Raw genomic sequence first — 112,908 nt, forward strand, 5'->3', positions numbered from 1 at the left:
CCCGCCGGCCACGAGTGGCTTCCCTGCCTACGATCGCGGGTTTCGTGCCACTGCCACGTACCAAGTGCCACGCCGCAACCCTCGCCTACGGCAGCAGGCGAGCGGCGCTGACCCGGTGAAGATGGATGACGATGTCGTACGACCGCGCGAGTGCGATGTCGGCCTCCGGCCCGTAGGGCCCCGGATAGGCCCCGCCGATACTCCTGACGGGACGGGCCGAGGCCAGCCAGGTACGGGCCGCGGGCGGGGCGGTACGCAGGTCCAGGACGTAGTCGCGGTGGCGCACCTTGTCCAAGGTGTGCTCGTTGCTGCCGGGTTTCGCGGGCCCCACGCTGAAGCCCTTCAGCTGACCGTCGTCCGCGACGGCGTTGAACGAGCCCTGGTCGAAGGTGGAGCCGATGCTCACATAGTTCTTGCCCAACTTGTCGCGCAGATAGCTCCCTTGCACCTTGGGATAGTGCTCCGGATCGTGGGTCCGCAGGCCGACGTGCCCGTTGTGGGCCGCCAGCACCACCTTGTTCCCGGTGTGTTTCTGCCACCAGTCCACGTTGTCCGCCATGATCGCGTCCCGGTAGCTCATGGCCTGCGCGCCCTGCTGCTGGTCGTCGAAGTCGAAGGCGTATCCCCTGGCCGTCTGGTCGATGGCGGTGGCGTGCTGCACCGCCCAGTCGTACGCCTCGGTGTCCGTCCCCGCGCCGGGACCCTGCCGCTTGAGCAGTTCCAGTGCGCGCCCGGTCCTGTCGGCGATCTCCTTGCGTTCGGCGAGCGGCCGCCCGGAATACTCCGTCATGTGGGCTTCGGGGGTGGTCGCGGGCCGCAGGCCGCGGTACAGCTCGCTGAAGCGCGCCATCAGCGCCGGGTGGGCCTGGGCCACGTACCCGGTCACCTTGTCGTAGAGCTCCGGACCGGCGTACCCGAAGTCGTCGCCCATGAACTGCACCGGGTCGTGCGGATGCCGGAGGTTGTAACCGCGCATCCATCGCAGCAGGTTCAGGTATTCGGCGCTGTTCCAGAAGACGTAGCTGCTCTGGAACTCCTCGTGCATGATCCGCTCCGGATCGCCCTCGCCGCGCAGCACGTAGTCGTTGAGCCGCAGTCCGGTGCTCCAGCTCCCCTCCAGGGCGAAGGTGCGGAAGCCCTTCTCCTCGACGAGGTAGCGGAAGACCCGGTGCTTCATGGTGAGGAATTCGTGCGAACTGTGGGTGGCCTCACCCAGACCCACCACCCGGGCGTCCTCCACCATGCGGCCGACCGGGCGCAGATCGTCCAGGTTCGCCCGGGGGTCTGCGGTGCGCAGAGGGTGTGCGTCGCGTTCCAGGGCAGGTACCGGCGACTGTGCGGAGGAGGCGGGCGCGGCGGCGACCAGCGCACCGAGGGAGAGGAGCAGTACGGACAGGGTTGTCTTGTTTCGTTTCATGATCCAAGACTTCCCGCCGAGCGGGACGGCCGCCATGGGCCCAGCCCCAGCCCGGAACTGGAGCTGTCCCCACCGCCCCAGCGGCAGTTGGCCGCCGGGGCGGCTGCGCAGGCACGGCGGGCGTGGCCCTGCCCCGTGCGCCGTACCGCCCTGGTACGGCGCACGGGGGTGGGCCGGCTACTTCGGGGTGACCCAGACCTGGCGCTTGTTGGTGTTCGCCGTGTAGAGCTGGACCACCGTGCCGTTGGCGGTCGCGCCGCCGGTCACGTCGAGGACCTTGCCGGAGGCCACGTGGACGATCTGACCCTTGGCGTTGACGGACCAGCGCTGCGCCGCGGTGCCGTTGCAGTCGTAGAGGCTGATCTTGTTGCCGTTGGTGCTCGCGTTGCGCGCGTTGTCCAGGCACTTGCCGAACGCGCGGAACGTACCGTCCTTGCCCAGTATCCACGACTGCGCCGCGGAGCCGTTGCACGTGTAGAGCTGGATCTGCGTGCCGTTGGCCGCCTTTCCGCCCTTGACGTCGAGGCACTTGCCGCCGAGGCCGCTCACCTTGCCCTGCGGGGACAGCGCGGCGCCGCCGCCGGCGGCGAGGAGGCGCAGGCCTTGCACGTCGAACTGCTGGACGTAGGTGCCCGCGCGCTTGTCCTGGTAGGCGTACGTGGGTGAGCACATGACCGGGAACTGGCCGGAGTCGGTGCCCTTGACGCAGTCGCTCTTGGTCAGGCTGCGATTGGCGTGCGTCAGGCCCAGCGTGTGTCCGAGTTCGTGGCTGATGTGGTTGCGCATGTACGTCTCGCCCATGGCGGCCGTCGGCTTGCCGGCCGGGGTGAAGAACTCGTCGTCGATGTAGGCGTGTCCGCTGGTCACGGTGTCGGCCAGCGAAGACGCGGTGAAGCCGCAGCTGAGGTTCGCGCTGCCCGATCCGTCGCGCACCACCTTCCAGCCGGTACTGCCCATGCTGCCTTCCCCGGCGGGTGGGACGCACGGGCGGTGCAGGACCCCGATGACCACTTCGCCCCTGGGCCTGACGTAGTCCCAGCCGACCGGCTCGGTGTCGACGGAGACCGGCAGGTTCGTGATGCGCCGCAGGTCCGCGGCGGATGCCTGCACGTACGGGGCCAGCCAGTCCGCGGACTTCTGGTCGTAGAACTTGATCTTGTAGCCGGTCTGCAGCCACTTGGTCGCGCCGCTCAGCTTCCACCCTTCACCCTGGGGCGGTGCGGGCGCGGCGGCCGCGGCCGACCTGGCCGCGGGCCGGGACGCCGGTGCGCCGAGCGACATGACGCCGTCCTTGAAGGCCGTGGTGTCGCTGCTCTGGGCGGCGGAGTCCTCCGCGTGCGAGTCGGGTGCCTCCGTGTGGGCGTCGGGCGCCTCCGCGGCCGGCGGCGCCGACTCCGAACCCGCTGCGTCGGGCGCGGTGTTCTCCGCGCTCCCGGTGTCCTCGGTGCCGAACGCGCTTGAGGGGAGTTGCAGACTTCCCACGATCGCCGCCGCGGCCGCCGCCGCGACGATGGATATCCGGTGCTTGCCTGTCAATCGCAAGTGCTCGTTGCCCTCTCATCGAGATTCTCTTCCCGCCTGCCTGCGCTGGCACGGGCGGGCGGAAATCGGATCGATGATAGGACAACGCACCAAAGGCCCACGTGGCCAGCCCAGTTGGCGACCACCTGGGCCTCACCCCTGTCAGGCGGGCCCGCTGCCGAGGCCGTGGCGTCCGGCTCCGGAAGCGAACCGGGCCGCCCCGGTCACGGCTTCGGCGGCGAGCGAGACGGTGCCGTGCCCGAATTCGATGGCAAGGGCGGTGCTCTCGTCGAGGCCTTCCTGTTCGAGGACCGACATACGGTCGTGGCGCATACAGGTCTGCGGGAACTGAGCCAGGTGCGCCGCGAGTTCCCGGGCCTTCTCCAACGCCTCTCCGACGGGGACCACGCGGTTGGCGAGGCCGATGTGCAGGGCCTCGGCGGCATCGACCGCCCTGCCGGTGAGGATCATCTCCATCGCCCTGCTCGTGCCGATCAGGCGGGGCAGCCGTACGGTTCCGCCGTCGATCAGCGGCACACCCCAACGGCGGCAGAACACTCCGAACACCGCGCTCTCGTCGGCCACCCGGAGGTCGGCCCAGAGCGCCAGTTCCAGACCGCCGGCAACCGCGTGTCCGCTGACGGCGGCGATGACCGGCTTGGAGAGCCGCATCCGGGAGACGCCCATGGGGCCGTCGCCGTCCGCGGCGACCCGGTTGCCCTTTCCGTCGCTGATGGCCTTCAGGTCGGCACCGGCGCAGAAGGTCCCTCCCTCTCCGTGGAGGACGGCCACGGCCGCTCCCGGGTCGGCGTCGAAGGCGCGGAACGCCTCGGCCAGCGCCATCGCGGTGGTCCGGTCCACCGCGTTGCGGACGTGGGGCCGGTTCAGGCTGATCGTCGTCACCGCACCCTGACGACTGACGCGTACGGGCTCGGAGGTCGTGTCGTGCTCGGATGCCATGGGGTGGATGTCTCCTGGCTCGTGGTGGGCGGGTTCGTCGGTCGCACCGCCGGTCATGGCCGTTGTCATGACCGGCAGCCTAGCCAGCCGCGGGCCCGGTCGAAGTTCCACTAGACCAGGAGGTGTTCGAGGCTTTCGTCCGAGAAGAACTCCGCGGCCGAGGTGACCCCCGCCGCCACCCTGGCGAACCCGTCCATGGCCGGACCGCTGCGCGACACCGCGCCGAGCAGCTGCTGCATCTGCGGTGGCGGCGGGTCCAGCGACGCGAGTTGGGCCGTGAACTCGTACATCGGCATGACCTGCATGTCCCGGCGTTCCTGGTAGTCCTTCATGGCCGCGTCGAAGGTCCGCCTGCCGGTGAAGGTCTGATCGAGGGCCTGCGCACACAGTTCCGCGTCACGGAAGGCGTCCTGGATGCCCTGGGCGGTGATGAAGTCCTTGAGGTATCCGGCGTCGCCGACCAGTGCCCAGCCCGGGCCGTAGGGCTTGCGGAAGAAATTCGGGACCGCAGTCCCGACGAGGCGTTCCACGCGCGTGGCCGAAGCGGCCCGTTCGGCGAACGCCGGAACCAGCGCCAAGGTGGCGGCGTAGCCTCCCTCGACGTCCGACCGGTTGGCCTTGAAGTCGCGCATCGGCAGCCCGCAGATGACCACGGTCCGGCCGTCGTTGGTGGGCCACGCGGCGAAGGCCCGATCGGGCCGGACGTAGGTCTCGAACCGGCCGTCCATCGGCAGCCCGGTCCAGTACGAGTAGTAGCTGCACTGGAGCTTCGGCTTCTCGGCGTACCGGACGGCGCCCACGGTCCTCGCGACGAGTGAGTGGATCCCGTCCGCGCCGATGACGACGCGGCCGTACTCCGTGACGGTCCTGCCGCCGCCCTCGCCGTGGCCCCTGACACCCGTCACCGCGTCGCCCTCGATCACGAGGTCCTCCACGGTGAAGCCCTCCCGCACCTCCACGCCGGACCGGTCGGCGGCATCGACGAGGATCTTGTCGAGGATCGTACGGCGCGGGGCGTACGCGGCCTGGAACCCGCAGCCGGCCGGGGAGCCTTCGATGGTGAAGTGTCCGAAGTCGAAGGAGTAGGTGCCGATCGCCGGACAGCCGGTCGCGACCACCTCGGTGAGCAGCCCCCAGCGGTCCAGGGCGGCGAGGCCGGGCGGGTGCACGAGGTGGGTGGAGATCGTGTCACTCGGGAACGTGGCCCGGTCGGCCAGGAGCACGCGGTAGCCCTTGCGGGCCAGCAGCATCGCCGTCGGCGCGCCGGCGCAGCGCGCCCCGACGACCACGGCGTCGTAGATCTGGTTCGACATGACGTCACCTGCCCGGTCTGTCGGTCCGTACGGTGAAACGTTAGGCAGCTGACGCGGCCGACCGCGTCCCCAGAACGTCCACTCCGGAACGTGGGTCATTTTGTCCACGCATCAGACGAGGCTGTGCTCGTGGGCGTAGGCCGTGGCCGCCGAACGCGACGACACTCCGAGCTTGACGAAGATGTTGCTGAGGTGACGGGCGACGGTCTTCTCGCTCAGGAACAGGTCGTCCGCCACGGCCCGGTTCGACTTCCCCACGGCAACATGGCGCAGTACCTCCAGCTCACGGGGCGTGAGCAGGGCCGCCGCCCTGGTCGTGGCCTTGAGTGCGAGCTTCTCGGCGCGCAGCAGGTCCGGTGCGGCCCCCAACTCCCGGAAGACCGACTTGGCGGCCTCGATCTCCAGCTGTGCGGTGATCTCGTCACCGGTCTCCCGGCAGGACAGCCCGATGAGCAGGCGCGTCCGCGCGGCGTCGTACGGCGCGTCGAGGTCCCTGAACGTCGCCACCGCATGGCCGAGCACCGCCTGGGCGGTGCGGGCATCGCCGGACGCCAGGAGCACCGCGCCGGTCGTCCGGCCGCTGATGGCCTTCAGCAAGGGGGAGGCGACGGTCTCGGCGGCCGCGGCCAGTTCCTCAGCGGCGGCTCGCGCCTCGCCGGTCTTGTCCGCGGCCAGCATGACCTCCACGTACGCCGGCAGGAGCCGGCAGCGCGACGTGCGGTCGTCGGCCGCGTCGAGTGCGGTGCGGATCGCGCGTTCGGCGGCCCCGGTGTCCCCCGCCGCGAGCAGTGACAGCGCGACTCCCGGCTGTGCGGTGTGCCCGAGTCTGCTCGCCTCGCGGTAGGCGCGCTCCGCCTGGTCGTGTTCACCGCGCAGCCGATGCAGCTCGCCGAGCTGGTAGTAAGCGGCGTCTGCGGATTGCGCGGCCGACGCCGAGCGCATCCACCGGACCGCGCGGTCCGCCTCGTCCAGGGCGTCCGACCAGTCTCCGTGCAGCCGCATGATCTCGACGCGATGGGCCAGGCAGATGCCGCGGTACGGCACGAGTTCCTGCTGAGCCGCGCACCACCGGGAAAGCTCGGCCGTCCACTCCCGGGCCCGGCGCAGGTCGAAGACTTCGTGGCACGCCGCGATCACCGCGCAGTACGCGAGCCCGGACACGATCGGGGACACCTCGCCCGCGGTCACCGCGACCATGGCCTCGTCGAGGAGCCGTACGCCCTCGTCCACCTGCCCGCGCCTGATCCGGCTCTCGCCGACGCTGACCATGGCGAAGTTCGTCAGGTCCCGGTCCCCGAACCGTGTCGCGAGGGTCAACGCCCGCTCGGAGACGGCCTCGGCGTTCTCCGTATCCCCCGCCAGGAAGCTCTGGAGCCCTTCCAACGCCAGGAGGTACCCCTCCTCGACGCCGTCCGCCTGCCCGGCGGCGAGGAGCCTGCGGGCCCGCGCCGTCCACCCGGCGGCACGGGCCCACTCCCCGCTCAGGACCAGATCCAGCCCCAGCCAGAACACGCAGCGCACGGCCCGCGGCACATCGTCGCGGGTCAGCCACGCATGGTGCGCCCTGGTCCACAGGTCGTCGCTCTCGGGATCCTTGCCGATCAGGTGGGCGGCGAGCGCGAGCCGCTCCAGGTCCTCCGGGCCGAGCGCCTCGTTCCGGTCGGCCTCCGAGAGGATCGCGTACACCTCCCCCCACCTGTGCCCCGCAGCCGCCTCATCGGCGGACCGTGGCGCTGCGGCCGGCTTCGTGGACCTCATGGAACCAGTCTCCCAGCACCCGGAAGAGCGCACCGGGAACAGACACCGACGCTCCTGGGGAGCGCGCGGGCCGGTCCTTCACCGGGCGTCACCGCGCGGTGAGCAGCCCGGGGAGTTCGCTCATGTCGTGGAAGACCGTGGTGTCGGGTCCCTCGAGCCGCTCCGCGGGGGTCAGACCGCCCGCGTAGCCGAAGGCGCGCATTCCGGCAGCGCGTGCGGCCTGTACTCCCGGGCGGCTGTCCTCGACCACCACGCAGGCAGCGGGGTCGACGCCCATCTGCCGGGCGGCGTACAGGAAGAGGTCCGGGGCCGGCTTGCCGTGCGCGACCTCCGTGGCACTGTAGATGCGGCCGGCGAAGCGTTCGTAGAGACCGGTCCGTCCGAGGGTGTGGCGCATCTTGTCGTGCGAACCGCTGGAAGCGACGCAGGTGGGCAGGGTGATCGCGTCGAGTGCCCCGGGCAGCCCCTCCACGGGCGACAGTTCCGCGTCGACCGCCTCGCGGTGGAGTTCCACGAACCGGTCCGTCCAGGTCACGGCTGCTTCCTGACCGAGCCGGGCGGCCACCTGCTCGGCGACGGACGCGTTGGAACGACCGATGAAGCGGTCGATGACCTCGTCCTCGGTGATCGGCCAGCCGAGTTCCGCTCCCAGGGCCACCTGGACGCGCGCGGCGATGCGCTCGCTGTCGACCAGCACTCCGTCGCAGTCGAATATCACCAGCTCTATGGGCTTGATCATCCCCGCAGCGTAGGCGGTCGCGTGCGGAGCGCACCACCGAGGTCCCTCAGGTCGGGCGCGGGACGGTCGCCGGGTCCCAGAGGCCACTCAGGTGCGCGTGCAGGACGTCCTGGGCCTCCTGCGGGGTGAGGTGGCCGATGAGGACGTGGGCGGTGAGGCCGTCCGCGAGCGCGAGGACGGTGCGGGCCTCCCGCTCCGCGTCGAGGGGGACGGTGCGGGCCGCGCCCTCGCAGGCTTCGGAGATGAGACCGGTGAACGCTTCCTGCAGGGCCGCGTAGTTCGCCTTCAGCGTCTCGGCGAGCGCCTTGCTCACGGCCGCCTGCGCGACGAAGGCCAGCCAGACCCTGGCCTCGGCGCGGTGCTCCTCCCCGAGCAGTGAGATCTCGGTGGCCGCGTGGCCCAGGGCTGAGGCTGCCGACTGGGCCGGGCTCCTGACGAGGCGGGCCTGTACGCGCTCGCCGATCCGTTCGCCGATGGATCCGAGGGCGAACACGAGCATCTCTTCCTTGGTGCGGAAGCACCGCTGGACGGCGCCCATCGACACCTGTGCGCGGGCGGCGACGTCGCGCAGGGTCACGCCCTCCAGCCCGCGTTCGTCGGCGAGACGGCAGACAGCCTCGGCGATGAGTCGGCGTCGGCCCTCGTGGTCCACCTGTCTGGGCATGCCCGGTCGCCTCCCTGTTCCACCGCGGACTGTCGTGAGTTCACTCTATTCGATGCGTGCGCATCGGATCCCGGGCTATTGTTCTACTGTTCCGATACAAGCGCATCGGAACGACCAGGTGGGGAGAGTGCGAGTCATGCAAGAGGGTTTGTGGCGGATGCCGGCTGCCGCGCAGGCGGAGGCCGTACGAAGCGGAGAGGTATCGGCGGTGGAACTGGTGGACAGCCACCTGGAGCGCATCGCCGTGGTCAACCCGCGGGTGAACGCGGTCACGCAGCTCCTCGCGGACCGGGCGCGCGGGGCGGCGGCGGATACCGACCGCAGGCGGGCCGCCGGCGAGGTGCTGGGGCCGCTCGCGGGCGTGCCGTTCACGGTGAAGGAGACCACCGCGGTCGAAGGCGCGGCGACCACGTTCGGCGTGGCGCGCTTCCGAGATCTGGTCGCGGCGGCGGACGCGCCCCCGGTGGCCCGGCTGCGCGCCGCCGGGGCCATTGCGATCGGGCACAGCAACGTACCCACCCTGATCCTGGCCGGGATGCACACGCGCAGCGAGCTGTTCGGCGACACGGCCAACCCGTGGGACCCCGCCCGGACGCCGGGCGGCACCAGCGGGGGCGACGCGGTGGCCGTCGCCACGGGCATGGCGGCGCTCGGCCTCGGCAACGACTCCGGTGGCTCGATCCGCGTCCCGGCCCAGTTCTGCGGAGTGGCGGGGCTGAAGCCGACCACCGGGCGGTTCCCCGCCGACCACCGCGTCCTCGGCCCGGACGACCCGGGCCCGGCGTCCCAGATGCTGGTCACCGACGGCCCGTTGGCCAGGACCGTGGGCGATCTGAGGCTGGCGTACGAGGTGCTGGCGGGGACCGATCCGCGCGACCCGCGGGCGGTACCGGTGCCCGCGTACGGCGAACCCCTCCCCGGCCCGGTGAAGGTCGCGGTCGTGGCGGACCCGGGTGGGCACGGCGTCCATTCCACGGTGCGCGCGGCCGTCGAAGCCGTGGCCGGGGCACTTCGTGCCGCCGGATACGACGTGCGGGAGGTGGCGGACGTACCGAGGCTGGACGAGGCGCTCGACGCGTACGGCCGGATCACGATGACCGAGTTCGCCCCGACCTGGCCGGCGGTGCGCGGGCTGCTGGGCGAAGGCGGGGACCGCTACATCGGGATGGCGATGGAGCGGACCCCGCCCGCGAGCGCGGACGAGTTGATGAAGCTGATGGGCACCTGGATGAACATCCGCCGCTCGTGGGCCGAATTCCTGCACGAATACCCGCTCCTGCTCGGCCCGTCGTTCACCGAGCCGCCGGTCGAGCCGGGGCTGGAGTCGCGGGACGGGGCGGGGCGGGACCGGGTCGCTTCGGGAATGCGGCTGTGTACGGCGACCAGTTTCGTGGGCGTGCCCGCCGTGGCCGTGCCGACGGGTGCGGCCGACGGGCTCCCCTGCGGAGTGCAGATCGTCGGGCGTGCCTTTCGGGAGGACCTGTGCCTGGACGCGGCCCAGGCGGTCGAGGACCGGCTCGGAGTTCTCACACCGATCGACCCGCGCGGGGCCGGTCCGGCGCAATGAGCCCGCCCGCCGGTCGCGCCCTGCGTCAGGCGCCGTCCTGGCTCTCCGCCGGCTCGTCGTCGAAAGCCGCCAGGGCCTGCGTCAGGGTGTCGATCGTCTCGGACGCCAGCTCGTGCAGGAATGCGGGACACAGCCACGCGTCCAGCGGCTCGTCCCCGTCGCCCCCGTCGTCGACCTCGTCCTCGTCCTCCTCGTCCCACCCGTGATACTCGGCTATCTCGGCACGGCCGCCCGGGCTGCGCAGCAGGTAGCCGACCTGGCTCGCGTGGTCCGGGTCTGCGGTATCGGGATGCTCACCGGGGCCGTGGGCGCACGGACCGTCGTCCAGCAGCGCGACGGCGGCCTCGACCCCCTTGACCATCGCGGCCGGTACCGAGCGGTCGGTGACCCTCTCCGACGCCGCGTACCAGCAGGTCGCGTTCATGGTCACGAGGTAGCCCGCGAGCACTCCGCGGGTCGGCCGGGCAGGAAGGCAGTCGGCCTCGCCGACCAGCACCTCGTACGGATCGCAGTACGGGTAGTCGTTCACGATCCCGGACAGGGTGTTGATGGAACTCTGGTGATGCGTCGGCGCGCCCACGGGGATCCGGCGGACGGTGAGCGGCGCGATCACGTCCACGGCGAGGCGCGCCCAGCCCGCCACGTTGCCCGGGCACAGCACCTTGCCCGCGTCGGTGTCGCCGTCCTGTGCCGGGAGTTCGCCGGTCAGCAGCCCGTTGTCACCCAGCCAGATCTCGTCCTCCATCGAGTCCATCTCCGCCTCGTACGGGTGGTCTTCGTGCGAGCAGGCCCGGCCGCCCAGCTCCTTCGCCGCGGCGCGCAGGGCGTCGAGGGCGGCGCGCTCGGCCTCCCGCACCGGACGCCGGGCGAGGTGGCCCGACATCGCCAACAGCCCGGAGACCCACACGTGGGCCTGTTCCCCGCCCGGGTCGGCGGAGAGCCTGCGGGCGCAGTCCAGGACGTAGGGGTCCACTTCGTGCGCGGGGAACGTGTCACGGATGCGCTGCCAGGCTTCGGCGAGCTGCTCGACAGTGAGGTCGGTAATGTCAATCACGACCGACACGACGAAGACCGCGTCCTGGGCGGTTCCCGCTTACCGGTTCGGACGCGCCTGCAAGCCGATGAAGAGTTCACGTCAACTCCACCCCGGGATGGGGCACCGGCTACGAACCGTGCCGAACGTGGTCACGATCTGTTCCGACGTGAAGGAGCCACTTCGTGCCCCTCTCCCGCATTCGACGGCCGGGCGTGCTCGCCGGCGTCGTCGCCCTCGCGGCGCTCGCCGCGACCGTGCCCGCGCAGGCCCACACCTCCCGGACCGGGCCCGCCCCGTTGCCGGCGGTCACCGCCCGGGCCGAGACCGCCGCCCTGTACGACGACGAGGCCGGCGGCAACGCGAACGCCGACGACCCGGCGATCTGGCGCAACGCGGCGGACCCCGGCCGCAGCCTCGTCGTGGCCACGGCCAAGGAGGGAGGGCTGCGGGTCTACGACCTCGACGCGCAGCAGATCCAGTCCGTGCCCGCGCCGAGCGGCCCCGCACCCGGCGACGCACCCGGCCGCTTCAACAATGTGGACATCATCCACGGGCTGCGGCTTTCGACGGGCCGCGCCGACCTGGCCGTGACCAGCGACCGCGGAAACGACCGGCTGCGCTTCTACCGCATCGACCCCGCCCGGCCCGGCGGCCCGCTCACCGACGTCACCGCCCCGGCGGTCCGGCCGGTCTTCTCCGCCGACCAGCACGAGGTCAACGAGCAGCGGACGGCCTACGGCCTCGCCACCTGGACCGACCGGGCCACCGGCCGCGCCTACGCACTCGTCAGCCGGCGTGAGACCACCACCATCGCTCTGCTCGAACTGGTGGCCACCGGCTCCGGCACCGTCGACTACCGCAAGGTCCGCACCCTCGACCTGCCTTCCTCCTTCCGCCTGCCGAACGGCGCTTCCTGGTCCCCGTGCGCGAAGCCCGGTGAACTGCCCCAGGTCGAAGGCATGGTGGTCGACCCGGCCGACGGCACGCTCTACGCCGGCCAGGAGGACATCGGCATCTGGCGCCTGCGGGCCGACCTCACGACGGCCCCGCAACTGGTCGACAAGGTCCGCGAGTACGGAAGGCCCGGCACCTACGACGAGGCGACCGAGGAGTGCACGCCGGGGCCCGACCCCGGTTTCGGCGGCCGCCGGCTCACGGCCGACGTCGAAGGGCTCACCCTGATCACGCAGCCCGACGGCGACGGCTACCTGCTCGCGTCGAGCCAGGGCGACGACACCTTCGCGGCTTACGACCGTGAGAGCGACGAGGGCAACGAGTACGAGGGCGGCTTCCGCGTCACAGCGTCCCGCACCCTGGACGGCTCCGAGGAGTGTGACGGCGCCGCGGCCCTGGGCGCCCCTCTCGGGAGCAAGTACCCGAAGGGCCTCCTCGTCGTCCAGGACGGCCACGAGACGCCCCAGGCCACGGACCGCACCGCCACCGGCTTCAAGTTCGTGGACCTCGGCAAGGTCCTGGAAGCCCTCGGCGACTGACGGGCCAGGGCGGATCCCCGCCCCCGCACCGGTGACCGCCGGCGTCCGCCGCCGGTCACCGGGAACCCGGGAACGGCTCGTCCGGGGCCGGTACGCCGAGGAAGGGGGCCAGGCGCTCGTAACCCTGCCCGCCCGCGACGTCGAGTACCAGCAGGTCGTCGTCCCGGCCGTCGAAGTGGCGCCGCACCTGCTCCACGTGCCGTCGGTGGACCCGGGCGAAGCGGTCGGCGTCGAACGCGTGGCACCCGTACACGGCGGCCCGCAGGAAGTGCTGGAGCCGTACGTAGAGGGAGTCCGGCTCGGCCTTGCTCGTGACGGGGCGTTCCCAGTGGTGGGCGCACGATCTCAGCCAGCTCTGCTCCTCGCGGACCGTCAGGATGAACTTGGCTCCGGGCCAGGCGAGATCGAGCTCCTCGTAGTAGGGCGCGACGGTGATGTCGGTGATCCCGTCGCGTTCGGCGAGCAGCGGGAAGCGCGCCTTGCCCTCGACCAGCGCCTGGTAGGTGCCGGGGTCGCAAGGGTAGTGGGCGACGTCGAAACCCAGGGTGTGCAGAGCGGTGGTGAGGGAACGGGTTCCGGTGCGGGAGAGCCCGAGGCCGAAGACCTTCGGCCGGGCGGGTCGGTGGTCAGTCATCGAGGCAGCGCCTCCAGGTCCTCGCGTACCGGACCATGTCGGCCAGCCCGTCGTACAGGTCCGTACGGGGGCGGTAGCCGAACTCCCGCTCGGCGAGGGTGATGTCGGCCCCGGTGTGCCGCGCCTCACCGGGACCGCCCGGCCGTGCGTCGACGGTGACCGGACCGGCGAGCTGCTCGACCGTGGCGATGGCCTGTTTCATCGAGACGGGCCGGCCGCCGCCGACGTTGGCCACGCCGGTGAAGCCGGAGTGGGCCGCGGCGCGCATGGCGGTGACCACGTCCTGTACGTAGGTGAAGTCGCGGGTCTGCTCGCCGTCGCCGTGCAGCGGGAAGGGCTCGCCGGTCAGCGCGGCATCGATCAGGCGGGCGAAGGCCATGTCGGGTCGCTGCCGGGGGCCGTACACGGTGAACAGCCGCAGCGAGACGCTGGGCAGCCCGTACGCGGTGCGGTACAGCTCGCACACGTGCTCGGCGGCCAGCTTGGTGACCCCGTACGGGGAGACGGGCCGGGGGCACACGGTCTCAGGCGTGGGGAAGGCCGGCGCGTCACCGTACACGGAGGAGCTGGACGCGTAGACGAACTTGCGCAGGGGAAGCTCCCGGGCGGCCTCGGCCAGGGCCTGGGTGGCGAGCAGGTTGCGGTGGGCGTAGCGGCTGAACTCGACTCCCCAGGAGGGCCGGACGCCCGGCTGCCCGGCCAGGTGGTAGATGACTTCGGCCCGGTCGAGGAGGGCGCCGAGGTCGGTCTCCAGCAGGTCGGCGCGGTGCGAGGTGAAGGCCGGGTGGGGCGTCAGTGCGCGCAGGTTGCGCGCCTTGAGAGACGGGTCGTAGTAGTCGGTGTGCGCGTCGATCCCCACGACCGTGTCGCCGGCGGCCAGCAGGTGCGCGCACAGATGGGATCCGATGAACCCCGCTGCACCGGTCACCACCGCCCGCATCAGCGGCTCCCCGCCCGGGTGGGGGCTTGTACGGCGGGCAGCACCCGGTCCGCGCGGGCCCGCCAGGTGTACCGCTCCTCCAACTGCCTGCGGGCCTCGGTGCCCAGGGCCTCGCGGAGGGCCGCGTCTTCGGTGAGCCGCCGCACCGCCCGCTCCCAGTCGGCGACCGAATCGGGAGGGCAGAGAAGGCAGTTGACCCCGTCGGCGAGGACCTCCCGCAGGACGGGCAGGTCCGAGGCGATGACCGCCTTGCCGTACGACATGTACTCGAACAGCTTCATCGGTGACACCCAGCGGCTGATCTCGCCGATGCCTCCGGCGCAGTAGGCACGGCGCTGGTACGGGGCCAGCACGATGTCGAACGCCCGGTAGTACGGGGGCAGTTCGGCAGGCGGCCGGTGGCCGTGGAAGTACACGTTGGGAAGTCGGGAGCGGCTCTCCCAGTGCGCGCGGTCCTCCGCGGTGCCGCCGACCAGGTGGAAGTCGGCTTCGGGGAGCCTGCCCGCGAGGGCGAGGATGACGTCGGTGCCCCGGCCGGGATACAGGTGGCCGATGTAGCCGATCCGCACGGCCTGCTCCCGGCCGGGTAATCGGGCCACCGGGCCGTCGGCCGGCACGGGGTCGGCGCAGTCGTGAGCGGTGACCAGGTCGACCCGCCGCCGGGCCGCCAGCTCCGGATGGCTCTTGCGGTAGTCGTCGGCGAGGGCCTGGGACACGAACACCACCCGGCGCAGGTTCGCCCTGCGCAGCAGGAGCCGCTCCACCGCCCGAATCCCCCGGTCCTGCCACATCAGGTGTGTCTCGTAGGCCAGCGGGGCCAGGTCCGAGCAGGCGAGCAGGGCGTACGGGTCCCGCCCGTACAGGACGTCGGGCACGCCGCGGCGGCACAGCTCGGTCCGGACCCGCAGCGCACGGACCCACATGCCGAGCCCCGGTGTCGCGGGCTGCGCCACGGTGTGCACCTCGAAGCGGTTGCGCGTGCCGTAGTAGGCGTGGATGTCGTCGGCGGGAGCGGTGCCGGCCAGGGCGTAGAGCACTACCTCGTGCCCGGCGTCGGTGAAGGCGTCGCACATCCGCATGACGTGCACGCCGTTGGCGTACACGGAGGGGATGCTGCCGCTGTGCAGATAGGCGATCCGCATGGTGATGGTGCCTCCGGACGTGGCAGTGAGGATCGCCCATGCTTGCCCGCCGCCCCCTGCGGTCACAACGGTGCCTGCCGTCCCGCCGGTGGCACCGCGGGGCGCACGGCGGCGCGCGGCCGCCCGGCCCGGCACGGATATCAGCCAGATCCGGGCGCCGCAGTCGTCACATCGCTCCCTCCTGTCGCTGGTGTCACATGACGGGTGGGGGATGCGCAGGCGATGCCTCTGCTACGCGGCCTGCGGCAGAGGTCCGGCGCACGGGGGACGGCGGGCGTCCGGTTTCCGCGACGCCGGGCCGGGCGCCGTATGGCGCGGCTGCTCGATCCGTCTTACGTTCGACCGGGCCTCAGCTGGTGCCCCGTGAGGCATCCGACGAGAGAGAGAAGGATCGGCATGGAGCAGGAAGCCATCGAGATCGAGCAGGTCACCGAGGAACTCCCCGAATACGCGCTGATGATCGACGTGCCGGACCAGGACTGACCCTGCCCCATCGGCTGCCCGCAGCCCCGTTCCCGATGCCAGGTCCGATCCCAGAGGTGGAGGTGAGCCGGTGCTGCGGGTGGCAGCCGATGCGTGCGAGGCCGCGCGGGACGAGGAGACCGTCCGGCGGGTCGCGCGGGGCATCTGGGCGGCGGCCGGTCTCGGGTCCCCGGCATGGTCGGGCCCCGAGACGGTGGCCGCCGCGTTCGCCGTACAGGCCGCACGCGGACCGGACCTGCCGCAGACACGCGGACCGGACCTGCCGCAGAAGCTGAGCGGCGCACCGCACGAACCGTTGGAACCTGTCGAACCGGCGCCCTACCACGCCTGGTCGGTGGCCCGGGCCCTGGCGGCGCGGCCCGCCGGCACCGAGGCCACAGGTGGGTCCCGGGCCATCCGCTGGCAGCGCGCGAACCGCGACCTGCTGGACCGGAGCGTGGTCCGGCTCGGCTCCGCCTGGCCCGAGATGCTCGCCGAACTGCGCGTCTGCGTGGCCCAGGTGGCGTTGCTGGAGGGGCCGGCGATCGACGGGTTCACCGACTTCGCCACCCACGGCGCCGTCTATGTCAACCGCACCCGGCTGGGCCGCAGCCCCCTCGGCCTGCCCGGCCCGGTCCGCTTCGCCGAGGCACTGGTCCACGAGGGCACCCACACCCGCTGCAACGCCGCGCAGCTCGGCAGCCCGTTCCTCACCGCCGCGGCCGGTGCCGCCGCCCCCGTACGGACTCCTCTGCGCGCGGATCCGCGCCCACTCGCGGGCCTCTTCCAGCAGGCGGTGGTGCTAGTCCGCACCACGGAGTTGTACCGGCGCCTCCTGGACGGGGAACCGGGGGGGAGCGCGGACGTCCCGGCGCTGACGGCACGCCTGAACCGCCTGTCGGGCGGGGCACGGCAGGCACTCGGCACGCTGCGGCAGCACTCCGGGACGCTCACCCGGCACGGCCTCGCCGTCCTGGCGGAGTGCGACGCCCAGCTGCGTCCCACCGCCGCTTGACCCACCACACCCGGGAGTACGCCCGTGCCACCCCCCGCCGCCCGCGCCGTACCCGCCACCTGGACCCCGCAGGTCTTCACCCCCTTTCCCGGCGAGACCCGGCTGCTGTTCGGCCGGGTCGCCGCCCGCAGTCCGCTGTTCGACACCACCGCCAGCGCCGGCGGGGACCGGGTGCTGATCGGCAGCGCGGCGGGCACCCGGGCCGACGAGGTCGCGGTGCGGGCCCGGGGCGAGCTCCTGGAGCGGATGGGCAGCGTCCTGGCGGGGCGCGCGGCCGAGGCGTCCCCCGCCGTCGTCGCGAGCCACGCCGAACTGCTGCGAAAGCGGGCTCCCGTACTCGATCCGGCGCCGTGGTCCGGGCCCGAAGGGCGCACCGCACGCCAGCTGTGGGTCCCGGGCAGATCCCTGATCTCCGGCGAGGAGACCCTGGTCCCCGCCGCCCTTGTCTTCCTCCAGCACCGCCCGCCGGCGGGCTGCGCCGCCCCGGCACGCGCGGGCTCCACCGGCCTGGCGGCCCACCCGGACCGGTCCGCGGCCATCGCGCACGCGGCCTGGGAGATCCTGGAACGCGACCTGCTGCGCCGCAGTTGGCAGGCCCCGGCCGAGCATCCGCCCACCGCCGCCGAGGCCCTCGGCGAACTCCCGCCGCCGGTGGGCCGCGTGTGCGAGCGGGCCGGTCTGCGCGCCACCGCGCTGACGCTGCCCGCGCCCGGTGGCTGCGTCGTCGTCGCCGTCTGCCTGCACACCCCCGGCGGCCGTGAGCAGACGTTCGGGGCCCGCTGCGGCCCGGCCACCGCTCGTCCGGACCTGCTCGCACGGGCCGCGTACGAGGCGCTGATGGTGCGCTGGAGCATGGGCACGGCGGCGGCCCGCCGTGCAGGCCGCCGGTCAGCGCCGACGGGCCCGCCCGCCTCCGCCGTCGAACACGCGCTGTGGGCGTACCGCGGCGCCCAGGACGCGCTGGCCTACTGGACGCGGTACCGGCCGACCGCCCCGCGGACACCACCAGTGGCACCCGTGACACCCGCTGACCCGGTGCGTGCGCTCGCCGAGCACACCGCCCAGGACGTCCTGGCCGTGGACACGGCCCCTGCCGCACTGCGGGAGGAGCACCTGGCCCTCGTCCGCCTCATCTCCCCCGGCACTCGGCCGCTGCCCTCCGCGGCCGCCCCCGGATGCCCGCCGCACCCCTTCGGCTGACCCACCCCCAGAGGAGCACGATGACGACAGCGCCCCGCTACGCCGACGACTTCGCCGACCGCTACGACGCCTGGTTCACCCCGTCCGCCGACACCACGGAGGCCACCGTGGGCCTGCTGGACCGGCTGTCGCGGAGCGTGCCGCCCGGCCCCCTGCTCGAACTCGGCATAGGCACGGGCCGGGTGGCCCTGCCGCTGGCCGCGCGCGGGCACCAGGTACACGGCGTCGACGCCGCGAAGAGCATGGTCGAGCAGCTCCGGGCCAAGCCGGGTGGCGATCGGATCGGCATCAGCATCGGCGACTTCGCCGAGGTGGAGCACGAGGGCGAGTTCGCCGTGGTGTACGTCGCGGGCGGCACCTTCTTCGAACTCACCTCCCAGGAGGACCAGCTGCGCTGCTTCGCCCGGGCGGCCGGGCGGCTGTTGCCCGGCGGGCTGTTCGTGCTGGACGCCCACGTGCCCGAGGCCCTCGTGGCGAAGGCCGGCGCCGGCGCCCAGCCGGTACAGAGCGCGAACGGCGACCCGGTGCTGCGGACCCGCCGGGTCCATCCCGCCTCCCAGCGCTACGTCTCCGACTACCTGGTGCTCGACAAGGGCCTCTTCCGGCACGTGCGGGTGGCCTTCCGCTACGCCGCCCCGGGTGAGCTCGACCTGATGGCGGCGGCCGCGGGCCTGCGGTTGCGCGAGCGGTACGGCAGCTGGTCCGGCGCGGCCTTCGACGACAGCAGCGTCATGCACATCAGCGTCTACGAGCTGCCGGCATGACGGCTCCGGGCACGCCGGGCGGGCCGCGCGACCCCCAGGCGTACATCAGGAACAACCACGAGATGTGGCAGCACTGGACGCCGTTGAAGGCCGCCTCCGCCCAGTACGATCTCGCCGGATTCCGGACCGGTGGCTCGCGGATGCGCGCCCTGGAACGTGCCGAGGTCGGCGAGGTGCGCGGCCGCTCGCTGCTGCACCTACAGTGCCACGTCGGGCTGGACACCCTCTCCTGGGCCCGTCTGGGAGCACGGGTGACCGGCGTGGATTTCTGCGCCGAGGGGGTGGCCGCGGCCCGTTCCCTGGCCGCCGACGTCGACCCTTCGGCCGTCTTCGTGGAGGCGGACGTCCTCGACCTCCCGTCCCGTCTCGACGGCTCCTTCGACATCGTCTACACCTCGCACGGGGTGCTCGGCTGGCTGCCGGACCTGCGCCGCTGGGCCGAGGTCGCCGCGCACTTCACCGCGCCCGGCGGCTTCGTCTACGTCTTCGAGTCGCATCCGGCGGCCTGGATGCTCGACAACAAGGCCGACCGGCCCGAACTGAAGCTCAAGTACTCCTACTTCGGCGAGGCCGAGCCGCTGGCCTTCGAGTACCGCAGCCCGATCGCGGTCGCCGAGGCGGAGCTGCCCGGTGTGGAGTACGCCTGGGGGCACTCGCTCGGTGATGTCGTCAGTGCCCTGGCGGCGGCCGGGCTGCGGGTCGAGTTCCTGCACGAGTGGCCGTTCGTGGCATGGCGGATGCTCCCGTTCATGACCGAGGACGAGGACGGGTGGTGGCGGCTGCCGGACGGACTGCCGGCCATGCCGCTGTCCTTCTCGCTGCGCGCGTCCAAGCCGTCCCGCTGAGGAGGAACCGTGGCACTGGCGACCCTGCACGAGTCAGCCTTCGGCGAACTGCGCCTGCACCAGGTGATGGAAGGCCGACTGGTCGTGGTCCGCGGCGGGCTGAACCGGCTCGCCGCCGTCGGACAGGTCCACCGCGCGGCACTGGAGTCGGTCTCGTCCGCCGTCTCACCGGACGCGGCCGGGTACCTGGAGGAGCGGGGCCTTGAGCAGCTGCACCACGTCGCCGGCGTCGGAGAGGTCCGGGCGGTGCGCGACGAACTGGACCAGCGCGTGCGCCCGGCCGCCCGGCGGCTGCTCCTCCGCTTCGCGCGGACGCTGCCGCCGCAAGGACGCCGGCTGTACGTGAGCGACCACCTGGGTGTGCGGATCATGCCGCCGCGATCCGCCGTGCGCGGCCCCTCGGCGACGGAGCAGGAGCTGAGCGGCTACACCGGCTTCCTGCTCCCGGCCCAGGCGCACACGGACTCCTGGTTCAACACGGCCGTCAACTCGGTCAACCTCTGGATGGCCGTCAGCCGGGTACGGCGGGACAACGGCCTGACCATCTGGCCGGACGCCTACCGGCGCCCGCTGCGGCACGACGGCGTGCGGCTGCTGCCCGACCAGTGGATCGGTGACCCGGTGGAGATCGAGCTGGACCCGGGCGACCTGCTGCTCTTCGCCGGGGACCACCTGCATGCCACCCGCCCCAACACCGGCCCGGAGACCCGCTGGGTGGTCACGAAACGGCTCTGCTTCGGCCCGCCGCGCTACCATCCGCGCGCCACCGGCTGGGTCCCGTACAGCAACCCCCGCCTGCTCGGCACCCCGTTGCAGATCCTGGCGCCCCTGCGGTCCGCCCTCACCCTCGGCGGGCTGCGCCAATTCGCACGCGGATCGGACCGGCTGCTGTCCCGTCTGGTCCATTGACGCCGCCGCGCCGGCCAGGGCCGGAGAGGCCGGGATCCGGCCCGGCTCGGGCAGGCGACCGCCTCGGCGAGCAGGCGGCGCCCGGCCGGGCTGGTGAGGACGCCGCGCAGGCTCGCCTTCCGTACGGCGCGGGTGGCGAGGTCGGTGCGGGCGAGCACATCCAGGGCGTCGGCGCGGCGCGCAGGCCGAAGTCGAGTCCCTGACCGCCGACCGGGCTGCAGACACGGGCGGCGTCGCCGATCAGCAGCCCCCGCCGGCTCCCGTGACGTGCGGCCAGGCACCGGTGGGTGGCATTCGCGGACGCTCGCCGTCCACCCCCGGGCCGTGCGGCCGGTGCAGCACCACGAGAAGGCCGCGCGGCCCGCCGATCATGTGCACGCCCGCCGGGTCCGGCCAAGGGTCATCGACCCGCAGGTCGGCGAGCTGCCACGGGCCGGCGTAGGTCAGGACCAGCAGGTGCAGCGAATCGGCCCCGCCCGGGCGAGCAGCAGTGCGGCGCTCAGGCCGACCGGCCCGGCCCCCACCGCCGCCGCATCCGCGTCGACCGCCGTGCCTGCGCTCTACTCCGTGGGCGGCGCGATGATCCGGCGTACGGACTCCACCACTGCCACCCGGTGGCGGGCGAGTTGCCCGGGGGCCCAGGCGGTGCCGGTCTCGTCGGCCGCCGGACCGCCCACCGCGCCGAACCACGCCTGGGACATGGCCATCACCAGCGTCAGCACATCGGCGGCGTCCATCCCGGCGTCGATCCGCCCCGCCTGCTGCGCCCGCCGCACTGCCGCGATCTTGCCCTGGTAGGACGCGGCCGTCGTCTCCGTGTTCCCCGGACGCTCCAACTGCTTCCACAGCACCAGCCGCATCAGCGACGGCCGCTCGACGAGATGGTCGAAGACGGCGCCCGCGTAGCCGGGCAGGTCGTCGGCGTCGAACGGCACGGACTCCGAGCCGGTCTCCAGGGCCTGCTGGAGCACGGCGTCGAAGAGCTGCTCCTTGTTGCCGTAGTAGACGTAGATGAGCCGCTTGTTCGCCTGCGCGGCCTCCGCGATGCGGTCGACCCGCGCACCGGCGATGCCGTACGCGGCGAACTCGGAGAAGGCCGCGTCGAGCAGGCGGGCCTTGGTCGCGCTGGAATCCCGTGCCATGCCTCACACCCTAGCAAGTAACTATCTGGTTATTGACATCGCCCCGGAGGTTGGTGCAAGCTCTATCTATCCAGTTAGTTACTTACTCGCCAGGGAGACACCGATGGACATCCGCACACTGGGCAGCCAGGGACTGAAGGTCGGCGCCGAAGGACTCGGGCTGATGGGCATGAGCGCCCACTACGGGGCCACGGACGAGACCGAGTCCCTCGCCACCATCGACCGCGCCCTTGAGCTCGGCGTCACGCTGCTCGACACCGCCGAGGGCTACGGCCCCTTCCACAACGAACGGCTCCTCGGAAAGGCGCTGACCGGCCGCCGCGAAGCCGCCGTGGTCGCGACGAAGACCGGCATCGAGTTCACCGACGAAGGAGCCTTCCTCGGCCACAACGCGACCCCCGACTACATCCGGCGCTCGGCCGACCGCTCCCTGCGCCACCTGGGCACCGACCACATCGACCTCTACTACCTGCACCGCATCGACCCGGACGTGCCCGTCGAGGAGAGCGTCGGCGCCCTGGCCGATCTCGTAGCCGCCGGAAAGGTCCGCCACATCGGCCTGTGCGAGGCCGCGCCCGCCACCATCGCCCGCGCCCACGCCGTCCACCCGCTGGCCGCCGTACAGACCGAGTACAGCCTCTTCGAGCGCGGCATCGAGCACGACGGCGTCCTCGACACCCTGCGCGAGCTCGGCATCGGGCTCGTCGCCTACTCCCCTCTAGGCCGGGGGTTCCTCTCCGGGGCCATCACCAGCCCGGACGACTTCGCCGCCGACGACTTCCGCCGCACCGACCCGCGTTTCCAGGGCGAGAACTTCCACCGCAACCTGGCCGTCGTCGAGCAGGTGCGCCGCCTCGCCGCCGAGAAGGGCGTCACGCCCTCGCAGCTCGCCCTGGCGTGGACCCTGCACCAGGGCGCGGTGCCCATCCCCGGCACCAAGCGCCGCCGCTACCTGGAGGAGAACATCGCCGCTGCCGCCGTGACGATCAGCGACGCGGACCTGGCCGCCATCGACGCCGTGGCCCCGCACGGCGTGGCCTCGGGCGACCGCTACTCCCCCGAGCTGATGAAGTCGCTGAACGGCTGACCGGCCCACGGGCCCCGGATCGCGACGCCCGACGGGCCGCGCGGGTTCAGCGGCCGCCGCGGTGGTCGTAGACCGTGAGGGACAGCGCCTTCATCGCCGCCTGGGCTCGTTCGGCGTCCAGGCCCTGGTCGACGGCTTCCAGGGCCGCGGCCGCCGACACCCGTACGGCCAGGGGCAGGCCGTCATGGGCGGCGACCCGGTAGGCGACGGTACGGCGGGCATCCCGTTCCGCATCGGTCACACCCTCCGGAGTGAGCGGGAAGACCGCGGACTGGTAGGTCGCGATGCTCACGAGGACCGCGTCGGCGATCCCCTCCGCGTACCCGTCGACCTGGGTGACGGCCCGCTCCGGCTGGAAGAACTCCACGACCTGGCGGCGGGAGAGGAACGAACCGATCCCCGCGCCCAGGCCGGCCGCTCCTCCGGCGACCAGAGCCGCCGACCGGCCGCCGAGGAGAAGACCGAAACAGGCGCCGCCGACCGCCCCGCACGTCACCAGCACAAAGCTGATCATCAGGTGCAGGCGGGTGGCGATCGTGGACGTCATGCCCAGCAGTATGCACAGCGCCCCGGGAGCACGGAGCGGCCGTCGGGGCCGAAGCGGGCCTCGCACGGACGATTTGCCTGATGGCCCCACCGTTGTTGGACGGCTGTACTACCTTTTTCCCGTGGACCAGTTGATCACCGAAGACCCGATCCGCATAGGCCCGTACCGCCTGATCGCCCGGCTGGGCGCCGGCGGTATGGGCCTGGTCTATCTGGGTCGCTCCGAGGGCGGCCGCACCGTGGCCGTCAAGGTCGTGCAGGCCGAGTACGCCGGGCACCCCGAGTTCCGCCGACGCTTCGCCCGTGAAGTGGCCGCCGCACGGCGGGTGGGCGGGAGTTGGACGGCGGCCGTGCTCGACGCCGACCCGGACGCCGCCGTGCCCTGGGTGGCGACCCAGTACATTCCGGGGCCCGATCTGCAGACCGTGGTCGCCCAGGACTTCGGGCCGTTGCCCGAGCACTCGGTGCGCACGCTCGCCAACCGCCTCGCCGTCGCCCTGCAGGCCGTGCACGAGGCGGGCCTGATCCATCGTGACCTCAAGCCGTCCAACGTCCTCGTCACCGTCGACGGGCCCCGCGTCATCGACTTCGGCATCGCGCGGGCGATGGACAGCCTTGCCGGGGACAGTCTGCACACCCACACCGGCATGCTGATCGGCTCCCCCGGCTTCATGTCGCCGGAACAGGTCCGCGGCCTCGAACTCACCCCCGCCAGCGATGTCTTCTGCCTGGGCGCCGTCCTGGTCTACGCCGCCACCGGGCGCCTGCTGTTCGGCGCCAAGGACACCGGCCTGAACGCCCACCTCTTCAGGATCGCCGAGGAGGAGGCGGACCTCACCGGCGTACCGGAGACGCTGGTCGACCTCGTACGCGAATGCCTCCACAAGGACCCGGCGAGGCGGCCCACCCCCCAGCAGGTGGCCGCGCGCACGGCGACGGATCAGGCGGCTGATCAGGCGACGGAGTGGCTGCCGGGCGCGGTGTTGGCACAACTCGGCCGCCATGCCGCCCAGTTGCTGGACTACGCCCCCGCAACACCCGCTGGATCCCCCACCGAAAGCCCCGCCGAGGCACCCACGGCACACCCGGACCCCCGCATCCCGCGGCCACGGCCCCAGGACCAGACCCCGGCCCAGCCGCTGCCCCCGCCGCCCGCGTACTCCCCGACCGCCCACGCGCACGCCGGCCCCGGGCAGGGCTTCGGACCGCCCCCGGGCCCCTGGCCCGCGTCCCCGCACCCCCGGCGCTGGTGGGGTCTGCTGGTCATCGCCCTGGCCCAGCTGTTGGTGCTGATCGACACGGCGACCTTCAACATGGCGGCACCGGTCGTACAGGCCGACCTCAGGGTCGAGAGCGCCGGCCTGGCCTCGATGTTCAGGGCCTACGCGCTCACCTTCGGCGGCGTGCTGCTGCTGGGCGGGTACCTCGCGGACCTCGTGGGGCGCAAGCTCGTCTTCGTCATCGGCCTGGCCGGATGTGCGGCGGCCTCCGCGCTCGCCGGCTCGGCCGGCGATTCCGGCATGCTGGTCTGGGCCCGCGCCCTGCAGGGCCTCTCCGGCGCGCTGCTGACAGCGTCCGCGCTGGCCCTGGTGGCCACCGGCTTCACCGACCCGAAGGAACGCGGCAGGGCCTTCGGGATCTACGCCTCGATCACCGGCGGCGGTTCGGCCCTCGGGCTGCTCACGGGCGGCTGGTTCATCGAATCCGTGAGCTGGCGAATGTCCTTTTACGCCTGCGTCCTCCTCGCCGTGATCGCCCTCATCGGCGCGTTCCCCCTGGTCCACGACCGCCCGGGCACCACCGGCGCCCGCTTCGACGGGATCGGCCTGCTGCTCGGCACGGGTGCACTCGCCGCCCTCACCTACGGCCTCACCGAGGTCGATGGCCTCGGCTGGACGGCCCCGCTGGTCCTCGTCCTGTTCGCGGTGGGCGTCGCCCTGTTCGTGGCCTTCTTGTGGTGGCAGACCACAACGGCGGGCCGACGCCCTTCGCCGTACGGCGTCGCGGGCCGCGACCGCGTCGGCTGCATCCTCGTCATGCTCCTGGCCGGCGTCGCCGTCATGGCCTCGTTCCCGTCCATGACCTTCTACCTGCAGAGCGTCCGCGGCTACACCCGGGCCATGACCGGAGTGGCCCTCCTGCCCCTGGTCGCCGCGATCGTCATCGGCTCCACCCAGGTCTCGGCCCGCCTGCAGCACCGCGTCGCTCCCCGCGTCCTGATCGTGGCGGGCCTGGTGACCGCGGCTCTCGGGCTGGTCCTCCTGACCCAACTCACGGTCGACGGCGCCGACGTGGTCCAGGTACTGCCCGGCATGCTCCTCATGGGCCTCGGCATCGGCGTGGCCTTCATGCCGCTCCTCGCCGTCGCGACCGCTGTCGCCCCGCAGCATTCCGGCGCCGCCTCGGCGACCGTCACCGTGGCCCAGTACGTGGGCGGGGTGCTCGGCACCGTGCTGCTCAGCAGCGTCGTCGTGACCCGCCTGCGCCACTCGTCATGGCCGTCCGGGCCGGTCAACGAAGCACTGCTGGGCGGCTACACCACCACCCTCTGGTGGGCGGTCGGCAGCATGCTGCTCGCGGGGCTGATCGCCGGGCTGCTGGTCACGGCCAAGGCGCCCGGGGACGGCGTACCGGCGGTGCAACCGGCAGGCCGGTGAGACGTCAGGCGGCCGGTGGCGGGGTGACCGTCAGGATGTGGGGCGCCCGCGTGAGCGGCGTGGGCAGGCGCAGCGGCGTGCGGCCCGGGGTCAGGGAGCCGAGGACCCGGGGGCCTGCCGCGCCCGTGCACTGCGCCGCCGTGCCCGGCAGACCGTGCAGGGTGAGGTAGCCCAGCACGGCGAAGGCGTACGCCTCTTTGGCGGCGCTGGGCAGCCCGACCGCGTCGGAGGTGCGCAGCCGTACCGCGGCGCCGAGTTCCTGCCCGAGTGCGGCCATCAGAACGGGGTTGCGGGTGCCGCCGCCGGAAGCGAGCACCTCGGTGACTCCGTACGGGCGCAGGGCGTCGGCGACGGTGCGGGCGGTGAGCCGGGTGAGGGTGGCCAGGACATCGGGGGCCGGGAGCGGGCCGACCGCGTCCAGGGCCGTACGCAGGTAGCCGGAGTGGAACAGCTCCCGGCCGGTGGTCTTGGGCGCGGGCAGACCGTAATAGGGCTCGGCGAGCAGGCGGTCGAGCAGCGGCAGGTGGACGGTGCCGCGGGCTGCCAGGCGGCCATCGGTGTCCCGGTCGAGGCGCCCGGCGGTGAAGTGGCGGGCCGCGGCGTCGAGAAGGGCGTTGCCTGGCCCGGAGTCGAAGGCCGCCGGGGTGCCGTCCGGGGTGAGTACGGTGGCGTTGGCGATGCCGCCGACGTTCAGCGCGGCCGGTACGCCGGGGTGTCCTCTGAGCAGCATGCGGTCGATCAGGCCGATCAGTGGCGCGCCCTGCCCGCCGGCGGCGACGTCCCGGGTCCGGAAGCCGGAGACGACGGGGAGTCCGGTCGCCTCCGCGATCCACGCGGGCTCGCCGAGCTGAAGGGTGCCGTGCACGAGGCCGCCGTCCGCCCAGTGGAAGACGGTCTGGCCGTGCGAGGCGATCAGATCCGCACGGCCCGCGCAGAGTTCGCGATCGGCCCGGGCGGCGAGAGCCGCGAACGACTGCCCGATCCGGGTGTCGAGGCGGCACACGTCGGCGAGTGTGGTGCGGCCGGGCGGGAGCGCTGCCGCCAGCGTGTGGCGCAGCTCCTCGTCGTACGGCTCGCTGACCATGCCGAGTGGTGTGAGGCGCAGCACGGGGCCGTCGCACGTGATGCGGGCGGCCGCGGCGTCGACGGCGTCGCAGGAGGTGCCGGACATCAGGCCGATGACGGTGGTCGGAGGTGCGGGCCGGGCCGTGGGGCGGGTCATCGCAGGGGCCTTCGGTGGTCGTCGGGACGCAGCGTGAGCAGGGCGGGCAGGGACAGCGCGCAGGCGCCCGCCGCGTAGAGGGCCGGAACGTCCGGGTTGCCGGTGTGCCGTACGAGTGCGGTGACGATCAGGCCCGCGCATCCGGAGAAGACGGCGTTGGAGAGCGCGTAGGCCAGGCCCAGTCCCGTGCTGCGGACGCGCGTCGGGAACATCTCGGCGAGCAGGGCGGGGCCCGGACCGGCCAGGAGTCCGATCATCGCGCCGGCCGCCGCCAAGGTCGCGGCTTTGGCCGCGACGGAGGTGCCGGGGTCGCGCAGGACGTGCAGGACCGGTACGGCGGTCAGGATCACGAGTACGCTGCCGGCGAGCATGACCGCACGTCGGCCGACCCGGTCGCTGAGTGCCCCGGCGGGCAGGATCGCGGCGGCGAACCCGAGGTTGGCGATGAAGGTGGCGGCCAGGGCTTGCTGGAAGGTGGTGCCCAGGGTGGCCTGGAGGTAGGAGGGCAGTACGACGAGGAAGGTGTAGCCGGCCGCGGACCAGCCCATGATCCGGCCTACGCCGAGGACGACGGCGCGTGCCGTGCCGGCCGCTCCCGGGGCGTCCGCCCGGCCGTGGGCCCGGCCCGGGGTGTCGGCGGATTCGGGCGTCGCGTCCCCGGCCCGTCCGCGGTCGGCGGGCGCGGCGGCGGCGCCGGGGTTCGCGGTCTGCGGGAGTCGGAGCCGCAGCGACAGCGCCACGGCGCCCAGCGGCAGGGCGAGCAGGAACGGGATGCGCCAGCCCCACGCGTACAGGGCACTCTCGGAGAGCAGGGTCGCCAGGCCGGCGGCGACGCCCGCGCCCGTGAGGAGCCCGAGCGCGACGGTGCAGGACTGCCAGGCGCCGTGGCGGCCACGACGGCCCGGTGGTGCGTTCTCGGTCAGGAGGCTCACGGCCCCGCCGAACTCGCCCCCGGCGGAAAAGCCCTGGACACTGCGCAGCAGGGTCAGCAGCCACGGTGCGACCGCGCCGGCGGTGGCGTACGCGGGCAGGACTCCGATCAGGGTCGTCGCGCCGGTCATCAGGGAGACGGCGAGCACGAGCGCGGTCCGGCGGCCCGCCCGGTCCGCGAGCCGCCCGAAGACCAGAGCGCCCAGCGGACGGAAGAAGAAGGCGATGGCGAAGGCGGCGTAGGTGGCGATGAGCGCCTGGGTCCGGTCGCCGCCGTCGGGAGTGAAGAAGCGAGCGGCGATGACGGTGGCGAAGGAGCCGTAGACACCGAACTCGTACCATTCCACGAAGTTGCCGACGGACCCGGCGACGAGTGCGCGCCGGGCGGAGGGCGCTCGGACGGGCGCGGCCGGCGCGGCCGGCGCGGCGGACACCGCGGGCCGGCTCGGTGGGCGGGAGGCGGGGAGGGCCACAGGGGCTGGCTGCCCGGGCGGACGCCCGCCGATGCGCGGTGCGGGCGGTTTTCAACGGATCGGCCGCACGGTGCGGCGTCCGCGACGTGTACGGGGGCCGCGAGACGATGCACGGATGGCAGACACCTTCACCAGCCGGACCATCGACGTCCGCACCGGCACGTCGGAGACCGTCCACGACCTGACCGCCGCGTGTGCGGAGTTCCTGCGGGGGGCCGCCCGGGGGCGGGACGGGCTGCTCAACGTGTTCACCCCGCACGCGACGGCGGGACTCGCCGTCATCGAGACGGGCGCCGGCAGCGACGACGACCTGCTGCGGGCCCTGCGTACGCTGCTGCCCGCGGACGACCGCTGGCGGCACCGGCACGGCTCCCCCGGGCACGGCCGCGACCACGTGCTGCCCGCGTTCGTGCCACCGCACATGACCCTTCCGGTGGTCGGCGGCGAGCTCGCACTGGGGACCTGGCAGTCGGTCGTACTGGTCGACACCAACCGGGACAACCCCGACCGCACCGTGCGGCTGTCCTTCCTGGGCTGATCCCGGTGCGGGAGCCCGCCCGACCGGCATGTCCGTCCGTATGTGGTGGCTTCCCCCGGGCGGCCCGATGCTGGAGTCATGGGCGCCCAACGCAACGCCGGCGCCGGCCGCGGCCCCGCGAGCGTCACACAGCGCGCGGTGCGCACCACCCTCGCCGCGTGTGCCGGGTTCTTCGTGTGCCTGTACGGACTGGACCGGCCCGCGGCGGCGACGTACGCCCTGTTCTCCGTGGTGTCTTTGGGGGCCCTCTCCCACATCCCCGGTACCGGGCGCCAGCGGGCGGCCGTCATGGTCAGGGCCACGCCCGCGGCCTGGGTGCTGATCACGGCCGGCACCTACCTCGCGGTGCGGACCTGGAGCGCCGTGGCCGGCATGCTGCTGATCGGCTTCGTCCTGGCCTTCGTGGCGGCTGCGGGGCCCCGGGCGGCGGGAGCCGCTCCCGGGCTGCAGCTTCTCTACATCCTGCCGTGCTTCCCGCCCTACGCGCCGGACACCCTCGGCGACCGCCTCGCGGGGGCGACCTTCGGCCTCGCACTGCTGCTACTCGCCGAGATCTTCGTACTGCCCGAGCCGCCCACCCCCTCCTACCGGCTGCTGGCCGCCGAGGCGGCCGGCGCCGCGGCCCTCTGTGCCGCCGAGCTCAGCCGCGCACCGTACACGCTGTCCGCCGCTTCGGCGGAGGCGGCCCGGGCGGCCGGAGAGTCGCTGCGGCCCTCCCGGGTCGCCGAGGCCGACCGCCCCGCAGGGCCGGGCCTGCGGGACCGCGCCCTCGCCCACGCGGGCATGGTCTGCCGCACGCTCCTCAGCCGGCTGGTGAACCTTCCCCCGCCGCCCGGCGGCGGCCCGCCTCCGCCGCAGGGGCCCGAGCTGCTCCTCGCGGTCGGCGGGGCCGCCGCCGAGAGCGCGGCCCTGCTGAACGGAACGGACGAGACCACCGACGCGGCCGGCGCCCTGCGGCGCGTACGGGAGGACGCCGCGGCCGCCGCCGCGGTGGAGCAGCTCTCGACCGCGGCGCGCGGCCGGCGCCGGGCGGCGCTGATGGAGGCGGCGGACGCCGCCGTGGCCTTCACGACGGCGTCCGAACTGGCGGTACGGGGCCGGCGCGCGCCGCTGCCGGCCGAGGTCGACCGGGCCCGGTTCTGGTACGCCGGTCAGCGTGCGCCCTACCTGTGGTGGCACCGGCTGGTGGCACACGCCGGGCCTCGGTCGGTGTACTTCCAGAACGCCGTCCGGATCAGCCTCGCGCTCGCCGCCGCCCGTACGGTCGCGGGCGTGGATTCACTGCCCCATGGTTTCTGGGCGATGCTGGCCGTCCTCAGCCTGACCCGGACGACGGCGTCCCAGACCCGCGCGACCGTATATCAGGCACTCACCGGCACGCTGCTCGGCGCCCTCGTCACCGCGGCCCTGCTGTTCCTGATCGGCGGCCGTACCACCGTCTACGCCGTCGCTCTGCCGGTCATCATGTTGATCGCGTTCCGGGTGGGGCCGGTACGGGGCGTGGGCTGGGCCCAGGGCATGTTCACCCTCGTCGTGGCCTTCGTCTTCGCGCAGCTGGCGCCGGTGACGTGGCAACTGGCCGAGGTGAGGTTCCTGGACGTGATCGTCGGCAGCCTGATCGGCATCGTGTTCGGGCTGCTCGCCTGGCCCCGGGGCGCGCAGGAGGAACTGCCCAGGGCGGTCGCGCTGCTGCTGGCGCGGGCCGCCGAGACGGTCGACAGTGCCTCGGCCGCCGTGGTGGCGGGCCGACCGGGACGTACCGTCGACGACCGGCCGCTCCAGAGGGCGCTGCTGCTGGCGGAGTCCGCGTTCGCGCAGCGGCAGGGCGAGCCCCGCGCGCCCGCCGACGCCGCTCCGGACTGGCAGGCGGCCATGATGACGGGCCATCACGTGCTGTGGGGATCGCGGCGGGTGCTCGGGCACGGGGGGCCGTCCCTCGGGGAGGACAACGGGTCGTGGCTGCACGGCCGGGCCGACGGGGTGGCCACGCGGCTGCGCGTGGCGGCGGAATGGGCGGGTACGGAGCCGGTGGCGGGCGGAGCACCCTGGCGTGGGACCACGCCAGGACCCGATGGCGGGCCGAAGGCCGGGCCGGACGCCGGGCCCGAAGCCGGGGCCGATGTGCCGCCGCATGTCGCCCCACTGCGGTTCTTCACCGCCCTCGCCTGGCTCGATTCGCTCGCCATCGACATCGAGCGCATGACGGCATCCGACCACTCCTCCGGCCCGGCCTGCCCGGCCTGATCACCTCGGCGCCGCCGGACGGGCGGCCCCCACTGCCGGGAGCCGTCCGTCCGGGGTGAACCGGTGGATCAGGGGGCCATCTCGTAGGCCCCGGCCAGTGCCTCCACACGCGCCCAGACGCGCGCCGAGCGGTCGGCGTCGACGACCGGGCGCCGGACCGCGCCGAGGGCCCAGCTCTGCTGGTCGGCGGTGGCGGAGTCCTTGCCGTACAGCTCCACCGCGTGCTCGGAGAAGTCGCGCACGAGGACCCCGAACAGCTCGTCGAGCACGTCCTCGTCCAGACCGGACAGCTGTGCCTGCTCCAGGATCAGCTGGCCGTGCACGACCAGCGCGAACAGCTGGCCCACGGCCAGAAGGAGATCGAGGTCCCGGCTCTGCTCCTCGCCGGGGGCGGCGGTCGTGACGAACTCGCACAGGGCGTCGGCCTGTTCGCGGAAGCGGCCGACGTTGGGCACGGCCGCATGCGCGTCGAAGGCCGTGCGCCAGTCGTGGAAGCGTACGGAGCCCAGGCCGCGGGCCGGGCCCTGCCGGAAGAGGAAGTCGTCGTCGGCCGCGTCCAGGCGGGTCGGCACGGCCGGGTACTCGACCGGCTCCAGCAGGTGGTTGCGCATGAACTTGAGGATCAGGGCCAGGTTGACGTGGACCGTGCCCTCCAGCTTCGGAAGACCGCGGATCTCGACGGCCGCCTGGGCGAAGTAGGTGTCCTTCTCGAAGCCCTTCGCCGCGATGACGTCCCACATCAGGTCGATGACCTTCTCGCCCTCCGTGGTCACCTTCATCTTCGTCATCGGGTTGAACAGCAGGTACCGGCGGTCGTCGGGCCCGGCCGAGCGGAAGTAGTCGACGGCGCGGTCGCTGAACAGCTTCATGCCGACGAGGCGGACGTAGGCGTCGGTCAGCTCGCGGCGCACGTGCGGGAAGGCGGTGACGGGGCGTCCGTAGAGGATGCGGCCCTGCGCATGGGTGACGGCCTCGTACATCGCGTGCTCGCAGATGCCGATGGACGCGGTGCAGAGGTTGAACTTGCCGACGTTGACCGTGTTGAGCGCGGCGTCGAAGGCGGCGCGGCCGGTGTGCAGTACGTCGTCGGCGCCGACCGGATAGTCGACGAGCCGGAACTCGCTGACGTACTTGGAGGAGTCGACGACGTTCTTCACCAGCTGGTACGCGGGGTGGCGGCTGTCGGCGGCGAAGAAGACGTAGCCGTCGGGGCCGTCGATGTCGGTGCGGCGGCCGAACACGGAGACGAGACCCGCGGCGTTGCCGTTGCCGATGTAGTACTTGGACCCGCTGGCCCGGAAGCCGCCGTCGCCGTCGGGCTCCAGCAGCATGTCGGTCGAGTAGATGTCGGCGCCGTGGGCCTTCTCGGAGAGGCCGAAGGCGAACACCTCGCCCTCGCGCAGGAGTTCCGCCGCACGGTCGCGGGCGGCGGCGTTGTCGCTCTGCCAGACCGGCCCGAGTCCGAGGATGGTGACCTGCCAGGCGTACCAGTAGTCCAGGCCGTAGAAGCCGAAGATCTCGTTGAGCGCGGCGATCCGTGCGGTGTCCCAGCGCTTGTCCGGCTCGTCCTGGCCTGCGGCGGGGGCCGGGGTCAGGAAGGTCGCGAAGAGCCCCTCCTTCGCGGAGAACGCGAGGAAGTCCGCCAGCCACGCGCGCGAGCGGTAGTCCTCGATCAGCCTGCGCTTGCCGCGGTCCTCGAACCAGTCGACGGTGGCGCGCAGCAGCCTGCGGGTCTCGGGGTCGAAGTGCGCGGGGTCGTAGGTGCGCGGGTTGAACAGCAGCGGGTCGGACATGGACGTTCGCCTTTCGGTCGGGGTTGCGGGTACGGGGTGAGGCGTTCGGGACGAGGCGTACGGGGTAAGGCGTACGGGATGAGAGGTGCGGGCGATCAGGGGGCCGCGATCCGCCGGAGCGTGGCCAGTACGTCCTCCAGCCAGGCGAGCTGCATCCGCTCGTAGGCGATTCCGCCGCGGAGAACGACGTGCTGGAGCTCCCGCCCGGCGTCCGGCGCCGCGGGAGCGTCCGGGCCGGTGAAGTCGCGCAGCTCTCCCGCGAGGTAGTGCGTGAGCCGGTCGGCGTGCGCCCGGTGGTGCCGTTCGACCTCGCGGATCAGCGCGGCCGGGTCGTCGAAGGCCGCGCCGCGGATCTTCACGGCGAGTTCGTGCCGGACGCTGTCGGGCTGGATCGGCTCGTGGAGCCAGCCGGAGAGGGCGGCCCGGCCCGCCGCGGCGACGGAGTACTCCTTCTTGTCCGGCCTCGTCTGCTGGGGCACCTCGCGGACGTCGAGCCAGCCGTCGCCCTCCATGCGCTTGAGCACGCGGTAGATCTGCTGGTGGGTGGCGGTCCAGAAGTAGCCGATCGACCGGTCGAACCGGCGGCCCAGCTCATATCCGGAGCCCGGCTTCTCCAGCAGGGAGACGAGGATCGCGTGCTCAAGTGCCATGCTCCGATCCTTCTATGCAACTCGTTGCATAGACAAGCGCCACCGCCCCGGTGAGACGCGGCTCACGGCACCGGCTCCCGGGGCCGCACCGATGGCCGGCTGCGGCCCGTCGAGGAGCAAGTCGGCCTTCACCGCGGCGCGTTGCCGTTGCGGGATCATCGGGTTAGATTCCTAGAAACTGTTTCTAATTCGAGCGGGGCTGACGTGTTAGAGCTGAGGGGGAGCGGGGCCGAGCCTCTGGAGGCGGGGGATCCACACCGGATCGGGTCGATTCCGCTGGCGGGCCGGCTCGGGGCCGGAGGCATGGGGCGGGTGTACCTCGGGGTCCACGAGGGCCGGTACGTCGCCGTCAAGCAACTGCTGGCCTCCGTCGTCGGCGAGGACGAGGACTTCGTGCGGCGTTTCGGGCACGAACTGGACAATCTCGCCCGGCTTCCGGCGGAGGCGACCGCGCCGCTGCTCGCCAGCGACCGCACCGCGAGGCCCCCGTGGTTCGCCACCGCCTACATCCCCGGGCTCACCCTGCGGGAAGCCGTCGGGCTGCACGGCGGCCCGCTGCCCGCGCAGGCCCTGTGGCTGCTGCTGCGGGAAGCGGCGGCGGGCCTGGCGGCGGTGCACGCGCTGGACATGGTGCACCGGGACCTCAAGCCGTCCAACGTCATGCTGACCCTCGACGGCCTCACCCTCATCGACTTCGGCGTCGCCCGGGCCACCGAGCAGAGCCAGCTGACCAGGACCGGCATGGTCGTGGGCACGCCGGCCTACATGGCGCCCGAACAAGCCTCGGGTACACGGCGGCTGAGCGGCGCCACCGACGTGTTCGCGCTGGGCTCGGTGCTCGCGTACGCGGCGTGCGGGCAGCCGCCCTTCGGCGACGAGTCGGGGCACGGGGTGCTGTACCGCATCGTCCACGAAGAGCCCGACCTGGAGCCGTTGCGGGAACTGGAGCCGGAGCTCGCCGAGCTCGTCGCGGCCTGTCTCGCCAAGGACCCCGAAGGCCGGCCGACCGCCACCGAACTCCTCGAACGCGCCTCGCAGCAGAGCCCGGCCACCGCGCCGTCATGGCCGGCGGCCGTCACCGAGCGCCTGACCGAGCGGGCCGCCTTCGCCGCGGACGTGCGGGAGGTCGACGTACCGACCGTCCCCCTCACCGGCAAAACCCCCGAACCGGAAGGGGCTAAGGGACCGGAGAAGGATCCGGAGACGGAGCCGGAGAAGGGCCCCGGGGCGGAGCCCGCGCCCGAGGTGGAGTCCCTTCCGGTACGGCCCGAGCCGCGGCCCGAACGGCGCCGCCGTACCCGCGTCTTCCTCGCGGTCGTCCCCGTCGTCGTGGTCGCGGGCGGTACGACACTCGCCATCCAGCACCTCCCGAACACGACCTCGCCGCAGGCCGGAGCCCGGACCACCCCGGCCGCCCAGGGCACGGCCCCGGCCGACCATACGGGTTCGACGGCGGGCGGCAGCCCGTCCGCAGCGGCGTCACCCGCGCCGTCACCGGCCCAGGACAAGCCCGAGGGGGACGGCAGCGACAAGGGTCAGGGCGGGCCGGGCGGCGCCCCGGTCGCGGTCGCCGGGGGCGCCGGAACCGGCCCCGGTGGCGGGAGCGCGAGCGGCGGCCACAGCGGCTCGGGCGGATCCGGAAGCTCCGCGAACGCGGGCGGCTCCGGCACCACGCGCCCCACCGGCGGCGGGTCGACCACCGCCCCCACGCCTCCGGCGCCTCCGGAATCCGGCACCTACCGCTACCGCAACGGCAACAACAGCAAGTGCATCACCCAGGTCTACGGCGCTTCGGACTTCGGCGACTGCGCGAACCCGACCGCCCGGTGGACCGTGCAGACCAAGTCGGACGGCAGCTTCAAGCTGGTCAACCAGCAGAGCGGCGGCTGCCTGTACTCCAACGGTCTCGGCCAGGCCGTCTTCGTGGGCGACTGCGCCCAGGACATCGGCCGGCTGTGGCGTACGGGTTCGGGCGGCAGCCTGCGCAGCGACTACGGCGGCGGCTGCCTCGACCTGGGCATGGCCAACGGCCTGGTGACGAAGACGTGCGGCGGGGAGGCGTCACAGCGCTGGACGAGGCAGACCTAGGAAGTCCCGGCGGACCCGGGCGGACCGGGCGGACCCCGGCGGACAGGACACCTCCCGGGTCTGCCGTCCCGGCTACCGGCCCGCGGGGTCCTGCTCGTAGGGGAACCGGGCGAGCGGGGCCTCGCCCTGGAAGAACGTCTTCGCGCGGATCGCCGCGCGCTCGTCGTCGCGCACCTGGCCGGGGCGGGAGCCGTTGCCCAGCAGCACACCGCCGAAGCGCATCCGCAGGTACGCCGCGGTGTGGTTGAGGGTGGTCGCCAGACCGTCGGCGACCACCTCGTCCTCGTCCGCCATGACCGTCACCCCCCACAGGGTCCGGCCCGCCATCCGCTGCTTGAAGTCCAGGCCGGGCACCGCGAGCCAGCCCGACCAGTAGTCGAGGTAGCGCTTGGTGTGCGCGGAGAGGGCGTACCAGTACAAGGGCGAGGCGATGACGATGTCGGTGGCCTCCAGGGTGGCCCGGCGCAGTTCATCCTCGTTCTCGCCGACGGTCCAGGAGCCGGTGTCGTGCCGCCCGTCCTGGAAGTCGGGCAGCGGCAGCCGGGCCAGGTCCACCCAGCGCTGCGGGACGCCGGCGGGCAGCTGTTCGGCGGCCACCCGCGCCAGGATCTCGGTATTGCCTTCCGGACGGGAGCTGCCGAGGACGAAGAGGAACGAGCGGTCTGCGTCACGGGGCGTCTCGGTGGTCATGTCTGCTCCGGTTGTCGGCCCCCGGGCACAGGGGGCATCAGGTGCGTTCCACCCCTCCAACCCCCCGGGTCTCAAAGGTTATTCCGGCACGCGGCAGGGCGAACTCCGCCTAGGCGCAGGCCGGGCACAGCCCGCGGTAGGTGATCTCGACCTCGGACACCGTGAAGCCGAACCGCTCCTCGGCCAGGAGGCCGGCCAGCACGTCGCCGGCCGGGTGGACGTCGCGGATGAGGCCGCAGGCGGAGCACACCAGGTGCTGGTGCGGGTGGTGCGCGTTGGGGTCGTAGCGTTTCGCGCGCCCGTTGGTGGAGACCTCCACGACCTCGCCGAGGGAGACGAGCTCGCCCAGGGCGTTGTACACCGTCGCGCGGGAGATCTCGGGCAGCAACTGCACCGCGCGGGCGTGCACCTCGTCGGCGGTGAGGTGCACGTGCTCTCCGTCGAGGACCTCCGCAACGACCCGCCGCTGGGATGTCATCCGCCAGCCACGCCCCCGCAGCCGATCCAGCAGGTCACTCATATCGGTTCCCCTCTTCGGTTCGGTGGGATGCCCCGGCGTGTAGGCACAGACGTCCGGGATCCGACGGCATACGGGGTTGGCGGCCTTCTTGACTTGGATTCTGTCCATCGTAGGATCGGTTTCACAGATAGCAAAGAGGCACGACGACTCCACAGCGGCGGGAGACAGAGACGTGACGGACCACCGCCGAGGAGCCGCGCGGTGACGCCATGCCGCAGGTGGCGGCCGCTCGCGTCCCACTTGTTCGAGACCGTCCGGGACGGTGACCACCTCGGTGTCGAGGAGATCGACACGGCCGAGGACCTGTGCCGGGGCCCGGAGCCCCGGCTGTTCCACCGCATTCAGTTCCTGAACACCGCGATCCGCCTGGTACGGAAGGATTCCCATGTCCGAGAACCATGATGCAATCGTCGTAGACGCGAAGGCCGAGGGCGGAGGTGGCTGCCCGGTCGCGCACGCGCGTGCGCCGCACCCGACGCAGGGCGGCGGAAACCGCCAGTGGTGGCCCGAGCGGCTCAACCTGAAGATCCTCGCCAAGAACCCGGCCGTCGCCAACCCCCTCGGCGAGGAGTTCGACTACGCCGCGGCGTTCGAGGCCCTCGATCTCCCGGCGGTCAAGCAGGACATCGCGGAGGTGCTGACGACCTCGCAGGACTGGTGGCCCGCCGACTTCGGCCACTACGGCCCGTTCATGATCCGGATGGCCTGGCACAGCGCCGGCACCTACCGGATCAGCGACGGCCGCGGCGGCGCCGGGGCCGGCCAGCAGCGCTTCGCCCCCCTGAACAGCTGGCCGGACAACGGCAACCTCGACAAGGCCCGCCGTCTGCTGTGGCCGGTCAAGAAGAAGTACGGCCAGAGCCTCTCGTGGGCCGACCTGATGATCCTCACCGGCAACGTCGCCCTGGAGCAGATGGGCTTCGAGACCTTCGGCTTCGGCGGTGGCCGCGCCGACGTCTGGGAGCCCGACGAGGACGTCTACTGGGGTCCCGAGACCACCTGGCTCGACGACGGGCGCTACACCGGCGACCGCGAGCTGGAGAACCCCCTGGGCGCGGTCCAGATGGGCCTCATCTACGTCAACCCGGAGGGCCCGAACGGCAACCCGGACCCGCTCTCCGCGGCCCGCGACATACGTGAGACCTTCCGCCGGATGGCGATGAACGACGAGGAGACCGTCGCCCTGATCGCGGGCGGCCACACCTTCGGCAAGACCCACGGCGCGGGTCCCGCGGAGAACGTCGGCGCCGACCCCGAAGCCGCCCCGATCGAGGAGCAGGGCCTGGGCTGGAAGAACGCCTACGGCACCGGCAAGGGCGCCGACGCGATCACCAGTGGTCTCGAAGGCATCTGGACGAACACCCCGACCGCCTGGGACAACAGCTTCTTCGACATCCTGTTCGGTTACGAGTGGGAGCTGTTCAAGAGCCCCGCCGGCGCGCACCAGTGGCGGCCGAAGGAGGGCGCCGGGGCGGGCACCGTGCCCGACGCCCACGACCCTTCGAAGAGCCACGCCCCGACGATGCTCACCACCGACCTCTCGCTGCGGTTCGACCCGGCCTACGAGCAGATCTCGCGGCGCTTCCACGAGAACCCCGCCGCGTTCGCGGACGCCTTCGCCCGCGCCTGGTTCAAGCTGACCCACCGCGACATGGGCCCCGTCGTGCGCTACCTCGGCCCCGAGGTCCCGGCCGAGACGCTCCTGTGGCAGGACCCCCTGCCCGCCGTCACGCACGAGCTCGTCGACGCCGCGGACATCGCCTCCCTCAAGAGCCGGGTCCTCGCGTCGGACCTGTCGGTGTCCCAGCTCGTCTCCACCGCGTGGGCGGCGGCCTCGTCCTTCCGCGGCAGCGACAAGCGCGGCGGCGCCAACGGTGCGCGCATCCGCCTCCAGCCGCAGAGCGGGTGGGAGGTCAACGAGCCCGACGAGCTCGCCACCGTCCTGCGGACCCTGACGGGGATCCAGGAAGCCTTCAACGCGGCGCAGACCGGCGGCAAGCGGATCTCGCTCGCCGACCTCATCGTGCTGGCCGGCGCCGCAGCCGTCGAGCAGGCCGCCAAGGACGGCGGCTCCGACGTCACGGTCCCCTTCGCACCGGGCCGCGCGGACGCCTCGCAGGAGCAGACCGACGTGGAGTCCTTCGCCGCGCTGGAGCCGACCGCCGACGGGTTCCGCAACTACCTCGGGAAGGGCAACCGGCTGCCTGCCGAGTACCTGCTGCTCGACCGGGCGAACCTGCTGACCCTGAGCGCCCCCGAGCTGACGGTCCTCATCGGTGGCCTGCGCGTCCTCGGCGCGAACCACCAGCAGTCCGCGCACGGTGTCTTCACCAAGACCCCCGGGTCCCTGACGAACGACTTCTTCGTCAACCTGCTCGACCTGGGCACGGCGTGGACGGCGACGTCCGGGGACGCGAACACCTTCGAGGGCCGCGACGCCGCCACGGGCGAGGTCAAGTGGACGGGCACCCGTGCCGACCTCGTCTTCGGGTCGAACTCCGAGCTGCGCGCGCTCGCGGAGGTCTACGCGAGCGACGACGCGAAGCAGAAGTTCGTGGAGGACTTCGTCGCGGCGTGGGACAAGGTCATGAACCTCGACCGGTTCGACCTCGCCTGATCAGCAGCTCCGGGCCGGCCGCGCACACCGGCCGGCCCGGAGCTGCTCGGCGGAATTCCGCTACGCGGAAGCCCTGCCCCGGCCCGCGGGCCCGCCGTTCGTGGGCGGGTACCCCGGCCTCGCCGGTATCGACGGCCGCGCGGGCGCCGGCGCCGAGGGCAGCGGCGGGAGGGACGGCTCGTACAACCAGGCCGAGAACACGTCGTCCATCGGTGCGGCCGCGTACCGGACCACATGGTTGGTGAAGCCGGCGGTGGTCACCACTCCGTGGCGGTGGATGGTGGCCCAGTCACGCAGCATGCGGAAGAACGCGCCGTCGCCCAGGGCGCAGCGGATCGCGTGCACGGCGAGCCCCCCGCGCTGGTACAGGCGGTCGTCGAACATCAGCTTGCGGCCCGGGTCGACCACGCGCAGGTCCTGTGCCTGCGAGGCGAGCAGCCGGTGTGCGGCGGCCGCCAGCTCGTGCGCGGTGCGCCCGCCGGAGCGCTCCGACCAGAGCCATTCCGCGTACTTCGCGAAGCCCTCGTTCAGCCAGATGTGCCGCCAGTCGGCAATGGTCACGCTGTTGCCGAACCACTGGTGCGCGAGCTCGTGGGCGATCAGGCGCTCCGAACCGCGTACGCCGTCCACGTGGTTGGCGCCGAACAGGGAGAGGCCCTGGGCCTCCACGGGGACGTCCAGTTCCTCGTCGGCGACGACCACCGCGTACTCACCGAAGGGATAGGGCCCGAACAGTTCCTCGAACAGCTGCATCATCGCGGGCTGCCGGGCGAAGTCGCGGGAGAACCGCGGCAGCAGGTGCGCCGGCACGTGGGCGCTCTGCGGAACACCACCGAGCCCGGGATCGCCGAGCAGCACCGTCTGGTACATGCCGATGGACAGGCCGACCAGGTAGCTGGAGGTCGGCGCGGACTGCTCGTACACCCAGGTGGTGGTACTGGCCTTCGTCGTCCGGGTGAGCAGCCGGCCGCAGGCCACCACCGTGTAGGCGGACGGCGTGTTGACGGAGATCTGGTACGAGGCCTTGTCGGCCGGACGGTCGTTGCAGGGGTACCAGGAGGGCGCGCCGACCGGCTGGCTGGCGACCAGCGCCCCGTCGGTCAGTTCCTCCCAGCCGAGGCCGCCCCACGGGCTCCGCACCGGCTTGGGGTTGCCCGCCCAGTGCACCTCCACGGTGAAGGCGGCGCCCGCCGGAAGCGGCTTGGCCGGCCGGATGCGGAGTTTGCCGCCCCGGTGCGCATAGTGCGGGGCCCGGCCGTTCACCAGCACCCGGCCCACTTTGAACTCGGCCAGGTTGAGGTGGAACTCGGTGAGCGGCGCCCGCCCGGCGATCGCGCTGAGCCGGGCCGTCCCGGCCAGCCGGTTGGGGCCGGGACGGTATTCCAGAGCGAGTTCGTACCGGTGCACGCGGTAACGGGGGTCGCCGTTGGCCGGAAAGTACGGGTCCGATGCCGCTGTCTTCTGGCCGCTCACTGCCGCTTCCGCTCCCTGCGCTGTGCTCGTACGACGTGCTGGTTCTGCCGAGGACGGGGCCGCTCTCAGGAGCGCCACGCCTCGATCGGATTGCCCAGCCAGCGGGTGTCGGCGGGGACGGATTCCCCGGCCATCACGAGTGACGCGGGACCCAGTGTGCTGCGGGCCCCGACCGTGCTCCCGGGCAGGACGATTCCGCCCGGGCCCAGGGTGGCGCCCTCACGGAGAACCACAGTATCCGTCCTCAAGATCCGGTCATGGAAGAGGTGTGTCTGCAGCACACAGCCACGGTTCACGCTGACCGCGTCGCCCAGCACCACCAGGTCCGTCTCGGGCAGCCAGTAGCTCTCGCACCACACGCCCCGGCCGATCTGCGCCCCGAGTCCGCGCAGCCACAGGGCCAGCAGCGGCGTACCGGGCACCGATCCGACCATCCACGGCACGGCCAGTACCTCGACGAAGGTGTCGGCCAGCTCGTTGCGCCATACGAAGCCGCTCCACAGGGGGTGCTCCCCCGTCCGGTGCCGGCCCACCAGCAGCCACTTCGCGGTCACGGCGACCGCACAGGCGGCCGCACCGGCGGCGAGCAGGACCGCCCCGGACAGCAGCGCCGCTCCCCAGATCCCCAGGCCGCTCGCCGTGACCAGCGCGCAGAGCGCCGCCACGGTCAGCACCGCCAGCGCGGCCGAGCAGAACACCGGGACGAGCCGGCACAGCTCCACCAGTCCGCGCGCCCACAGCAGCCGCGCGGGTGGGTCGTACGTCCGGCTCCGGTCGGCGTCCGCGGCGGAACGCGGCAGCCGGACCGGCGGCAGGCCCAGGTACGAGCTGCCCTTCTTGGCCTTCTTCGGGGTGGCGGACAGCACGCCGACCAGCCCGTCGTCCGGTACGTTGCGGCCCGGCGCGGTCATTCCGGAGTTGCCGAGGAAGGCCCGGCGGCCGATCTCGGAGTGTCCGATCCGCATCCAGCCGCCGCCCAGTTCGTACGGGGCGGTCAGGGTGTCGTCGGCGAGGAAGGCGCCTTCGCCGACGGTGGTGAGGCTCGGCAGCGCGAGCACGGTGGACACCTCCGCGCCTCGGCCGATCTTCATGCCGAGCAGCCGCAGCCACACCGGTGTGATCAGCCCGGCGTACAGCGGGAAGAAGGTTTCCCGGGACAGGTCCATCAGCTGGGTGACCGTCCAGGCCTGCCAGCCGATCCGGCTGTGCGTCGGATGGGTTCCCGTACGCAGTCCGAGGCTCAGCAGCCGTACGGAGACCAGCAGGAGCAGCGCGTACGCGAACCCGTAGGCCAGCGCCCCGGGCACCACGGCGAGCAGCGCTCCGCGCAGAGCGTCGGCGAGTCCCGCGTCGGCCGGGACGAACCGGCTCAGCACGAGCAGCGCGGGCAGGGTGGCGAGCACGGGCAGGGCCGTGAGGCCGAAGCCGGCCGCCCCGTATGCGGCCCGCCAGAACAGCCCGCGCGGCGGGCGTTCCTTGGGCCAGTTCCGCTTGGCCCTGCCCAGCTTGCCGGCGGGCGCTCCGGCCCAGCGCTGACCGGTGGGAATCTGGCCGACCACGGCGGAGCCGGGTGCCACCTCGGCGCGCTTGCCGACGCGCGCGCCGGGGAAGAGGATGCTGCGGGTGCCGACCACGGCGCCCGCGCCGACCTTGACCGGGCCGATTTCGAGGCGGTCGCCGTCCAGCCAGTGCCCGGAGAGGTCCACCTCGGACTCGACGGCGCAGCCGCGGCCGAGCTTGAGCATGCCCGTGACCGGGGGCAGTGAGTGCAGGTCCACCTCGGGGCCGATCTTGGCACCGAGAGCGCGTGCGTAGCGCTCCAGCCAGGACCCGGTGAGCGAGGTCGCGCCGACGTACTCCGCCAGCCGCTCGGCCGTCCACAGCCTCAGGTGGACGCTTCCGCCGCGGGGGTGACGACCCGCCTTCACCCCGCGCAGCAGCAGGCGGGCGCCGCCGGCCGCGATCGCGAGGCGGCCCGGCGGGCTGAAGAGCAGCACCGCGCCGGCGGCGACGAGCCACCAGGAGGCGGTCGGCGCCCACGGATAGGGCCCGAACAGGTGCAGTACGTTGCCCAGGGCCAGCAGCGCCACGGTCCAGCGCAGGCCGACCAGGGTGAACAGCGGGAGCAGCAGGAGCGACTGGATCACCTTGGACCGCAGCGGGACCGGGGGGATGGTCCGGGCCGCGCCGTCGTCCTGTACGGACTTCTCCAGCCGCCGGGCCAGCTTGCGCAGGGTGGGCTGCTGGTAGATGTCGAGCACCGCCGCGCTCGGGTAGCGGGTGCGCAGGCGGGTGGTGAGCTGGGCGGCGGCGAGGCTGTTCCCGCCGATCGCGAAGAAGTCGTCGGCGGCGCCGGTGACGGCCACTCCGAGGGTCTCGCCCCACTGCTCGGCGAGCCACGCCTCGGTGCCGTACAGCCGTTCGACGGGGCCGGTGGTCTCCAGTTCGGGCAGGGGCCAGGGCAGCGCGTCCCGGTCCACCTTGCCGGAGGTACGGGTCGGCAGGTCGTCGACCGGCGCGAGCAGCGGTACGAGCGCAGCGGGCAGCTCGGCGCGCAGCCGCTCCACGGCTGCCGCGCGGTCCCAGCCCTCCTGGGTGACCAGGTAGCCGACGAGCAGCTGGTTGCCGCTGCGCGCCGTGCGCACGGCGGCGGCGGCGCCGGCGACGCCGGGCAGGGCCTGCAGCGCGGCGTCCACCTCGCCCAGCTCGATCCGGCGGCCGCCCAGCTTGATCTGCTCGTCACCGCGGCCGAGGAAGACCAGCCCCTCCGGTTCCGCGCGGACGAGGTCACCGCTGCGGTAGGCGCGCTCCCAGCCGAGGGATTCCAGTGGGGCGTACTTCTCGGCGTCCTTCTCGGGGTCGAGGTAGCGGGCCAGGCCGACGCCGCCGATCACGAGCTGGCCGCTGCCGCCCATCGGCACCGGCTCACCGGACTCGTCGACCACGGCCAGCTCCCAGCCGTTGAGCGGAAGGCCGATCCGGATCGGTTCCTCACCGGTGAGCAGCGAGGCGCAGGCGACGACGGTGGCCTCGGTGGGGCCGTACGTGTTCCAGACCTCGCGGCCCTCGGTGACCAGGCGCTGGGTCAGCTCGGGCGGGCAGGCCTCGCCGCCGAAGATCAGCAGCCGGACCTCGCCCAGGTCGTCCGGCTCCCAGAGCGCGGCCAGTGTCGGCACCGTGGAAACCACGGTGATCTCCTGTTCCACCAGCCAGGGACCGAGGTCGGCGCCGCTGCGCACCTGGGAGCGGGGTACGGGCACGAGGCAGGCGCCGTGGCGCCAGGCCAGCCACATCTCCTCGCAGGAGGCGTCGAAGGCTACGGACAGTCCGGCCATGACCCGGTCGCCGGGTGCGATCGGCTCCTCGGCGAGGAACAGCGCGGCTTCGGCGTCCACGAAGGCGGCGGCGCTGCGATGGCTGACGGCGACGCCCTTGGGCTTGCCGGTGGAGCCGGAGGTGAAGATGATCCAGGCGTCGTGCTCGGGGCCGGGCCGCGCGGCCGAAGAGGTACGGCCGTCCGCGTGGCCGTCGGTGTCGATGCGCGCTCCGACGCCCAGCACGGCCCGTACACCGGCCTCGCCGAAGACCAGCTCGGCGCGCTCGTCCGGGTCCTCGGCGTCGACGGGCACGTAGGCGGCACCTGCGGCGAGGACGGCGAGGATGGCCACGTACAACTCGTTGGTTCCGGACGGCACGCGTACGCCGACCCGGTCACCGAGCCCCACTCCGGCGGCCGCGAGGGCGCGCCGCCGGCGCTCGACCTCGACGGCCAGTGTCCGGTAGGTCAGCCTGGCGGAGCCGTCGTCCAGGGCGAGCTCGTCGGGATACTCCCGTACGGAGGCCTCGAAGATGTCGACGAGGGTGCGCGGCGGGGCGGCGGGCCCGGCGGACAGCCGGGCGGACTTGCCGGACTCCTCCTGCGCCTCCGCGTACGTCTCCTCGAACGTCTCCTCGCGCGTCTCACCGTCGTCGAGCAGGGTGAGTTCACCACGTTCAGGTGTGGCTGCCATCGGCCCTCGTGTCTCGTTTCCGGAAAACCTCCGGGTCGCCGGGCGGAGCCCGGGTTTGCCCAGGTTGTTCCGGTCCAGCGCCAAACAGCCCTCCAGTCTAGTGCGTCGTCAAGGATTTTCCGGTTGAACCCTTGCGCGTGGCTGGGAAGGGACGGTAATGCGCATCGCCTAATCTGCCGAGAACTGACATCTCAGGAGGAAAGGGCAATGTCATGCCTTCCCGGCTCAATCCTTACATCAGCTTCGACGGCAACGCCCGCCAAGCCATGGAGTTCTACAAGGGGACGTTCGGCGGCACCCTGACGCTGAACACCTACGGTGACTTCGGCGGCCAGGAGGCCGGGAACGCAGGGGAGGCCGCCGAAAGGATCATGCACGGCATGCTCGAGACGGACAGCGGCTTCACCCTGATGGCTGCCGACAACCCGCCTGGAACGACGCACGAGCCCGGGAACAACATCGCGGTGAGTCTGAGCGGGGACGACGCCGGCGAACTGCGCGGTTACTGGGACAGTCTCTCCGCCGACGGCACGGTCGCGGTCCCGCTGGACAAGCAGATGTGGGGCGACGTCTTCGGCATGTGCACGGACCGCTTCGGCATCACCTGGATGGTCAACATCAGCGCGCAGCAGGCCTGATTCGACATGCGGGCGGTCCCGCGGGTCGGAAGACTGGAGACATGGCAGACAAGGCAGCGCTTGAAGGCGGCCCGGACGACCTGCGCGAGCGGATCGTCCCGGCTCCCGCCCCCGGAGAAGACCTGAAGATCCCGCACCTCGGCGGATACGAGCACTTCAGGCCCACGTCGCGGCACCGCGCCGGACCGGAGGGCGAGCTGCCCGTGTACGAGTGGTGGGAACGGACGGAGATCGCCGAGTAGAGCGGTGACCGCGTCGTGCACCCGCCCGCTGCACGGGCGGCACGCGCCGCCACAGTGCGCGGCACGGTCGGCGCCCGGACCGGCTCCTCGTGAACGGCTGGCCCGACCGGAGCCGTTGGAGGACGCCGAGGACCGTGGGGGCCGAGCCTCGCGGCCGGTCGCTCGCGCCGGAGCTACGGTGAGGAAGTCCCCCGCCCTGCGACCTGCAGATGAGGCTGACAGCTGTGTCGACGTCGAGCCATGAACTCTTTGGTGCACCGTGCTGGGTCAGCCTGATGACTCGGGATCTGGATGCCGCCCGGCGGTTCTACGGCGCCGTGCTGGGCTGGGAATTCCGCAGCACGCGCATCGGTGACGGTTTCACGGTCGCCCTGCGCGACGGAGCTCCCGTCGCGGGCATGGGCGCACTGGCCGAGGGCCTCAGTGTGCCCGTGGCGTGGACGCCGTACTTCGCCGTCGACGACGCCGATGCCACCGCCGCCCGCATCCGCGAACGCGGCGCCACCATGGCCGTCGGCCCTCTCGCCTTCGGCACCGGGCGGGCCGCCCTGGCCGCGGACCCCGCCGGGGCCGTCTTCGGCTTCTGGCAGGGCGAGGTCATCCCGGACTGGGCCGTGGGCCGGGGAAGCGCTCCGGCGTGGCTGGAACTGCGTACGCGCGACGCGTTCGCCGCGGCCATCTTCTACGGCGAGGTCCTCGACTGGGCCGCCGAGCGGCCCGGCTCGTGCACCGTCTCCTACGAGCACGACCACGTCGTGCTGCGGCACGGTCACGAAACCGTGGCGCGCATCAACGGTGGCGCGCTGGAGGAGGCCCCCGACCCGCTGGTCCGCCCCCGCTGGCACGTCCACTTCCACGTACCCGATCTGGAGGATGCGACGGACGCCGCCACCGCACTGGGCGGCCGGATCGCCGGTCCCGTCCGTACGACAAGTGCCGACCGCTCGGTGACCCTCAGCGACCCCGAGGGCGCCCTCTTCACCGTGATGAGCCCTCAGCGTCCTTCGGCGTGAGGCCTTGTCTTGGTCCCGGCCGGAATCACGTGGTCACGGACCTGGTTGGGACAGATGTCGATACTTCTCCGGGAGGCGGTCCCATGATCCAGGTATCCATACCGCTGATCCCCGCCGCCGACGGCGTCCTGCTGATACCCGCCGGCCAGGTCACCGAGCTGCTGCGCCGCCTCTCGGCCGACTGGCTGTACTCCACCGACTCCGGAGAGATGCGGGGCGATCCACAGACCGTGCTCGACCTGGCGGGCGTGCTGGACCAGCTCGCCGATCAGATCGACGTCGAATGCATCGCGCTCGCCTCGGGCTCGCACCCGTAGACCCGACCCGTTGCAGTCAGTACACGAGCTTGTACACCACGTCCTTCGCGACCGGGGACGGCGCGGTGTCGGTGTAGACGAGCCGGATCAAAGTAAAGCGCTGGACGTCGTCGCGTTCGGGCCAGGGCTCCGGTTTGCTCAGGGTCACCGTCACCGGGTAGGGGTGGAAACGGCCCGCGGCGCAGTAGGGGCGGCAGTCGTTCACCATGTCGGTGCCGGTGGCCGTCGCGGTCCGCTGCCCCCAGGTGTCCCAGCGCAGCCCCACGAGGCGGTTGTTGCCGTCCCCGCATGCCAGCAGGTACTCCTCCGGGCGCACCTGGGCCTTGTCGAAGCAGTCGGCGACCACGACCGTTCCCGGCCTCGGGGTCGGCGTCGGTGCGGCCCCCGGCTGAGCGGAGGCCGGAACGGCGGCCACTACCAGGGCCGCTGCCGCGCACAACAACGTGGCCTTCCGCACCCTGGAGCGGGGTACGCGTGCGAGTCGGCCGTCTCCTGAAGTCACCACGAGACCCTCCTCGTCTGCCTGTCCCACCGTCCACGCTGCTCGGCCATGCCCAGCTTCCCCCATCCGGGCGGACCGCGCACCCGCTGGAGCGGCGGCGCCCTCACGAACTCCGGAGTCGCCTCGCGAACCCGGCAGCCGCCTCGCGGCGCGGGCGTCAGCGGGTGAGCGCCGTCGCGACGAGCGGGTAGTCCAGCACCAGCCCGTCGTCGTCGAACTCGACGTCGCTGCGGAAGTCGCCTGACTCGTAGCGAATGCGCGCGCCGTGCTCGGCACGGGCGATGTGCGTGTACGTCTGCCGGTTCGCGCTGACGTCGAGGCCGGGGACGGAGACCCAGGCCATCAGGAAGTGGTGCGGGTCGGTTCCGGGTTGCCGGTGGAGGCCGTGACGGAGCACGGGCATGGTGTTGGTCAGCGGGCACAGGCCCAGGTCGCAGTCGAGAGCGCCGTCGAGATCGGGCCGGTACTCGCCGTCCGCCGTCCAACGGCCCGCTTCGTTGCGCAGGTCCAGCGTCCTGGCCGATGCCGCCGTCTCGACCGTGACGTGCAGGCGCGAGGTCACGTACGCGTCGGTGGTCTCCAGCGAGTACGTCACCCAGTACGGCTCGGGGACCAGGCCCACGGACCGCCCGCGCGCGGCGAGGCGGCTGCCTGTGAGGCCGAGCCAGGCCGTCGAGTACCCCCTGTCGGGGAAGATCTCCCAGGTGCGCGCGAGGTGACGAGTACTCATACGGGCGAGCCTACGTCGCGACGCCGTCCGCGTACGGGAACGCAGCGCCCGGCCGCTCCCCCGCACGGTGTGCGCGGGGCGCGCCGCAACCGGTGCCGGGCCGGTCGGAGAAGCGATGATGGTCGCATGAACGAACACCGGTTCACCCTCGACTACGGCGACGCGACGGTCACTCCCGACGAGCGGCGCCCACCCGTCTCCCGCCACCGACTTCGCTTCGAGAACGTAAAGGGCGAGGGCTGTACCGCTCCTGAGAGCGGTACCCGGCGGGCCGCACCGGATCTCGCCGTCGTCACCTGCGCGTGCGGTCTCGGCACCGACCCGCTCGCGAGCGACGACGCGCGGCTCCTGTACGAGGAGCACCGCAACCTGATCCGCGACGAGATCACCGCCGGGGGCCGATCCTGACCGGCCGTCCGCTCGGCCGGCCGGTGCGCCGGACGGGCACCGGTCACTGCACGGCGAAACCGTGTGGGTGGGCGGGGTCGCCGGGGCAGGCGAAGATGTTGAGCTTGCCGTAGTTGCCGACGGCGACCCCGGTCGGGCGGTTCGAGTCGATCCGGAGGCCGGCCCCGGCCTCCTGCACCGGCCGCCAGCTGATGCTGTCGGAGCGCCACTCGTACGTATCGATCGTCAGGAGCAGCTCCATCCCGTGACCGCAGCCGCGGCAGTCCATCGTCCCGGGGCCCGTGACGTTCCACGCGGGGTGCCCGCCGGCCTTCCAGCCGGGGGCGATGGACAGGTCGCTCTGGTAGCTCGGCCATGCGCGGGAGTCCTCGTCCGCCTCGTGGGAGGCCTCCTCGTACGCGGCCTCCTCCTGGGCGTCTTCCCATTCCTCGACGCGCTCGCCGAGCTCTCCGGTCAGCAGCTCGATGTACGGGTACTCGGTGACCCGCTCGGGGTGCAGCACACACGGGTTCGGCACGTAGCCGTCGAAGCCGACGACCGTCGCCTGCGGCTGCTCCGCCAAGGCCTCGCGGACCTCTGCGGACCGGCGCCAGCGCAGCCGCACGTGCATGCCGTGGCCCGTGGGCCCGTGGCTGTCGAAGGGGCACCAGAACACCTGGAGCAGATCGCAGCCGTCGGGACCGGCGGGCAGGTCCGGGGCGTCCCGGCGGTAGAGCTGGGCGACGGCGAGCAGCGGCCCGCTGTGCTCGTGCGGCTCGTCGCATGCCGGCCACGGCTCGTCGGCGGGCCACAGCAGTGGCCCCCCGACGTGGCTGTCGCCCGTCCCCGGGGAACCGGCGCGGGGGTGCAGCCGCGTTGCCGTACCGCGGTGGGCGGCCAGATCCGGGAACAGGGCCTCGACGTCCAGCGGACGCGGCGGGGTGGTGAGGGTCATGGGGCAGAACCTACAAGGGCCTCCGGCTGCCGGACGGGGGCGGGCGCGGCCCGTCCCGGCGCGTAGCCCCATGGCTCGCGCTCCCACCCGTTAATCTCCGGTGCTGTTCCGTTTTGCCGACATATGGGGTGTGCGTTGCGTCGTCTCACAGTTGCCCTTGCCCTGCTGGCGGCCCTCGGATCCGGCTCGTTCCTCGGCCAGCAGGCCGCATCGGCCGACCGCACGGTCCCGGGCCACGGCCGGGGGACGAACATCCTGGTCGTCGGCATCGACAGCCGCGCCGGCCTCTCCTCCGCCGAGAAGCGCAGGCTCCACGTGGGCGGCAAGGGATGCAACTGCACCGACGTGATGATGCTCGTGCACCTGTCCCAGGACCTTCGGCGGGCGAGCGTCGTCTCCATCCCCCGCGACTCCTACGTCGAGTACGCCGGTACGGCGGGCACCACCGGCCGGACCGGCCCGCCCCGCCTCGGCAAGATCAACGGCGCGTACGCGCTCGGCGGCGGCCCGCTGACGGTGCGGACCGTCGAGAAGGTCACCGGTCTGCGCGTCGACCACTACCTGGAGACGGGCTTCACCGGCTTCGAGCAGGCCGTCGACAACCTCGGCGGCGCGACCGTGTGCACGGACAGGCCCCTCCAGGACGAGAACTCAGGTCTCGACATCGGCGCCGGTGTCCACCACACCGACGGGAACCACACTCTGCGCTACGTCCGGGCCCGGCACGTCAACCAGCGGCCCGGGGACCTCGGCCGAGTCCGGCGCCAGCAGCGCGTGGTCACCGGACTGCTGACCCGGCTCACCGCCGAGGGCGCGCTGGACGGCCCCGTGAACACGGCGCGCACCGCCCGGGCCCTGCTGAAGTCCGTACGCACCGACGAGGGCACCGACCTTCGGGACCTGGTCCGCATCGGCTGGGCGCTCGGCCGGCTGCGTGCGGACCGTACCGAGTTCGCGACCGTGCCGATCAGGCTCTTCGACCACCGCGTACCCGGTGTGGGCTCCACGCTGGTGTGGGACGAGCCGCGATCCGCGGCGCTCTGGGAGGCGCTGGGCGCGGACCGTCCCATCACCGGCGACACCCGCATCCAGCCCGTCCCGGAGACCCCCGCTCCGACCAACCCGGCCGGGATCAAAGTCCGTGTGGACGACACCGCGGTGGCCGCGGCGCTGCGCGGCAGCGGGTTCGCCGTCACCGACACCTCGCGGTCCGCGCCGGCGGTACGTCCCGCCGGGCCGCCCGTCATCAGCTACCCGGCGGGCCTGGAGGAGGACGCCGCCACCCTCGCGGCCGCCCTGCCCGGCTCCCGCCTGCGAGCGGTCCCGAAGGGCGACAAGTTCTTCGACGTGACGGTCGGAACCGATCCCGTCCGGGTCAAGACCGTCACCTACGACCGCAACGTCGCCGACGGCGCCCCCGTCACCGCCGAACACCTCCGCTGCGCCGGGACACCTGCCCGGCCGGAACCCGCGACCGACACTCAGACGGGGTGAGTGGCGAAGAGCTCCACGTGACCGCAACGCTGACAGCGGAAGGCCTCTATCTGCCGGCGAGGCCTCCCCAGCCGCTTCGCCCCGCCGAACAACCCGCGCTCCAAGGGCCCGGCGATCCACCGGGCATAGCCGCGAGCCCCCTCGCCGCTGTCCTCCACGAACCCGGGCTCAAGCCCGACGGCCCCGCAGTACGTACACCTCACATCACTCACCGCACGAGTGTACGAACACCCCGCCCCTGCCCGGCGGGGAAGTCACGATGACGTTGCGTCGCCGGCGCGGACGATGCCTTCCAGTTCCTTCTCGATCCACGCCCGTTCGGCCTCGCACGCCCGATGGGAGCGGATGTTCTCCACGACGGCCCAGCCTCGGGCGCCGTCGGGGGCGGCGAGTTCGACCAGGCGGTGGTCGAGGTGGCCCGTGATCATCACCGCCATCAGGGACAGGTACTCGCACCGCAGATCGGGGGCGAGGTCGCTCTCTCCGGGGATCTCCAGGACGGGCCGCCGGCCGTCTCCCAGCAGGGCGCAGGTGATCTGGACCGCACGGATGAGCGCTTCGAACCGCTCCCCGTTCAGCCGCGCCCGCAGGTCCTCCAGGTAGGCGCCGAGGACCTCGGCCCCACAGTCGTCGTCCAGGTCTGCCGGATCGGACTCGCGCATGTTCCACCCCTGCCCGGACTGCCGTGTCCACCCGCAGTGTAGGCGGCGCCGGGCACTTCAACGGCGCTCTTCGGCCACCCGCCCACCCCTCCGCGTTCCCGGCCGCTTCCGGACCCGCACAGCCCGTCCCGTATGCGAACAGGGCCGTTGCTCGCATGAGTTCGGACCGGGCGGGAGCAACAACCCCTGCATGCACCGTGATGCACCGTTTCCGGCGTACGCACCAGTGGCCGGAAGAGGCCTACGGCCGGCCCTGCGGCGCGCGGGTTCGCCACCAACTCCCCTTCCGAGGACGGCCGGCGCTCCCCGCCGACACCCGTCCGGACGCCCGGCACGGCACCAACTATGCCCTTTGCATATTCTGGGCGAATACACTTTCGGAATTTTCCGGATCAATTCAGCGTCTCCACTCGCCCTACATTGACAGTGCGCTCCGCCCTGAGAGTTAATTACTTCATGGGTGGCTTGATGTGGTCGTGCGTCGGCGGAATCTGGTCGCTCCGCGATCGGTTCATTCCAGGAGCCGCAGCGTGCCGCTGCGACGAAGGTGCAGCAGAGGGGGTGCGCTCGGAAGCGTCGCGACAATCGCGATCGCGAATTGAGCGGGTATTGGCGAAGTAGACTCTTTACGGGGGATCAATGACCCAGCTCAACTCTTTCTCTGTTCCCGATTTCCACCTTCCGTTCGGGAACTCCAAGCATCCTCAGGCCGCACAGGCCAACGCCGAGGCCACCTCGTGGGTAGTCCGGCACGAACTCGTCACCGACGCCGTCGAGCAGTTCGCGGGGATCGGATTCGGCCACCTCGCGGGCCGGGTGAGCGGCGAGGTCCCGTACGAGAGGATCGTCCTGCTCGCCGAGTGGATGGCCTGGTCGTTCGTCCTGGACGACCAGCACGACCACCTCATCCGAACTGGTGAGGTGGCTGCCTGGACACCCGTCGCCGCAGCGATCACCGGGTACCTGGAGACGGGAAGGACCGGCAGCGCGTCGTCGCCGGCCAATCCGCTGGTGACCGGGTTCATCGACCTCTGCGACCGCATCCTGGCCGGGATGTCCGAGGGCACCGCGGCCCGCTACCGCTCCCATGTGCCGCTCATGCTGCGGTCCTTGGACCAGGAGGCGGGCAACCGCGGGCCCGGAGGGCGCCCCGCGGTCCAGGACTACATACTCATGCGCCGGCACAGTTCCCAGATGCTGCCGATGATGGACATGGTGGAGGCCGGGCTGGGCATCGACCTGCCGCAACGCATCCACGACCTCCCCGAGTTCCAGGAGGTCGTGGCGAGCGCCGTGGACGTCATCTCGTGGGGGAACGACGTGTTCTCGCTGCCGAAGGAGCACTCCTGCGGCGACAACAACAACCTCGTCTCCCTCATCTCCTCCTGGGAGCGGTGCTCGCTTCCCGACGCGGTCCGCGCGGTCGAGGACCGCATCCAGGTGCGCATAGACGAGTTCCTGGCCGCGCAACGGCGCCTGCTCCAGGCCTTGGACACCCGCGGGGAGACGGACCCGTCGCTGCGCGCCGCGGTGTCCCGGTGCGTGCGGAGCTACGAAGACTGGATGATCGGCGCGGATCTGTGGCAGCGTTACGAGTGCACGCGGTACAACGACGAACGGTTCGCGGCCGGGCTGGAGTCCGAGTACATCCGCCCGGGCCTGGTTTCGGTGGCATGACAGGGAGTCGGTCCATGGAGCAAGCGAAACACGCCGGCCCCGTCGTCAACGCCCCAGTCGTTCCGGGGCGGTTACCGCTCCTGGGTCACGCCCTGCAACTGTGGCGGCAGCCGATCGCGTTCCTGGAGTCCTTGCGGGACCACGGCGAGGTCGTGCGGCTCGACATCGGCACGTGGCCCGTCCACGTCCTCACGAGCCCGGACCACGTCCACGCCGTACTGGTCCAGCAGGCGCAGCGGTTCGGCCGCGGCCGGGTCTTCGACCGGCTCCGCCCGATGTTCGGCAACGGCATCGTGACGACCGACGGCGAGTTCCACCGCAAACAGCGCCGGATGATCCAGCCTGCCTTCCACCGGAACCACATCGCCGAGTACACCGAGGTGATGTGCCGGCAGGCGGAGGCGATGTCCGCGTCGTGGACGGCGGGCCGCGAAGTCTCGATGGTCACCGAGACCCGCCAGTACGCGTTGTCCTCGGTCGCCGAGATGATCTTCTCCGGGGACCTGAGCCGGCCCGCCGTCGCCGAGGTGCACCGCTCGCTGCCCGTCGTGCTGGAGGGCATGCTCCTGCGTGCGGTCATGCCCAAGTCCCTGGACCGGCTGCCGATCCCGCTCAACCGGCGGTTCGACACGGCCGCCGCCCGCCTGCGCCAGATCATCGACCAGGTGATCGCGCAGTACGGTACGGCGGACGGGACGGATGCCGCGGAGGAGGACCGTCACGACCTGCTCTCACTGCTCCTGTCCAGTGTGGACGCCGAAACGGGCGCGACGATGGGCGCCGAGCAGGTACGGGACGAGGCGATCGCCATCATGTTCTCCGGTACGGAGACCTCGGCGACCACCTTGGCCTGGATCTTCCACGAACTCGGCCGTCACCCCGAGGTGGAGAAGCGCGTGCACGCCGAGGTCGACGCGGTGGTGGGCGACCGCCCCGTCCGCCCGGCCGACCTCTGCGAACTGAAGTACACGAACCGCGTGTTCCAGGAGGCGCTGCGCCTGCACTCGCCCCTGCTCTTCACCCGGCGCGCCCTGGTTCCGGTCACCCTCGGCGGCGTCTCGATCCCGGCCGGAGCGGAAATCGCGTACAGCCCCTACGCGTTGCACCGGGACCCCGCGCTCTTCCCCGATCCGACGACTTTCGATCCGGACCGCTGGCGGGAGGGGGCGGAGCGGCCGCGCGATCACAGGTACGTGCCGTTCGGCGCCGGTCAGCACAAGTGCATCGGCGACTCGTTCGCGGTGGCGGAGATCCTCACCGCGGTGGCCAGCGTGGTGTCCCGCTGGCACTTGACCCCCGCGCCGGGTGTCACGGTGCGCGAGGTTCCCGCGGGAATCCCCCAGCCCAGCGAACTGCCCATGATTCCCGTCGCACGCCGTTGACTGAATCCGATCGGACGCGACCGATTCCGAGTGGATTCTCGCCAACTCTCCCACATCGCACGGCAATGAAGTCGACCAAGGGTACAGCAATGCCCCCGTACGAGTGGCAAGATACCCCAATATCATCTTTACTCGGCAACATCTTGGCCCCGAGCCGTACACTCGGCCGCACGCGCATGAGGGGGCAAGAATGTCACACGGCACGGAATCGCGGGGATGGGCTTCCCAGCCTCCGCTCGAAAGAGAAACCGAAATCCTGGCGATCCACCGCGCGGTGGACGATCTCTGCGGCGCCTCGGACAGCGGTGCTGTCACTCGCCGCGGGGGCGTACTGACTTTCGCGGGATCGGCCGGCATCGGCAAGACCACCCTGCTGACCGAGGCCCGTCGGCACGCCGCCGAACGCGGCTGCACCGTGCTGTTCGCGCGTGGCGGCGAGCAGGAGAAGCAGGTGCCGTTCCACGTGATGCGGCAGCTCATACAGCCGACGTTCGCCGCCATGGGCCAGGACGAACGCCTCGACGTCCTCGGCAACTGGTACAGCATCGTCGCCCCGGCGCTCGGCCTGACCGCCGCCCCGAACGGCCCGACGGCGCCCGACCCGCAGGGCGTTCGCGACGGCCTGGACTGGGTCGTCACCCACTTGACGGTACGCAGCGCCCCCGTCGTCCTGGTCCTGGACGACGCGCACTGGGCGGACGCGGAATCGCTGGCATGGCTGACCGCCTTCGCGGCGCGTGCCGAAGAACTGGCCATGCTCATCATGGTGGCCTGCCGACCGGACGAGATCCCCGCCGACGCCGCCCCGCTGCGTGCCCTGATGGGGCGCCAGGGGACACGCCCGCACGAACTGGCTCCCCTCACCACGAGCGCCGTGGCGCGCATCGTGCGCGACGCTCTCGGTGAGAGCGCCGACGACGTGTTCTGCCGGGAGTGCTGGGCGATCACCGGCGGAAACCCGTTCGAAGTGGTCGAGTTGGCCATGAAGGGCCGCGACCGCGGGCTGAAGCCGCACCAGGACAGCATCCCCCAGCTGCGCGATCTGGCCTCCGCCGTCAAGGGCAGCGGACTGATCGACCGCCTCGAACAGCTCGGACCGTCCACCGTCCGGCTCGCCTGGGCGGCCGCGGTCCTGGGCACGGCGGTCCCGACCGGCATCGTCGGAAGCGTCGCGGCGCTCGGCGAGGCGCAGACCGCCGACGCCATCGACCAACTGCGCTCCGCGCGCATCCTGACGGTTCTCACCAGCGTGCGGCGCCAAGAGGTCGTCGAGTTCTTCCACCCTCTCATCGCCACCGCGGTGTACCGGTCGATTCCGCCCGGTGTCCGCGTCGCCATGCACGGCATGGCCGCGCAGGCCCTGGTCGACGACGGGCACGGCTCCGCTGCCGCGGCCCGTCACCTGCTGGAGATGCACCCCGAGGGTGACCCCTGGGTGGTGCAGCAGCTGCGCCAGGCCGCGCGCGACAGCTTCTCCGCGGGAGCGCCCGATGCCGCACGGCGCTATCTGGCGCGGGCGCTGCGCGAACCGCCGGACGTGGAGGACCGGGCCGAGGTGCTCTTCGAACTCGGCTCCGCCAACCTCCTGCACGATCCCGTCACCACCATCAACCAGCTCAGGACCGCCCTGGAAGAGCCCAAGACCGAACAGGGCCTGCGGGAAGCGATCACGTACCGGCTCGCGCAGGCCCTCGCCCACACGGGCCAGCTGGCGGAGGCCGCCGGACTGCTCGCCGACGAGGCCCGCCGTGCCACGAGCTCCCGGACCCGGCTGCGCATGCAGGCCGAGCAGTTCAAGTGGAACTCGGTCCGGGTGGACGAGGAGAACTCACCTGCCCGCTCCCGGCTCCTCGCCCAGTTCGCCAAGCGGCTCACCGGCCGGGGTCTGGCCGAGCGGCACATCCTCGGCCTGCGGGCCTGGGACGCCGCCATGCGCGGCGAACCCTCGGCCACCGCCCTGGAGTTCGCGGAGCAGGCGCTGGACGGGGGCTTGAGCTGGACCGACCAGGACTTCGGCTTCGAGGTTCCGGCCGTCGTGGCGGTCACCCTCATGTACTGCGACCAGCCGGGCCGCGCCGAGGAGCTCTTCAACACCGGCATCATCGAGTTCGAGGCCAAGGGCTGGCGCGGGGCGCACCTGTCGTTCGTCTACACCCTGCTGTGGCCTACGTCCGCTTCCGGCGCGGACGCCTCGCCGAGGCCGAGGACCTCGTACGCACCGGCCTGCAGATCGCCGACCGCGTCGGACAGGGCACCCCGGCGCAGTGGTACGCGATCGGCACCCTCATCGAGACGCTGCTCGCACGCGGGAACGTCACCGAGGCCAAGCAGGTCGCCCGTACCTACAAACTGGCGGAGGGCTTCCCCAACGCCGTCGTCTACCCGGACCCCCAGGCCGTGTGGGGCAAGCTCCTCCTGGCCCAAGGCAGGATCAAGGAGGCGGAACAGCACCTCGCCGCGGCGGGCAAGCGGCTGGACCTGCGCGGTACGCGCAACCCCTCGTGGTGTCCCTGGCAGCTGGACCTGGCCCTCGCACAGCTCACCCACGACACCGGTCTGGCACGCGCCACGGCTGCCGAAGCCGTGTCACGCGCCCGCGCTTTCGGAGCGTCCAGCACGATCGGTCACGCCCTGCGCGTCTCGGCGGCGACCACGGACCCGTCCCAGGCGGTGTCCCTGTTGCAGGAGGCGGTGGACCACCTGGAGCAGTCCCCCGCCGCCTGCGAACTCGCCCACGCGCTCGTCGACCACGGCACCGCCCTGCACGCCATCGGTGATCCGCACCAGGCGGCCCAGCAGCTCTACCGGGGCATGGAGACGGCCGCGGCCTGCGGCGCCGACGCCCTGGCGAGCCGTGCCCGCGCCCAGCTGGCCTCGGCGGGGCTGCGGCCGCGCCGTCTGCACACCTCCGAGCAGGACACGCTGACGGTCGCGGAGAACACGGCCGCGCGGCACGCCGCGCTCGGCCTGGACAACTCGGAGATCGCCAAGGAGATGCGCACCGACGTCCAAGGGGTCTCGGAGCTGCTCTCGGCGGTCTTCACCAAGCTGGGCACCGACCGGCTCGGACTCCGCAGGGCCCTGGGAATCTGACGCCCGTCCGCGCCACGCGGGCCGCTGCGCATGCCGCAGCGGCCCGCGCGGCGTTCCGGGCGTGCACGCCGGGTCCGGGCCGCGCCGGCCCCGGGGGGATACTGGTCCACCCCGCTCCTCCCGGTGATCGGCGGGGCCGCCTTGGACCGCGACCCGGCCGGCTCCCGGACCAGTCGTTTCGACTAGGGTCGACGGGACAGCGCACCACCCCGCCACGCACGACCACGAGGAGCAGCAGTGAGCCAGCCGGCGTCCACCGCCCTGCAGCAGGAGATCGCCCTGGAACTCCAGGTGACGCAGACCTTCGACGCCCAGCAGGAGATCGAGCGCCGCGTGACCTTCCTCACCGAGCGGCTCACCTCCACCGGCCTGCGCTCCCTGGTGCTCGGGATCAGCGGCGGCGTGGACTCCACCACCGCCGGCCGGCTCTGCCAGCTCGCCGTGGAGCGGGCCCGCGCGGCCGGCCACGACGCGACCTTCTACGCCATGCGGCTCCCGTACGGCGTCCAGGCCGACGAGAAGGACGCCCAGCTCGCCCTCGGCTTCATCCAGGCGGACCGGGTGCTGACCGTGGACGTCAAGCCCGCGAGCGATGCCGCGCTGGAGACCGTGCTGGCCGGGGGCACCGTCTTCCGTGACGCCCACCACCAGGACTTCGTGCAGGGCAACATCAAGGCCCGCCAGCGCATGATCGCCCAGTACGCGGTGGCGGGCGCGCACGACGGCCTGGTCGTCGGCACCGACCACGCGGCCGAGGCGGTGTCCGGCTTCTTCACCAAGTTCGGCGACGGCGCGGCCGACCTGGTCCCGCTGACCGGCCTGACCAAGCGCCGGGTACGGGCCGTCGCCGACGTGCTGGGCGCCCCCACCGAGCTGGTCTGGAAGACCCCCACGGCGGACCTGGAGACCCTCGACCCGGGCAAGGCCGACGAGGACGCGCTCGGGGTCACGTACGACGACATCGACGACTTCCTGGAAGGCAAGCCGGTCGGTGAGCGGGCCTTCGACACGATCGTGCGCCGCTACCGCCTCACCGAGCACAAGCGTCAGCTGCCGGTCGCGCCGTAGCGGACCGCGGTGTGTCACGCCGCCGGCGTCCGGCGGCGTGGCGGGGTCGTCTCCATCAGGGCCCACACCCGGCGCCCGTCCGGCCCGGCGTCCGTACCGCAGCTCGAAACACCCGGCACCGCCGCCAGCCGGACGAGGACGTCCTCGTCCGGTTCCGCGGCCGTGTGGCTGAGTACGACGACGAGGAGCATCTCCTCCTGGTCGGCCACGTGCAGGCTGATCCGCTTGCCCGAGTCGGCCACGGCCGCGCCGACGAGCAGCGCCACCGTCTGTTCGACCGGCGCGTCCTCGGGCCGGGTGTAGCCCCAGCCCCGGACGGTCTCCAGGACCCGGGCGACGGCCTTCTTCGCGGCCCAACGGTCGCCTGTGAGCGACCAGTTGGCGACGCGCCGGTTGCGGATGGCCATACGGGTGCGAGCGAGGGCGGCGGTCCTCCGCCCGCCGGGCGGGGGCAGTTGGAGGCTCGTCACCCCCTTCGGTTTCGTCGCGGGCTGCGGCCGCGGAGCCTCGACCGGCTTCTTCTGCGGCGGCGGTGTCCTCGGCGGGTGCGACGGCGGCAGCTTCGGGCCCTTCTCCTCCATCTGCTCTTCCACTGCGGCCTCCTCGTCGCGCGCGTGCACAGGGACGTCCCCGTCCATCTACCCATCCTGGCAGAGCCGAGTGCTTTCTTAGCGGAACGTTAGATCTGGGTGGCGGACCTTGTCCGGGTGCGGTGGCAGACGGATGCTCTGGGAGCTTGCCCGCCGCCGGAGCGCGCCGGGGCATTCCCCCGTCCCTCAGCAGGGACTTCCGTCTGGAGCCGCCATGACCTCGTCCGCCGCCATGCCCGCACCGCCGCTCGGGGAGGAGCGCGGGAAGCGCCGCCTCGCTCTGATCGGCGGGTCGCTCGGCAACCTCGTCGAGTGGTACGACTGGTTCGTCTACGCCAGCTTCGCGATCTACTTCGCCGATTCCTTCTTCCCCGGCGACAACCCGACCACACAGCTGATGAACACGGCGGGGATCTTCGCCGTGGGCTTCCTGATGCGTCCTGTCGGCGGGTGGGTCCTCGGCCGCGCCGCCGACCGGCACGGGCGAAAGAGCGCGCTCACGCTCACCGTCACGATGATGTCGGTGGCCGCCCTGCTGATCGCGGTCGCCCCGACCTACGGTCAGGCCGGCTACTTCGGCGCTCTGGTGCTGCTCCTCGCGCGCCTGCTCCAGGGCATGAGCATCGGCGGCGAGTACGCGGCCAGCGCCACGTATCTCACCGAGGCGTCGGCCCGCAACCGGCGCGGCCTGGGCTCGTCCTTCCAGTACGTGTCGATGACCTGCGGGCAGCTGCTCGGTCTGGGCATCCTCATCACGTTGCAGCACACGCTGACCACCGCCCAGTTGGAGAGCTGGGGCTGGCGGATCCCGTTCGTCGTCGGGGCGTTGTTCGCGGTGGTCGTCTTCTGGCTGCGGCGGCGGCTTCAGGAGACCGACGCGTTCAAGGAGGAGTCGTCGGGCGAGGACGCTCACGACGAGAGCACGCGCGGCACGCTCAAGGTCCTGTGGCAGCACCGGCGGCAGGCGGGCCTGGTCATGGCGCTCACCCTCGGCGGCACCGTCGCGTACTACACGTACACCACCTACCTCACCAAGTACCTGGTCGGGAGCGCGGGCATGGCGAAGACGACCGCCACACTGGTCAGCTTCACCGCTCTGACCCTCTTCGCGGTGCTGCAGCCCTTCGCCGGGATGCTGTCCGACCGGATCGGCCGTCGTCCCCTGCTGATCACCTTCGCGGTGGGCTGCACCGTCGGCACGTACCCCATCATGACCGCCCTCGGATCGGCCTCCTCGTACTGGTCCGCGCTGGGGCTGTCCCTGCTGGCCCTGGTGATCGTCACCGGCTACACCTCGATCAACGCGGCGGTCAAGGCCGAGCTGTTCCCGACCCGGGTGCGCGCACTGGGCGTGGCGCTGCCGTACGCGTTCGCCAACGCGCTCTTCGGCGGCACGGCGGAGTACGTGGCCCTGTGGTTCAAGAGCAGTGGCCACGAGAAGATGTTCTTCTGGTACGTGTCCGGGTGCGCGTTCATCTCCCTCGTCACCTACGTCCTGATGCCGGACACGCGCAATGCCGCGCTCAGCCGCGCCGAGGCGGACGAGGACGCCGACGCCGGCCGGAAACAGCCCTCGACGGCTCCCGTAAGCTGATGCCCCGGGTCACAGGTGGCGAGGGAACTGTCTATGCACGCGCTTCTCGTCGAGGACGACGACCGGATGGCCCAGGCCCTCGGCACCGCCCTCGCCCAGCGCGGGCACACCGTCCGCAGGGTGGGCCGCGCCCTGGACGCCCTTCGGTTCGTCCGCGAAGCCGAGTTCGTCCTGCTCGATCTGGGACTGCCCGACCTTGACGGGCTCGATCTGCTGCGTCGGCTGCGTACCGTCTGCGATGCGCCGCTGATCGTGGTGACCGCGCGCTGCGAGGAGCGCGACATCGTGCAAGGGCTGCGGGCGGGGGCCGACGACTACGTCGTCAAACCGTTCCGGATGGCCGAGCTGATGGCCCGCATCGACACCGTACGGCGCCGGACGGGCGCCTCGTCCGGCCGGTTCGAAGCCCACCCGGCCGACTCCGCCGCCACCGCGGGGCGGCCCGTGCGGAGCGGGGACGTCGAGGTCGACCTGGCGGGCCGTACGGTCACGGTGGCGGGCGTCGAAGTCCGGCTGACCCGCCGGGAGTTCGACGTCCTCGCCTTCCTCGCCGCCCGCCCGGACGAAGTGCATTCCCGGGAGGAGATCCTGGACCGGATCTGGGGTGACGCCTTCCTCGCGGCCTCCCGCTCACTGGACGTCCACGTGGCGGGCATCCGCGCCAAGACGGGCCGGGCCGGCCTGGTGCGCACCGTCCGCGGGTTCGGCTACCAGCTCGGCGCCGTGGCAGCGGGGGACGACGAGCGGTGAGACGCAGGCTGCTCGCCGTGCTGATGGTGCTCATGGGGGCCGCGGCGCTGCTGCTCTGCGTCCCCCTGGCCGACGCGTACGCGCGAGGACGGACCGAGCACCTGCTGCTGCAACGGCGTTCGGAAGCGGCGAGGTTCGCCGATCTCGCCGACCGGATGCGCACCGAAGCCGACCGGTCGGAGCTGTCCGCCGAGATCGGCCGGTACGCCCAGCTGTACGGAACCGGGGTGGTCGTGGTCGACACGACGGGAGCGACGGTCGCGCGGGCCGGAACAAGGCCCTTCACCGACGCGGCGGACGCCCTCGGCCGCGCCCTCACGGGCCGCTCGACCGACCGGCTGCCCACCGTGCGCCCCTGGGGTCCGCCGACCGTCGTGCTCGCCGAGCCGGTGGGCCGGGACGAGCGGGTCAGCGGGGCGGTCCTGCTGGCCGTACCCACCGACGCCGCCCGCGGGGACGTGACGGTCCGCTGGTCGCTCATCGCCGCCGGGGCGGCCGCCGCCTTCGCGGCCGCGGCCCTGGTCGCGGCCGGCATCGCGCGCTGGCTGATGAGGCCGGTCCTCGATCTGGACCGGGCGGTGGAGGGGCTGACCGCCGGCAGCCTCCAGGCCCGCGCCGTCTCCGGCACCGGACCGCCGGAACTGCGCCGTCTGCGCCGGCACTTCAACACCATGGCGGAGGCCATGGCCGACTCCATCGGCCGCCAGCGCGACTTCGTCGCCGACGCCTCCCACCAGCTGCGCAATCCACTGGCCACGCTGGTGTTGCAGCTGGAGAACGTCGAACCGCACATCGCCCCGGGTCCCGGCCGGGCCGAGCACGCGCGCGCCCTGGACGAGGCGGAACGTCTGGAGGAGCTGCTCGACGGCCTGCTGGCCCTGGCGCGGGTGGAGTCCGCCACGGCGGAGCTGACGGACCAGGACGTATCGCGGGCGGTACGGGAACGGGTGACGGCCTGGACTCCGGTCTTCGGCCACGCCGGAGTGGAACTGACGGCCACCGGGCTCCCGGACGGCCTGCGGGCCCGCGCCCTGCCGGACGCGGCGGGCCGGATCCTGGACGCGGTCCTCGACAACGCCGTCAAGTTCGTACCGCGCGACGGCCGCGTCGAGGTCCGCGCCACGCACGGGGCGGACGGGACGGCCGTGGTACGGGTGAGCGACGACGGCCCGGGGGTGCCCCAGGACCAATTGCCCCTGCTGCTCAGGCGGTTCACCCGCTCCCCCGAGCACCAGAACGTGCACGGCAGCGGACTGGGGCTGGCCATCGCCGACGAGATCGCCCGCATCAGCGGCGGCCGGCTCGACGTCGGCGCCAACACCCCGCACGGCCTCGTCGTGGAACTCCGGCTCCCGCCCCCGTGACCCGCCGATCAGCCGTACACCGACCGGTAGTGCGCCGCCGCCCCGGGGTGGAGCGGCACCTGCCCGGTCGAGATGGCGAACCGGGGCTCCAGCCGCGCCCCCGCCGTCACCTCCCGCAGCAGGTCACGCCACCGCTCGAACACCACCTGGAGCAGTTCGCGCACGGCACTGTCCGGAACGTCGTCACGGGCCAGGAGGTAATTGCCGACCCCGACGGTTCCCACCGGCGCCGTCAGCCCGTACACCGCGGCCGGAAGCGAGACCTCCGTATAGACCGGGCCATAGCGCTCCCGCAAGGCGCCCACGTAGCCGTCCAGCGGCAGGAACCGCACCGGCAGCTCGCGGGCCAGACCCGACAGCGCGGGCGTGGGCACACCTCCCGACCAGAACAGCGCGTCGACGGCTCCTTCGCGCAGCGCACTCGCCGAGGCGGCGAGGCTCAGTTGCCGGGGGGCCGCCGGCGAGGGGCCGTCGTTCAGCCCGGCCGCCTGCAGCACCCTCCCGGCCACCACCTGCACCCCCGACCCCGCCGCACCTGCCGCGACCGGACGGCCTGCGAGCTGCTGGACCGACGTCACCGGCCCGTCCGCCGGGACGAGCAGGTGGGTGTAGTTCACGTAGACCCGGGCCAGCGCCGACACCGCGACCGGACGGGGGAACGGCTCACGCCCCAGCACCGCGTCCTCGGCCACGTCCGCCATGGCCAGGGCCAGGTCGACCGAGCCCTCGTCCAGCTCGCGCAGGTTGTTCACGCTCGCCGCGGTGCTCACCGGAACGATCTCCAGCCGACGGCCGCTCGCGGCGACGGCCTGCGCCAGGGCCTTCCCGAAGGCGTTGTAAGGCCCTCCCTCCGGCCCCGTGGCGAGTCGCAGTCGCCGCACGGGAGCGGGGCCCGCCGAGCATCCGGCCGCCAGCGCCCCCGCGAACACCTGGAGCCCGGCGCCCATCACACGTCGGCGGCTCAACTCTGCGCTGGTCACGGCGGAAGCCTAACCAGCGCCCCGCAGGTTCCGTACGTATCCGGGGGGCGCCGTTCCGACCACCGCTCACGCCCGCCTACACTCACTCGTTCAGCCCGGCTTCGGGCACCCGGCCCGAGAAGGGGAGCGCCAGACCTTGAACACCGCCAACGAAGCACCCATCTATGCCCAGTTGATCAGGGAACGCGGTGATGTGCCCGGCCAGACGCGCCGGGAGGCGGAACAGATCCACAGGGAGCTGGCGCGGGTGATCGCTCCGGCGCCCTGGGCGACGAACGGCGGCGGCCTTCGATAGGCCACACCGCGGAAATTCGGCGAGGACGCACCTGCCTCATCGTTCGGGCGGCCCGCCGGCAGGCTTCCCCGTACCGGGGCCGTCGGCGGCGGCAGGTGCCTCGGCCGCCACCGGGTCCAGCACGCGGCGGAGGAAGTTCCTGGTCCGCTCGTGCAGCGGATGGGCGACCAACTGCGCCGCCGGCCCGTGCTCGACGATCACTCCGCCGTCCATGAACACGACGCGGTCCGCGACCTCGCGGGCGAAGCCCATCTCGTGGGTCACGACCATCATCGTCATGCCCTCGGCCGCCAGCACCCGCATCACCGAGAGCACTTCGCCGACCAGTTCCGGGTCGAGCGCCGAGGTCGGCTCGTCGAAGAGCATCACGTCCGGCCCCATCGACAGGGCCCGGGCGATCGCCACCCGCTGCTGCTGACCGCCGGACAGCTGCGCCGGGAAGGCGTCCGCCTTGTCGGCGAGGCCGACGCGCTCCAGGTTCTCCCGGGCGACCGCGGCGGCCTGCGCCTTGTCCCTGCCGAGCACCCGCCGTTGCGGCAGCGTGAGGTTCTCGGTGACGCTCACGTGCGGGAACAGATTGAACTGCTGGAAGACCATGCCGATGCGGCGGCGCACGGCGTCGATGTCGACATCCGGGTCGGTGACCTCCGTACCGCCGACGAAGACCTGGCCCTCGTCCGGCTCCTCCAGCAGATTCACACAGCGCAGCAGTGTCGACTTGCCCGAGCCGGACGGCCCGATCACACAGACCACCTCGCCGCGGGCGATGTCCAGGTCGATGCCCCGCAGGACGTGGCTGGCACCGAAGGACTTGTGCAGGCCCCTGATCTGGATCTCCGGGTGGTCCGCTGCCGTCATGTCCACCGCTCCCGTCTCCTGTGGCATCTCGTCCTCACGTGGTCCTGTCCGCGCGGGCCTCTAGACGACGCACCACCAAGCTCAGTGGCACGGTCACGAGCAGATAGCACAGACCGGCGACCAGGATCGGGGTGGAGTTGGCGGTCTCGCTGGCGAGGTCCCGGCCGAATTTGGTCAGTTCGCGCTCCTGCAGCGTCACGCCCAGGAACAGCACCAGCGAGGAATCCTTGAACAGCAGGACCAGTTCGTTGGTGAGCGGCGGGATGACGATGCGCAATGCCTGCGGGATGACCACCGACACCATGGCCCGGCCGTGCGAGAAGCCCAGCGAGCGGGCCGCCTCCATCTGCCCCCTGGGCACCGCCTGGATGCCGGCCCGGATCGTTTCCGCCATGTAGGCGGCCGCGACGAGACCGAGACCGAGCGCGACCTTGCCGTACGTGCCGCCGGGGATCTCGGTCCCGGGGAACGCCAGTGGCACCGCCACACCCACGAAGATGAAGATCAGCAGGGCGGGCAGGCCCCGGAACAGTTCGATGTAGATGCCGGCGACCCACCGGTACGGGGCCACCGACGACAGCCTCATCATGGCGATGACAAGACCGAGCACCAGGCCGAAGACGAACCCTGACGTCGTGTACACCACGGTGTTGCGCAGTGCGGTCGTGATGATCCTCGGGAAGAGCCGGATGGCGAGATCCGTCTGTGCGAACTGGTTCTGCAGCCGGTCCCAGTCGGCCAGGACACCGATCAGGACCAGCGCGGCCGCGAAGACCGCGTACTGGACGCCCTGCCAGAGGCGGCGCCGCTGCCGCCGGGTCAGCGATAAGGTCACGACGCGGCCTGGGGCAGCGGGCCGATCCACTGCTCGTAGAGCTTCTTGTAGGTACCGTCGGCCTTGGCGGTCGTGATCACCTTGTCGATCTCGGACAGGAGGGCGGTGTTGCCCTTCTTCACCGGGAAGCCGTACTTCTCACCGGTCTCGATGTTCTGCCCGAGGACGAACTCCGCCGCGTTCGCCTTGTCCCCCAGCCAGCCCTGGACGACCGGGTAGTCGATGACGACCGCGTCGACCTGGCCCGTGCGCAGTCCGTTCAGTACCGCGTCCGAGCTCTCGAAGGCGACCGGGTCGAAGCCCTGCCCCTTGGCGTAGCTCTCGCCGGTGGTCCCGGCCTGCGCGCCCAGCTTCTTCGCCTTCGCCTTGACGTCGGCGAGCGAGGTGATTCCGCTCTTCCCCGTCGCGAGGAGCGCCTGGGTCGCGTCGAAGTACGGGACGGAGAAGTCGACGTTCTTCCTGCGCTCGTCGGTGATCGTCATGCCGGCCGCGGCGAGGTCGCACTGGTCCGAGTTCAGGAACGCTCCGGTCTTGAAGTTTTCGAACGGCGTGTCGAGGATCTTCTGTTCGACCTTGAGGTTCTGCGCGACCAGATCGATCAGGGCCACGTCGAAGCCGACGACCTCGCCGCCCCGCTCGAACTGGAACGGCGGGTACGGCAGATGGGTGCAGGTGGTCAGCTTGCCCTTCTCGACGACGCGCACGCCTCCGGCGGCCTCTCCCGGCCCGCCGTCGCCGGAGGAGCAGCCGGCTGCGAGGAACATTCCCGCGGCGGCGGCAGCGCCGACCGTGGCACGGATGCGGTGACTGCTGCGGCGGGTGCGGCGTCGTTCGGCCGTCCGGAACACGGTTGACCTCCACGGGTGCGGGGCGGGCGGCGGTCGCGGGACGAGACCGTCCGCGGAGATCGTAAGCCCCGGCAGTCCGCCCCCGATGCTGCGTTTCGGACAACACCCTTGTCAACCCCAACAGTTGGGAATCCTTCCCATTACGCCAAGTTGGTCCAGACCAGTTGACGGCGACGCATCCGGAGGCATAAGTTCCCGGCCACGCCGCACGTCACGCTCCGGACTGCTCGCCTTCCCCCCACCACGATGGAGGCACTCCCATGCCCAACCGCACGCGAACCACCCGAACCCGAACCCGTCTGGCCTGCGGCCTCGGCGCCACTGTGCTCGGCGCGGCCGCCGTGCTGAGCGCCCCCGGAGCCGCCTTCGGCGCCAACCTCCTCACGAACGGCGACTTCGAGGGCGGCACACCGGCCGGCTGGTCCTGCAGCGGCGGCCTGGGCTCCGTCGTGAGTTCCCCCGTACACGGCGGCGGCAAGGCGCTGGCCGGGGCGGCCGGCGCCTCGGACAACGCCAAGTGCACCCAGACCGTCGCGGTCCGGCCCAACACCTCGTACACGCTCTCCGCATGGGTACGCGGCAGCTACGTGTACCTCGGCGTCACCGGCGGCGCGTCCACCTGGACGCCCTCCGCCACCGCCTACACCAAGCTCACCGTCTCCTTCACCACCGGCGCCTCCCAGACCAGTGCCGAGATCTACCTCAACGGCTGGTACGGACAGGGGACCTACTACGCGGACGACGTGGTCCTGGAGGGCCCCGGCGGCGGGTCCGACACCGTCGCCCCGACCACACCGGGGAGCCTCACCTCCACCGGCAAGACCTCCTCCAGCGTCTCGCTCGCCTGGACGGCCTCCACCGACAACGTCGGCGTCACCGGCTACGACGTCTACCAGGGCGCCGCCAAGGTGGCCACGTCCACCACGACCGGCGCGACGGTCGCCGGGCTGAGCCCCAACACCGCGTACACGTTCACCGTCCGCGCACGCGACCTGGCGGGCAACACCTCACCGGCCTCCAACGCCGCCACCGTCACCACCGACAACGGGACCACGCCGACCGGCTTCAAGCAGGCGGCGCCGTACCTCTACCTCGGCTGGGGCAATCCGCCGAGCGCGACCACGGTGATGAACGCGACCGGGGCGAAGTGGTTCACCATGGCCTTCATCCTCTCCTCCGGCGGATGCAACCCGGCCTGGGACGGCCAGCGCCCGCTGACCGGCGGGGCGGACCAGAGCACCATCAGCTCGATCCGGGCGGCCGGCGGCGACATCGTTCCGTCCATCGGCGGGTGGCAGGGCAACAAGCTCGGCCCCAACTGCGCGACGCCCGAAGCGCTGGCAGGTGCGTACCAGCGGGTGATCGACGCCTACGGCCTCAAGGCCATCGACGTCGACATCGAGAACACGGACGAGTTCGAGAACGCCGTGGTCCAGGACCGCATCATCGGCGCGCTCAAGATCGTCAAGCGGAACAATCCCGGTCTCAGGACCATCCTGACCTTCGGCACGAGCACGACGGGACCCACCTCGTGGGGTAACCGCCTCATCGAACAGTCCAAGGCGCAGGGCGCGGACATCGACGTGTTCACCATCATGCCGTTCGACTTCGGCAACGCCTCGACCGACATGTACGCCAGCACCGTCAGCGCGACCGAAGGCCTCAAGACGAAGCTCAAGTCCACCTTCGGCTGGGACGACGCCACCGCCTACTCCCACATCGGCATCTCCGGCATGAACGGCGTCAGCGACACCCAGGAGACCACCACGATCCAGAACTGGACCGACATCCGCAACTGGGCCAACGCCCACCACATCGCCCGTCTCGCCTTCTGGTCCGTCAACCGGGACCGTGGCTGCGCCGGCGGCGGGCTGCAGGAGAGTTGCTCCGGCATCGCCCAGAACGACTGGCAGTTCACCTCCATCACCACCGGCTTCACCGGCTGACCGGGGGGCAGCCCCCTAAGGGCTGTCCCGTAATCCCCGGCGGGCGCACGGCGCCGGGTACGGCACCTCGCCGCGTTGTCGGAACGCCCGAATACGCCCAGTATGGGGGCGCCCCTCCGCCTTGCGATGCACCGCATCCGACGCCGTGCGCTGACCCACCGGGGGTTACGGGACAGCCCTTAGGCGGCGGGCGGCCTGCGGGCCCGGACGGCGTGGACTCCGAGCGGGAAGGAGACGCGGTCCGGGTCCCGCAGCGCCGCGAGGGCGGAGTCGATCCCGGCCGCGGTCATGGAGCCGGACTCCCGCAGGCGCGGGGCGAGGGCGGCCACCGTCCGGTACCAGAATTCGGTGATCGGGGCGCCCTGCCGGAAGGCCGGCAGGGCGATCTCGGCGGCCATCTGCTCGTATCCGCACCGGTGGAGCACATCGGGTGCGCGCAGGCCCCAGTCCGGTTCCATTCCGTAGGAGCCCGCCAGGAGGGCGCAGATCCCTTCGACTGAGCGGCGGACGGGGTCGCCGGGCGGGAGGCCCGTGTGGGGGAAGTGCACCGCGTCTTCGAGCAGGAGGGTGCCACCGGGGGCCAGCCAGTCCCTCATCCGCTCCACCACACGCTCGCGTTCCGGAAGGTGCAGCAGGACGCAGCGGGCGTGGATCAGGTCGAAGGAGCCCGCCGGAAACGGGTCGCGGGTCACGTCGTGGCGCAGCACACGCACGTGGCCGGGCAGACCGCTGGACAGGTGGGTGGTGTCGAGGTCGGTCGCGGTGATCAGTCCCCGCGGGCAGCGCGAGGCCAGCCACGCGGCCACCGTGCCGGTGCCGGCGCCGACTTCCAGGACGCGTGCGTCTGGCGCCGGGCCTGTGGCGTCGAGGCGGCGGAACGTATCGGCGTCGAGGGCGTCGGTGAGTGCCCGCAGCCGTGCCGTCTCCGACGGGTTGGTCCGGCCGAGCTCATCGGCGTAGCGGCTGTCCGGGGTGGTCGGCACGTCGCGCCTCCTCCTGTCAGGGGATGCTTCGGGATCACAGGGCCAGCGGCTCCAGGTCGCGGTGGAACCGCCGTCCGTCACACGCGTGGCGGGTCAGGCCGTGGTCCTCGCCGAGCAGCCGGGCCAGTTCGGTCACCGATTCCGCGCGTATCCGTGCCGCCTCGTCCCCGCGGCCCATCGCGTCCAGGCTGATCGCCAGGTTGGAGGCGCTCGCCAGGGTCTCGGGGTGGTGCGCCCCGAGTGCCTCGCGCAGCCGCACCACCGCCGTCCGCTCCAGCTCCAGGGCGCCCTCGGGATCGCCCTGGTCGGCGCGGGCGTTGGCCAGGTTGAGGTGGGCGAAGACGGTGTGCGGGTGCTGGTCGCCCAGGACCTCGCGCATGTACCGGATCGTCTGCCGCAGCATCGTCTCCGCCGTTTCCGCCTCCCCCGTGCCCCAGTGGAAGACCGCCAGGTTGTTCACCGCGGCCAGTGTGTACGGGTCCCGTTCGCCCGGCACCTTCACGTACTCGTCCACCACCTCCTGCGCCAGGTCCCGCGCCCCGCCCGGGTCACCGGTCGCGAACATGTCGGCGGCCAGGTTGAGTTCGCAGGCCAGCAGGGCGGGGTTGACCGAGGTGTAGGTGGCCCGGTAGCGGTTGCGGGTCGCCGTGGTCAGCCGCAGCGCGTCCTCCACCTCGCCCGCCCGCCGCAGCGATACCGCGAGGTTCTTCGCCGCCGACAGGGTGCCGGGGAACGCCGGGCCCAGCTCTCGCTTGTAGAGCTCGTACGTCCGGCTCAGCAGCTGCACCGAGTCTTCGTACCGGCCCACCTCGCGCAGGTCGCGGGCCAGGTTCTGCGCCGAGGACAGGGTGTACGGGTGGTTCGGGCCCAGTACCTCGGTGCGCCGGTGCAAGACCTCCTGGTCGATCTCGCGGGCCCGCGCGTACCGGCCGACCATCCGCAGGTTCAGCGCGAGGTTGTTCGCGGCGGCCAGGGTGCGCGGGTGCGCCTCGTGGAAGATCTGCCCGAGGCCCTCGTGCGCGGCCGTGGCCAGCTCCATCGCCTCGCCGTACCGACCCAGCGCGCCCAGGTCCATCGCCAGACCGCTGGTCGTCATGTACGTGTGCGGGTGCGAGGGACCGAGCACGCTGCGCTGGCGCTCCAGCGTGACCTCGTCCAGCTCCTTCGCCTCCACGAACCGGCCCTGCGAGCGCAGGATGTTGGAGAGGTGGAAGCACAGGTACAGGTACTGGAGGTCGTCCTTGTCCAGGGTCTCCTTCCAGGTCTCGCGCAGCTCCTCGCCCAGCGCGTACGCGGCCTTGAAGTCACCGCGCTTCCAGAGGTAGCGGACCCGGTCGATCATCAGCCGGCGGGGCTCCGGCTCCCGGCAGAACCGGGCCTCGGACGGCGTCAGGTGCGGCCAGATCATGTTGAACCGGGGCCAGGACTCCGGGTCGTCTATCGGCTCGTCGTCGTCCGGCCGCGCCCCGGCCAGGATCCGGTGCACCGCGTGCCGGGCCTCGCGCTGCTCCTCCTCGGACAGCTGCGCCCGGATCACCGCCTGCACCAGCCGGTGCACCTGGATGCTGTTGTCGGTCTGGTCCACCTTGGCCAGCGCGAACCGGCCGATCTCCCGGATCACCCGGCCCAGCACCAGCTTCTCCTGGAGGGAGGAGTCGTACGGCTTCAGTGCGTCGATCGTCTCCTTGCTGTAGAGGAGGTTCGCGGAGACCGGCTCCGGCCCGAAGAACGCGAGCAGTTGCAGCAGCCGTACGGCGGCGGGCGAGCGGGACCGGAGCCGCTCGATGGACACGTTCCAGGTCGCGGCGACCGGCTCCGGGTAGCCGGGCGGCTGGTTCAGCCCCAGCACGCGGGCAGTCTGCAGGTCCAGCTGCTCCAGGTACGCGGACACCGGCGTCGCCGTCTCCGCGATCCACGCGCCCGCCTGCTCGACGGCGATGGGCAGGTCGCCCACCGCGACGGCCACCTGCTCGGCTTCGTCCTCGGTCAGCCCGGGGGCCCGGCGGCGGAGGTGCTCGATGGACTCCTCGCGCAGGAACACGTCCACCGGGAGCGCGTCCCCGTACTGCGACCAGGACTGGTTGCGGGAGGTCACCAGGACGTGGCCCGGGCCGCCCGGCGGGAAGAAGCGTACGAGCGTCTCGGGGTCGTCGGCGTTGTCGAAGACCAGCAGCCACCTCGAGGTGGGAACCCCGCGCCGCAGCAGGTCGATCGCCTCCTGGCAGGCGGCCGACATGTCTTCGCCGGTCTGCGCGCCGAGCCGTTCGGCCAGCTCCGCGAGGGCCTCGACCACGTCGTCGGTCTGCTCCGAGGGGATCCACCAGACCAGGTCGTAGTCCGCCATGAACCGGTGGACGTACTCCAGCGCCACCTGGGTCTTGCCCACACCGCCCAGCCCGTACAGGGTCTGCGGCTGCGGCAGCACCACGCTCATGCCGCCGCCGAGCTGGTCGCGCATCCTTTCCAGCACGATGCCGCGCCCGGTGAACCCGGGGTCGCGGGGTGGGGCGTTCCAGATCTTCGGGATCGTTCCCGGGAACCGGGGACCGGGCACGCGGGAGTCGGCGACGCCGGACGGAAGCTGCACGGGCCGCTGCACCGCCTGCAGCAGTGCGGTGGTGGCGTGCACCTCGTCGAGCCGGAACAGGTCCGCCGGGTTGCGGTCGAGGTACGAGGTGGGCAGGCGTACGTCGTCCACCCTGAGCGGCACGAGTCCGGCTCGGCCGTCGGTAGCGTCGTGCGCGACCGCGCGCTCCCACGCATCCACGGCGCGCTCGGACCTGAGGTAGGCGCGGGAGAGCAGCACCACGGTGCGGGCGCCGTCCTGGGTGACGCCCGCCGTCGCTCCGGGCGCCCGGGCTGCGGACACCTCCTTGAGCACGACCCGGAAACCGGCCGAGGTGAGCACCGATTCGATCCAGTCGGCCCACATCCGGTTCTCGGCGACGTGGACGAGGGTCAGGTCCACCGGCAGGGCCGGGCGGCGGGTGAAGGCATCCCGGATCCTGAGCCGTGCCTCCTCGCCGACGGCGGGCATGGAGGTGACCTCGCCCCCGGTGAGTACGGCGGTGAGACGTTCGAAGGCGGAGAGCAGGGAGTCGGCGGCCCCGGCCTCGTCGGCGAAGGCGGCCAGCGTCTCCTCGTAGGCGTAGTAGGGGCGGTACGGCACCTCCACGGCGCCCCAGTAGGAGGTGAGCTCGTCTCCGCGGAGGCCGCCGGGGAAGCCGTCGAAGCTGGTCCGGGCCAGCGCGCGGCCGGCGTCGGCCTTCTCCTCCTCGCTCTCGTCGACGCGCATCGGGACCGGGTAGATCGTGATGCCTCGGTCGTGGAACCGCTGGTCGATCTGCCGGGCGACCGAGGCGGCGCCGTCGATGGACTGGTCGGACAGGGTGAAGCAGTCGACCAGGACGTCGGGGAGGTGGACGGTGCAGATGTCGGCGGTGTCGGACAGGCCGGCGCGGCTGTCGATCAGGACGTAGTCGTAGTTCCGCTTCATGTCGGCCCTCAGGGCGTCGAAGAAGAGGCCGCCGCCGAGCCGGTCGTAGAAGTTGTCCCAGTCGAAGGTGGACACGGTCGCCGAGTACTCGCGGTTCTGCCTGCCCGCCGAGACGAAGTCGAGGGTGCCGCCGTCGGGGAACTCCCAGCCCATCGTTTCGGGGGCGAGGGACACCGCGTGCGGCTGGATCCGCGCGTAGTCCTGGTGCCAGTCGTAGGCGCGCTGGACCGGGCTGGTGGCGGCCCAGGCGTACTCGCTGATCAGGTCGATGACCCCGGTGGTGGCTCCGAGCGCGGCAGGGTCCAGGAAGGGATGGAAGTACCGGTGCAGGCCCGGGGCCTCCAGGTCCCAGTCCACGGCGAGCACCCGCTTGCCGTTGGCGGCGAGGATCCAGGCGGTGTTGGCCAGCGCCATGGTGCGGCCCGTGCCGCCCTTGTAGGAATAGAAGGTGACGATACGTCCGTCCAGGCTCCCGCGCCTCACTGTCATCCGCTTCCCCCCGGTAGGCGCCCTCCAGATGGTTGTGCCCAGCGGGGCCAGGTGTAGGCGTCGGGCCGCCGGGCGGCCGGCGGCTCACCGGCGGGCGGGCGCTCCGTGGACCCGGCCGGGTGCCCGGTGTCCCACGACGCGCGCAGGACTCACAGGCAGCCGGACAGGACGGCCGCAGCCGGTTTTCCGAGGCGTGTGCACGGGGCCGGGCCGCGGACGTGGCCGCCGCCGGGTTCGGCGTCGGCCCGGGCCCCGGCCGCGAGCGCCGCGCTGACCAGGGTGGCCAACAGGTCGATGTCGGACCCGATGTCCAGGCGCAGCGTCACCCACTCGGATCCGGCTCGCAGGCGGATCGCGGACGATCCGGCGAGAGCCGGCCGAAGCTTCGTGATCATCGCGTGGCTCAGGTGGACATCGGCTTCGTGATCGCCGTGAAAGTGAACGATCTCCCGCAGACCCGCGTTCAGCCCGAACCCCGCGCCGCAGAGGGCCGGGCCTTCGCTCAGGGCAGACCAACGCATCAGCTGTTCACTGGCGAGCCTAGCTGTGTTCATCCCCCGAGCGTGCCCGCCTCCCGACCGACACCACAAGGCCCTTGACCGAATCACACCCTCCGTTATTCGCGGACAGAGCGTAAACACCTCTGAAGGTGAACACTGTTCGGCTTACGGGGTGGAAGGCGGCCCGGCCCGGCCGGTGGCCTGCCCAGGTCGAACGGCCGGATCAGCTGCGGTCAGGGGCTTCGCCGTCATCGCCCGAGGACGGCGTGTGTTCGTCGCCCTCGGCTTCGTCCCCCACTGCCTCGTCACCCTCGGCTTCGTCACCCTCGGCTTCGTCGAGCTCACGCATCCGGCGTTCGACGCCTTCCTTCAGGCTCTCCCCTTCCGGCGGCTCATCAGCCGCCGGTGCCGGGCCCGGCGCATCGGCCCCGGGCCGGTGGATCTTCTGGCGGATTCTGTCCGCGCGAGCCTTGCGCTGCTGAGCGTCATCGCTCACGGCGGCCCCCCTGACGGTCGGACCGAGGGCCGTATGGAGTGACGGCCACCGTCACTTCCCCTTCCCCTTCGCCTTCCCCTTTCCCTTTCCCTTCCACGCCTCTGCCGCAGGGTTCGCGGTCTTCAGGCCCTCGATCTGGGCTCGCCATGCTTCGGCCCTGGCGCCGGTGGACTCCTTGGCCCGCGCTGTGAGTGCCTTCGCGGCGCTGAAGCGCTCGGAGGTCGGACCGCTGCGGGCGAGGCGGCTGACCGTCTTGGTCTTGGCGTCGATGGCCGCGCGGATACTTCCGCTGCCGGTCAGACGCCCCAGGTTGCGGAACTTCGATTTGTTGCCCTCGAACCAGGTCTCCTGCCACCACTCGTCCGATACCGGGTCGCGCCAGCTGATGTATCCGCCGCGCAGCACCTGCCTGGGCTCCTCGATGTGACCGCCGAAGCTGTAGCGGGCACCCTCGACCTTGACCGGGTCATAGAACCTCGGGGTGAAGAAGTCCGAGACGAGCAGGCCGTTGATGGTGTAGCCGAACTCCTCGGCCTCCGAGGGGTCGGAGACCTCCACCAGGAACTCGACCATTCCCTGGTCCGGGTGCCGAGACTTGCCGGACACCAGACGATTGCCGAACGGATCGGCGCACATCTCCAGCATCTCGTGGCTCGCCGTCAGTGACCAGCTCTCGCCGAACTCGATCAGGGAGAACGGCTGTCCGTTCTCATCCGTGTGGAACCCCGCCGCGTCGGGGACGTCGTCGACCACGATCAGCGGCCAGTACCCGACGGGCACGTCCTCCAGTCTTTCGAAGGCGTCCACGGTTGCGTTGACGTCCCAGATCGGCCCGAAGTCGCGGGTCGCCTGCTTCTGCAGGGCAGCGGCCACCCGGGTGAGCTGCGAGGGGGTGATCTGGTTGGTCTGAGTCTCTGATACGAGGGCGAGCTGGACGATCAGCATGGGCGTGCCGGCCTTTCGTTCGGTGACAGCGGCGGCTGCCGGACGCCACGAGCTTCACCAACGGGCGGTGCGATCATGCGCCTCTGCGCCCAGACGTGCGCATATGCCAGTCGAACGGTGGACACACATCCACCACCTGCCGCCGTGCGCCGCCTTCGGGTCCGCCACACGCATAATCGTTTCTTCGATTCAGGCCAGCCAGATCGGGTTGGTCAGCGCCGCCGGGGGTCCCGGCAGGGCCGGAATCTGGGACGGACGGCGGACCTCCGCCCGGACGTAGGTCGTACGGGCGGGCGTCGTGCGCCATTCAAGGGAGGCGGCCGCCGGAGCCGTGAAGGCCACGCCCTGGTCGGTGACCAGCCTCAGGTCGCATCCGTCGGCTCCGGCAACGCTCAGCCGGATCAGGATCTCCGTGTCGTCCGGGACCTGGAGCCGGTCGCCGATCCCGGCGCGCGCCCCGCGTGCGGTCACCGCGTCGAACGCCAAGGAGACGGCGTCGGATTCGGCGGCGTAGCTGTGGCCGGACCGCAGCCCGGCCAGGATCGCCTCGCGCGACAGGTCGTCGGCCAGGACCACCGTCTGCGGTGTGCCCACCCGGTCCGGATCCCGGTGGTAGTCGCTTGAGGCGATGGCCGGGAGCCACCGCTCACCGCCGCCGCGCAGGGTCGCGTCCCACGATGCGAGGGCGACCTCGTCGTCCGGGGTCCAGGTTCCGTTCCACACCTCGACCGCGTCGGCTTCGCCGAAGCCGAACTTCCAGGCGCAGCCGATGCACGTGGCGTGCGGATGGGCGGGGACGACCAGCCCTCCGGCCTTGTGTATCGCGTGTGCGACACGACCGAAGCGGTGGTCGCGTTCCCGGTATCGCCAGTCCACGAAGGTGCCTGGTGCGGTACCTACCGCTAGGACGTGGCCGGTGCGGGTGGTGACCTCCTCGCCGGTCAGTACGAGCAGTCCGGGCGCGGCCTCGGCGACCGGCCCCCACACCGCGTGCGCCGAGTGGGTGTTGTGCTCCGAGGAGTTGATGAAGTCCAGGCCCGCCGCCCGTGCGAGATCGCCGAGTTCGGCGGGGGTGCGCCGGCCGTCGGAGTGCACGGAGTGCAGGTGGCAGTCGCCGCGGTACCAGGCCCGGCCGCGGCCCCGGGCCCGCTGCGGCGGGTGGGCTGGAACCGCGGGCGGGGCAGGGTCGCCGGAGGTGAAGGTGGCGGTGATCTCGTAGGCCAGGCCGCCGGGCGCCACCGTGTACGGGCCGAGCGCCAGGTACCACCGGCCCGGCTCTATCGGGCCGGGCAGGTAGCCCGGGGTGGCCTCGTCCGTGCGGAGGAAGAACTCTTTGCGCGCACCGCCGGACCAGCCCCGGAAGCCGCGGCCCCCGACCGAGGTCCCTCTCTGGTCGAAGATGCCCATGTCGAGTGCGTTACCGGCGGTGCCCGGCGGCACGGGCGGCTTGTCGTACGTATAGGAGATACGTAACTCAGCGGTGCCCGGCGGGACTTCCAGGGCGACGTACACCCAGTCCGGGGCGCCGGGCGGGATCGTGCCGCGCAGGGTGCGGGTGGTGGTGTCCTGGCCGGTGGGGGTGAGGGAGCCGGCGGCCGCGGCCGCTCCGGTTGCCAGCAGTTCTCGTCTACTGATAGCCATCCGGCAACGGTGACAGCCGCGGGTGAACGGGGCCTGAAGCGCGGACGGCCGCCCGGGCCGCGCGGAGTCACCCGCCCGGCCCGGACACCTTTCACGGATAGCTGACCAGATTGGCCACGTTGGTGGACGAGTTGGAAGGTCCTCCCCTGTCGTTGACGACGTGCCGGATGGTCCCGGTGCCGCCGAGCGAGACCGTCACCATGCTCCGCAGGCGCACGTTCGGATGGGCCGGGACCTCGAAGGCGCGCTCTGCGGTCACGCCGGGGTCGACGTTGAAGAAGCAGTAGCTGCCGAGTCCGAAGGCCTGGTGGCTGGTCACGTCGGCGGCGACCTTGTACGCGGCGTAGCCCTGCGTGGAGCCGTTCATCCAGGCTGCCTGGTCCGGCGGGTCGTACGGCATCTCGTTCTGGTAGAAGTACGTGCGCCCGCCGTTGCCGTTCCACACGGTCTGGTGCTTCTGGTAGTGCTCGACGAACAGTCCGTACATGATCACGTTGTCGCCGTTGACCACGAGTCCCGTGTCCGCCGTGTTGCTGTTCCAGCCGATGCCGCTGCCGTGGTCGCCGCGCCAGATCCACATGTGGTCGCCGATGACGTCGTGGCTGTTGACGACGATGCTGGTGGTCGCCCTGCCCACGGCGGCTCCGCCGACGCGGAAGAAGACGTCGTGCAGGGAGGTGGGGTTCGCCGAGTGGCCCGCGGCGGAGCCGGCCGGGCCGACCTCCATCAGTGTCTTCGAGTTGGCGGGACCGGCGTCGAAGAGCACGCCCGCCACCTTCACGCCGTCGACGTCGGCGACCGTCATGGCGGTGACGCCGTTGTCGGGAATGAAGGTGGCGAGGCCGAGACCGAGGACGACGGTGTCCGGCCGGGTCACCCGAAGGGGCTGGTCCAGGTGGTAGACACCGGGGGTGACCAGCAGGTTCTTGCCCTCGGCCAGGGCGGCGTTGATCTGTGCGGCAGTCGCCCCGGACTTGACTACGAAGAACTGGTCCATGCCGAGCGAGCTGCCCGCCGCGTTCCCGTTCGCCCACGTGGTGGCGGAGGAGTCGGCGCGCAGCGAGGGCACGAACACCCTGTAGGCGCCCGCGCCGTCCAGGTACAGGAAGGGCTTCTCGCGGACCGTGGGGGTCTGGTCCACGCTGGTGTACGGCGGGTTGGGGAAGCTGTTGCCCGGCACGCCCTGGCTGCCGACGAAGACCATGTTCCAGTTGGCGCCGTTCCAGCTGCCGAGCTGGGAGTTGCGGGTCAGCCACTGCTGCTGGGTCCCCGACCGCACCTGGCCGTCGACCTTGCTGTCGGCCATGAAGCCGCCGCTGGCCCAGCCTCCGTCGTCCAGCGCGAGGTTGCCGCGTACGTGCATGCGCCGGTAGGGCGCGGCCTGGGACACCGCCCATCGGTCGGTTCCGCCGGTCGGGTTCACCGACAGGTTCTCGGCGCCGCGCCAGAAGTTCTGGGTGGCGTTGTTCGGCGGGAACCAGTCGGCCTCCACGTGCACGGCGCCGTTGATGGTGACCGAGTCGGGCGACTGGCCGAGACCGAGGACCTGGGTGTAGAAGCCGACGTTGACGTCGTTGCTGTACGTACCCGGCTTGAACATCACCGCGTAGCGCTGGGGGCCGAACTGGTTGGTCTCCTGCTGCCGGAAGATGGAGTTCAGTCGGCTCTGGATCGTGGAGGAAGGCATCGACGGGTCGAAGACGACCACGTTCGGGCCGAGATCGACGTCCCCGGGCCCGGTGCTCACCGGCGCGACCTGAAAGCGCTGGGCCGCAGTGCCGTTGCAGGTGTACTGCACCAGCTGGACGCTGTCGGCGGTAGAGGCTGCGGGCACGTCCAGGCACTTGCCGCTGTGTCGGCTGACGAAGTGGTAGGCGCCGCCGCCTTCTTCGACGGCCCGCCACTGCTGGTTGTCGCCGCCGCCGTACGTCCACAGGTGCAAGGCCGCGTTGTCCGCCGAGGACGTGTTGCTCACGTCGACCACCTGGCTGACGTCGTTGCGGTTGCCGATACGGACGAAACCGTCGCCGGTCGGCGTGAAACTCCACTGCTGTGCACCGCTGTTGTTGCAGGTGTACTGCTGTACCGCCGTACCGTTCGCGGTCGCTGCCGAGCCCGCGTCCAGGCACTTGCCGCTGCCGGCGTTCACCACGGTGGACCAGCCCGCGGGCAGGGCGGCGGCCGCCCCGGCCGATGTGTGTGGGGTGGCCGCCTGGGTGGGCTGGACGGCGGCGAGGACCGAGGCGGCCGAGGCCGCGGCCACGAATGCCGTGACCCACGGCCCGGCGATCCGGGTCATCGGGTCACCGTCCACTTCTGGTTCGCGGCTCCCGTGCAGGTCCAGATCTGCAGCCGGGTGCCGTTGGCCGAGCTGTTGCCGGCGGCGTCAAGGCACTTGTTCGCCTGTGGGTTGACGATGTCGCGTGCCGCAGGAACGGCCCATTGCTGGGCGGCCGTTCCGTTGCAGTCCCAGAGCTGGACCTTCGTACCGTCGGCCGTGCCGCCCGACGCCACGTCCAGGCACTTGCCGAGTGCGCGGATCGTTCCGTCGCCCCCGAGGCTCCATCGCTGGGCGGCCGTGCCGTTGCAGTCGTAGAGCTGTACGGGCGTCCCGTTCGCGGTGGCGGCCCCCGCCACGTCCACGCACTTGCCGCCGATCCCGGTGATGGCGCCGCCGGGCCGGACGCTGTCGGTGGTGACCCGGACGTAGTCGACCAGCAGCTGCTGCGGGAAGGCGGTGCTGCCGTCGGGGTCGCCGGGCCAGTAGCCGCCGACCGCGAGGTTGAGGATCAGGAAGAACGGCTTGTTGAAAACCCACTGGCGTCCGCCGAGGTCGGCGGGGGTGCGCCGCTGGTACACGGCGCCGTCCACGGACCAGGTGATGGCGTCCTGGCTCCACTCGACGGCGAAGGTGTGGAAGGCGTCGGCGAACGCCTGCCCGCCGGGCAGGGTGTAGCCCGCGCCGATACCGCCGGAGCCGGAGTAGCCGGGGCCGTGCAGGGTGCCGTGAACCGTGGACGGCTCGAAGCCCACGTTCTCCATGACATCGATCTCGCCCGAGGCGGGCCATCCGACCTGGCCTATGTCATCGCCCAGCATCCAGAACGCGGGCCACATTCCCTGCCCCCGCGGAATCTTCATCCGGGCCTCGACGCGGCCGTACTTCGCGGTGAACCTGCCGGCCGTGTTCAGGCGGGCGGACGTGTACTCGCACTTTCCGTACCAGCACTGGTAGTTGCCCGGATTCTCCCGGCGGGCGGTGACGACGAGATGCCCCTGGCCGTCGAGGGCGGCGTTGCGGTTGTCCGGGGTGTAGTACTGCCGCTCGTGGTTGTTGACGTTGTCGCCCGTCTCGATCTGCCACTTCGCTCCGTCGACGGCAGCGCCCGCGGGCCCGTCGAACTCGTCGGAGAACGTGACGGCGGCCGACGCTGCTGCGGCGGCCGCCGGTGCGGGGGCGTTCCCTGCGGGCAAGCCCTGCGCCAGGCCGGTGGACAGCGACACGAGGGCGAGAACCGGGACAAGGGACAGCAGGGAGCGCCGGGTTAAGCGCGGGAAGTCCATGAGTCTCCCTTCCTGGCATGCGCATGACAGATCCTGCACGCCAGGGTTCGAGGGGGGTGGGTACTTAGTTCATTACGTGATTTAAGAAGTGAACAAATTCCCTGTCAAGGGTCGGTGCATGGCTCACATTCGTGAACGCTCAGAAGCGCGCGGGAAGTCGCGGGAAGTCACAGAAGCTGCGGGAAGTCACGGTAAGCCGGGGCTCCGAGCGACGCGCCTCCGCCATCGCGGCGGCTGACAGACCGTCCGGGGCGGGCGCAGGGGTGAAGACGTATCCATCATGACAGGTCAGACGGCGTTTTCGTAGGACCAAGGGCACAGTCGAATGCCCTTGTTTGGGTACCGGTGCGGCTTTCAGAATCACCCTCATGAATCACACGGCGCACATCAATCACGACGCGGTACTGCGGGCCCGGGTGGCCCTCCTCGGATCGGAGACGCTGCCGGTCCGGCAGCAGGTCGCAGCCTTTCGCGTTCTCGTCCAGGTGAGCCCGTTGGCGTATCTCCCTCTCCTGACGGGCGCTCTGTACGAGTACAGCCGTCAGGAGTTCGCGCATCAGCCCGAAACGGCGCTGGCCCTCCGGGCCGAGTCCGTCGACGCCGCCCGTCGCATGCACGCGTTGGAGCCCGAGCGGACGTCGCTGCTCCTCACCGCGTTGATCCGCTACGGGGAGCAGCTGAGTACCATGAACCGTCACGACGAACTCGCGGACGTGAAGGCGGAGATCACTCTCCTCGGAAGGGCCGACCCCCATGCACGTTGATCCCGTCAGCCAAGCGCGACGTCTCGCCCATGACCGTTTCCCCGACGCGCTGTCCGTGATCCTCGCCGGATCGACGGCGGCCGGACGGGCAAAACCCGGCAGCGACCTGGACATCGCCGTGCTCATCGGGGACGGTGGCGAAACCGGCCGGGAGACCGTCCGGTTCGAGGGACGTGTCGCCGAGCTGTTCTTCCACACCCGCGCCGGTCTCGCGGAGCTCTTCGCCGCGGACGTCGCCGCACGTCGTGCGGTGATGCAGAGCATGTACGCCACCGGTCTCGTCCTGGTCGACACGGACGGTGAGGCCGGGCGGGCCCGGGCACTGGCCGAAGCTGATCTCCGCCAGGGTCCGCCGGCGCTCGACCAGCAGACGGTCGAGACCAAGAGGTACGGACTGACGGACGCGCTGGACGACCTCGCCGACGCGGACGACCGCTTGGAGCGTCTCGCGGTGGCCGGGTTCGTCCTGGGCTCTGCGGCCGATCTGCTCTTCGACCACCACCGCGCATGGAGCGGCGGCGGGAAGTGGCTGCCGCGACGCCTTGTGGAGGCGGACGCGCGACGCGGGGCCGCCCTGCTCGAAGGGCACCTGTCCCTGTGCGAGTCGGGCGACCCGTCGCTCATGACCGGCGCGGCGTCGGAGGTCCTCGACCTCGTCGGCGGGCCGTTGCGCGAGGGGTATCGGCGGACCTGGCGCGGCGTCATCGAATCGGTGGCCGCGTCGGCCTGACGCCGACAGGCTCCGCGGCCCGGGGGACCCGGCCAGGCCCGGCCGGCCCGCGCAAGCGGCGGGGCCGGGCGGCGGGCCGCCGCCCTGCCGTCCGCGACGCGGACGGCAGGGCGGCTGCGGCTACTTCTTGACCTCGTTGATGCAGAGCACGAACTGCTTGCCCGAGCTCCGGCGGGAGCCTCGGGTCTGCTCGTGGTAGCCGATGTCCGACTTGCCCTCGCACTTGGAGGTGTCCAGCGTGTCGGGGATCACCGCGACGACCTTGTACTTGGCGTCGGCGCCCCCGCACTTCACCACCTGAAGGTCAGGAGTCACCGTGGACCCGTTGTTCTTCAGGCAGTCCCCGGCCTTCGCCTTGTCGGCGTCGTCCCGGCTCAGGAAGTAGCCCACCGCGCAGGCGATGAGGACGACCACCACACCGATGATCTTGAGGATCTTCATGACACCCAAGCCCCCGCTCCGAGAGGGCTGCGGCACGGGCGCGGGCCCGGCCCACTGCTGGTGCTGAGGCTGCATCGGCATCTGCTGCTGGGGCGGGTACATCTGCTGCTGCTGGTATCCGGGCGGCGGCCCCGGCTGGGGCGGGTACCCCTGCGGCGGCTGCTGTCCGTACGGGCCGGGCTGGCCGTACGGACCAGGGCCTTGCTGCGGCGGATAAGTCATCTAGGAGTCCCCCGTGGGCGTGTACATGTCCTATTGAAGGGATCACGCTATATCAACGGGTCGCGCGCCTCGGCCGGGCCCCGCCGCTCAGCACCGTCACCGCCCTCGCCGCGCGCGTCAGGCCCGGGAGCCACCGCTCCTGAGCCGGTCGCGCTGGATCTGGCAGCCGAGGGCGCGGCGCACGGACGCCGAGGCGGTGGCGGCCGCCTTCGAGGGGACGTCCAGGCCACGGCTGATCTCGTCGTACGCCTCGCGGTAGCCGCCGGGGAGCTCCGCACGGTGCCGCCTCAGGTCCTCTTCGACGAGCCGCCGCAGGTCGTCGACGTTCTGGGACGTGAAGCGCCGCCGCCCCCGGGCGATGGCGTTCAGGTACGGCGTGCAGCGCGCGGCGCCCGGGAAGGACTCGGAGATCTCCTCGGCAAGGCCCCACAGACGCCCTTCGAGCCACGGGATGTCGCGTTGATCGAGGGACAGCTCCATCGCGGGCTCCGGGTCGCCCGTACCGTACTTCGCCACCTGCTTGGACACGGCGGGCTGACTCATCTCGGCGAGCCGGGCGATCTTGTCCTGGGTCCAGCCGAAGCCGGCGAACAGCTTGATCATCTCGGACCGCAACGCGCGCATCTCCTCGCCCGCGCGGATGATGTCGTTCATTCCGGCGAACATCCGCCCGGCCTGTTCCTCGGTCAGTGCCTCCGGGTTCCGGGGCGCGTTCTCTTCTTCTGCCACACCTCGGTTGTACACCCGCACACGCCACCACCACAACCAGGTTATACAACCTGGTTATAGATGGCCTGACCTGGCCATTCAATTCGAATATCCCCTTGCCCCATCGGCGACGCGACTGACACCATCCACGCCATGCCCACCTTCACCGCGCACGACGGAACCCTGCTCGCCTATCGCGTACTCGGAGACGGCGATCCTGTCGTCTGCGTCCCCGGAGGCCCCGCGGACTCCCGCTATCTCGGCGACCTCGGCGGTCTGTCCGAGCACCACCGACTGATCGTCCCGGACCTTCGCGGCACCGGCCGGTCGGCGGTTCCCGAGGACCCCTCCTCCTACCGCTGCGACCGCCTCGCGGAGGACGTCGAGGCCCTACGGGAACACCTCGGACTCCCCGTGATGGACCTGCTCGCCCACTCCGCCGGCGCGAACATCGCGACGCAGTACACGGCCCGCCGTCCGGCGAACGTCCGCAGACTCGCCCTGATCACCCCCGGCGCCCGGGCCGTCGGCATCCCGATCACCGCAGAGACGCGACGCGAGCTCGCGCGGCTCCGGCAGGACGAGCCGTGGTTCCCCTCGGCCTTCGCCGCCCTGGAAGCGATCACCGACGGTACGGGCAGCGACTGGGAGGCCATCGCCCCCTTCTTCTACGGCCGCTGGGACGCTCCGGCCGAGCGGCACCACGCGGCCGGCCGGCCGGACAACATGGAGGCCGTCGCCCTGTTCGCGGCCGAGGGAGCCTTCGACCCGGAGGGCACTCGTGCGGCGCTCACCGCCTGCGAGGTCCCGGTCCTGCTGCTCGCCGGGGAGTTCGATCTGAACAGCCCCCCTCCGACCGTCACCGAGTTCGGCTCGCTGTTGCCCCACTCCACGCTCGTCGTGCAGCCGGGAGCGGGCCACTACCCCTGGATCGACGACGCCGGCCGATTCGTGGCGGCCACCTCGGCATTCCTGGGCCTGGGCGACTGAGACCCGGTGCAGGCCACGCCGACGCAGGCCACGCCGACGCAGGCCACGCCGACGCGGGACACGGGTCAGCCTGCGTCGAGGACGAGATCCGCTCGGGTGCGGCCCGGGGCGATGAGGCGGGCGTTGGCCTCGTCCGAGCGGGCCACCCAGGCGCGTGCGCCGGCGTGGTCCTTGCCGTGGCGCACATGCCGGTCGACCAACCGCCGGAGCCGCAGGGTGTCGTCGGGGGCGAGGTACCACGCCTCGTCGAGCAGGGGTCGCACCCGCGCCCACTCCCCCAGGTCGTGCAGCAGGTAGTTCCCCTCGGTGATCACCAGGGGTACGGCGGGGCCGACGGCGATGCTTCCGGCGATCGGCTCTTCGAGCCCGCGGTCGAAGGCGGGCGCATAGACCGTACCGCCGTCCGGTTCGCGCAACCGGTGCAGCAGGGCGGTGTACCCGGCCGCGTCGAAGGTGTCCGGGGCGCCCTTCCGGTCGGCCCGGCCCAGCCGTTCCAGCTCGGCCTGGGCGAGGTGGAACCCGTCCATCGGCACCACGACGGCCAGCGCCGGCCCCAGCGCCCCGGCCAGCCGCTCGGCCAGCGTCGACCTCCCGGCCCCCGGCTGCCCGGCGATCCCGAGAATCCCTCGGCCGCGGTCGGCCCGGCCGGCCAGCGCGCGGGCCCGCGCTACGAGTTCCGTCGTCTCCACGTCCGTATCCTGCCCGACTGCCCGACCGCCCGACAGCCCGACAGCGCGGCCGGGCCAGGGTCCCGGCCGCGGTTCAGGCGGAGGACCGCCAGCCGGTTTCCCGGCCGGTGGCGGCCAGCAGCGCGTCGAAACCCGAGGCGTCCGGCGCGACCTGCTTCGGCTCGTCGAACATCCCCGCGTCGCGTGCGGCCGGAGCCATGTCCCCGATCACCCCGGACAGCACCTCCACACCCGCCGGGTCGGGGGTGAAGTCCTGCCCGGTGGCCCGCGCGAGGTCCCATGCGTGCACGGTCATGTCGAGCAGCACCAGGGTCCCGACGAAGCGTGCGGGCTGGTGCATCGCTCCCGTGGTCCCCTCCTCGGCGCCCGGCTCGCCCCAGGCCGCGACGAGCAGGCCGGCCTCCTCGGCGAACAGCTCACGCCAGTCGCCCGTACTCAGCCGGTCCGGCTTCTCCTCGAACCTGCTGGGCTGCTTGCGGGCGAGCCGGGTGAAGTTCACGACGACGTCGAGGAGGTGATCGATCAACTCCCGTACGTCATAACCGGCGCAGGGCGTCGGGTCGCCGAGCTGCTCTTCCCGCACCGCCCGCACGACGGGCACCGCCCGCGCGGCGGCCGCGCCGAGGAGAGAGCTGATGCTGCTGTTGTCCATGCGCCGACCGTAGGACCCCGGCCGCCCTCCGCCGGGGAGCCTCGCCCGGGCCCTGATTCCGTAGGGGCCGCCCGGCCGTCGGGTTGCCGCTGATCGCGGGAAACGTGCCACACTCCCCGCATGCCGCCCTTCGTGACCATCGCCGCCTACGCCCCGCCCGGTGTCGGCATGCTGGCGGTCGGTGTCGTCGCCGAGGTGTTCGGCGAGCGCGCGGGGCTGCCCCGCTTCGACTTCGCGCTGTGCAGCGACCGGCCCGGGCCGGTGTCCACCGACGTCGGCGTCGCGGTCGCCGTCGATTACGGCCTGGACCGCATCGCCTCCGCGGATCTGGTGATCGCCCTGCCCTGGGCCGACTTCCGGACGCCGCCCGCACCCGCCGTACTGGACGCACTGTCCGCCGCCCACGACCGCGGCGCCCTCGTCGCGGCGCACTGCGTCGGAACCTACGCGCTCGCCGCCGCCGGGCTGCTCGACGGGCGGCGGGCCACCACGCACTGGCGGTTCGCCGAACTCCTGGCCCGCCGCCATCCGGAGGTCTCCGTCGACCCGCACGCCCTCTACGTCGACGAGGGCCGTGTCATCACGGGCGCGGGAGCAGCCGCGGGCTTCGATCTCTGCCTGCATCTGCTCAGACGAGAGCACGGCGCCGCCACGGCCAACGCCATCGCGCGCGACCTCGTGCTGCCCTCGCACCGCGAGGGCGGACAGGCGCAGTACCTCGCCGCCCCGGTCCCCGAGGACTCGCAGGACGAACGCCTCACCGAGGTCCTCGACTGGGCCCGCGAGCACCTCCACGAGCAGCTTCCCGTCGCGGAGCTGGCCCGGCGGGCCGTGATGAGCAAGCGTTCCTTCGCACGCCGTTTCGCGGCCGCGACGGGCACGACCCCGCACGCGTGGCTGGTCAATCTGCGATTGAGCCGTGCCGAAGAGCTGCTGGAGACCACCGATCTGCCCGTGGAGGAGATCGCCCGCACGGTCGGCTACACGAGCGCCGCCGTCCTGCGCGAACAGTTCGTGCGCCGCCGCGGGGTCCCGCCCCGCTCCTACCGCCGCTCCTTCACGCGCACCCCGTAGCAGGCTGCTCCATTGATTCCTGCATGAGCAAGCAGATACCTTGGGGCGATGCAAGTACCCCTGGAATCCGGGGAGTTCACCTCTCCCCCTGCCGATGACGCAGAGGACGACCGCTGGTGCATGGCGGTACGGCTGCTGGGCCGGATGGAACGTCAGCTCGACGACGTGCTGCAACGGCGCCATGCCCTCCCGCTCTCCGAGTACCGGGCCATGTGCGCGTTGAGCCGGCCGGAGAGCGGCGGTGCACTGAGAATGGGTGAACTGGCCGAACGCATCGGGATGAAGGACAGCTCGACCACCCGCCTGATCGCCCGACTGGAGGCCCAGGGACTGGCCGAACGGACCCCCGGCACCGGCGACGGCCGCGCGGTGACCGCCGCCGTCACCGACGCCGGGCGGGAACGCTACGCGGCGGCGACGTCCACCTACCGGGCCGCGCTGGGTGCCGAACTCGACGCGGCCCGGGACAACGTCTATCTCGCCGACCTCGCCAACTGGGTCCGTAACGGAGAGACCCGTCCGCTGCCCGACCGCAGGAGTTCGCATGGCAACAGTGACCGATCACTATGAAGACCTGCTCGCCGACCAGTACACCTGGATGCTCGGAGGCGACATCGCCTCACTCGCGAAGGAGCAGGCCGCACTGCTGCAAGGCTTCGGCCTGTCGCCCGACGGTCCCGCCGGGGACACCGCCGTCGACCTCGGCTGCGGTCCCGGCGCCCAGTCGCTGGCCCTGGCCGGTCTCGGCTTCCGGTCCGTCATCGCCGTCGACACCAGCAAGAAGCTGCTGGACGAGCTCGAAGGGCACGCCGGCCGGCCCTCACCGATCCGTCCGGTCCACGCCGATATCCGTACCGCCCTGCCGCACGTCGCTACCGCCGGATCGGTGGCCGCCGTCGTCTGCATGGGAGACACGCTCCCCCACCTCCCGGCCGCATCCGATGTGACGGCGCTGCTCGGTGACGTACGGAGCGCCCTCGCCCCCGGCGGCCACCTGGTCATCACCTATCGCGACCTCACCCGGCCGCTGGAGGGAACCGGCCGGTTCCTGCCCGTGCGCAGCGCCGCGGACCGGCTGCTGACCTGTTTCCTGGAGTACGTCGACGAGGACACCGTGATGGTCCACGACCTGCTCCACACCCGGGTGGACGGCGAGTGGTCGCTGCGGACCAGCAGCTATCCGAAGCTGCGGATCGGCGCCGACTGGCTGGCCGGTCAATGCCGCTGCGCGGGGCTGGAGGTCGCCCACGACGCCACGGGTGCGCGGGGCATGCGGGTGCTCCACGCCCGTAAGCCGTGAGGGGCCCGCACCCGCGTCGCCCGGTCTCACGACCACACACCCACACGACCGCATGACCACACGGCCTCAGCGGGTCGGTCAGGAATGGAGCAACACGTGGAAAGCATCAGCCGTACCGCACTGGTCGAGGACCTGATGGGGCGCTTCCCGCACGTCCCTCGGGAAGCCGTGATCAAGGAGGACCTCCTGCGCGGCGGCATGGCCTTCGACGAGTCCGCGCTCAGCGGCACCGCCGACGGGGCGTCCGGCGACGTCAAGCCGAAGTCGTACTTCATCTTCTCCTTCGACCACCGCACGCTGCCGGAACTCGGTGCGGCCGCGCTGAACCGGCCGCCCGAGGAGATCGTGCTCACGGGAGGCCCGTACGAGCTGCGCCGCACCGTGGTGTCCGTACGGGTCAATCCGGACTCCCCGTATGTCGTGCGGGGCGGCGAGGACGGCACGCTCGGCCTGTACCTGGACGGCGTACGGATCGCGGACGTCGGGCTGCCGCCGATGCCGGAGTACTACCGGCACACGCTGTCGAACGGCAAGTCGGTGATGGAGGTGGCGCCGACCATCCAGTGGGGCTACCTCGTCTACCTGACGGTCTTCCGGGTGTGCCAGTACTTCGGGGCGAAGGAGGAGTGCCAGTTCTGCGACATCAACCACAACTGGCGCCAGCACAAGGCGGCCGGACGTCCCTACACCGGGGTGAAGCCGGTGGAGGAGGTACTGGAGGCCCTGGAGATCATCGACCGTTACGACACCGCCGGTACGTCCCGCGCCTACACGCTCACGGGCGGATCGATCACCTCCCAGGTCGCCGGCCGAGACGAAGCCGACTTCTACGGTCATTACGCGAAGGCCATCGAGGAGCGGTTCCCGGGCCGCTGGATCGGCAAGGTCGTCGCCCAGGCGCTGCCGCGCGAGGACGTGCGGCGTTTCCACGACTACGGCATCCGGATCTACCACCCCAACTTCGAGGTGTGGGACCGTCGGCTGTTCCAGTTGCACTGCCCCGGCAAGGAACGTTACGTCGGCCGCGACGAGTGGCACCGCAGGATCCTGGACTCCACCGAGGTGTTCGGTCCGCGCAATGTGATCCCCAACTTCGTGGCGGGCATCGAGATGGCCGAGCCCTTCGGCTTCACGAAGGTGAGCGAGGCGATCGAGTCGACCGCCGAGGGCCTGCGGTTCTTCATGTCGAACGGGGTCGTTCCGCGCTTCACGACCTGGTGCCCGGAGCCGACGACGCCACTGGGCAAGGCCAATCCGCAAGGCGCACCGCTCGAATACCACATCCGGCTGCTGGAGACCTACCGGGCGACGCTGGAGGAGTACGGCCTCAGCTCCCCGCCCGGCTACGGCCCGGCCGGTCCCGGCCGCGCGGTGTTCTCGGTCAGCTCGTTCATGGACAGCCTGGAGGGGCTCGAGGGGACGGTTTCCTGACCTGCCCGCTCCTCGACCGGACCTGGCCGGGGCTCTCCGGCGGTACAAAAGCCGAGCGTAGGGGCGCCGGCCGGGTCTAATGGGGGAGGCAGGTCATCATCGAGGGCTTCTGTGGAGGGCCGGCATGCGGAAGATCATCGCAGGGCTGTTCATTTCGCTCGACGGCGTCGTCGAGGCGCCCGACCAGTGGCACTTCCCGTACTTCGACGAGGAGATGGGGGCAGCGGTCGACGCCACGTTCGGCGGGGTCGACACGATGCTCTTCGGCCGTAAGACCTACGACAGCTTCGCGGGGGCCTGGCCCGAGCGGGAGGCGGCCGGAGGGGAGGACGCGGCCTTCGCCAAGGCCCTCGGCGACGCGCGCAAGATCGTCGTGTCGCACCGGCCGCTCTCGTTCACCTGGCGCAACTCCGAGCAGCTCGGCGGCGATCTCGTCGAGGCGGTCACCGCCCTGAAGAACGAACCGGGCGCCGCCATCGGGATGAGCGGTTCGGTCTCCGTCGTCCGTCGGCTGCTGGCAGCGGGGCTGCTCGACGAACTGCACCTGCTGGTGCATCCGATCGTCATCCACAAGGGCATGCGGCTCTTCGCGGAGGACGGCGCTCCGGTCCCGCTCAAGCTGATCTTCTCCGAAACCTTCCGGACGGGCGTGCTGAACCTCCACTACGCCCCCGCCGAACCGCCCGGCCGGGCAACCTACGACGACGCCAAGGCCCACCTGTCGCAAACCGGCCAGTAGTCCGGGCCCCAGCCATGGAATGACCAACTTGTTTCGGCCAGAACCCTTGTTGTCTGGCTGAAACCAATGCCATGCTGTTCCGGCGGTGATCTCCTCCGCTCCCCCGTGGAGAGGTCTACGGCCCCGCCCGAGCCCCCGCCGGGCGGGGCCCGCCCGCGCCCCTCGGCGCGCGGGCTTGCCGCCGCTCGCCCCAACTCCCCCTGGACCCCCTCGGCTTCGCGGGCCCCGCACGTCGCCGTCACACTGAGTGATGATCGCCGTGCCGGTCGTGACGTTGTATGTCAGGCTGGTGGCCCGATTCCCGTGAAGGAGCCTCCGCCGTGCTGGAACGCAAGCCGCGCAAGGACCGTACCGAGGTCACGTTCGTGCTGCCCGCCGACCGGCCCCCGGGGCCGGTGAGCGTGGTGGGCGACTTCAACGACCGGCAGCCCGGAACCCACACGCCCCGGCCCCGCAACGACGCCAAGGGCGCGGTGACCGTCGGGCTGCCGAGCGAGCGGACCCATTCCTTCCGGTACCTGGCCGCCGGCGACTACTGGTTCAACGACGAGGCCGCCGGTGACCAGGACGGCCCCAACAGCCGCCTGCGCACCTGATCCCTCAGGCCGGACCCCGGCGCCGCTCCGGCAGCAGCGACGTGAGGTGGCGGGCGGTGTCGCGGGCGCGGCGCGGTACGCGGTGGCCGTGCGCCACGAGCCGGGCCGCATGCGCCATCGCGCGCAGCGCGCGCATCGAGCCGACGGCCGGTACGGCGCTCATCAGCGTCGACATGGCAGTGTCGGCCTCGCGCCAGTCGCCGGCCCGGGCCAGGACCCGGGCCAGTTCGGCGGCGAACAGCACACGGTAAGCGGGGCCGTCGTCGGCGGCGTGTGCCGCGCCGTGGAGGAGCGCGGCCGCCGTGTCCGGTTCTCCGAGCGCGGCCAGCGCCAGTCCGTGGTGGCCGTCGAGTTCCCGCTGGTCGAACCACCAGGCCCAGGCGGGGTCCCGGTCCGTGGGGCCGTCCGCCAGCAGTTGGGCGGCGGTGCGCAGGGACCACAGGGCCTGTGGCCCACGCCCCATGCGGGCCAGGGCGCGGCCGGCGCGGACGTGGAAGATCGCCGCCACCCGGCCAGGGAGGTCCTCGCGTGCCAGGACCGACGAGGCGATCCGCAGCGAACGCACGGGACGGCCGAGGTGTTCCTCCTGCATCCCGAGTACGGCCAGGATCAGCGGTTCCACGGGGGCGGGGGCCCGTCCGTCCCGGCCCCCACGGGCCAGTCGCAGTGCCCGGACGTGGAGGCGGTACGAGACGTCGTGCTGCTCGGCGTCGAAGGTGATCCAGGCTGCGACCTGGAACAGTTCGGCGAGCGCGGCCCGCTCCGCATCGCTGCGCACCGGGCCCCGGCCTGCGGTGCGCACGGCGTCCAGCGCCGCTCCCGCCGCCCACCGGGCCCCGGCGGTCACGTCGAGGGCCACGAGCCTCTCGGTCGCGGCCGCCACCTCGGTCACCGGTGATTCCGGCACGTCCAGCCCCCTGTCCAGCACGGTCCACGGCCCGGTTCGTCTCCGGCGCCCGGACCAGCATGCTGCACAAGTCCGATGCCTCCAACGGGATTCACCCGGTCCTCGGCCGGGCCAGGGCGGCGAGGGCAGCCCCGCCCGCGAGGGCCAGGGCGGCTGCCACCCGTAGGACCGCCTCTGTGGCGGACCCGTCGGCGGCCGCGTCGGCGGCGGAGCCGCTGACCGCTTCGAGCGCGGTGGCCGCCACGGCGACCGCCACGGCGCCGAGCAGCACCAACGAGGTGAGGACGAAGCCGGAGGCCGCCGCGAGGCGGGAGGCGGGGACGTAGGACTGGGTCGCCACTTGGGTCAGCGCCCATCCCAGGCCCACCCCGATGCCGACGAGGGCGAAGACCGCCGTGTACAGGGCCAGGGGTGTGGTCCAGGTGAGGGCGAACAGGCTGACCCCGCTCAGCAGCATCCCGGCCGCCATGAGCGATTCCGGCCGCCACCGCCGGGCCAGCGCGCCCGACCAGTAGCTGGCGGCCCCGGCGCCACCGGACAGCGCGAGGAACACCAGCCCCGACTCCAGGGGCGAAAGCCCCCGGGCCTGCTGGAGGTACAGCGCGGACAACACCGCGACCAGGCAGTACACGATGTTGGACACGGAACCGGCGGCCGTGACGAGGACGAACGGGCCGTTACGCAGCAACCCGAGGTCCAGCAGGGGCTCGTCGGTCCGGCGCTCGATCACGGCGAAGGCTGCCAGCAGCGCGGCGCCACCGGTCAGACAGAGCAGGGTGGGCGGCGAGGCCCACCCCCAGTGCGCGCCCTGGTCCACCGCGAGCATGACGCCGGTGATGCCTCCCGCGAGCGTGACGACGCCGGGGATGTCGAGCCCGCGCACCGCCTGCTCGTCACGCGTCTCCGGAACGAAACGCAGCATCAGCGCGGCTGCCAGGACGCAGACGGGCACGTTGAGCAGGAAGACGGCGCGCCAGCTCACGTGCTCGGCGAACGCGCCGCCCACGAAGGGTCCCAGCGCGATCCCGACGGCACTGAACGCGAGCACCGTGGCCACCGCCCTGCCCTGGCGGTCGTCCCGGAAGTACGCGGTGACGACGGCGACGGCCACCGGGAAGACGAACGCCGCTGCGGCGCCCTGTACGACCCGGCCGGCGATCAGCCATCCCACGTCCTGGGCGGCGCTGCACACCACGGACAGCGCGGCGAAGCCCACCAGCCCCCACACGAGCACCCGGCGCCTGCCCAGCAGATCGGCGGCCCGGCCGCCGACGATCATCAATGCGCCCAGCGCCAGCATGTAGCCGCTCACCAGCCACTGCAGGTCGGTCGCCGGTGTGCCGAACTCGTCGGCGATCACCGGAAGCATCAGGTTGAGGGCGAACCAGTCCATCTCCACGAGCCGCATGGAAAGGGCTGCCGCGGCGATCACAGCGCGCTCCCGCGTGGTGAAGAGGCCCGGGCTTTCCTTGGTCACGGAGGTCACGGTGGCCCGTCCGTTCGGTGCGGCACGTATTCATGTTCCCCCGCGTCCGCCGTTTCGGCACCGGGTGAGCAAAAGGAGCGTGCGGCCGTCTTCCGTGTCAGCGTGGTGGAGCACGACCCCCTTCCACACGCATCCAAGGAGTCACTTCATGGGCGGTAGCAAGGCCAAGCGCCAGGAGCCGGGCAAGGGCCGCGAGGAGCAGGAGCGCATGGTGCGCCCCGGCCAGGACCCGGTTCACCCCGAGCCGAGCCGGCCCTCCCCCGGTGGGAAGGGTCCCGACGAGGTCAGCCGTCGGCGCGAGGAAGACCGGATGCGCGACAAGGACGACATGAGCGACATGAGCGACGAGGAGCTCTGACCGGAGTTCCCGTCGCCCACGCACGCAGCCGCCCGGCCGGGTCGTAGTCACCCAGCCGGGCCGCCGCCGCCGCTCACATGCCTATCGCGCCGTCGATCCTCTCGCGCAGCAGGTCCGCGTGTCCGTTGTGCCGGGCGTACTCCTCGACCAGGTGGATCAGGACCCACCGCAGCGACACCCTGCCGCGCCAGGCGTCGTCGCCCTCGACGTCGAGGTCGGGCGCTTGCTCGACGAAGCGGTCGGCGAACGCCACCTCGGCCCGCCACGCCGCGCGGACCGCCTCGGCGTCAGCGGACCGCGCCCCCGTCGAACTCCCCGTCGGGATCGGCCTTCGAAGAGAAGAGCGGAGCCACCTCCTGCCGGGCCAGGACCTGCCGGAACCAGCGGCGTTCCACGTCGGCGAGGTGGCGGACCAGGCCCAGCAGCGACAGCGTCGACGGTTCCACCGACCGCCGGGACAACTCGGCGTCCAGGCCGGCGCACTTCATCTCCAGGGTCGCGCGCTGATCCGCCAGGAAGCCGGCCGGCATGCTCCGCTCGTCACCGGTCGCGGGGCCGCGGAACCGGCCGTCCTCCTCGGGGTCGACGAATAATTCGGATCTACTACGTCGGGTCGTCATGGCGGGAGATCAGCGAGGCCGTGCTCGACGCCTCCCCCGGGGGGGGCCGCGCGGGGGCGCCGCCGATTTGCGCGGAGCCCGTATCCGGTGTTGGTTCGAAGTAGGTGCGTACGTGGTTTCCGTCTCCCCTCGGTCTGGGGGTGCACCACCGTGTTCTTCGCCGATCGCGCGGACGCCGGCCGGCGCCTGGCCGCAGTGCTCCGTCACCTGGCGCAGGAGGGCCCTGTCGTCCTGGGCCTGCCGCGCGGCGGGGTCCCGGTGGCCTTCCAGGTGGCGCAGGCCCTCGGAGCCCCGCTCGATGTGACCGTGGTCCGCAAGCTCGGGGTGCCGTACCACCGTGAGCTGGGATTCGGCGCCATCGGCGAGGGTGGCGTGCGGGTCATCAGCGAGGACATCGTGGCCCTGGCCCGGGTCCGCAGGGAGGACCTGGCGGCGGTCGAGCACGCCGAGGAGGCGGAGCTCGCACGGCAGGCCGGAAGGTTCCGCGCAGGCCGGACGCGGGTGCCGATCGACGGCCGGACGGTGATCGTCGTCGACGACGGGATCGCGACAGGCGCCACGGCCGCGGCAGCCTGCCAGGTGGTACGGGAGATGGGCGCGGCGCGCGTGGTGCTGGCCGTGCCGGTGGCGCCACCGGACGCGGTCGCCTGGCTGCGCACCGTGGCGGACGAGGTGGTGTGCCTGTCCACGCCCCGTGGGTTCTCCGCCGTCGGCGAGTGGTACCAGGACTTCTCCCAGACCCCCGACGAGGAGGTCGTCTCCCTGCTGGCACGCGCGGCGGACCGCTCCGCGCCCCGCGAGGCGCAGGTGGTGGTTGACGCCGACGGCGTCGCTCTGGCCGGTGACCTCGTCCTGCCGCCGGACGCCGGGGCGGTCGTCGTCTTCGCCCACGGCTCCGGGAGCAGCCGCCACAGCCCGCGGAACCGGTCGGTGGCGGCGGCGCTGCGGCAGGCGGGCCTGGGCACCCTGCTCTTCGACCTGCTCACGCCGCAGGAGGAGGCCGACCGGGCGAACGTCTTCGACATCGAGACCTTGGCCCGGCGGCTGACGGAGACCACGGCCTGGCTACGGCGCCGCGAACACGCCCTTCCCATCGGCTACTTCGGGGCGAGCACCGGGGCCGCCGCCGCGCTGTGGGCCGCGTCCGCCGACGCGGACGCGAGCGCGGACACGAGTCCGGAGGTGGGCGCCGTGGTCTCCCGCGGCGGCCGTCCAGACCTCGCCGGGTCACGGCTCGCCGGCGTACGGGCGCCGACCCTCCTCATCGTGGGCGGCCGCGACACGACGGTGCTCGACCTCAACCGGGAGGCCCAGGCTCAGCTGCGCTGCGAGAACCGCCTGGAGATCGTCCCCGGCGCCACGCACCTCTTCGAGGAGCCGGGAACGCTGGACGCGGTGGCCGGCCTCGCCCGCGACTGGTTCACGACGCACCTGATGCCACGGCCCGGGTAGGCCCCGGCGCGGGGCAGGTGTTCCACGACGACGGGCCCGCCCCTGTCGCCCGGCGGGCCGGGCGACAGGGGCTGGCAGGTCCGCGCCGTCCCCCGAACGGCGGCGCGGACCGGATCAGGAGCAGGAGGTGAAGGTCGGGCTGGTGTTGGCGATGTAGAGCGTCGCACCGCCGGCCGGGTCGTCCTTGACCGGGACGGTGATGGTGTCGTCGGCCTTCCAGGGGAATCCGCGCGCATCGAAGGTCCAGGAGCCGGTCACCTTCTTCGCCAGCACGGACAGGGTCACCCACCCGTACTGCGCGGGCGGGACGGACACCTGGATCGCGTCACCGACGCTCGTGGAGCCCTGCCAGACGTTGGTGAACGACAGGCTGGAGCTGACCCTCGTCATCAGTGCCGGGGCGGCGCCCGCGCTGAGGTCCGCCGACAGCTGGGTCGTGATGCCGCTCTGCCAGCCGGTGGTCTTGGTCACCGAGAAGGACTGGGCGACCGGGGAGCCGGAGTTGTTGTACCAGACCGCGGAGGCGCAGACCTTCGGCAGGGGCGCGGCCGTGGCCTCGCTCTTCACCGCCCAGGAGCAGCTCGAAGGGTCCTTCTGGCAGGCCCGGGCGCCGTGGTCCACGGCCAGGTCGAAGGCGGCGGCCGAGTTCGTGCTCCAGCGCTGGTTGATACCGGCGTGGCAGTTGGACTTCCCGGTCCACGCGTCGTCGTACTGGGCGTTGCCCACGAGGTCGAGGCAGGAGTTGTCGCTCTCGTTGCGGATCATGAATGCGGTGGTGGAGCCGGCCACGGGCTGGAAGTACCACTTCTGGCTCTTCTGGCCGCGGCAGGTCTGCTGCCGCAGCGCGGGCCAGCTGAGGTCGATGCACTTGCCCGTGGTGCCGTTGACGATGGTGAAGCTGTAGTCCGCCGGGTCGACGTTCAGGTTCCAGGACTGGTGGTAGCCGGGAGCGGAGTTGGTGACGATGTAGGCCCCGTCGTCGCGCGAGCCGTTCTGTACGTCGAGCTGGCGGCCGTTGCTGACGGACTTGAGGCTCACGCACCGGAGCGGGGAGCCGCAGGTCTCGTCCGCGTGGGCCGTGGCCGACGCCAAGGGGGAGGCCATGATGCCCAGGGCGACGCAGCACGTCGCCAGGGCTGCGGCGAGCATGCGCAGGAACGCCGTCGAGCGTTCCCGCACGGGGGCGGGGGTCGAGGTCATGGGCGGGACCTTTCTTGTCGGACGGGAAGGGGTGACCTGGCTGACCGGGGTGACCGGGCGGGCCGGGTCGTGGCGGACCGTCATGCGGCCGCGCCGGCGGCGAACGCAGCCTCCAGGCGCGGTACGTAGTCCACGAGGTCCTGGCTCCAGCAGCCGCTGGTGTGGCCGCCGCGGCAGCTGTCGCCCCAGCCGGAGCCGTTGCCGTAGTTGACGTAGTGGTACGGGAATCCGAGGGCGTCCAGGCGCTCCTTGGTGTGCCGCGCCGCCGACTCGGCCCAGAACTCGAAGTCGGCGGGGTCGCCGTTGCCGGTGCCGGTGTAGACGGCGATGCCCATGCCTTCCAGGGCTGCCATGTGCGCGATGGGATCCGCCGCGTTCCAGCGCCAGTCGGCGTCGAACACCGGATACGGGGTGCCGAAGACGGCGTCGCTGGAGACTGCGGGACCGAATTCGAGGTTGCAGGTGGGTGCGGAGCTGGAACCGCACAGCGGGGCACCGACGTTGGTCAAGGTGGCGACGACGGCCGCGCGGATGACCGCGTGGTTCCTGGACAGGTCGTTGGCGCCGGAGAGGGTGGCGACCTGGCTGAACAGGCCGGGGTGGCGCTGGGCGTAGTGCAGGGCGCCGAATCCGCCCATGGAGAGGCCCGCGACGGCCCGTCCCTGCTTGCCGGTGACGGTGCGCAGGTTGGCGTCGATGAAGGGGATCACCTGGTTGATGTGGAAGGTCTCCCAGTTCTGCGCCCCCGCGGCGGTCTTCTGGTCGAGCCAGTTGGCGTACCAGCCCCGGCGGCCACCGTCCGCAATGACCGTGATCATCGACTGGGCGGCCGTGAGTGCGGGGTAGGCCAGTGCGGGGTTCCCGGGGTCGTCGGACGCACCGTGCAGGAAGTAGAGGACCGGGTAGCGCCTGGCGGGATCGGCCACGTAGTCGACGGGCAGCAGGATCCGGATGCGGTGCTCGCCCGCGACCTCGGGCGTGGCGACGGTGACCACGAAGTTGGTCGCGGTACCGGTCACGGCGGCGACCTGGGTCAGGCCGGACCCGTCCGTCATGGCGGGCGGGCCTTGGGGGTCGGCGTGGACGGGCGGCGTGCCCGCCAGCACTGCGGCCACCAGGGCGAAGGCCGCCGCCATGGCGCGCAGCAGCCGGGCGGATGAGAGCGGTCTCGTCGAGGATGTTCCGGGCGAGTTGTGGGCCATGGGCCGAGTGTGGACCAGACGCCGTGTCAATTTGGAGTCTAGTTCTAGAAAAATTCTCCGCTTCTCATGGCCGGAACCAGGTCGGTCAGGGGCCCGCGACGCCACCGGCCGGGACCCCGGGGCGGGGGCCGGGGTCGGGGCCGGGGCCGCGAGCAAGAACTCACGCCTCCGGCCCCGGTTCTGCCGCCTACTGCTTGTTCTTGGCCAGGTCTTCCTGGAACAGCTTCTCGCAGGCGGGGCCGGTGTCCGTGGCGATGAACGAGACCATCAGCATGGCGCCCGCCTTGCCGTGGTGGCTCGCCTTCATGCTCCAGCCGCTCTTGTCGAGCGTCTTGACGACCGAGATCTGCTGGTCGAGCGTGCGCGATTCCTTCCATCCGCCCTTGGTCAGGGCGGCGACCGTGTCGTCGTAGGACTTCTTCGAGTCGGTGGCCTTCTTCGTGTCCGCGACCCAGGAGACCATGCAGGACTTCAGGGCCGCCGGGACGTCGTCCCCGGCCTTCTCGGCGAATCCGGCTGCCGTGGCCGCGCCCTCGATCTCCTTCTTCACCGCTGCGGCGTCCAGGGCGCCGGACGACCCCGCCTTGGCCGGGGCGGAGGAGCCCGCCGCGGGGGCGGCACCCTCCTTGGCCTTGTCCGAACCGCCTTCACTGCCGCAACCCGCAACCAGCAACACCGCACCGGCAGCCGCGGCCGCCCACCTCGCCTTGCGCACTTCATCCCATTCCCGTGTGCACGGGGCCCGTTGCCCCCGTGATCAAGGAAACAGTCTGCCACGGAGAGGCGCGACCGCCCCGGCCGCGCGGAGCGGGCACAGCAGGCTGCGGGACGGGTACGGACCGTACACCGGCGGATGCACGGCACTCCGGAGCGGGCGCATGCGTCGGCTGAAACGGGGCAGGAGCCGAATGCGAGATGGGAGAGAACATCATGATCATCCTTGGCATCATCCTGCTGATCATCGGCTTCCTCACCGGTATCTCCATCCTCTGGACCATCGGGGTCATCCTGCTCGTCGTCGGCGTCATCCTGTGGATTCTGGGAGCCGTCGGCCACTCGGTAGGAGGCCGGCGCCATTACTACTAGCAGCGCCTACAGCTACTAGCAGCGCCTGCTACCAGCGGCGCCGCTCCCCCCGCCGACCGGTGCGATCCGCTGCCGCACGGCCCCGTCAGGGCCGTGCGGCAGGTGCGCCGGTGCGGCCGCGGAGCTCGGCCAGGCCGCGGCGGGTGGCGGCCAGCACGACCCGGTCCTCGGGCTTGAGGACGTAACCGGGGTGCAGGTCCCACACCAGCCCCTGACTGGAGTCCGCTCCTTCGCGAGGGAGGGACGCCAGGTCGGGGCGGCGGTCTTCGGGGGAGGCGGCGTCGAGGGCGATCACCCGCCAGGCCCCCGGGCGGAAGGACTCGGTGATCGTCCGGCCTTCCAGTTGCGGGTGGCCCGCCACGTCGACGACGGCGAAGAGCAGCACCCGGCGCTCCACCGCTATGGCTCCGAGGATCTGCCGGCCCATCATCGCCCCGGCGAAGGCGGGCGCGGCGAGATGAGTGACGCTGCGGCTGCGGGTGAGGGCGCCCGGGTGGGCGACGCGCAGGGTGCGGTAGACGGCAGTCGCGAAGTCGTCCTCGTACAGGCGCATGACGACCCGGAGATCCGGTTTGACCGCGCGCGCGTACAGGGCGGCTTCCAGGTTGGTGGTGTCCGAGCTGGTGAGGGCGAGCAGCGCGTGCGCGCGATGGACGCGGGCGGCCTCCAGTACGCCCTCGTCGGTGACGTCGCCCACGACCACGGGCACCCGCAGTCGGCGGGCCAGTGCCACGCCCCGGGCCTGCGGGTCCGACTCCACGCACACCACCGGGATCTCAAGTTCCCGCAGCCGCGCCAGCACCCGGGCGCCGATCTTGCCCAGCCCCAGCAGCACCACGTGCCCGGACAGCCCGCGGGGCGGCCGGCGCAGAACGGTGGCCGTGCGGAACGCCCCGAGCGCTTCGAGCGCGGCCGCCACCAGCACGGGCAGGAGGAGCAGGCCGACGAATCCGGCCAGGATCTGCAGCAGCTGCCGCTGCGCGGGGGCCCCGACCGCAGGATCGTTGATCGCGAAGATGTCGAGGAGGGTGATGTACGCGGCGTGCAGGGGGTGGTCTCCCGTGGTCAGCCAGGACGCCACGGCGAGTGCGGTGACGGCCGCCACGATGCCGGCCAGCGACCAGCGCAGTCGCCGGGAGAACAGCGAGGCCACCGGCAGCGATGCCGCTCCGAGCCGTGGCGCCGCCTGCGCCGGGCCCGTGTGGGCCACCGCTTCCAGGGCCACGGTGCCGCGTCCCGCGGCAGCCGCCACCGCGCGGTCGTCGGGCAGGAGTTGGAGCCCGCGTTCACCGCCGAGTACGGAACTCTCGCTGCCGGCCGGGTCGGTGGAGGTCGCGGACAGCAGCGCGAGGGTGCACAGGCCCGGATCGGCGGTCTCGCCCCTGCCCGGCGGCATCCGCTCGACCGCCCGCAGCAGCAGACCGTCCGCCTGGACCACCTTGCTCGTCCCCGCGACCGCGCTCGCGGCCAGGGCGGGCGCGGCCGTGTCGGCATCGGACAGCACGGTCGTGGCGGAGTCCCGCTCGCGCGGATCGAGCCCCGGTTCGGCGACGATGGCCGCCTGGTCCAGGAGGTCCTCCAGGTGCTGGCCGAGCTTGCGGTTGTAGAGCCGGATCACCAGCCGGAGCCTCGGATTGAGGCGCCGGGCCACGAGGGCGGCCCGTACGTTCCTGTCGTCGTCCTCGTAGACGAGCGCCAGCGCGGCGGCGCCGGCCACCCCCGCGGCGGACAGCACCTCCTCGTCCGGCTCCGCCGCCTCCACGACCTGCGGCCCCTCCGCAAGCGGCTCCCCCGCCGGCGCGCGCAGCGCCCTGGCCGACGGGACGAGTCCCCAGCGCCCCCGGCGCGCGGGCCGGCCGACCGCGAGCGGTGGCTCGCTCGCGGGCGGCACCACCAGCGTCACCCGCTCCCCGTACACCTCGCCGAGCTCGGCCGTCAGCCTGCGGGCCAGCCCGTCGTCACCGCACACCACCATCCGGCCCGCGGTGGCCGGGACTTGAAGAACCTGCTGGGGAATCTGCACCGGCTCAGAATGCCTTGCGCCGCCTGCACCGACCCCGTCGGCCCCGCCGCGAGCCGGCCCAGGCGCCGGCGTCCACGGGCCTCATGCCCACGCGGCGCGCAGGGCGTCACCGTGGGCGGCGAGCCAGGTGCGGAAGTCCTGGAGCGCGGGATTGAGGTCGCGGACGGCGGTGAGGTCGCGGGCCGCGGTGAAGCGCGCTTCGCAGTCGGCGTAGAACTGGAACATGTTCCCCGACTCGTCGGCGCCCGGGAAGCCCAGCGCCCGGAAGGCGTCCGCGGTGACGGAGTGGTACCGAACGGGCTCGCCGAGGGCCTGCGAGAGCGCCGACGCCATGTCGGCGACCTTGAGGTGTTCGCCGGCGATGCTGACGGTGGCGGCGATGAGGTCGGTGTCGCGCTTGAAGACGGCCAGGGCGGTCTTGCCGATGTCGTCCACCGCGATGCCGGAAAGCCTGCTGTCCCCCATCGGGAGCACCAGCTGGAACACGCCGTCCTCCGCCCGCTGCGGGGCGAAGGTGCCGAGCAGGTTCTCCCAGTAGAACGTGGTGCGCAGGAAGGTCGTCGGTACGCCCTCCTCGGTGAAGTAGTGGTCGGCCTCCGCCTTGCCGTCGAAGTGCGGCACCTTGTAGCGCTCCTGGAGCGTGGGCATCCGTGCGTCCTCCAGCGGGATGCAGTCGCGCGTGTCCTCCAGCGTGGACCAGATCGCGTGCTGGACCCCGGCGTGCGAGGCAGCCCGGGCGAGCGCCAGCGCCTGGGCCTTCTCCCGCTCTGCGGACATGTGCTCCCAGAAGTTGGTCACCAGGTAGGCGCCGTACGCGTGCTCGAAGGCCGGGGCCAGGCTCGCCTCGTCGTCCATGTCGGCCTCGACCACCTCCACCCCGAGCCGCTCCAGCTCCCGGGCCTTCTCGGAGTCCGCATGGCGGGTCACCGCCCGGATCGCGAACTCGCTCTCCCGGTCCGCCAGGATCGCCCGTACCAGGCCACCGCCCTGCGAGCCGGTCGCACCGAACACCGTGATCGTCTTCTTCTCGCCCATGACCCCTTTCTTCGCACACTCTCCGCGTACGGACCGTCACGCCACGCGGATCCGGCGGCGTGACCCCGTAACCCCGGGCGTGGCGGATCGTTTCTCTGGATGTCGCAGATACACACCCGCGTCCCCCGCGGTGTACGCGGCCCAGGGCCCGGGGAATCCATCACCCCCGGGCCCTCGGTCATGCCATGGCCTCCCGCACGGTCGCGGCCACGCGTTCGCAGTGGGGGCCGCTGACGGTGATCCGGGTGAAGGGCGACGGCGGCGAGAGCTCGACGAGGACGACGTCCGGATGCGTGCGCCGGATCGCCACGAAGTCCTCGCCCGTGGCGTGCCGCCACCTCCCCAGGCACAGCGCGCCGGGAATGAGCGTGCCCTGCGCCCGTACGCCGCGCAGCGCGCGCCACCAGTCCTGCGTGACCTCCACGTGGGTCAGACTCGCCAGCGGGACGCGTACGTCACCGCGCCGGGCGGCCGGCTTCTCCCACCACGCCAGGCGGACCACCAGATCGTCGCCATCGACGCACAGCCGTGCCATGTCACACCCCTTGCGGTCGAGGATCTGGTCCATCTACCCGGAGTATGCCCATTTACAGGGATATGGGCGCATTTTCCGAGGTCCCGGAAAATGCCATGCCCTCGCCCGGACGGCTCACTACACTCGCCGTACGCGCCGCCGACAGAGCGGCGTCGTACGCCTCATGCCGAGTGAAGAGAAGGGGAGCCGGGCCATGTGCACAAACCGCACCGCAGCCGCCGTCGCTCCCCCGTCCCGGTACGACGTGATCCCGGTGTCTCACGGCGCGCGGTGCCGGCTGCGCGGCCGTCACCGTATGCCCGTGACGCACTGTTAGTTCCCCTCCCCCTCCCGCTTCCCTTACGACGCCTGCCCGGACCTTGTTCCGGGCAGGGCGGCGGCGCAGCCGCGCGGGGCGGGACCGCGTCCGGGAATCGCGCTGCCCTCTTCCTCATCTTCGAAATCATTCGAAAGGCCTCGGGCCATGCGCACCAACCGGCGACCTCTCGCCACGACTTCCCCCGCCACGACCACCGTCCGCAACCTGGGCATCCTCGCCCACGTCGACGCCGGCAAGACCACGATCACCGAACGCATCCTGTTCACGACCGGTGCCATCCACAAGCGTGGCGAGGTGCACGACGGCACGACCGTCACCGACTTCGACGCCCAGGAACGCGACCGCGGCATCACCATCTTCGCCGCGGCCGTCAGCTGCACCTGGGACGGACATCGCGTCAACCTGATCGACACCCCGGGCCACGTCGACTTCTCCGACGAGGTCGAACGGTCCCTGCGGGTGCTGGACGGGGCCGTCGCGGTGTTCGACGCCGTCGCGGGAGTCGAGCCGCAGAGCGAGTCGGTGTGGCGGCAGGCGGACCGGCACGGTGTGCCGCGGATCGCCTTCGTCAACAAGCTGGACCGGGCGGGCGCCGACCTCGATACGGCCGTCGCCTCGATCCGGGAGCGGCTGGGCGCGGTTCCCCTCGTGGTCCAGCTGCCCATCGGGAAGGAGGACGCCTTCACCGGAGTCGTCGACCTGCTGGAAATGCGCTCGCTGCTCTGGCGCGCCGGCCACGACTCGTACGAGACGGGGCCCGTGCCCGAGCCGCTCCGCGAGGAGGCGCAGCAGCGCCGCCGGCTCCTGGAGGAGACGGTGGCCGAGCTCCACGCGGACGCCCTGGAGGAGTTCTGCGCGACGTCGGCACTGACCGGGCAGACCCTGGCCCGCGCCCTGCGGGAGCTGACGCTCCGTGGGGACGGCGTGGTGGTGCTGTGCGGCTCGGCGTACCGCAACCGCGGTGTCGAGCCGCTGCTGGACGCGGTCCTGGCGTACCTGCCGTCGCCCGCGGACATGCCGCCGGTACGCGGCACTGCCGACGGCGAGGAGCAGGAGCGCGCACCCGATCCGGCGGAGCCGTTCGCGGCCCTCGCCTTCAAGGTGACGGCGACACCGACCGGCCGGCTCACCTACCTGCGCGTCTACGCGGGCACGCTCCGCAAGGGCGAGTCCGTACTGGACGCCGGTACGGGTCGTACGGAGCGGGTCGGCCGGATCCTGCGGGTGCAGGCCGACCGTCACGAGGAGCGGGAGGAGGCGGTCGCCGGTGACATCGTCGCGGTGATCGGGCTGAAGGCCGCCCGCGCGGGCACGACCCTGTGCGCGCCGGGCGCGCCCGTGGTCCTCGAACCGCCCACGGTGGCCGATCCGGTGGTGTCGGTGGCGGTCGAGGCCGGCCGCAGCTCCGACACCGGACGCCTCTCGTCCGCGCTGGCCCGGCTCGCCGAGGAGGATCCCTCCCTGGTGGTGCGGTCCGACCCGGAAACCGGGCAGACCGTGCTGTCGGGGATGGGCGAACTCCATCTGGAGGTCGCGGTGGAGAAGATCCGCAGCGGCCACGGGGTGGAGGTCGTCGTCGGGCGGCCGCAGGTCTCCTACCGGGAGACCGTCGTACGCGGGGTGACCGGGCTGGTCCACCGGCATGTCAAACAGGAGGGTGGCGCGGGCCAGTTCGCGCACATCGTCATCGACGTCGAGCCGCTGGAGGAGGTGGGCTTCGAGTTCCGGTCGACGGTCGTCGGCGGCCGCGTGCCGCAGGAGTACGCGCGCGCCGTGGAGGCGGGCTGCCGGGACGCCCTCGCGGAGGGCCCCCTCGGGGGCTTCCCGGTGACGGGGCTCCGGGTCACGCTCACCGACGGGGCGACCCACTCCAAGGACTCCTCGGAGATGGCGTTCCGGGCGGCGGGCCGGTTCGCGCTGCGCGAGGCGCTGCGCGTGAGCACGGTGGAGCTGCTGGAGCCGGTCGTGGAGGTCACGGTGACCGTCCCGGAGGACGGTGTGGGCGGAGTCCTCGGTGACCTCGCGGCCCGCCGCGGACGGGTCAGCGGATCCACGTCCGGGTCCGGCACCGCGGTGATCACCGCGGCCGTGCCGCTGGCCGAGCTGTTCGGCTACGCGTCCCGGCTGCGCGGCCGCACCCAGGGCCGGGGGGCTTTCACGACCCGCCCGGCCGGCCTGTCGCCGGTCCCGGCCCCGGTCGCGGCGGCCCTGCTGACCCGGTAACCGCCGGACCGGCCGCCCCGTCCCCACCACGGGGGCGGGGCGGTCCGGGGCCCCGAACGGCCCGGGGCCTAGGCTGCACCTCTGGTGGTATCCGCAGACAGGCAAGGTGCACATGTTCGAGTCGCCGCAGGACAATCCGTACCCCGACAGCCACGTCCTCGGCGAGGGCCCCGATCCGCACCCGCTGCTGCGCCCCGTACTGCCCCTGCTGGGGCGCTGGCACGGCCGCGGCCGCGGTGAGTACCCGACCCTGGAGCAGGACTTCCGGTACGAGCAGGAGATCACCTTCAGCCACGACGGCCGCCCCTTCCTGCGCTACGAGGCACGCGCGTGGCTGATCGACGAGTCCGGGACCCCGGTCCGCCCGGCGGGGCGCGAGGCGGGGTGGTGGCGGGTGACGCCCGACGCGTCCCTGGAAGTCGTGCTCGCCCACCCCACCGGCATCGTCGAGACGTACGTGGGGCGGGTATCCGGCACGGAGATCGAGATCGAGACCAAGGACGTGGCGCTGACGCCCCTGGCCAAGGAGGTCACCGGCACGCGGCGCCACTACGCCCTGCAGGGCGAGGAGATGACGGTCACTCACGACATGGCGGCCGTGGGCCAGCCCCTCCAGCACCACCTGACGACCCACCTGCGCCGTCGCCCGTCCTCGCCCTGATATCACCCGGACGCCCGGCACGGTCCGACCGGTGATACGCCCCCCTCTCTCGCATAGTCGTGGCACGGAGAGGGAGGGTCGACGGTGCATGTGGGACGACGGGCCGCGATGACGGCGCTGCTGGCCGCCGCGCTCGCACCGGGGTCCGGCGCGGCGGTGGGGGCGGGGCCACGGCCGCCGGCGGCACTGCTCGGCAGCGAGATCCGCCGGTTGCCCACCGCCCGCAGAATCGTGGCCCTCACCTTCAACGCCGCATGGGACGAGAGCGGGATCGACACCGTCCTGGGGGAACTGCGGCGCCGGAAGGTGCCCGCCACGTTCTTCCCGACCGGCCGGTTCGCCGATGCCCACCCCGCGGCGGTGCGCGCCATGGCGGCGTCGCACGGCCTGGGCAACCACTCGTACAGCCACCCCTACTTCGCCGACCTGAGCACCGCGGACCGGGCGGACGAGGTGCACCGCGCCGACGCGGCGATCCGTACGGCATCCGGGGCCGAGCCCCTGCCCCTCTTCCGCTTCCCCTACAGCGCGACCACGGCGGATTGCGTGGCCGACGTCAACGACCTCGGCTACGCGGCCATCGAATTCACCGCGGACACCAAGGGGTATCTCGGCCCGGCGGGCGGCATGACCGTGGACGAGGCGGTGGCGCGGGCCGTGGACGCCCTCTCCCCCGGCGCGATCATCCAGATGCACGTGGGCAGCACCGGCGACGGCGTCGTCATCGACGCCCAGGCGCTGCCCCGCATCATCGACGCCGCCCAGGACGAGGAGTACGAGATCATCGACCTCCGCCGGTACCTCACGGAGGCGGCCGCGCCCTGACGGCGAACGCGCCGTCGTTCAGCGGTCATTCACCGGCATCGCGTCGCGCGAGGGCCCGGCTTCCCGCCGCGATGGCGAGGGCGGCGACGATCAGGGCCGCCGCGACCGCGAATGTGATCCGCATACCGGTGGCAACGGCCTCGGGACGTCCCGTCGCCACGTCGGTGGTCGCGGAGGCGAGCGCGAACACGGCGCCCATGACCGAGGCGCCGGTGATGAGCCCGAGATTGCGCGACAGGTTGAGCATGCCGGAGACGACACCCCGCCGGTCCGGGCCGACATCTGCCATCACCGCCGTGTTGTTGGCCGTCTGGAACACCGCGTAGCCGGCGGTGACGACCGCGAGGGGGGCTACGTAGCCGAGGACGCCGAGCGTCGCCGGGACCACGGACAGCAGCAGGCATCCGGCCGCCATGGCGGTGAGCCCGGCGAGGGTCATGCGCGCTGCGCCGAAGCGGTCCGCGATGCGACCGGCCGGCACACCGGTCAGCGCGGCCACCAGCGGACCGGCCGACAGGACGAGTCCGACCATGGCCTCGCCGAGCCCCAGCGTGCGGGAGAGGTAGAACGGCCCGACCACCAGCGTCGCCATCATCACCGTCGAGACGAGTGCGCTCGTGGCGAGGCTCGCGCTCAGCGCCGGCTCACGGAAGACCGCCGGCCGGATCAGCGGTGATGCGGATCGCGCCTCGACCCGCACGAAGAGACCCGCTCCCAGAGCGGCGGCCAGCAGCAGAGCCGTGTTGAGCGGACCGAAGCCGCCGCGCCCCAGGGTCATGGCGAGTGCGTAGGCCGCGAGCGTCAGGGCGAGCAGCAGCGTACCCAGGTGGTCGAAGCCCGCCCGGTCCTTCTCGGGATCCCGCCCGTCGACGGGCAGGTGGCGGTGGGCGAGCAGCAGGGTCAGGATGCCGAGCGGCGCGTTCACGAGGAAGATCGCCCGCCACCCGGGTCCGGAGATCAGGGCGCCGCCCAGCGAGGGACCGAGGGCGGTACCGATCGCGGACATCGTCCCGAGCAGCCCCATGGCGCTGCCGGTCCTCGCCTTCGGCACCGTCTCACTGACGAAGGCCATGGTGAGGGCCATCATGACGGCCGCTCCGAGGCCCTGCGCCGCGCGGGCGGCGATCAGCCACCAGAGGGTGGGCGCGAGACCGCACAGCACCGAGGCGGCCGTGAACAGGGATATCCCGGCCAGCAGAAGCCGCCGGCGGCCGACGATGTCGCCGAGGCGTCCGACGCTGACGATGAGGGTGGTGACGGCGAGGAGGTACGCGAGGACGATCCACTGGACCTGCTGGAAGGAGGCGGTGAACGCCTGCGCCAGCGTCGGCAGGCCGACGTTGGCGATGCTGGTGCCGAGCGAGGACAGCAGCATGGACAGCGAGAGTCCGGCGAGCGCCCACCGAACGGCGGGTGTCCCCGGGGTACTTGCGGCTGCGGCCTCCTCCTTTCCTACACTACGGACGTGGTCGGTGCTGTGGGGGCCGTGGCCGGAATCGCTGTGTGGGCTCATGCGCAGGAGGGTGCGCCCGCCGGTCTGTGGCGGCAAACTTTGTTGCCGATTCCGGGACGGCGCAGTGGAATGGCCCCCATGGACACACCACCGCCGTACCAGGCGGTCCTCGACGAGGTCGCCCCCCGGCTCAAGCGGTTGCGCGCCCAGCGCGGGCTGACCCTGGCGGCGCTCTCCGAGGTGACCGGCATCTCCAAGAGCACCCTTTCCCGGCTGGAGTCCGGTCAGCGCCGCCCGAGCCTGGAACTGCTGCTGCCGCTCGCCGGCGCCTACCACGTTCCCCTGGACGACCTCGTCGGCGCCCCGGAGGTGGGGGATCCCCGGGTCAGGATGACACCCGGCACCCTGCCGAGGGGCGGTACGTTCCTCCCCCTCACGCGGAGCACGGGCCCCCTCCAGGCGTACAAGATGATCATCAATGACCGGGGCGGCGAGCCGGAACTCCGTGCGCACGAGGGCTACGAGTGGCTGTACGTGCTGGCCGGCCGGCTGCGCATCGTACTCGCCGAGCACGACCTGGTGCTCGGCCCCGGTGAGGCCGCCGAGTTCGACACCCGGGTGCCCCACTGGTTCAGCAGCGCGGACGGGCGGCCCGTCGAGATCCTCAGCCTCTTCGGGAGACAGGGCGAGCGCATGCACGTCCGCGCCAAGCCCCGCGCCTGACACCCCCGCATCCGGGCGGGATCGAGCCGCTCATTCCTCTTCGGCAGCCTCCGGGGCGGCGCCCTGCTGCGCCCCGGCGCGTTTGGCGACCACCGCGGCGGCCGCGATCGCGCTGGCCGCGAAGGCCAGTGCGACCGTCCACCGCCGGTCGAAGCAGTGTCCGGTGGCGTGGTCGACGGAGTAGCGGCCCGGACCGGCGAGGCCGATGGCGGCCGCGGTGAACCCGAGGAACGCGGGGTACTCGAACCCGCCGCCCTGGTTGAAGAACCCGGCGGGCGCGTGTACGGACACGGCCCCCGCCATGGCTCCCGCCGCCGCGGCGCCGGCAGCCGGGGTGGCCAGACCCAGGACCAGCAGCGCCCCACCGCCGGCCTCACCCAGACCGGACGCGATCGCGCTCTCCCGCCCAGGTTTGAAGCCCATGTGCTCCATCGCGGCCGCCGTTCCCTCCAGGCCCGCGCCGCCGAACCATCCGAAGAGCTTCTGCGCGCCGTGCGCCATCAGCACCGCGCCCGTACCGGCCCGCAGCGCCAGCAGGCCAAGGTCACGTCGGTTGATGCGGCTCATCGGGGTCTCCTCGAGGATGGGTGGCTGCGCACACGGCGCACACGGCGATACGCACCCCATCCGTATCCGCTCCGGGCGCCGCCGCCCCGCATCCGCCCCCAGATCCTCCGTACGGGCCTACGGGCCCGCCTACCATGTGCGCATGAGCGCAAGCACGCACCTGGCAGGTGCAGACAGCGCGCAGGAGCAGGATCAGGGCGAGCGCCTCGCGGTCGCCGTGTCCGTCCTCGCGCTGCTCGCGGACGCCACCCGCCTGGCGCTGCTGGACGAGCTCGGGCGCGGCGAAGCGGATGTCAGCACGCTCACCGAGGCCTGCGGTGCCGCCCGGCCCTCCGTCAGCCAGCACCTCGCCAAGCTCCGCCTCGCCGGGCTCGTCACCAGCCGCAAGGACGGCCGCCGCGTGGTCTACGCCCTGCGCCACGGGCATCTGCGGCGCCTGGTGGACGAGGCCCTGAGCGTCGCCGACCACCAGCTGCGCTCCCTTCCGCCGCACGACTGACCGCACGACTGACCGCACGACTGCCACACGACGTACAGCACATGTGCACAGGTACGCACATGTTGGCTATGGTGATGGAGTCAGGGGTCTCCCCACGCCGCCGACCCGGCCCGGGACGGGAAACCGATGCTGTCCGTACTGCGCGATCGCACCTACCGGCGCCTGTTCACCGCCCAGGTCGTCGCCCTGGTCGGCACCGGGCTCGCGACCGTCGCGCTCAGCCTGCTCGCGTACGACATCGCCGGGAACCACGCCTCGGCGGTGCTCGGGACGGCGTTGGCGATCAAGATGACCGCCTACGTCGCCATCGCCCCGCTCGCCGGCGCGGTCGCCGACCGGATCCCGCGCCGCACCCTGATGGTCGCGACGGACCTGACCCGGGCCGCGGTCGCGGCGGCCCTGCCCTTCGTCACCGAGATCTGGGAGATCTACCTTCTGATCTTCCTGCTCCAGGCGGCCTCGGCGGCCTTCACGCCCGTCTTCCAGGCGACCGTCCCCGAGGTGCTGCCCGCCGAGCGCGACTACACCCGGGCCCTGTCCTTGTCCCGGCTCGCCTACGACCTGGAGAGCCTGTTCAGCCCGGCGCTGGCCGCGGCCCTGCTGACCCTGGTCTCCTACGGCTGGCTGTTCGCCGGGACCACCCTCGGCTTCGCCGCCTCCGCAGCCCTCGTCCTGGCCACCGTGCTGCCCCGGCCCGCGCCCGTCGAGCGCACCGGGGGCGCCTACGCCAAGGCCGCGTTCGGCGCCCGCCTGTTCCTGGCGACGCCCCGCCTGCGGGCCCTGCTCGCCCTCGACCTCGCGGTGGCTGCCGCCGGAGCCATCGTCTTCGTCGACACGGTCGTCCTGGTACGGGACCACTTCGGCCGCCCCGCGGGCGCCGTCTCCCTCGCCCTCGGTGCCTACGGCGCAGGATCCGCGCTGACCGCACTGCTGCTGCCGCGCCTGCTGAGCCGCGTCCCCGACCGCGCCCTGATGCTCCCGGCCGGCTTCGCCCTGCCGGTGGTCCTGGCCGTCGTCGCGGTCGTCACCTCGACGTCACCGGGCGCCTGGTCATGGACCGTGATCCTGCTGCTCTGGGCCTTGATCGGCGCCGCCTGTTCCGCCGTACTGACCCCCGGCGGCCGGGTGATCCGCCGCTCCACCGCCGACGCGGACCTGCCCGCCGCGTTCGCCGCGCAGTTCTCCCTCTCCCACAGCTGCTGGCTGCTGACGTACCCCCTGGCAGGCTGGCTCGCCGCCGGAGCCGGGCTTCCGGTGACCGCGCTGGTCCTCGGTGCCGTCTCCCTGGCCGCCGCCGCGGCCGCCGCCGCCCTCTGGCCCGCCCGTGACCCGTCCCGGCTCGAACACGTCCACCCCGACCTGCCTCCCGGCCACCCCCACCTCGCCGACGCCCACCCCGAGGCGGGCGGCTGGCGGCACGGGCACCACTACGTCATCGACCAGCACCACCACCACTGGCCGGCCAGCGGTCTCACAGCGGTTTCGCGCGGGCGATGACCAGGGCGACGTCGTCGTGGTCGTCCGGTCGGCGCAGCGTGTCCAGGAGCCTGTCGCACGTCTCCTCCAGCGGGCGGCTGGTGTCGGCGAGCAGGTCCAGGAGGAGGCCGAGGCGCTCGTCGATGGGCTGGTCCCGGGTCTCGACCAGGCCGTCGGTGTACAGGACCAGCTGGTCGCCGGGCTCCATCCGCACGGCGGTGGACTCGAAAGGGATGCCGCCCACGCCGAGCGGGGTCCCGGTGGGCAGGTCGAGCAGCTGAGGGGCCCGGCCGGAGCGGATGAGGACCGGGGGCAGGTGCCCGGCGAGGGCGATGCGGCACTGCGCGCGGTGGGGGTCGTAGACGGCGTAGACGCACGTGGCGATGGTCTCCTCCAGGGCGCTGGTGGTGCGGTCTAGCTGCTCGAGTACACGGGTGGGTTCGAGGGCCAGTTCCGCGAGGGTGCGGGTGGCGGTGCGCAGCTGTCCCATGCCCGCGGCGGCGTTGATCCCGCTGCCCATGACGTCTCC

The 112,908-nt window shown here is 72.0% G+C and carries 102 protein-coding genes and 3 pseudogenes (1 of these 105 only partly in view); 48 read left to right on the forward strand and 57 right to left on the reverse strand.

What is annotated here, in order from left to right:
* Positions 1–85 precede the first annotated feature (85 nt).
* The 7 genes from ACFYOB_RS01405 to ACFYOB_RS01435 all read right to left on the reverse strand — a co-directional run bounded on the left by ACFYOB_RS01405 (position 86) and on the right by ACFYOB_RS01435 (position 8,372).
* Positions 86–1,417 (reverse strand): erythromycin esterase family protein, encoded by a 1,332-nt coding sequence (locus tag ACFYOB_RS01405; RefSeq protein WP_388552860.1) that lies wholly within the window; start codon positions 1,415–1,417, stop codon positions 86–88.
* Between the two features lie 177 nt (positions 1,418–1,594).
* Positions 1,595–2,953 (reverse strand): ricin-type beta-trefoil lectin domain protein, encoded by a 1,359-nt coding sequence (locus tag ACFYOB_RS01410; RefSeq protein WP_388552863.1) that lies wholly within the window; start codon positions 2,951–2,953, stop codon positions 1,595–1,597.
* Positions 2,954–3,100: 147 nt separating this feature from the next.
* Positions 3,101–3,898: a crotonase/enoyl-CoA hydratase family protein gene (locus ACFYOB_RS01415; RefSeq protein WP_388553986.1), complete on the reverse strand. Its 798-nt coding sequence runs from the start codon at positions 3,896–3,898 to the stop codon at positions 3,101–3,103.
* Positions 3,899–4,008: 110 nt separating this feature from the next.
* Positions 4,009–5,211, reverse strand: a complete 1,203-nt coding sequence (locus ACFYOB_RS01420) for an NAD(P)/FAD-dependent oxidoreductase (protein ID WP_388552866.1) — start codon at positions 5,209–5,211, stop codon at positions 4,009–4,011.
* 111 nt (positions 5,212–5,322) lie between these two features.
* A complete protein-coding gene (locus ACFYOB_RS01425; protein ID WP_388552869.1) occupies positions 5,323–6,969 on the reverse strand; it encodes a LuxR C-terminal-related transcriptional regulator in 1,647 nt (548 codons plus the stop codon).
* Positions 6,970–7,057: 88 nt separating this feature from the next.
* Positions 7,058–7,708: an HAD family hydrolase gene (locus tag ACFYOB_RS01430; RefSeq protein WP_388552872.1), complete on the reverse strand. Its 651-nt coding sequence runs from the start codon at positions 7,706–7,708 to the stop codon at positions 7,058–7,060.
* A 46-nt stretch (positions 7,709–7,754) separates the two neighbouring features.
* Positions 7,755–8,372 carry a TetR/AcrR family transcriptional regulator gene (locus ACFYOB_RS01435; protein ID WP_388552874.1) on the reverse strand — a complete coding sequence of 206 codons (618 nt, stop codon included), beginning with the start codon at positions 8,370–8,372 and terminating at the stop codon, positions 7,755–7,757.
* Between the two features lie 136 nt (positions 8,373–8,508).
* Between ACFYOB_RS01435 and ACFYOB_RS01440 the strand changes: the two genes are divergently transcribed.
* Positions 8,509–9,939 carry an amidase gene (locus tag ACFYOB_RS01440; protein WP_388552877.1) on the forward strand — a complete coding sequence of 477 codons (1,431 nt, stop codon included), beginning with the start codon at positions 8,509–8,511 and terminating at the stop codon, positions 9,937–9,939.
* Positions 9,940–9,964: 25 nt separating this feature from the next.
* Here ACFYOB_RS01440 and ACFYOB_RS01445 read toward each other — a convergent pair whose 3' ends face one another.
* On the reverse strand, positions 9,965–10,993 hold the full coding sequence (locus ACFYOB_RS01445; protein WP_388552880.1) for a hypothetical protein: 1,029 nt from the start codon (positions 10,991–10,993) through the stop codon (positions 9,965–9,967).
* Between the two features lie 164 nt (positions 10,994–11,157).
* On the opposite strand from ACFYOB_RS01445, the gene ACFYOB_RS01450 reads away from it, so the two are divergent.
* Positions 11,158–12,468 (forward strand): phytase, encoded by a 1,311-nt coding sequence (locus ACFYOB_RS01450; protein WP_388552883.1) that lies wholly within the window; start codon positions 11,158–11,160, stop codon positions 12,466–12,468.
* 55 nt (positions 12,469–12,523) lie between these two features.
* Here ACFYOB_RS01450 and ACFYOB_RS01455 read toward each other — a convergent pair whose 3' ends face one another.
* The 3 genes from ACFYOB_RS01455 to ACFYOB_RS01465 are packed head-to-tail and all read right to left on the reverse strand — an operon-like array spanning position 12,524 to position 15,184.
* Positions 12,524–13,102, reverse strand: a complete 579-nt coding sequence (locus tag ACFYOB_RS01455) for a sulfotransferase family protein (RefSeq protein ID WP_388552886.1) — start codon at positions 13,100–13,102, stop codon at positions 12,524–12,526.
* Complete coding sequence (locus tag ACFYOB_RS01460; RefSeq protein ID WP_388552889.1) at positions 13,095–14,042, reverse strand: NAD-dependent epimerase/dehydratase family protein; 948 nt, start codon at positions 14,040–14,042, stop codon at positions 13,095–13,097. Before ACFYOB_RS01460 ends, ACFYOB_RS01455 begins: the two co-directional genes overlap by 8 nt.
* The gene (locus ACFYOB_RS01465; RefSeq protein WP_388552892.1) at positions 14,042–15,184 is read right to left on the reverse strand and encodes a glycosyltransferase family 4 protein; all 1,143 of its coding nucleotides are present in this window, start codon (positions 15,182–15,184) and stop codon (positions 14,042–14,044) included. Before ACFYOB_RS01465 ends, ACFYOB_RS01460 begins: the two co-directional genes overlap by 1 nt.
* Positions 15,185–15,737: 553 nt before the next feature.
* On the opposite strand from ACFYOB_RS01465, the gene ACFYOB_RS01470 reads away from it, so the two are divergent.
* Genes ACFYOB_RS01470 through ACFYOB_RS01490 form a run of 5 tightly spaced genes read left to right on the forward strand, consistent with a single transcriptional unit; the run spans position 15,738 to position 20,379 of the window.
* Positions 15,738–16,661, forward strand: coding sequence for an aKG-HExxH-type peptide beta-hydroxylase (locus tag ACFYOB_RS01470; protein ID WP_388552895.1), 924 nt, complete (start codon positions 15,738–15,740; stop codon positions 16,659–16,661).
* Positions 16,662–16,685: 24 nt separating this feature from the next.
* Entirely contained in the window at positions 16,686–17,861 is a 1,176-nt protein-coding gene (locus tag ACFYOB_RS01475; RefSeq protein WP_388552898.1) for a YcaO-like family protein, read from the forward strand.
* Between the two features lie 20 nt (positions 17,862–17,881).
* Positions 17,882–18,625 carry a class I SAM-dependent DNA methyltransferase gene (locus ACFYOB_RS01480; RefSeq protein ID WP_388552900.1) on the forward strand — a complete coding sequence of 248 codons (744 nt, stop codon included), beginning with the start codon at positions 17,882–17,884 and terminating at the stop codon, positions 18,623–18,625.
* Positions 18,622–19,470, forward strand: coding sequence for a class I SAM-dependent methyltransferase (locus tag ACFYOB_RS01485; RefSeq protein WP_388552903.1), 849 nt, complete (start codon positions 18,622–18,624; stop codon positions 19,468–19,470). The genes ACFYOB_RS01480 and ACFYOB_RS01485 overlap by 4 nt, the downstream gene beginning before the upstream one ends.
* Positions 19,471–19,479: 9 nt before the next feature.
* Positions 19,480–20,379, forward strand: coding sequence for a phytanoyl-CoA dioxygenase family protein (locus tag ACFYOB_RS01490; RefSeq protein WP_388552906.1), 900 nt, complete (start codon positions 19,480–19,482; stop codon positions 20,377–20,379).
* 443 nt (positions 20,380–20,822) lie between these two features.
* Here ACFYOB_RS01490 and ACFYOB_RS01495 read toward each other — a convergent pair.
* Together ACFYOB_RS01495 and ACFYOB_RS01500 are read right to left on the reverse strand one after the other, a co-directional pair.
* A pseudogene (locus tag ACFYOB_RS01495) lies at positions 20,823–20,912 on the reverse strand (hypothetical protein); the annotation flags it as partial.
* Between the two features lie 27 nt (positions 20,913–20,939).
* Positions 20,940–21,521 (reverse strand): TetR family transcriptional regulator, encoded by a 582-nt coding sequence (locus ACFYOB_RS01500; protein WP_388552908.1) that lies wholly within the window; start codon positions 21,519–21,521, stop codon positions 20,940–20,942.
* Between the two features lie 103 nt (positions 21,522–21,624).
* Here ACFYOB_RS01500 and ACFYOB_RS01505 point away from each other — a divergent pair, with 103 nt between their 5' ends.
* Entirely contained in the window at positions 21,625–22,608 is a 984-nt protein-coding gene (locus ACFYOB_RS01505) for an aldo/keto reductase (RefSeq protein WP_388552911.1), read from the forward strand.
* Between the two features lie 46 nt (positions 22,609–22,654).
* Here ACFYOB_RS01505 and ACFYOB_RS01510 read toward each other — a convergent pair whose 3' ends face one another.
* Complete coding sequence (locus ACFYOB_RS01510) at positions 22,655–23,155, reverse strand: hypothetical protein (RefSeq protein WP_388552914.1); 501 nt, start codon at positions 23,153–23,155, stop codon at positions 22,655–22,657.
* Between the two features lie 121 nt (positions 23,156–23,276).
* Between ACFYOB_RS01510 and ACFYOB_RS01515 the strand changes: the two genes are divergently transcribed.
* The gene (locus ACFYOB_RS01515; RefSeq protein WP_388552917.1) at positions 23,277–25,811 is read left to right on the forward strand and encodes an MDR family MFS transporter; all 2,535 of its coding nucleotides are present in this window, start codon (positions 23,277–23,279) and stop codon (positions 25,809–25,811) included.
* Between the two features lie 4 nt (positions 25,812–25,815).
* On the opposite strand, the gene ACFYOB_RS01520 is transcribed toward ACFYOB_RS01515, so the two are convergent.
* The gene (locus tag ACFYOB_RS01520; RefSeq protein ID WP_388552919.1) at positions 25,816–27,033 is read right to left on the reverse strand and encodes an anhydro-N-acetylmuramic acid kinase; all 1,218 of its coding nucleotides are present in this window, start codon (positions 27,031–27,033) and stop codon (positions 25,816–25,818) included.
* A complete protein-coding gene (locus tag ACFYOB_RS01525) occupies positions 27,030–28,397 on the reverse strand; it encodes an MFS transporter (RefSeq protein WP_388552921.1) in 1,368 nt (455 codons plus the stop codon). The genes ACFYOB_RS01520 and ACFYOB_RS01525 overlap by 4 nt, the downstream gene beginning before the upstream one ends.
* Positions 28,398–28,551: 154 nt before the next feature.
* Here ACFYOB_RS01525 and ACFYOB_RS01530 point away from each other — a divergent pair, with 154 nt between their 5' ends.
* Positions 28,552–28,974 carry a YjbQ family protein gene (locus tag ACFYOB_RS01530; RefSeq protein WP_388552924.1) on the forward strand — a complete coding sequence of 141 codons (423 nt, stop codon included), beginning with the start codon at positions 28,552–28,554 and terminating at the stop codon, positions 28,972–28,974.
* Between the two features lie 78 nt (positions 28,975–29,052).
* Entirely contained in the window at positions 29,053–31,218 is a 2,166-nt protein-coding gene (locus ACFYOB_RS01535) for an FUSC family protein (RefSeq protein ID WP_388552926.1), read from the forward strand.
* A 68-nt stretch (positions 31,219–31,286) separates the two neighbouring features.
* On the opposite strand, the gene ACFYOB_RS01540 is transcribed toward ACFYOB_RS01535, so the two are convergent.
* Complete coding sequence (locus ACFYOB_RS01540; RefSeq protein WP_388552929.1) at positions 31,287–33,011, reverse strand: acyl-CoA dehydrogenase family protein; 1,725 nt, start codon at positions 33,009–33,011, stop codon at positions 31,287–31,289.
* Between the two features lie 95 nt (positions 33,012–33,106).
* Positions 33,107–33,661 (reverse strand): PadR family transcriptional regulator, encoded by a 555-nt coding sequence (locus ACFYOB_RS01545; RefSeq protein ID WP_388552932.1) that lies wholly within the window; start codon positions 33,659–33,661, stop codon positions 33,107–33,109.
* A 204-nt stretch (positions 33,662–33,865) separates the two neighbouring features.
* Between ACFYOB_RS01545 and ACFYOB_RS01550 the strand changes: the two genes are divergently transcribed.
* Positions 33,866–35,749: a protein kinase gene (locus ACFYOB_RS01550; RefSeq protein WP_388552934.1), complete on the forward strand. Its 1,884-nt coding sequence runs from the start codon at positions 33,866–33,868 to the stop codon at positions 35,747–35,749.
* Positions 35,750–35,821: 72 nt separating this feature from the next.
* On the opposite strand, the gene ACFYOB_RS01555 is transcribed toward ACFYOB_RS01550, so the two are convergent.
* Positions 35,822–36,439 carry a flavodoxin family protein gene (locus tag ACFYOB_RS01555; RefSeq protein WP_388552937.1) on the reverse strand — a complete coding sequence of 206 codons (618 nt, stop codon included), beginning with the start codon at positions 36,437–36,439 and terminating at the stop codon, positions 35,822–35,824.
* A 109-nt stretch (positions 36,440–36,548) separates the two neighbouring features.
* A complete protein-coding gene (locus tag ACFYOB_RS01560; RefSeq protein ID WP_388552940.1) occupies positions 36,549–36,959 on the reverse strand; it encodes a Fur family transcriptional regulator in 411 nt (136 codons plus the stop codon).
* Positions 36,960–37,160: 201 nt separating this feature from the next.
* Here ACFYOB_RS01560 and ACFYOB_RS01565 point away from each other — a divergent pair, with 201 nt between their 5' ends.
* Both ACFYOB_RS01565 and katG read left to right on the forward strand, forming a co-directional pair.
* On the forward strand, positions 37,161–37,361 hold the full coding sequence (locus tag ACFYOB_RS01565) for a hypothetical protein (protein WP_388552943.1): 201 nt from the start codon (positions 37,161–37,163) through the stop codon (positions 37,359–37,361).
* A complete protein-coding gene (gene katG, locus ACFYOB_RS01570; RefSeq protein WP_388552946.1) occupies positions 37,345–39,576 on the forward strand; it encodes a catalase/peroxidase HPI in 2,232 nt (743 codons plus the stop codon). The genes ACFYOB_RS01565 and katG overlap by 17 nt, the downstream gene beginning before the upstream one ends.
* A 60-nt stretch (positions 39,577–39,636) precedes the next feature.
* Here katG and ACFYOB_RS01575 read toward each other — a convergent pair whose 3' ends face one another.
* The gene (locus tag ACFYOB_RS01575; protein WP_388552949.1) at positions 39,637–41,049 is read right to left on the reverse strand and encodes a M1 family metallopeptidase; all 1,413 of its coding nucleotides are present in this window, start codon (positions 41,047–41,049) and stop codon (positions 39,637–39,639) included.
* A 65-nt stretch (positions 41,050–41,114) separates the two neighbouring features.
* Complete coding sequence (locus tag ACFYOB_RS01580; RefSeq protein WP_388552952.1) at positions 41,115–45,059, reverse strand: Pls/PosA family non-ribosomal peptide synthetase; 3,945 nt, start codon at positions 45,057–45,059, stop codon at positions 41,115–41,117.
* A 212-nt stretch (positions 45,060–45,271) separates the two neighbouring features.
* Between ACFYOB_RS01580 and ACFYOB_RS01585 the strand changes: the two genes are divergently transcribed.
* From ACFYOB_RS01585 to ACFYOB_RS01600, 4 genes are all read left to right on the forward strand, one after another.
* The gene (locus ACFYOB_RS01585; RefSeq protein WP_388552955.1) at positions 45,272–45,697 is read left to right on the forward strand and encodes a VOC family protein; all 426 of its coding nucleotides are present in this window, start codon (positions 45,272–45,274) and stop codon (positions 45,695–45,697) included.
* A gap of 41 nt (positions 45,698–45,738) precedes the next feature.
* The gene (locus ACFYOB_RS01590; RefSeq protein ID WP_328929475.1) at positions 45,739–45,939 is read left to right on the forward strand and encodes a DUF5988 family protein; all 201 of its coding nucleotides are present in this window, start codon (positions 45,739–45,741) and stop codon (positions 45,937–45,939) included.
* A gap of 275 nt (positions 45,940–46,214) precedes the next feature.
* Positions 46,215–46,952, forward strand: a complete 738-nt coding sequence (locus ACFYOB_RS01595) for a VOC family protein (RefSeq protein ID WP_388552958.1) — start codon at positions 46,215–46,217, stop codon at positions 46,950–46,952.
* 83 nt (positions 46,953–47,035) lie between these two features.
* Complete coding sequence (locus ACFYOB_RS01600; protein WP_388552961.1) at positions 47,036–47,269, forward strand: DUF6213 family protein; 234 nt, start codon at positions 47,036–47,038, stop codon at positions 47,267–47,269.
* A 16-nt stretch (positions 47,270–47,285) separates the two neighbouring features.
* On the opposite strand, the gene ACFYOB_RS01605 is transcribed toward ACFYOB_RS01600, so the two are convergent.
* Together ACFYOB_RS01605 and ACFYOB_RS01610 are read right to left on the reverse strand one after the other, a co-directional pair.
* Positions 47,286–47,774: a hypothetical protein gene (locus tag ACFYOB_RS01605; protein WP_388552964.1), complete on the reverse strand. Its 489-nt coding sequence runs from the start codon at positions 47,772–47,774 to the stop codon at positions 47,286–47,288.
* A 154-nt stretch (positions 47,775–47,928) separates the two neighbouring features.
* Positions 47,929–48,501 carry a putative glycolipid-binding domain-containing protein gene (locus ACFYOB_RS01610; RefSeq protein WP_388552967.1) on the reverse strand — a complete coding sequence of 191 codons (573 nt, stop codon included), beginning with the start codon at positions 48,499–48,501 and terminating at the stop codon, positions 47,929–47,931.
* Between the two features lie 126 nt (positions 48,502–48,627).
* Here ACFYOB_RS01610 and ACFYOB_RS01615 point away from each other — a divergent pair, with 126 nt between their 5' ends.
* Complete coding sequence (locus ACFYOB_RS01615; protein WP_388552970.1) at positions 48,628–48,909, forward strand: hypothetical protein; 282 nt, start codon at positions 48,628–48,630, stop codon at positions 48,907–48,909.
* Positions 48,910–48,952: 43 nt separating this feature from the next.
* Here the strand turns inward: ACFYOB_RS01615 and ACFYOB_RS01620 are convergent, their stop codons facing one another.
* On the reverse strand, positions 48,953–49,843 hold the full coding sequence (locus ACFYOB_RS01620; RefSeq protein ID WP_388552972.1) for a hypothetical protein: 891 nt from the start codon (positions 49,841–49,843) through the stop codon (positions 48,953–48,955).
* A gap of 135 nt (positions 49,844–49,978) precedes the next feature.
* On the opposite strand from ACFYOB_RS01620, the gene ACFYOB_RS01625 reads away from it, so the two are divergent.
* Complete coding sequence (locus ACFYOB_RS01625; protein ID WP_388552975.1) at positions 49,979–51,337, forward strand: LCP family protein; 1,359 nt, start codon at positions 49,979–49,981, stop codon at positions 51,335–51,337.
* Here the strand turns inward: ACFYOB_RS01625 and ACFYOB_RS01630 are convergent.
* Together ACFYOB_RS01630 and ACFYOB_RS01635 are read right to left on the reverse strand one after the other, a co-directional pair.
* On the reverse strand, positions 51,325–51,549 hold the full coding sequence (locus ACFYOB_RS01630) for a hypothetical protein (protein WP_388552978.1): 225 nt from the start codon (positions 51,547–51,549) through the stop codon (positions 51,325–51,327). The genes ACFYOB_RS01625 and ACFYOB_RS01630 overlap by 13 nt on opposite strands.
* 42 nt (positions 51,550–51,591) lie before the next feature.
* Positions 51,592–51,999 carry a hypothetical protein gene (locus ACFYOB_RS01635; protein ID WP_388552981.1) on the reverse strand — a complete coding sequence of 136 codons (408 nt, stop codon included), beginning with the start codon at positions 51,997–51,999 and terminating at the stop codon, positions 51,592–51,594.
* A 639-nt stretch (positions 52,000–52,638) separates the two neighbouring features.
* Here ACFYOB_RS01635 and ACFYOB_RS01640 point away from each other — a divergent pair.
* The 3 genes and pseudogenes from ACFYOB_RS01640 to ACFYOB_RS01650 form a co-directional block, all read left to right on the forward strand.
* Positions 52,639–53,676 (forward strand): lyase, encoded by a 1,038-nt coding sequence (locus ACFYOB_RS01640; protein WP_388552984.1) that lies wholly within the window; start codon positions 52,639–52,641, stop codon positions 53,674–53,676.
* A gap of 14 nt (positions 53,677–53,690) precedes the next feature.
* Positions 53,691–55,058 (forward strand): cytochrome P450, encoded by a 1,368-nt coding sequence (locus ACFYOB_RS01645; RefSeq protein WP_388552987.1) that lies wholly within the window; start codon positions 53,691–53,693, stop codon positions 55,056–55,058.
* Between the two features lie 190 nt (positions 55,059–55,248).
* Positions 55,249–55,749: pseudogene (locus ACFYOB_RS01650) on the forward strand (AAA family ATPase); the annotation flags it as partial.
* A gap of 1,137 nt (positions 55,750–56,886) precedes the next feature.
* Here the strand turns inward: ACFYOB_RS01650 and ACFYOB_RS01655 are convergent.
* Positions 56,887–57,195, reverse strand: coding sequence for a hypothetical protein (locus tag ACFYOB_RS01655; RefSeq protein WP_388554060.1), 309 nt, complete (start codon positions 57,193–57,195; stop codon positions 56,887–56,889).
* Positions 57,196–57,218: 23 nt separating this feature from the next.
* Here ACFYOB_RS01655 and ACFYOB_RS01660 point away from each other — a divergent pair, with 23 nt between their 5' ends.
* Positions 57,219–58,151, forward strand: coding sequence for a hypothetical protein (locus ACFYOB_RS01660; RefSeq protein ID WP_388554063.1), 933 nt, complete (start codon positions 57,219–57,221; stop codon positions 58,149–58,151).
* 237 nt (positions 58,152–58,388) lie between these two features.
* Entirely contained in the window at positions 58,389–59,219 is an 831-nt protein-coding gene (gene nadE / locus ACFYOB_RS01665) for an ammonia-dependent NAD(+) synthetase (protein ID WP_388552990.1), read from the forward strand.
* A gap of 14 nt (positions 59,220–59,233) precedes the next feature.
* On the opposite strand, the gene ACFYOB_RS01670 is transcribed toward nadE, so the two are convergent.
* A complete protein-coding gene (locus ACFYOB_RS01670; RefSeq protein WP_388552993.1) occupies positions 59,234–59,857 on the reverse strand; it encodes a hypothetical protein in 624 nt (207 codons plus the stop codon).
* 184 nt (positions 59,858–60,041) lie between these two features.
* Here ACFYOB_RS01670 and ACFYOB_RS01675 point away from each other — a divergent pair, with 184 nt between their 5' ends.
* From ACFYOB_RS01675 to ACFYOB_RS01685, 3 genes are read left to right on the forward strand one after another with little or no spacing between them, the layout of a single operon-like run.
* Positions 60,042–61,403, forward strand: coding sequence for an MFS transporter (locus tag ACFYOB_RS01675; protein ID WP_388553988.1), 1,362 nt, complete (start codon positions 60,042–60,044; stop codon positions 61,401–61,403).
* Positions 61,404–61,436: 33 nt separating this feature from the next.
* The gene (locus tag ACFYOB_RS01680) at positions 61,437–62,153 is read left to right on the forward strand and encodes a response regulator transcription factor (protein WP_388552996.1); all 717 of its coding nucleotides are present in this window, start codon (positions 61,437–61,439) and stop codon (positions 62,151–62,153) included.
* Positions 62,150–63,517 (forward strand): ATP-binding protein, encoded by a 1,368-nt coding sequence (locus ACFYOB_RS01685; RefSeq protein WP_388552999.1) that lies wholly within the window; start codon positions 62,150–62,152, stop codon positions 63,515–63,517. Before ACFYOB_RS01680 ends, ACFYOB_RS01685 begins: the two co-directional genes overlap by 4 nt.
* A gap of 8 nt (positions 63,518–63,525) precedes the next feature.
* Here the strand turns inward: ACFYOB_RS01685 and ACFYOB_RS01690 are convergent, their stop codons facing one another.
* The gene (locus ACFYOB_RS01690) at positions 63,526–64,497 is read right to left on the reverse strand and encodes a TAXI family TRAP transporter solute-binding subunit (protein ID WP_388553001.1); all 972 of its coding nucleotides are present in this window, start codon (positions 64,495–64,497) and stop codon (positions 63,526–63,528) included.
* A gap of 136 nt (positions 64,498–64,633) precedes the next feature.
* Here ACFYOB_RS01690 and ACFYOB_RS01695 point away from each other — a divergent pair, with 136 nt between their 5' ends.
* Positions 64,634–64,792, forward strand: a complete 159-nt coding sequence (locus tag ACFYOB_RS01695) for a hypothetical protein (protein WP_388553004.1) — start codon at positions 64,634–64,636, stop codon at positions 64,790–64,792.
* A 36-nt stretch (positions 64,793–64,828) separates the two neighbouring features.
* On the opposite strand, the gene ACFYOB_RS01700 is transcribed toward ACFYOB_RS01695, so the two are convergent.
* The 3 genes from ACFYOB_RS01700 to ACFYOB_RS01710 are packed head-to-tail and all read right to left on the reverse strand — an operon-like array spanning position 64,829 to position 67,249.
* The gene (locus ACFYOB_RS01700) at positions 64,829–65,650 is read right to left on the reverse strand and encodes an amino acid ABC transporter ATP-binding protein (protein ID WP_388553006.1); all 822 of its coding nucleotides are present in this window, start codon (positions 65,648–65,650) and stop codon (positions 64,829–64,831) included.
* A 34-nt stretch (positions 65,651–65,684) separates the two neighbouring features.
* The gene (locus tag ACFYOB_RS01705) at positions 65,685–66,515 is read right to left on the reverse strand and encodes an amino acid ABC transporter permease (protein ID WP_388553009.1); all 831 of its coding nucleotides are present in this window, start codon (positions 66,513–66,515) and stop codon (positions 65,685–65,687) included.
* Positions 66,482–67,249: an ABC transporter substrate-binding protein gene (locus ACFYOB_RS01710; RefSeq protein ID WP_388553991.1), complete on the reverse strand. Its 768-nt coding sequence runs from the start codon at positions 67,247–67,249 to the stop codon at positions 66,482–66,484. The genes ACFYOB_RS01705 and ACFYOB_RS01710 overlap by 34 nt, the downstream gene beginning before the upstream one ends.
* 344 nt (positions 67,250–67,593) lie before the next feature.
* Here ACFYOB_RS01710 and ACFYOB_RS01715 point away from each other — a divergent pair, with 344 nt between their 5' ends.
* Positions 67,594–69,279: a carbohydrate binding domain-containing protein gene (locus tag ACFYOB_RS01715; RefSeq protein WP_388553011.1), complete on the forward strand. Its 1,686-nt coding sequence runs from the start codon at positions 67,594–67,596 to the stop codon at positions 69,277–69,279.
* A gap of 179 nt (positions 69,280–69,458) precedes the next feature.
* On the opposite strand, the gene ACFYOB_RS01720 is transcribed toward ACFYOB_RS01715, so the two are convergent.
* The 8 genes from ACFYOB_RS01720 to ACFYOB_RS01755 form a co-directional block, all read right to left on the reverse strand.
* Positions 69,459–70,262, reverse strand: coding sequence for a class I SAM-dependent methyltransferase (locus ACFYOB_RS01720; protein ID WP_388553014.1), 804 nt, complete (start codon positions 70,260–70,262; stop codon positions 69,459–69,461).
* 34 nt (positions 70,263–70,296) lie between these two features.
* Positions 70,297–74,247, reverse strand: coding sequence for an FxSxx-COOH system tetratricopeptide repeat protein (gene fxsT, locus ACFYOB_RS01725; protein ID WP_388553017.1), 3,951 nt, complete (start codon positions 74,245–74,247; stop codon positions 70,297–70,299).
* Between the two features lie 149 nt (positions 74,248–74,396).
* Positions 74,397–74,801, reverse strand: coding sequence for a luciferase family protein (locus tag ACFYOB_RS01730; RefSeq protein WP_388553020.1), 405 nt, complete (start codon positions 74,799–74,801; stop codon positions 74,397–74,399).
* A gap of 169 nt (positions 74,802–74,970) precedes the next feature.
* Positions 74,971–75,243 (reverse strand): hypothetical protein, encoded by a 273-nt coding sequence (locus tag ACFYOB_RS01735; protein WP_388553023.1) that lies wholly within the window; start codon positions 75,241–75,243, stop codon positions 74,971–74,973.
* Positions 75,244–75,294: 51 nt separating this feature from the next.
* Positions 75,295–76,188 (reverse strand): hypothetical protein, encoded by an 894-nt coding sequence (locus ACFYOB_RS01740; protein ID WP_388553026.1) that lies wholly within the window; start codon positions 76,186–76,188, stop codon positions 75,295–75,297.
* Positions 76,189–76,377: 189 nt separating this feature from the next.
* The gene (locus ACFYOB_RS01745; protein WP_388553029.1) at positions 76,378–77,829 is read right to left on the reverse strand and encodes a CehA/McbA family metallohydrolase; all 1,452 of its coding nucleotides are present in this window, start codon (positions 77,827–77,829) and stop codon (positions 76,378–76,380) included.
* 91 nt (positions 77,830–77,920) lie between these two features.
* Positions 77,921–80,128, reverse strand: a complete 2,208-nt coding sequence (locus tag ACFYOB_RS01750; RefSeq protein WP_388553031.1) for an RICIN domain-containing protein — start codon at positions 80,126–80,128, stop codon at positions 77,921–77,923.
* Positions 80,125–81,393, reverse strand: coding sequence for a ricin-type beta-trefoil lectin domain protein (locus ACFYOB_RS01755; protein WP_388553034.1), 1,269 nt, complete (start codon positions 81,391–81,393; stop codon positions 80,125–80,127). Before ACFYOB_RS01755 ends, ACFYOB_RS01750 begins: the two co-directional genes overlap by 4 nt.
* Before the next feature lie 368 nt (positions 81,394–81,761).
* Here ACFYOB_RS01755 and ACFYOB_RS01760 point away from each other — a divergent pair, with 368 nt between their 5' ends.
* A complete protein-coding gene (locus ACFYOB_RS01760; protein WP_388553037.1) occupies positions 81,762–82,157 on the forward strand; it encodes a hypothetical protein in 396 nt (131 codons plus the stop codon).
* On the forward strand, positions 82,147–82,887 hold the full coding sequence (locus tag ACFYOB_RS01765) for a nucleotidyltransferase domain-containing protein (RefSeq protein ID WP_388553040.1): 741 nt from the start codon (positions 82,147–82,149) through the stop codon (positions 82,885–82,887). Before ACFYOB_RS01760 ends, ACFYOB_RS01765 begins: the two co-directional genes overlap by 11 nt.
* Positions 82,888–83,007: 120 nt before the next feature.
* Here the strand turns inward: ACFYOB_RS01765 and ACFYOB_RS01770 are convergent, their stop codons facing one another.
* On the reverse strand, positions 83,008–83,550 hold the full coding sequence (locus ACFYOB_RS01770) for a hypothetical protein (protein ID WP_388553043.1): 543 nt from the start codon (positions 83,548–83,550) through the stop codon (positions 83,008–83,010).
* Between the two features lie 117 nt (positions 83,551–83,667).
* Positions 83,668–84,279, reverse strand: a complete 612-nt coding sequence (locus ACFYOB_RS01775; RefSeq protein WP_388553046.1) for a sigma-70 family RNA polymerase sigma factor — start codon at positions 84,277–84,279, stop codon at positions 83,668–83,670.
* A 132-nt stretch (positions 84,280–84,411) separates the two neighbouring features.
* Here ACFYOB_RS01775 and ACFYOB_RS01780 point away from each other — a divergent pair, with 132 nt between their 5' ends.
* Complete coding sequence (locus tag ACFYOB_RS01780) at positions 84,412–85,248, forward strand: alpha/beta fold hydrolase (RefSeq protein ID WP_388553048.1); 837 nt, start codon at positions 84,412–84,414, stop codon at positions 85,246–85,248.
* A gap of 65 nt (positions 85,249–85,313) precedes the next feature.
* On the opposite strand, the gene ACFYOB_RS01785 is transcribed toward ACFYOB_RS01780, so the two are convergent.
* Positions 85,314–85,937, reverse strand: coding sequence for a nucleoside/nucleotide kinase family protein (locus ACFYOB_RS01785; protein WP_388553051.1), 624 nt, complete (start codon positions 85,935–85,937; stop codon positions 85,314–85,316).
* Between the two features lie 73 nt (positions 85,938–86,010).
* Entirely contained in the window at positions 86,011–86,589 is a 579-nt protein-coding gene (locus ACFYOB_RS01790) for a TIGR03086 family metal-binding protein (protein ID WP_388553054.1), read from the reverse strand.
* 120 nt (positions 86,590–86,709) lie between these two features.
* On the opposite strand from ACFYOB_RS01790, the gene ACFYOB_RS01795 reads away from it, so the two are divergent.
* The 6 genes from ACFYOB_RS01795 (at position 86,710) to ACFYOB_RS01820 (ending at position 91,729) form a co-directional block, all read left to right on the forward strand.
* Positions 86,710–87,663, forward strand: coding sequence for a GlxA family transcriptional regulator (locus tag ACFYOB_RS01795; RefSeq protein ID WP_388553057.1), 954 nt, complete (start codon positions 86,710–86,712; stop codon positions 87,661–87,663).
* 48 nt (positions 87,664–87,711) lie between these two features.
* A complete protein-coding gene (locus tag ACFYOB_RS01800) occupies positions 87,712–88,233 on the forward strand; it encodes a MarR family winged helix-turn-helix transcriptional regulator (protein ID WP_388553060.1) in 522 nt (173 codons plus the stop codon).
* On the forward strand, positions 88,208–88,963 hold the full coding sequence (locus ACFYOB_RS01805; RefSeq protein ID WP_388553063.1) for a class I SAM-dependent methyltransferase: 756 nt from the start codon (positions 88,208–88,210) through the stop codon (positions 88,961–88,963). Before ACFYOB_RS01800 ends, ACFYOB_RS01805 begins: the two co-directional genes overlap by 26 nt.
* Positions 88,964–89,059: 96 nt before the next feature.
* A complete protein-coding gene (locus ACFYOB_RS01810; RefSeq protein WP_388553066.1) occupies positions 89,060–90,394 on the forward strand; it encodes a radical SAM protein in 1,335 nt (444 codons plus the stop codon).
* Between the two features lie 124 nt (positions 90,395–90,518).
* On the forward strand, positions 90,519–91,133 hold the full coding sequence (locus ACFYOB_RS01815; protein ID WP_388553069.1) for a dihydrofolate reductase family protein: 615 nt from the start codon (positions 90,519–90,521) through the stop codon (positions 91,131–91,133).
* A gap of 320 nt (positions 91,134–91,453) precedes the next feature.
* Positions 91,454–91,729, forward strand: a complete 276-nt coding sequence (locus ACFYOB_RS01820) for a hypothetical protein (RefSeq protein ID WP_388553072.1) — start codon at positions 91,454–91,456, stop codon at positions 91,727–91,729.
* 4 nt (positions 91,730–91,733) lie between these two features.
* On the opposite strand, the gene ACFYOB_RS01825 is transcribed toward ACFYOB_RS01820, so the two are convergent.
* On the reverse strand, positions 91,734–92,636 hold the full coding sequence (locus tag ACFYOB_RS01825) for a hypothetical protein (protein WP_388553075.1): 903 nt from the start codon (positions 92,634–92,636) through the stop codon (positions 91,734–91,736).
* 91 nt (positions 92,637–92,727) lie between these two features.
* Positions 92,728–94,113, reverse strand: coding sequence for an MFS transporter (locus ACFYOB_RS01830; RefSeq protein ID WP_388553078.1), 1,386 nt, complete (start codon positions 94,111–94,113; stop codon positions 92,728–92,730).
* Positions 94,114–94,270: 157 nt separating this feature from the next.
* Here ACFYOB_RS01830 and ACFYOB_RS01835 point away from each other — a divergent pair, with 157 nt between their 5' ends.
* A complete protein-coding gene (locus ACFYOB_RS01835) occupies positions 94,271–94,480 on the forward strand; it encodes a hypothetical protein (protein ID WP_388553081.1) in 210 nt (69 codons plus the stop codon).
* A gap of 73 nt (positions 94,481–94,553) precedes the next feature.
* Here ACFYOB_RS01835 and ACFYOB_RS01840 read toward each other — a convergent pair.
* Positions 94,554–95,100, reverse strand: a pseudogene (locus ACFYOB_RS01840) (DinB family protein).
* Positions 95,101–95,250: 150 nt separating this feature from the next.
* Between ACFYOB_RS01840 and ACFYOB_RS01845 the strand changes: the two are divergent.
* Positions 95,251–96,552 (forward strand): phosphoribosyltransferase family protein, encoded by a 1,302-nt coding sequence (locus ACFYOB_RS01845; RefSeq protein ID WP_388553084.1) that lies wholly within the window; start codon positions 95,251–95,253, stop codon positions 96,550–96,552.
* A 114-nt stretch (positions 96,553–96,666) separates the two neighbouring features.
* On the opposite strand, the gene ACFYOB_RS01850 is transcribed toward ACFYOB_RS01845, so the two are convergent.
* The 3 genes from ACFYOB_RS01850 to ACFYOB_RS01860 form a co-directional block, all read right to left on the reverse strand.
* Positions 96,667–97,752 carry an RICIN domain-containing protein gene (locus ACFYOB_RS01850; protein WP_388553087.1) on the reverse strand — a complete coding sequence of 362 codons (1,086 nt, stop codon included), beginning with the start codon at positions 97,750–97,752 and terminating at the stop codon, positions 96,667–96,669.
* 80 nt (positions 97,753–97,832) lie between these two features.
* Positions 97,833–98,888, reverse strand: coding sequence for an alpha/beta hydrolase (locus tag ACFYOB_RS01855; RefSeq protein ID WP_388553994.1), 1,056 nt, complete (start codon positions 98,886–98,888; stop codon positions 97,833–97,835).
* A 253-nt stretch (positions 98,889–99,141) separates the two neighbouring features.
* A complete protein-coding gene (locus ACFYOB_RS01860; protein ID WP_388553090.1) occupies positions 99,142–99,669 on the reverse strand; it encodes a hypothetical protein in 528 nt (175 codons plus the stop codon).
* A 215-nt stretch (positions 99,670–99,884) separates the two neighbouring features.
* Here ACFYOB_RS01860 and ACFYOB_RS01865 point away from each other — a divergent pair, with 215 nt between their 5' ends.
* On the forward strand, positions 99,885–100,040 hold the full coding sequence (locus tag ACFYOB_RS01865; protein ID WP_388553996.1) for a DUF6131 family protein: 156 nt from the start codon (positions 99,885–99,887) through the stop codon (positions 100,038–100,040).
* Positions 100,041–100,125: 85 nt separating this feature from the next.
* Here ACFYOB_RS01865 and ACFYOB_RS01870 read toward each other — a convergent pair whose 3' ends face one another.
* The 3 genes from ACFYOB_RS01870 to ACFYOB_RS01880 form a co-directional block, all read right to left on the reverse strand.
* Positions 100,126–102,015 (reverse strand): potassium channel family protein, encoded by a 1,890-nt coding sequence (locus ACFYOB_RS01870; RefSeq protein WP_388553998.1) that lies wholly within the window; start codon positions 102,013–102,015, stop codon positions 100,126–100,128.
* A gap of 129 nt (positions 102,016–102,144) precedes the next feature.
* Positions 102,145–103,098 (reverse strand): NmrA/HSCARG family protein, encoded by a 954-nt coding sequence (locus tag ACFYOB_RS01875; protein WP_388553093.1) that lies wholly within the window; start codon positions 103,096–103,098, stop codon positions 102,145–102,147.
* A gap of 178 nt (positions 103,099–103,276) precedes the next feature.
* A complete protein-coding gene (locus ACFYOB_RS01880; protein WP_388553095.1) occupies positions 103,277–103,666 on the reverse strand; it encodes a hypothetical protein in 390 nt (129 codons plus the stop codon).
* A 430-nt stretch (positions 103,667–104,096) separates the two neighbouring features.
* Here ACFYOB_RS01880 and fusA point away from each other — a divergent pair, with 430 nt between their 5' ends.
* The 3 genes from fusA (at position 104,097) to ACFYOB_RS01895 (ending at position 107,661) form a co-directional block, all read left to right on the forward strand.
* Positions 104,097–106,175: an elongation factor G gene (gene fusA / locus ACFYOB_RS01885; RefSeq protein WP_388553098.1), complete on the forward strand. Its 2,079-nt coding sequence runs from the start codon at positions 104,097–104,099 to the stop codon at positions 106,173–106,175.
* A gap of 112 nt (positions 106,176–106,287) precedes the next feature.
* Complete coding sequence (locus tag ACFYOB_RS01890; protein ID WP_388553101.1) at positions 106,288–106,836, forward strand: FABP family protein; 549 nt, start codon at positions 106,288–106,290, stop codon at positions 106,834–106,836.
* Positions 106,837–106,920: 84 nt separating this feature from the next.
* A complete protein-coding gene (locus tag ACFYOB_RS01895; RefSeq protein WP_388553104.1) occupies positions 106,921–107,661 on the forward strand; it encodes a polysaccharide deacetylase family protein in 741 nt (246 codons plus the stop codon).
* 25 nt (positions 107,662–107,686) lie between these two features.
* Here the strand turns inward: ACFYOB_RS01895 and ACFYOB_RS01900 are convergent, their stop codons facing one another.
* The gene (locus ACFYOB_RS01900; protein ID WP_388553107.1) at positions 107,687–109,174 is read right to left on the reverse strand and encodes an MFS transporter; all 1,488 of its coding nucleotides are present in this window, start codon (positions 109,172–109,174) and stop codon (positions 107,687–107,689) included.
* Between the two features lie 78 nt (positions 109,175–109,252).
* Here ACFYOB_RS01900 and ACFYOB_RS01905 point away from each other — a divergent pair, with 78 nt between their 5' ends.
* Positions 109,253–109,837 (forward strand): helix-turn-helix domain-containing protein, encoded by a 585-nt coding sequence (locus ACFYOB_RS01905; RefSeq protein ID WP_388553110.1) that lies wholly within the window; start codon positions 109,253–109,255, stop codon positions 109,835–109,837.
* A gap of 30 nt (positions 109,838–109,867) precedes the next feature.
* Here the strand turns inward: ACFYOB_RS01905 and ACFYOB_RS01910 are convergent, their stop codons facing one another.
* Positions 109,868–110,404 carry a DoxX family protein gene (locus tag ACFYOB_RS01910; RefSeq protein WP_388553113.1) on the reverse strand — a complete coding sequence of 179 codons (537 nt, stop codon included), beginning with the start codon at positions 110,402–110,404 and terminating at the stop codon, positions 109,868–109,870.
* 142 nt (positions 110,405–110,546) lie between these two features.
* Between ACFYOB_RS01910 and ACFYOB_RS01915 the strand changes: the two genes are divergently transcribed.
* Both ACFYOB_RS01915 and ACFYOB_RS01920 read left to right on the forward strand, forming a co-directional pair.
* Positions 110,547–110,903, forward strand: a complete 357-nt coding sequence (locus ACFYOB_RS01915; protein WP_388553116.1) for an ArsR/SmtB family transcription factor — start codon at positions 110,547–110,549, stop codon at positions 110,901–110,903.
* Between the two features lie 126 nt (positions 110,904–111,029).
* Positions 111,030–112,400, forward strand: coding sequence for an MFS transporter (locus ACFYOB_RS01920; RefSeq protein WP_388553119.1), 1,371 nt, complete (start codon positions 111,030–111,032; stop codon positions 112,398–112,400).
* Here ACFYOB_RS01920 and ACFYOB_RS01925 read toward each other — a convergent pair.
* Positions 112,375–112,908: the final stretch of a SpoIIE family protein phosphatase gene (locus tag ACFYOB_RS01925; protein ID WP_388553122.1), read on the reverse strand. 1,551 nt of this gene lie beyond the right edge of the window; only the last 534 of its 2,085 coding nucleotides appear in the window; its start codon lies beyond the right edge, outside the window; the stop codon is at positions 112,375–112,377. The two genes, ACFYOB_RS01920 and ACFYOB_RS01925, sit on opposite strands and share 26 nt — an antisense overlap.

Source organism: Streptomyces sp. NPDC006463, assembly GCF_042870715.1.
Lineage (GTDB): Bacteria > Actinomycetota > Actinomycetes > Streptomycetales > Streptomycetaceae > Streptomyces.

Excerpts from the sequence above, each read along its gene's own strand:
- ACFYOB_RS01405 (WP_388552860.1), bottom strand. The coding sequence starts at position 1,417 with ATGAAACGAAACAAGACAACCCTGTCCGTACTGCTCCTCTCCCTCGGT.
- ACFYOB_RS01415 (WP_388553986.1), bottom strand. The coding sequence starts at position 3,898 with ATGGCATCCGAGCACGACACGACCTCCGAGCCCGTACGCGTCAGTCGT.
- ACFYOB_RS01420 (WP_388552866.1), bottom strand. The coding sequence starts at position 5,211 with ATGTCGAACCAGATCTACGACGCCGTGGTCGTCGGGGCGCGCTGCGCC.
- ACFYOB_RS01425 (WP_388552869.1), bottom strand. The coding sequence starts at position 6,969 with ATGAGGTCCACGAAGCCGGCCGCAGCGCCACGGTCCGCCGATGAGGCG.
- ACFYOB_RS01430 (WP_388552872.1), bottom strand. The coding sequence starts at position 7,708 with ATGATCAAGCCCATAGAGCTGGTGATATTCGACTGCGACGGAGTGCTG.
- ACFYOB_RS01435 (WP_388552874.1), bottom strand. The coding sequence starts at position 8,372 with ATGCCCAGACAGGTGGACCACGAGGGCCGACGCCGACTCATCGCCGAG.
- ACFYOB_RS01440 (WP_388552877.1), top strand. The coding sequence starts at position 8,509 with ATGCAAGAGGGTTTGTGGCGGATGCCGGCTGCCGCGCAGGCGGAGGCC.
- ACFYOB_RS01455 (WP_388552886.1), bottom strand. The coding sequence starts at position 13,102 with ATGACTGACCACCGACCCGCCCGGCCGAAGGTCTTCGGCCTCGGGCTC.
- ACFYOB_RS01460 (WP_388552889.1), bottom strand. The coding sequence starts at position 14,042 with ATGCGGGCGGTGGTGACCGGTGCAGCGGGGTTCATCGGATCCCATCTG.
- ACFYOB_RS01465 (WP_388552892.1), bottom strand. The coding sequence starts at position 15,184 with ATGCGGATCGCCTATCTGCACAGCGGCAGCATCCCCTCCGTGTACGCC.
- ACFYOB_RS01480 (WP_388552900.1), top strand. The coding sequence starts at position 17,882 with ATGACGACAGCGCCCCGCTACGCCGACGACTTCGCCGACCGCTACGAC.
- ACFYOB_RS01485 (WP_388552903.1), top strand. The coding sequence starts at position 18,622 with ATGACGGCTCCGGGCACGCCGGGCGGGCCGCGCGACCCCCAGGCGTAC.
- ACFYOB_RS01500 (WP_388552908.1), bottom strand. The coding sequence starts at position 21,521 with ATGGCACGGGATTCCAGCGCGACCAAGGCCCGCCTGCTCGACGCGGCC.
- ACFYOB_RS01505 (WP_388552911.1), top strand. The coding sequence starts at position 21,625 with ATGGACATCCGCACACTGGGCAGCCAGGGACTGAAGGTCGGCGCCGAA.
- ACFYOB_RS01510 (WP_388552914.1), bottom strand. The coding sequence starts at position 23,155 with ATGACGTCCACGATCGCCACCCGCCTGCACCTGATGATCAGCTTTGTG.
- ACFYOB_RS01520 (WP_388552919.1), bottom strand. The coding sequence starts at position 27,033 with ATGACCCGCCCCACGGCCCGGCCCGCACCTCCGACCACCGTCATCGGC.
- ACFYOB_RS01530 (WP_388552924.1), top strand. The coding sequence starts at position 28,552 with ATGGCAGACACCTTCACCAGCCGGACCATCGACGTCCGCACCGGCACG.
- ACFYOB_RS01535 (WP_388552926.1), top strand. The coding sequence starts at position 29,053 with ATGGGCGCCCAACGCAACGCCGGCGCCGGCCGCGGCCCCGCGAGCGTC.
- ACFYOB_RS01540 (WP_388552929.1), bottom strand. The coding sequence starts at position 33,011 with ATGTCCGACCCGCTGCTGTTCAACCCGCGCACCTACGACCCCGCGCAC.
- ACFYOB_RS01545 (WP_388552932.1), bottom strand. The coding sequence starts at position 33,661 with ATGGCACTTGAGCACGCGATCCTCGTCTCCCTGCTGGAGAAGCCGGGC.
- ACFYOB_RS01555 (WP_388552937.1), bottom strand. The coding sequence starts at position 36,439 with ATGACCACCGAGACGCCCCGTGACGCAGACCGCTCGTTCCTCTTCGTC.
- ACFYOB_RS01560 (WP_388552940.1), bottom strand. The coding sequence starts at position 36,959 with ATGAGTGACCTGCTGGATCGGCTGCGGGGGCGTGGCTGGCGGATGACA.
- katG (WP_388552946.1), top strand. The coding sequence starts at position 37,345 with ATGTCCGAGAACCATGATGCAATCGTCGTAGACGCGAAGGCCGAGGGC.
- ACFYOB_RS01580 (WP_388552952.1), bottom strand. The coding sequence starts at position 45,059 with ATGGCAGCCACACCTGAACGTGGTGAACTCACCCTGCTCGACGACGGT.
- ACFYOB_RS01585 (WP_388552955.1), top strand. The coding sequence starts at position 45,272 with ATGCCTTCCCGGCTCAATCCTTACATCAGCTTCGACGGCAACGCCCGC.
- ACFYOB_RS01590 (WP_328929475.1), top strand. The coding sequence starts at position 45,739 with ATGGCAGACAAGGCAGCGCTTGAAGGCGGCCCGGACGACCTGCGCGAG.
- ACFYOB_RS01595 (WP_388552958.1), top strand. The coding sequence starts at position 46,215 with ATGACTCGGGATCTGGATGCCGCCCGGCGGTTCTACGGCGCCGTGCTG.
- ACFYOB_RS01600 (WP_388552961.1), top strand. The coding sequence starts at position 47,036 with ATGATCCAGGTATCCATACCGCTGATCCCCGCCGCCGACGGCGTCCTG.
- ACFYOB_RS01610 (WP_388552967.1), bottom strand. The coding sequence starts at position 48,501 with ATGAGTACTCGTCACCTCGCGCGCACCTGGGAGATCTTCCCCGACAGG.
- ACFYOB_RS01615 (WP_388552970.1), top strand. The coding sequence starts at position 48,628 with ATGAACGAACACCGGTTCACCCTCGACTACGGCGACGCGACGGTCACT.
- ACFYOB_RS01620 (WP_388552972.1), bottom strand. The coding sequence starts at position 49,843 with ATGACCCTCACCACCCCGCCGCGTCCGCTGGACGTCGAGGCCCTGTTC.
- ACFYOB_RS01635 (WP_388552981.1), bottom strand. The coding sequence starts at position 51,999 with ATGCGCGAGTCCGATCCGGCAGACCTGGACGACGACTGTGGGGCCGAG.
- ACFYOB_RS01640 (WP_388552984.1), top strand. The coding sequence starts at position 52,639 with ATGACCCAGCTCAACTCTTTCTCTGTTCCCGATTTCCACCTTCCGTTC.
- ACFYOB_RS01645 (WP_388552987.1), top strand. The coding sequence starts at position 53,691 with ATGGAGCAAGCGAAACACGCCGGCCCCGTCGTCAACGCCCCAGTCGTT.
- ACFYOB_RS01670 (WP_388552993.1), bottom strand. The coding sequence starts at position 59,857 with ATGGACGGGGACGTCCCTGTGCACGCGCGCGACGAGGAGGCCGCAGTG.
- ACFYOB_RS01675 (WP_388553988.1), top strand. The coding sequence starts at position 60,042 with ATGCCCGCACCGCCGCTCGGGGAGGAGCGCGGGAAGCGCCGCCTCGCT.
- ACFYOB_RS01680 (WP_388552996.1), top strand. The coding sequence starts at position 61,437 with ATGCACGCGCTTCTCGTCGAGGACGACGACCGGATGGCCCAGGCCCTC.
- ACFYOB_RS01700 (WP_388553006.1), bottom strand. The coding sequence starts at position 65,650 with ATGACGGCAGCGGACCACCCGGAGATCCAGATCAGGGGCCTGCACAAG.
- ACFYOB_RS01710 (WP_388553991.1), bottom strand. The coding sequence starts at position 67,249 with ATGTTCCTCGCAGCCGGCTGCTCCTCCGGCGACGGCGGGCCGGGAGAG.
- ACFYOB_RS01715 (WP_388553011.1), top strand. The coding sequence starts at position 67,594 with ATGCCCAACCGCACGCGAACCACCCGAACCCGAACCCGTCTGGCCTGC.
- fxsT (WP_388553017.1), bottom strand. The coding sequence starts at position 74,247 with ATGACAGTGAGGCGCGGGAGCCTGGACGGACGTATCGTCACCTTCTAT.
- ACFYOB_RS01730 (WP_388553020.1), bottom strand. The coding sequence starts at position 74,801 with ATGAACACAGCTAGGCTCGCCAGTGAACAGCTGATGCGTTGGTCTGCC.
- ACFYOB_RS01740 (WP_388553026.1), bottom strand. The coding sequence starts at position 76,188 with ATGCTGATCGTCCAGCTCGCCCTCGTATCAGAGACTCAGACCAACCAG.
- ACFYOB_RS01745 (WP_388553029.1), bottom strand. The coding sequence starts at position 77,829 with ATGGCTATCAGTAGACGAGAACTGCTGGCAACCGGAGCGGCCGCGGCC.
- ACFYOB_RS01750 (WP_388553031.1), bottom strand. The coding sequence starts at position 80,128 with ATGACCCGGATCGCCGGGCCGTGGGTCACGGCATTCGTGGCCGCGGCC.
- ACFYOB_RS01755 (WP_388553034.1), bottom strand. The coding sequence starts at position 81,393 with ATGGACTTCCCGCGCTTAACCCGGCGCTCCCTGCTGTCCCTTGTCCCG.
- ACFYOB_RS01760 (WP_388553037.1), top strand. The coding sequence starts at position 81,762 with ATGAATCACACGGCGCACATCAATCACGACGCGGTACTGCGGGCCCGG.
- ACFYOB_RS01765 (WP_388553040.1), top strand. The coding sequence starts at position 82,147 with ATGCACGTTGATCCCGTCAGCCAAGCGCGACGTCTCGCCCATGACCGT.
- ACFYOB_RS01770 (WP_388553043.1), bottom strand. The coding sequence starts at position 83,550 with ATGACTTATCCGCCGCAGCAAGGCCCTGGTCCGTACGGCCAGCCCGGC.
- ACFYOB_RS01780 (WP_388553048.1), top strand. The coding sequence starts at position 84,412 with ATGCCCACCTTCACCGCGCACGACGGAACCCTGCTCGCCTATCGCGTA.
- ACFYOB_RS01790 (WP_388553054.1), bottom strand. The coding sequence starts at position 86,589 with ATGGACAACAGCAGCATCAGCTCTCTCCTCGGCGCGGCCGCCGCGCGG.
- ACFYOB_RS01795 (WP_388553057.1), top strand. The coding sequence starts at position 86,710 with ATGCCGCCCTTCGTGACCATCGCCGCCTACGCCCCGCCCGGTGTCGGC.
- ACFYOB_RS01800 (WP_388553060.1), top strand. The coding sequence starts at position 87,712 with ATGCAAGTACCCCTGGAATCCGGGGAGTTCACCTCTCCCCCTGCCGAT.
- ACFYOB_RS01805 (WP_388553063.1), top strand. The coding sequence starts at position 88,208 with ATGGCAACAGTGACCGATCACTATGAAGACCTGCTCGCCGACCAGTAC.
- ACFYOB_RS01815 (WP_388553069.1), top strand. The coding sequence starts at position 90,519 with ATGCGGAAGATCATCGCAGGGCTGTTCATTTCGCTCGACGGCGTCGTC.
- ACFYOB_RS01835 (WP_388553081.1), top strand. The coding sequence starts at position 94,271 with ATGGGCGGTAGCAAGGCCAAGCGCCAGGAGCCGGGCAAGGGCCGCGAG.
- ACFYOB_RS01850 (WP_388553087.1), bottom strand. The coding sequence starts at position 97,752 with ATGACCTCGACCCCCGCCCCCGTGCGGGAACGCTCGACGGCGTTCCTG.
- ACFYOB_RS01855 (WP_388553994.1), bottom strand. The coding sequence starts at position 98,888 with ATGGCGGCGGCCTTCGCCCTGGTGGCCGCAGTGCTGGCGGGCACGCCG.
- ACFYOB_RS01865 (WP_388553996.1), top strand. The coding sequence starts at position 99,885 with ATGATCATCCTTGGCATCATCCTGCTGATCATCGGCTTCCTCACCGGT.
- ACFYOB_RS01870 (WP_388553998.1), bottom strand. The coding sequence starts at position 102,015 with ATGGTGGTGTGCGGTGACGACGGGCTGGCCCGCAGGCTGACGGCCGAG.
- ACFYOB_RS01875 (WP_388553093.1), bottom strand. The coding sequence starts at position 103,098 with ATGGGCGAGAAGAAGACGATCACGGTGTTCGGTGCGACCGGCTCGCAG.
- ACFYOB_RS01880 (WP_388553095.1), bottom strand. The coding sequence starts at position 103,666 with ATGGACCAGATCCTCGACCGCAAGGGGTGTGACATGGCACGGCTGTGC.
- fusA (WP_388553098.1), top strand. The coding sequence starts at position 104,097 with ATGCGCACCAACCGGCGACCTCTCGCCACGACTTCCCCCGCCACGACC.
- ACFYOB_RS01890 (WP_388553101.1), top strand. The coding sequence starts at position 106,288 with ATGTTCGAGTCGCCGCAGGACAATCCGTACCCCGACAGCCACGTCCTC.
- ACFYOB_RS01900 (WP_388553107.1), bottom strand. The coding sequence starts at position 109,174 with ATGAGCCCACACAGCGATTCCGGCCACGGCCCCCACAGCACCGACCAC.
- ACFYOB_RS01905 (WP_388553110.1), top strand. The coding sequence starts at position 109,253 with ATGGACACACCACCGCCGTACCAGGCGGTCCTCGACGAGGTCGCCCCC.
- ACFYOB_RS01910 (WP_388553113.1), bottom strand. The coding sequence starts at position 110,404 with ATGAGCCGCATCAACCGACGTGACCTTGGCCTGCTGGCGCTGCGGGCC.
- ACFYOB_RS01915 (WP_388553116.1), top strand. The coding sequence starts at position 110,547 with ATGAGCGCAAGCACGCACCTGGCAGGTGCAGACAGCGCGCAGGAGCAG.
- ACFYOB_RS01920 (WP_388553119.1), top strand. The coding sequence starts at position 111,030 with ATGCTGTCCGTACTGCGCGATCGCACCTACCGGCGCCTGTTCACCGCC.